89 protein-coding genes and 4 pseudogenes are annotated in these 115,343 nt (G+C 69.5%); 55 read left to right on the top strand and 38 right to left on the bottom strand.

Annotation, left to right across the window (positions count from 1 at the left end; genetic code table 11):
• The coding region (locus A5705_RS26855; protein WP_231982346.1) for a DUF503 family protein at positions 1–185 on the bottom strand (185 nt) is incomplete at its 3' end.
• Between A5705_RS26855 and A5705_RS26860 the strand changes: the two are divergent.
• Positions 129–284 (top strand): annotated as a pseudogene (locus tag A5705_RS26860) (DUF503 family protein); the annotation flags it as partial. The gene A5705_RS26855 and the pseudogene A5705_RS26860 sit on opposite strands and share 57 nt — an antisense overlap.
• 80 nt (positions 285–364) lie before the next feature.
• Here the strand turns inward: A5705_RS26860 and A5705_RS28350 are convergent.
• Positions 365–928, bottom strand: a pseudogene (locus tag A5705_RS28350) (hypothetical protein); the annotation flags it as partial.
• A 281-nt stretch (positions 929–1,209) separates the two neighbouring features.
• Between A5705_RS28350 and arc the strand changes: the two are divergent.
• Entirely contained in the window at positions 1,210–3,039 is a 1,830-nt protein-coding gene (gene arc, locus A5705_RS01475; protein WP_068274781.1) for a proteasome ATPase, read from the top strand.
• Positions 3,040–3,058: 19 nt separating this feature from the next.
• Here arc and A5705_RS01480 read toward each other — a convergent pair whose 3' ends face one another.
• Together A5705_RS01480 and A5705_RS01485 are read right to left on the bottom strand one after the other, a co-directional pair.
• Positions 3,059–3,664, bottom strand: a complete 606-nt coding sequence (locus tag A5705_RS01480; protein WP_067872856.1) for a hypothetical protein — start codon at positions 3,662–3,664, stop codon at positions 3,059–3,061.
• A 10-nt stretch (positions 3,665–3,674) separates the two neighbouring features.
• Positions 3,675–4,859: a hypothetical protein gene (locus A5705_RS01485; protein WP_082956230.1), complete on the bottom strand. Its 1,185-nt coding sequence runs from the start codon at positions 4,857–4,859 to the stop codon at positions 3,675–3,677.
• Between the two features lie 114 nt (positions 4,860–4,973).
• On the opposite strand from A5705_RS01485, the gene dop reads away from it, so the two are divergent.
• The 11 genes from dop (at position 4,974) to A5705_RS01540 (ending at position 17,017) form a co-directional block, all read left to right on the top strand.
• On the top strand, positions 4,974–6,482 hold the full coding sequence (gene dop, locus A5705_RS01490) for a pup deamidase/depupylase (RefSeq protein ID WP_067872853.1): 1,509 nt from the start codon (positions 4,974–4,976) through the stop codon (positions 6,480–6,482).
• Positions 6,483–6,584: 102 nt separating this feature from the next.
• Entirely contained in the window at positions 6,585–6,779 is a 195-nt protein-coding gene (locus A5705_RS01495; RefSeq protein WP_068274784.1) for a ubiquitin-like protein Pup, read from the top strand.
• Positions 6,776–7,663, top strand: coding sequence for a proteasome subunit beta (prcB, locus tag A5705_RS01500; RefSeq protein ID WP_067872851.1), 888 nt, complete (start codon positions 6,776–6,778; stop codon positions 7,661–7,663). Before A5705_RS01495 ends, prcB begins: the two co-directional genes overlap by 4 nt.
• On the top strand, positions 7,660–8,433 hold the full coding sequence (gene prcA / locus A5705_RS01505) for a proteasome subunit alpha (protein ID WP_067872848.1): 774 nt from the start codon (positions 7,660–7,662) through the stop codon (positions 8,431–8,433). The genes prcB and prcA overlap by 4 nt, the downstream gene beginning before the upstream one ends.
• A 125-nt stretch (positions 8,434–8,558) precedes the next feature.
• Complete coding sequence (gene pafA, locus A5705_RS01510) at positions 8,559–9,917, top strand: Pup--protein ligase (protein WP_156738220.1); 1,359 nt, start codon at positions 8,559–8,561, stop codon at positions 9,915–9,917.
• Between the two features lie 112 nt (positions 9,918–10,029).
• Complete coding sequence (locus A5705_RS01515) at positions 10,030–11,031, top strand: YafY family protein (protein WP_068274968.1); 1,002 nt, start codon at positions 10,030–10,032, stop codon at positions 11,029–11,031.
• Positions 11,028–11,996, top strand: coding sequence for a YafY family protein (locus A5705_RS01520; protein ID WP_068274787.1), 969 nt, complete (start codon positions 11,028–11,030; stop codon positions 11,994–11,996). Before A5705_RS01515 ends, A5705_RS01520 begins: the two co-directional genes overlap by 4 nt.
• Positions 11,997–12,046: 50 nt before the next feature.
• A complete protein-coding gene (gene tatA, locus A5705_RS01525; protein ID WP_067872839.1) occupies positions 12,047–12,301 on the top strand; it encodes a Sec-independent protein translocase subunit TatA in 255 nt (84 codons plus the stop codon).
• A 46-nt stretch (positions 12,302–12,347) separates the two neighbouring features.
• On the top strand, positions 12,348–13,316 hold the full coding sequence (gene tatC / locus A5705_RS01530; protein WP_156763002.1) for a twin-arginine translocase subunit TatC: 969 nt from the start codon (positions 12,348–12,350) through the stop codon (positions 13,314–13,316).
• An 87-nt stretch (positions 13,317–13,403) separates the two neighbouring features.
• Positions 13,404–16,154 (top strand): RNA helicase, encoded by a 2,751-nt coding sequence (locus A5705_RS01535; RefSeq protein ID WP_068274790.1) that lies wholly within the window; start codon positions 13,404–13,406, stop codon positions 16,152–16,154.
• Positions 16,155–16,219: 65 nt separating this feature from the next.
• Positions 16,220–17,017 carry a DUF4333 domain-containing protein gene (locus tag A5705_RS01540; protein WP_068274793.1) on the top strand — a complete coding sequence of 266 codons (798 nt, stop codon included), beginning with the start codon at positions 16,220–16,222 and terminating at the stop codon, positions 17,015–17,017.
• A 4-nt stretch (positions 17,018–17,021) separates the two neighbouring features.
• Here the strand turns inward: A5705_RS01540 and A5705_RS01545 are convergent, their stop codons facing one another.
• On the bottom strand, positions 17,022–17,978 hold the full coding sequence (locus tag A5705_RS01545; RefSeq protein ID WP_068274974.1) for a 5'-3' exonuclease: 957 nt from the start codon (positions 17,976–17,978) through the stop codon (positions 17,022–17,024).
• 429 nt (positions 17,979–18,407) lie between these two features.
• Between A5705_RS01545 and A5705_RS01550 the strand changes: the two genes are divergently transcribed.
• From A5705_RS01550 to A5705_RS01570, 5 genes are all read left to right on the top strand, one after another.
• Positions 18,408–18,698 (top strand): hypothetical protein, encoded by a 291-nt coding sequence (locus A5705_RS01550; protein WP_067872830.1) that lies wholly within the window; start codon positions 18,408–18,410, stop codon positions 18,696–18,698.
• A gap of 33 nt (positions 18,699–18,731) precedes the next feature.
• Positions 18,732–19,859 (top strand): Xaa-Pro peptidase family protein, encoded by a 1,128-nt coding sequence (locus tag A5705_RS01555; protein ID WP_068274796.1) that lies wholly within the window; start codon positions 18,732–18,734, stop codon positions 19,857–19,859.
• A 35-nt stretch (positions 19,860–19,894) separates the two neighbouring features.
• A complete protein-coding gene (locus tag A5705_RS01560; protein ID WP_068274799.1) occupies positions 19,895–22,171 on the top strand; it encodes an alpha/beta hydrolase-fold protein in 2,277 nt (758 codons plus the stop codon).
• A gap of 155 nt (positions 22,172–22,326) precedes the next feature.
• On the top strand, positions 22,327–25,308 hold the full coding sequence (locus A5705_RS01565) for a glycohydrolase toxin TNT-related protein (RefSeq protein ID WP_231982344.1): 2,982 nt from the start codon (positions 22,327–22,329) through the stop codon (positions 25,306–25,308).
• The gene (locus tag A5705_RS01570) at positions 25,305–25,841 is read left to right on the top strand and encodes a TNT antitoxin family protein (protein ID WP_082956231.1); all 537 of its coding nucleotides are present in this window, start codon (positions 25,305–25,307) and stop codon (positions 25,839–25,841) included. Before A5705_RS01565 ends, A5705_RS01570 begins: the two co-directional genes overlap by 4 nt.
• Before the next feature lie 78 nt (positions 25,842–25,919).
• On the opposite strand, the gene A5705_RS01575 is transcribed toward A5705_RS01570, so the two are convergent.
• The gene (locus A5705_RS01575) at positions 25,920–26,330 is read right to left on the bottom strand and encodes a F420-dependent biliverdin reductase (RefSeq protein WP_067872813.1); all 411 of its coding nucleotides are present in this window, start codon (positions 26,328–26,330) and stop codon (positions 25,920–25,922) included.
• A gap of 35 nt (positions 26,331–26,365) precedes the next feature.
• Here A5705_RS01575 and A5705_RS01580 point away from each other — a divergent pair, with 35 nt between their 5' ends.
• The 4 genes from A5705_RS01580 to A5705_RS01595 are packed head-to-tail and all read left to right on the top strand — an operon-like array spanning position 26,366 to position 29,755.
• Positions 26,366–27,115, top strand: coding sequence for an SDR family NAD(P)-dependent oxidoreductase (locus A5705_RS01580; protein WP_067872810.1), 750 nt, complete (start codon positions 26,366–26,368; stop codon positions 27,113–27,115).
• The gene (locus A5705_RS01585; protein WP_067872807.1) at positions 27,112–28,281 is read left to right on the top strand and encodes a bifunctional cobalt-precorrin-7 (C(5))-methyltransferase/cobalt-precorrin-6B (C(15))-methyltransferase; all 1,170 of its coding nucleotides are present in this window, start codon (positions 27,112–27,114) and stop codon (positions 28,279–28,281) included. Before A5705_RS01580 ends, A5705_RS01585 begins: the two co-directional genes overlap by 4 nt.
• Complete coding sequence (gene cobM, locus A5705_RS01590; protein WP_068274802.1) at positions 28,278–29,030, top strand: precorrin-4 C(11)-methyltransferase; 753 nt, start codon at positions 28,278–28,280, stop codon at positions 29,028–29,030. The genes A5705_RS01585 and cobM overlap by 4 nt, the downstream gene beginning before the upstream one ends.
• Positions 29,030–29,755 (top strand): cobalt-precorrin-6A reductase, encoded by a 726-nt coding sequence (locus A5705_RS01595; RefSeq protein WP_068274805.1) that lies wholly within the window; start codon positions 29,030–29,032, stop codon positions 29,753–29,755. The genes cobM and A5705_RS01595 overlap by 1 nt, the downstream gene beginning before the upstream one ends.
• Here the strand turns inward: A5705_RS01595 and sigC are convergent.
• Together sigC and A5705_RS28830 are read right to left on the bottom strand one after the other, a co-directional pair.
• Positions 29,752–30,306 (bottom strand): RNA polymerase sigma factor SigC, encoded by a 555-nt coding sequence (sigC, locus tag A5705_RS28355; RefSeq protein ID WP_231982347.1) that lies wholly within the window; start codon positions 30,304–30,306, stop codon positions 29,752–29,754. The genes A5705_RS01595 and sigC overlap by 4 nt on opposite strands.
• A 183-nt stretch (positions 30,307–30,489) precedes the next feature.
• A pseudogene (locus A5705_RS28830) lies at positions 30,490–31,125 on the bottom strand (DUF2275 domain-containing protein); the annotation flags it as partial.
• A 138-nt stretch (positions 31,126–31,263) separates the two neighbouring features.
• Between A5705_RS28830 and A5705_RS01605 the strand changes: the two are divergent.
• The 3 genes from A5705_RS01605 (at position 31,264) to A5705_RS01615 (ending at position 36,414) form a co-directional block, all read left to right on the top strand.
• Positions 31,264–32,787, top strand: a complete 1,524-nt coding sequence (locus tag A5705_RS01605) for a PPE domain-containing protein (protein ID WP_068274810.1) — start codon at positions 31,264–31,266, stop codon at positions 32,785–32,787.
• A gap of 211 nt (positions 32,788–32,998) precedes the next feature.
• The gene (locus tag A5705_RS01610; protein ID WP_068274813.1) at positions 32,999–33,430 is read left to right on the top strand and encodes an MmpS family transport accessory protein; all 432 of its coding nucleotides are present in this window, start codon (positions 32,999–33,001) and stop codon (positions 33,428–33,430) included.
• Positions 33,427–36,414, top strand: coding sequence for an RND family transporter (locus A5705_RS01615; protein WP_082956233.1), 2,988 nt, complete (start codon positions 33,427–33,429; stop codon positions 36,412–36,414). The genes A5705_RS01610 and A5705_RS01615 overlap by 4 nt, the downstream gene beginning before the upstream one ends.
• Here the strand turns inward: A5705_RS01615 and A5705_RS01620 are convergent.
• The 3 genes from A5705_RS01620 to cobG are packed head-to-tail and all read right to left on the bottom strand — an operon-like array spanning position 36,389 to position 39,619.
• The gene (locus tag A5705_RS01620; protein WP_068274816.1) at positions 36,389–37,870 is read right to left on the bottom strand and encodes a precorrin-2 C(20)-methyltransferase; all 1,482 of its coding nucleotides are present in this window, start codon (positions 37,868–37,870) and stop codon (positions 36,389–36,391) included. The genes A5705_RS01615 and A5705_RS01620 overlap by 26 nt on opposite strands.
• Positions 37,867–38,493, bottom strand: a complete 627-nt coding sequence (locus A5705_RS01625) for a precorrin-8X methylmutase (protein ID WP_068274819.1) — start codon at positions 38,491–38,493, stop codon at positions 37,867–37,869. The genes A5705_RS01620 and A5705_RS01625 overlap by 4 nt, the downstream gene beginning before the upstream one ends.
• A gap of 4 nt (positions 38,494–38,497) precedes the next feature.
• A complete protein-coding gene (gene cobG, locus A5705_RS01630) occupies positions 38,498–39,619 on the bottom strand; it encodes a precorrin-3B synthase (protein ID WP_068274980.1) in 1,122 nt (373 codons plus the stop codon).
• 127 nt (positions 39,620–39,746) lie between these two features.
• Between cobG and A5705_RS01635 the strand changes: the two genes are divergently transcribed.
• Positions 39,747–41,561 carry a nuclear transport factor 2 family protein gene (locus A5705_RS01635; protein ID WP_197521224.1) on the top strand — a complete coding sequence of 605 codons (1,815 nt, stop codon included), beginning with the start codon at positions 39,747–39,749 and terminating at the stop codon, positions 41,559–41,561.
• 71 nt (positions 41,562–41,632) lie between these two features.
• Positions 41,633–43,090, top strand: a complete 1,458-nt coding sequence (locus A5705_RS01640; RefSeq protein WP_067872781.1) for an NAD(P)/FAD-dependent oxidoreductase — start codon at positions 41,633–41,635, stop codon at positions 43,088–43,090.
• Between the two features lie 3 nt (positions 43,091–43,093).
• Here the strand turns inward: A5705_RS01640 and A5705_RS01645 are convergent, their stop codons facing one another.
• Positions 43,094–43,924 carry an SDR family oxidoreductase gene (locus tag A5705_RS01645; protein ID WP_068274824.1) on the bottom strand — a complete coding sequence of 277 codons (831 nt, stop codon included), beginning with the start codon at positions 43,922–43,924 and terminating at the stop codon, positions 43,094–43,096.
• 90 nt (positions 43,925–44,014) lie between these two features.
• On the opposite strand from A5705_RS01645, the gene A5705_RS01650 reads away from it, so the two are divergent.
• The 4 genes from A5705_RS01650 (at position 44,015) to A5705_RS01665 (ending at position 49,632) form a co-directional block, all read left to right on the top strand.
• Positions 44,015–44,686, top strand: a complete 672-nt coding sequence (locus A5705_RS01650; protein ID WP_068274827.1) for a S9 family peptidase — start codon at positions 44,015–44,017, stop codon at positions 44,684–44,686.
• Positions 44,687–44,689: 3 nt separating this feature from the next.
• Positions 44,690–48,277 (top strand): cobaltochelatase subunit CobN, encoded by a 3,588-nt coding sequence (gene cobN / locus A5705_RS01655; protein WP_068274830.1) that lies wholly within the window; start codon positions 44,690–44,692, stop codon positions 48,275–48,277.
• Positions 48,278–48,384: 107 nt separating this feature from the next.
• Complete coding sequence (locus A5705_RS01660; RefSeq protein ID WP_067872769.1) at positions 48,385–48,771, top strand: PPOX class F420-dependent oxidoreductase; 387 nt, start codon at positions 48,385–48,387, stop codon at positions 48,769–48,771.
• A gap of 6 nt (positions 48,772–48,777) precedes the next feature.
• Complete coding sequence (locus A5705_RS01665) at positions 48,778–49,632, top strand: type 1 glutamine amidotransferase domain-containing protein (protein ID WP_068274834.1); 855 nt, start codon at positions 48,778–48,780, stop codon at positions 49,630–49,632.
• A gap of 15 nt (positions 49,633–49,647) precedes the next feature.
• Here A5705_RS01665 and A5705_RS01670 read toward each other — a convergent pair whose 3' ends face one another.
• Entirely contained in the window at positions 49,648–50,355 is a 708-nt protein-coding gene (locus tag A5705_RS01670) for a dienelactone hydrolase family protein (protein WP_067872763.1), read from the bottom strand.
• 73 nt (positions 50,356–50,428) lie between these two features.
• Here A5705_RS01670 and A5705_RS01675 point away from each other — a divergent pair, with 73 nt between their 5' ends.
• The 3 genes and pseudogenes from A5705_RS01675 (at position 50,429) to lnt (ending at position 55,463) form a co-directional block, all read left to right on the top strand.
• Positions 50,429–50,959 carry an FxsA family protein gene (locus A5705_RS01675; RefSeq protein WP_068274837.1) on the top strand — a complete coding sequence of 177 codons (531 nt, stop codon included), beginning with the start codon at positions 50,429–50,431 and terminating at the stop codon, positions 50,957–50,959.
• 169 nt (positions 50,960–51,128) lie between these two features.
• Positions 51,129–52,661, top strand: a complete 1,533-nt coding sequence (locus tag A5705_RS01680) for an amidohydrolase (RefSeq protein WP_156763005.1) — start codon at positions 51,129–51,131, stop codon at positions 52,659–52,661.
• Positions 52,654–55,463 (top strand): annotated as a pseudogene (gene lnt, locus A5705_RS01685) (apolipoprotein N-acyltransferase). Before A5705_RS01680 ends, lnt begins: the two are co-directional and overlap by 8 nt.
• Before the next feature lie 16 nt (positions 55,464–55,479).
• On the opposite strand, the gene rbpA reads toward lnt, so the two are convergent.
• Positions 55,480–55,815 carry an RNA polymerase-binding protein RbpA gene (gene rbpA / locus A5705_RS01695; protein WP_066932213.1) on the bottom strand — a complete coding sequence of 112 codons (336 nt, stop codon included), beginning with the start codon at positions 55,813–55,815 and terminating at the stop codon, positions 55,480–55,482.
• 165 nt (positions 55,816–55,980) lie between these two features.
• On the opposite strand from rbpA, the gene A5705_RS01700 reads away from it, so the two are divergent.
• From A5705_RS01700 to A5705_RS01710, 3 genes are all read left to right on the top strand, one after another.
• Positions 55,981–56,340, top strand: a complete 360-nt coding sequence (locus A5705_RS01700) for a hypothetical protein (protein WP_082956234.1) — start codon at positions 55,981–55,983, stop codon at positions 56,338–56,340.
• A gap of 324 nt (positions 56,341–56,664) precedes the next feature.
• Positions 56,665–69,174: a type I polyketide synthase gene (locus A5705_RS01705; RefSeq protein WP_068274843.1), complete on the top strand. Its 12,510-nt coding sequence runs from the start codon at positions 56,665–56,667 to the stop codon at positions 69,172–69,174.
• Between the two features lie 19 nt (positions 69,175–69,193).
• A complete protein-coding gene (locus A5705_RS01710) occupies positions 69,194–71,767 on the top strand; it encodes a sugar epimerase family protein (protein ID WP_068274846.1) in 2,574 nt (857 codons plus the stop codon).
• Between the two features lie 38 nt (positions 71,768–71,805).
• Here the strand turns inward: A5705_RS01710 and A5705_RS01715 are convergent, their stop codons facing one another.
• The 3 genes from A5705_RS01715 to A5705_RS01725 form a co-directional block, all read right to left on the bottom strand.
• Entirely contained in the window at positions 71,806–73,038 is a 1,233-nt protein-coding gene (locus A5705_RS01715) for a cytochrome P450 (RefSeq protein ID WP_082956240.1), read from the bottom strand.
• A gap of 74 nt (positions 73,039–73,112) precedes the next feature.
• The gene (locus A5705_RS01720) at positions 73,113–73,409 is read right to left on the bottom strand and encodes a DoxX-like family protein (protein WP_082956235.1); all 297 of its coding nucleotides are present in this window, start codon (positions 73,407–73,409) and stop codon (positions 73,113–73,115) included.
• Positions 73,406–74,287: an SDR family oxidoreductase gene (locus A5705_RS01725; protein WP_068274852.1), complete on the bottom strand. Its 882-nt coding sequence runs from the start codon at positions 74,285–74,287 to the stop codon at positions 73,406–73,408. The genes A5705_RS01720 and A5705_RS01725 overlap by 4 nt, the downstream gene beginning before the upstream one ends.
• Positions 74,288–74,463: 176 nt before the next feature.
• On the opposite strand from A5705_RS01725, the gene A5705_RS01730 reads away from it, so the two are divergent.
• A complete protein-coding gene (locus A5705_RS01730; protein WP_231964202.1) occupies positions 74,464–75,021 on the top strand; it encodes a TetR/AcrR family transcriptional regulator in 558 nt (185 codons plus the stop codon).
• A gap of 200 nt (positions 75,022–75,221) precedes the next feature.
• Here A5705_RS01730 and A5705_RS01735 read toward each other — a convergent pair whose 3' ends face one another.
• Positions 75,222–75,848 carry a TetR/AcrR family transcriptional regulator gene (locus A5705_RS01735; protein WP_068274854.1) on the bottom strand — a complete coding sequence of 209 codons (627 nt, stop codon included), beginning with the start codon at positions 75,846–75,848 and terminating at the stop codon, positions 75,222–75,224.
• 226 nt (positions 75,849–76,074) lie between these two features.
• Here A5705_RS01735 and A5705_RS01740 point away from each other — a divergent pair, with 226 nt between their 5' ends.
• Positions 76,075–77,157 carry a cytochrome P450 gene (locus A5705_RS01740; RefSeq protein ID WP_369829586.1) on the top strand — a complete coding sequence of 361 codons (1,083 nt, stop codon included), beginning with the start codon at positions 76,075–76,077 and terminating at the stop codon, positions 77,155–77,157.
• Between the two features lie 31 nt (positions 77,158–77,188).
• Here A5705_RS01740 and A5705_RS01745 read toward each other — a convergent pair whose 3' ends face one another.
• Positions 77,189–77,944 (bottom strand): hypothetical protein, encoded by a 756-nt coding sequence (locus A5705_RS01745; RefSeq protein WP_067872727.1) that lies wholly within the window; start codon positions 77,942–77,944, stop codon positions 77,189–77,191.
• 65 nt (positions 77,945–78,009) lie between these two features.
• Positions 78,010–78,702 carry a hypothetical protein gene (locus A5705_RS01750; RefSeq protein ID WP_068274861.1) on the bottom strand — a complete coding sequence of 231 codons (693 nt, stop codon included), beginning with the start codon at positions 78,700–78,702 and terminating at the stop codon, positions 78,010–78,012.
• Positions 78,703–78,780: 78 nt separating this feature from the next.
• Between A5705_RS01750 and A5705_RS01755 the strand changes: the two genes are divergently transcribed.
• The 5 genes from A5705_RS01755 to A5705_RS01775 are packed head-to-tail and all read left to right on the top strand — an operon-like array spanning position 78,781 to position 83,831.
• Positions 78,781–80,286 carry a carboxylesterase/lipase family protein gene (locus A5705_RS01755; protein ID WP_068274863.1) on the top strand — a complete coding sequence of 502 codons (1,506 nt, stop codon included), beginning with the start codon at positions 78,781–78,783 and terminating at the stop codon, positions 80,284–80,286.
• Between the two features lie 18 nt (positions 80,287–80,304).
• Positions 80,305–82,311: a phosphotransferase gene (locus A5705_RS01760; protein WP_068274867.1), complete on the top strand. Its 2,007-nt coding sequence runs from the start codon at positions 80,305–80,307 to the stop codon at positions 82,309–82,311.
• Positions 82,287–82,808: a gluconokinase gene (locus A5705_RS01765; protein WP_068274870.1), complete on the top strand. Its 522-nt coding sequence runs from the start codon at positions 82,287–82,289 to the stop codon at positions 82,806–82,808. Before A5705_RS01760 ends, A5705_RS01765 begins: the two co-directional genes overlap by 25 nt.
• 48 nt (positions 82,809–82,856) lie before the next feature.
• A complete protein-coding gene (locus A5705_RS01770) occupies positions 82,857–83,246 on the top strand; it encodes a hypothetical protein (RefSeq protein WP_068274873.1) in 390 nt (129 codons plus the stop codon).
• Positions 83,247–83,255: 9 nt separating this feature from the next.
• Positions 83,256–83,831 carry an AAA family ATPase gene (locus tag A5705_RS01775; protein ID WP_068274875.1) on the top strand — a complete coding sequence of 192 codons (576 nt, stop codon included), beginning with the start codon at positions 83,256–83,258 and terminating at the stop codon, positions 83,829–83,831.
• Here the strand turns inward: A5705_RS01775 and A5705_RS01780 are convergent, their stop codons facing one another.
• A complete protein-coding gene (locus A5705_RS01780) occupies positions 83,832–84,818 on the bottom strand; it encodes a DoxX family membrane protein (protein WP_067872705.1) in 987 nt (328 codons plus the stop codon).
• Positions 84,819–84,916: 98 nt separating this feature from the next.
• Between A5705_RS01780 and pncA the strand changes: the two genes are divergently transcribed.
• Together pncA and A5705_RS01790 are read left to right on the top strand one after the other, a co-directional pair.
• Positions 84,917–85,477, top strand: a complete 561-nt coding sequence (pncA, locus tag A5705_RS01785) for a pyrazinamidase PncA (RefSeq protein ID WP_082956241.1) — start codon at positions 84,917–84,919, stop codon at positions 85,475–85,477.
• The gene (locus A5705_RS01790) at positions 85,477–86,274 is read left to right on the top strand and encodes a ketosteroid isomerase family protein (RefSeq protein WP_067872699.1); all 798 of its coding nucleotides are present in this window, start codon (positions 85,477–85,479) and stop codon (positions 86,272–86,274) included. Before pncA ends, A5705_RS01790 begins: the two co-directional genes overlap by 1 nt.
• A gap of 13 nt (positions 86,275–86,287) precedes the next feature.
• Here the strand turns inward: A5705_RS01790 and A5705_RS01795 are convergent, their stop codons facing one another.
• Positions 86,288–86,638, bottom strand: coding sequence for a DoxX family protein (locus tag A5705_RS01795; protein WP_067872696.1), 351 nt, complete (start codon positions 86,636–86,638; stop codon positions 86,288–86,290).
• 168 nt (positions 86,639–86,806) lie between these two features.
• On the opposite strand from A5705_RS01795, the gene A5705_RS01800 reads away from it, so the two are divergent.
• From A5705_RS01800 to A5705_RS01820, 5 genes are read left to right on the top strand one after another with little or no spacing between them, the layout of a single operon-like run.
• Complete coding sequence (locus A5705_RS01800) at positions 86,807–87,817, top strand: sigma-70 family RNA polymerase sigma factor (RefSeq protein WP_068274878.1); 1,011 nt, start codon at positions 86,807–86,809, stop codon at positions 87,815–87,817.
• Positions 87,807–89,129, top strand: coding sequence for a sugar ABC transporter substrate-binding protein (locus A5705_RS01805; protein WP_068274881.1), 1,323 nt, complete (start codon positions 87,807–87,809; stop codon positions 89,127–89,129). The genes A5705_RS01800 and A5705_RS01805 overlap by 11 nt, the downstream gene beginning before the upstream one ends.
• On the top strand, positions 89,126–90,061 hold the full coding sequence (locus A5705_RS01810) for a carbohydrate ABC transporter permease (RefSeq protein ID WP_067872685.1): 936 nt from the start codon (positions 89,126–89,128) through the stop codon (positions 90,059–90,061). Before A5705_RS01805 ends, A5705_RS01810 begins: the two co-directional genes overlap by 4 nt.
• A complete protein-coding gene (locus A5705_RS01815) occupies positions 90,048–90,890 on the top strand; it encodes a carbohydrate ABC transporter permease (RefSeq protein ID WP_068274884.1) in 843 nt (280 codons plus the stop codon). Before A5705_RS01810 ends, A5705_RS01815 begins: the two co-directional genes overlap by 14 nt.
• Positions 90,891–90,892: 2 nt before the next feature.
• Positions 90,893–91,963, top strand: coding sequence for an ABC transporter ATP-binding protein (locus tag A5705_RS01820; protein ID WP_068274887.1), 1,071 nt, complete (start codon positions 90,893–90,895; stop codon positions 91,961–91,963).
• 44 nt (positions 91,964–92,007) lie between these two features.
• Here A5705_RS01820 and A5705_RS01825 read toward each other — a convergent pair whose 3' ends face one another.
• Positions 92,008–92,295, bottom strand: a complete 288-nt coding sequence (locus A5705_RS01825) for a DUF3349 domain-containing protein (RefSeq protein WP_067872674.1) — start codon at positions 92,293–92,295, stop codon at positions 92,008–92,010.
• A gap of 448 nt (positions 92,296–92,743) precedes the next feature.
• On the opposite strand from A5705_RS01825, the gene glgX reads away from it, so the two are divergent.
• The 3 genes from glgX to A5705_RS01845 all read left to right on the top strand — a co-directional run bounded on the left by glgX (position 92,744) and on the right by A5705_RS01845 (position 96,822).
• Entirely contained in the window at positions 92,744–94,837 is a 2,094-nt protein-coding gene (gene glgX / locus A5705_RS01835; RefSeq protein WP_068274890.1) for a glycogen debranching protein GlgX, read from the top strand.
• A 79-nt stretch (positions 94,838–94,916) separates the two neighbouring features.
• A complete protein-coding gene (locus tag A5705_RS01840; RefSeq protein WP_068274894.1) occupies positions 94,917–95,753 on the top strand; it encodes a DUF3097 domain-containing protein in 837 nt (278 codons plus the stop codon).
• A 181-nt stretch (positions 95,754–95,934) separates the two neighbouring features.
• A complete protein-coding gene (locus A5705_RS01845; protein ID WP_067872661.1) occupies positions 95,935–96,822 on the top strand; it encodes a universal stress protein in 888 nt (295 codons plus the stop codon).
• An 81-nt stretch (positions 96,823–96,903) separates the two neighbouring features.
• Here A5705_RS01845 and A5705_RS01850 read toward each other — a convergent pair whose 3' ends face one another.
• From A5705_RS01850 to A5705_RS01860, 3 genes are read right to left on the bottom strand one after another with little or no spacing between them, the layout of a single operon-like run.
• On the bottom strand, positions 96,904–98,439 hold the full coding sequence (locus A5705_RS01850; RefSeq protein ID WP_068274897.1) for a bifunctional 3-(3-hydroxy-phenyl)propionate/3-hydroxycinnamic acid hydroxylase: 1,536 nt from the start codon (positions 98,437–98,439) through the stop codon (positions 96,904–96,906).
• Positions 98,436–99,386, bottom strand: a complete 951-nt coding sequence (locus A5705_RS01855; RefSeq protein WP_068274900.1) for a fumarylacetoacetate hydrolase family protein — start codon at positions 99,384–99,386, stop codon at positions 98,436–98,438. The genes A5705_RS01850 and A5705_RS01855 overlap by 4 nt, the downstream gene beginning before the upstream one ends.
• Positions 99,383–100,513, bottom strand: a complete 1,131-nt coding sequence (locus tag A5705_RS01860) for a VOC family protein (protein WP_067872907.1) — start codon at positions 100,511–100,513, stop codon at positions 99,383–99,385. The genes A5705_RS01855 and A5705_RS01860 overlap by 4 nt, the downstream gene beginning before the upstream one ends.
• Positions 100,514–100,611: 98 nt before the next feature.
• Here A5705_RS01860 and A5705_RS01865 point away from each other — a divergent pair, with 98 nt between their 5' ends.
• Positions 100,612–101,265, top strand: a complete 654-nt coding sequence (locus A5705_RS01865) for a TetR/AcrR family transcriptional regulator (protein WP_068274904.1) — start codon at positions 100,612–100,614, stop codon at positions 101,263–101,265.
• Between the two features lie 320 nt (positions 101,266–101,585).
• On the opposite strand, the gene A5705_RS01870 is transcribed toward A5705_RS01865, so the two are convergent.
• The 12 genes from A5705_RS01870 to A5705_RS01925 all read right to left on the bottom strand — a co-directional run bounded on the left by A5705_RS01870 (position 101,586) and on the right by A5705_RS01925 (position 115,334).
• Positions 101,586–102,077: a type II toxin-antitoxin system Phd/YefM family antitoxin gene (locus A5705_RS01870; protein WP_068274907.1), complete on the bottom strand. Its 492-nt coding sequence runs from the start codon at positions 102,075–102,077 to the stop codon at positions 101,586–101,588.
• 168 nt (positions 102,078–102,245) lie between these two features.
• Positions 102,246–103,796, bottom strand: coding sequence for an MCE family protein (locus A5705_RS01875; RefSeq protein WP_067872645.1), 1,551 nt, complete (start codon positions 103,794–103,796; stop codon positions 102,246–102,248).
• The gene (locus A5705_RS01880) at positions 103,790–104,947 is read right to left on the bottom strand and encodes a virulence factor Mce family protein (RefSeq protein WP_369803273.1); all 1,158 of its coding nucleotides are present in this window, start codon (positions 104,945–104,947) and stop codon (positions 103,790–103,792) included. Before A5705_RS01880 ends, A5705_RS01875 begins: the two co-directional genes overlap by 7 nt.
• On the bottom strand, positions 104,944–106,506 hold the full coding sequence (locus A5705_RS01885; protein WP_067872639.1) for a virulence factor Mce family protein: 1,563 nt from the start codon (positions 106,504–106,506) through the stop codon (positions 104,944–104,946). The genes A5705_RS01880 and A5705_RS01885 overlap by 4 nt, the downstream gene beginning before the upstream one ends.
• Positions 106,503–108,062, bottom strand: coding sequence for a virulence factor Mce family protein (locus A5705_RS01890; protein WP_067872635.1), 1,560 nt, complete (start codon positions 108,060–108,062; stop codon positions 106,503–106,505). Before A5705_RS01890 ends, A5705_RS01885 begins: the two co-directional genes overlap by 4 nt.
• On the bottom strand, positions 108,059–109,099 hold the full coding sequence (locus tag A5705_RS01895) for a virulence factor Mce family protein (protein WP_068274910.1): 1,041 nt from the start codon (positions 109,097–109,099) through the stop codon (positions 108,059–108,061). The genes A5705_RS01890 and A5705_RS01895 overlap by 4 nt, the downstream gene beginning before the upstream one ends.
• Positions 109,096–110,421, bottom strand: coding sequence for an MCE family protein (locus A5705_RS01900; RefSeq protein ID WP_067872629.1), 1,326 nt, complete (start codon positions 110,419–110,421; stop codon positions 109,096–109,098). The genes A5705_RS01895 and A5705_RS01900 overlap by 4 nt, the downstream gene beginning before the upstream one ends.
• Before the next feature lie 6 nt (positions 110,422–110,427).
• Positions 110,428–111,300, bottom strand: a complete 873-nt coding sequence (locus A5705_RS01905) for an ABC transporter permease (protein WP_068274912.1) — start codon at positions 111,298–111,300, stop codon at positions 110,428–110,430.
• A gap of 1 nt (position 111,301) precedes the next feature.
• The gene (locus A5705_RS01910; protein WP_369803275.1) at positions 111,302–112,015 is read right to left on the bottom strand and encodes an MlaE family ABC transporter permease; all 714 of its coding nucleotides are present in this window, start codon (positions 112,013–112,015) and stop codon (positions 111,302–111,304) included.
• 494 nt (positions 112,016–112,509) lie between these two features.
• On the bottom strand, positions 112,510–113,181 hold the full coding sequence (locus A5705_RS01915) for a TetR/AcrR family transcriptional regulator (RefSeq protein WP_067872619.1): 672 nt from the start codon (positions 113,179–113,181) through the stop codon (positions 112,510–112,512).
• A 309-nt stretch (positions 113,182–113,490) separates the two neighbouring features.
• On the bottom strand, positions 113,491–113,808 hold the full coding sequence (locus tag A5705_RS01920; protein WP_068274916.1) for a hypothetical protein: 318 nt from the start codon (positions 113,806–113,808) through the stop codon (positions 113,491–113,493).
• A gap of 203 nt (positions 113,809–114,011) precedes the next feature.
• The gene (locus A5705_RS01925; RefSeq protein WP_068274919.1) at positions 114,012–115,334 is read right to left on the bottom strand and encodes an acyltransferase; all 1,323 of its coding nucleotides are present in this window, start codon (positions 115,332–115,334) and stop codon (positions 114,012–114,014) included.
• Positions 115,335–115,343 lie beyond the last annotated feature (9 nt).

Below are 115,343 nucleotides of genomic sequence, written 5' to 3' on the forward strand. Positions count from 1 at the left end.
GTCTCGGCTGCCGACACGCTGAACTTGCGCCGCAGCTCGGCCACGACGGGACGAACCACCGACCGCTTCTGTTTGAGTGATCGCACCCCAAGCTCCGGGCCCAGCAGCACGTCGAACTCGAGCCAGCCGACCTGCATCGGCGGGCCGGGATCGGAGTGGGCGTGGTGTCCGGCGACCGGGGCCACGCCGTCGACGTGCTCGACGCCGCCGAACGCCTGGTGGCCGCGCATCCCGAATTCGAGCTGCTGTCGGTGCGGCGGGGACTGCACCACAGTGACGACTGAACGGCTACCCGTCGCGGCCCTCGCGTTTGCGGCCCAGTGGCGCGGGCGCGACGGCGCCGGGCGCGAGCCGGCGCGGGCTCGGGCGCCGGCCCGGGGCCCGGGGCCGGATTGGCCGGTGAGGGCGGCCCGGTGGCCGAGTTACCCAGCGCCAGCAGCATTTCGGCGGTTCGGCGAGATAGCTGCCAGCCCCCTTGGAACGGTGCGAACTCCATCGGGAACGTGAATTTGCCGTTGTTGGCCTGGGCGGTGTTGACCGTCACGGTGGCCCGGACGTGGGACGGATTCTTGTCCGACCAGGCCATGTCGTTCGCCGCGAACGTCATCGGCAGGTAGCCGTTGTCCCGCAACGCGCCGGTGAACCTGTCCAGGGTGGCCGCGCTGTCGGCGGTCGCGCCCTCGACGAGGTCCACCTTGTTGATGCCCGGCACGTTGGGGTCGGCGAGCCGATTCAGCACCTCGGTCAGGGCTTCGGGGGGCGGCAGCGGGGCGGTCGGGGGAGCCGCCACGACGACCGGAGTCGAGGTGATCGGGACGCGCGACGAGGGGGACGACACCACCCTGGGGCCGGTGTGGGAGCATCCGGCGAGCCCGATGGCCGCCACCGCGGTGGCGGCCATCAGCGCAACGGACAGGCGTCGGTGCATACAACTCGTTCTGGTCAGGCGCCCACGTGTGCCGTCGGGCCAACGGGTGCAATGGATGTCACAGCGGGAGCCGCCGCGCCGACCCGGACGGCGCCGGCGGAGCCCGTGGCAAGGGGTTTTGGGGCCACGGCCGTCCTTTCGCTCGGCGCGATTCGTGGCAGAGATTACCAGTGGAACCAAAGTCTTAACTTTTCGTGAGCATTTGACTGCGCACATCAACCGGCAATCGCCGGTAGCGTTGAAGTACCACCGCGAATTTCGGGGCGGGAAAGGAGCGCAACATGGGTGACTCAGAGCGTTCTGAAGCATTCGGTAACACCGGTGACATTGGCATGTCCAGCGGCGATGCTGCCGAATTGGAACAGTTACGCCGTGAGGCAGCGGTGCTGCGCGAACAACTCGAGCACGCGGTTGGCACGCACGGCGGCACCCGCTCGGCCCGCGATGTGCATCAGCTCGAAGCGCGCATCGATTCCCTCGCGGCGCGCAACTCCAAGTTGATGGAGACCCTCAAGGAGGCTCGCCAGCAACTGTTGGCGCTGCGCGAGGAGGTCGACCGGCTCGGGCAGCCGCCCAGCGGCTACGGCGTCCTGCTGGCCGCGCACGACGATGACACGGTCGACGTGTTCACCTCGGGCCGCAAGATGCGCCTGACCTGCTCGCCCAACATCGAGGTCGCCACGCTGCGGAAGGGTCAGACGGTCCGGCTCAACGAGGCCCTGACCGTCGTCGAGGCGGGCACGTTCGAATCGGTCGGCGAGATCTCCACCCTGCGCGAGGTGCTCAACGACGGGCACCGTGCGCTCGTCGTCGGCCACGCCGACGAGGAGCGGATCGTGTGGCTGGCCGAGCCGCTGGTCGCCGAGGACCTGCCGGACGGCGTTCCCGACGCCCTCAACGACGACACCAAGCCCCGCAAGCTGCGCCCGGGCGACTCGCTGCTGGTCGACACCAAGGCCGGCTACGCCTTCGAGCGCATCCCCAAGGCAGAGGTCGAAGACCTGGTGCTCGAGGAGGTGCCCGACGTCAGCTACCAGGACATCGGTGGCCTGACCCGACAGATCGAGCAGATCCGCGACGCCGTCGAGTTGCCGTTCCTGCACAAGGAGCTCTACCGCGAGTACGCGCTGCGCCCGCCCAAGGGCGTGCTGCTGTACGGCCCGCCCGGCTGCGGCAAGACGCTGATCGCGAAGGCGGTCGCGAACTCGCTGGCCAAGAAGATGGCCGAGGTGCGCGGCGACGATGCCCGCGAGGCGAAGTCGTACTTCCTCAACATCAAGGGCCCCGAGCTGCTGAACAAGTTCGTCGGCGAGACCGAGCGGCACATCCGATTGATCTTCCAGCGGGCGCGTGAGAAGGCGTCGGAGGGAACGCCGGTGATCGTGTTCTTCGACGAGATGGACTCGATCTTCCGCACCCGCGGCACCGGAGTCTCCTCGGACGTCGAGACGACGGTGGTCCCGCAGCTGCTGAGCGAGATCGATGGCGTCGAGGGCCTGGAGAACGTCATCGTGATCGGCGCCTCCAACCGCGAGGACATGATCGACCCCGCGATCCTGCGGCCGGGCCGCCTGGACGTGAAGATCAAGATCGAGCGCCCGGACGCCGAGGCGGCGCAGGACATCTTCTCGAAGTACCTCACCGAGACGCTTCCGCTGCACGCCGACGACCTCGCCGAGTTCGACGGCGACCGCACGGCCTGCATCAAGGCGATGATCGAGAAGGTCGTCGAGCGGATGTACGCCGAGATCGACGACAACCGGTTCCTGGAGGTCACCTACGCCAACGGTGACAAGGAGGTCATGTACTTCAAGGACTTCAACTCCGGGGCGATGATCCAGAACGTCGTCGACCGGGCGAAGAAGAACGCGATCAAGTCGGTGCTCGAGACCGGCCAGCCCGGCCTGCGCATCCAGCACCTGCTCGACTCGATCGTCGACGAGTTCGCCGAGAACGAGGACCTGCCCAACACCACCAACCCCGATGACTGGGCGCGGATTTCGGGCAAGAAGGGCGAGCGGATCGTCTACATCCGCACCCTGGTCACGGGCAAGTCGTCGAGCGCGTCGCGGGCCATCGACACCGAGTCCAACCTGGGTCAGTACCTGTAGGGCGGCTCCGTCGCCCGTGCTAGGCGGTCACCAGCGAGTAGCTGTTGGTCAGGTCATCCTGGGTGACCTGGGCGGCTCGGGAGGTCGTGTCGATGCGCAACTCTTCGGTGAGCACGCGCGGCTGGTAGGACCATCCGTTGGGCAGCTTGAGCCGGTCGCCCAGCTTCGGCAGATCCGCACGCGACAGGGTGGGGTCGACGACCTGGCTCCAGGTCTGCATGACCCAGCGGTGCCCCTGCGGATCCTGTAGTTCGTAGACCTCTTCGCCGGCGTTGAACACGAACACCGTGTGGCGGGACACCGTGTTGACGCTGTAGGGCGCGGGGTTCATCGACGACAGCAGGACGGTGGCCTGCTGGATCATCTCGATCCCGCCGAAGGTCTTTCTGATCTGGGGGCCCTGCTGTTCCTTCTCGATGGCGTTCATCAACCAGTAGCGGGGACCGTTGAGAAGCGCTGCGGCCGCGCCGTTTTCGGCGGCGATGGCCTGCGGGTCCAGCGCCGACCACAGCTCTTCGGGGCAGTCGTTGAGCGGGAAGCTGTTGTAGACCGTGGCCTGCGGGCCGGCCTCGCCGGGGGTCACGAGAAGCACTTCGCCGTAACGCTTTCCAGCCAGGTCGGTCATCCGTGTGAAGTTAATCACCGCCGCTGGTGGCGTCAACTTCACACGCCGCGAGCGCCTCGGCCCCGCGGTAGCGGTTGCGTGCGATCAGCGTCGCATGCAGGTCGTCGATCAGGGGATCCAGGAAGGTGGCGCGGTATTCGGCGTCGCCCGCGGCTCGGGCGCTGATGTACATGAACGTCAGGGCCCCGAGGAACAAGGTCATGTGGATCAGCGAATCGGGCACCGGCAGCGTGAATCCCAGCACCGTCGCGGTGCTTTTGTAGGTGTGGGTCCATTCGTTCAACAGCGCAGGCGTCAGCACGATCAGCCCGAGGACGAGGTAGATCGTGGCGGTGACCACCGCGACCACCAGGATCTGCGCCAGCTGCGAGACCGCCAGCACGAAGACGACGTTGAGCCGTTCGGCCCGCGTCAGCGGAGCGCAGTCGGGGGCGTCCGGCATGTCCGCGAAGGGCGTGCCCGCGAGCCGTTCACTGTCGTTGGGCAGCACCGACATCGTGGATCCGAGCGCCGGCCGGGCCCGTTCCCACGTCGCGGAGACGACGAATGCCACGGCGATCGAGAGCAAAAAGGCGATCGCCAGCCCCAGCCGCTGCCCGCTGATCGTCTTGGCCATGATCCAGACGTAGGTGTTGAAGAAGACCAGGGCCGTCAGCAGCACCACCGGCAGGGCGCGGACGACCAAGGCCCCGACCGTCGCAAGGTGCGAGAGCGTCATCCGCACCGCCCATCCGACCACCGATCCGACGCCACAGCCCGTCAGTGTCAGCACCGCGGCGACGACGATGGCCTCTTGAGCCAGTTCGCCGGGTCCGCCGACGGTGAGCCCGACACACGCGACCACGAGCGCCGCGATCGTCGCGGTGCCCGCGCGGATCCGGCCGCTGCGCGACCGCGACACCAGCCAGCCGACCACGGCCATCAGCGGCAGCGCGAGCCCGATGATGCTCAGCACGACCAACTCCGGGCCCGTCGGCTGCCCGGTGATCTCGACGTCGTGGCCGCCGGTGATCAGGTAGATCGGCAGGACGCAGGCCTGCAAAGTCGCGTAGGCCGCCAGCATGGGAGCCGACCGCGGCCAGAGCCGTCGCCACCGGGAGCGTCTCGTCAGCACCGAAGGCAATCCGCGCTCGAGGAACCAGCTTTCGGCCGCGCCGCTCGCCGTCCCCGGCGGGCGGCGGAGAGAAGGGCCCATGCGGGCTCACCCTAGTGGCCGATCAGCCGTGCGCCGGGGATTATCGCGCCGAATTCGGGCCCCCAGATCACCCCGCCCAGCGGGCCACATGATAAGCGGGCCTATCTTGAAGTAATGCAAAGGATTATCGGGACGGAGGTCGAGTACGGCATCTCGTCGCCGTCGGACCCGACCGCCAACCCGATCCTCACCTCGACCCAGGCGGTGCTGGCCTACGCGGCCGCCGCCGGCATTCAGCGCGCCAAGCGGACCCGCTGGGACTACGAGGTCGAATCGCCGCTGCGCGACGCCCGCGGCTTCGACCTGAGCCGCTCGGCCGGGCCCCCGCCCGTCGTCGACGCCGACGAGGTCGGGGCGGCCAACATGATCCTGACCAACGGGGCGCGCCTCTACGTCGACCACGCGCACCCGGAGTACTCCGCGCCGGAGTGCACCGACCCGCTCGACGCGGTGATCTGGGACAAGGCCGGCGAACGGGTGATGGAGGCCGCCGCGCGGCACGTCGCCAGCGTGCCGGGCGCCGCGAAACTGCAGCTCTACAAGAACAACGTCGACGGCAAGGGCGCCTCCTACGGGTCGCACGAGAACTACCTGATGTCGCGGCAGACGCCGTTCTCGGCGATCATCGCCGGCCTGACCCCTTTTCTGGTGTCGCGGCAGGTCGTGACGGGTTCGGGCCGGGTCGGCATCGGCCCCTCCGGTGACGAGCCGGGCTTCCAGCTGTCGCAGCGCTCCGACTACATCGAGGTCGAGGTCGGCCTGGAGACCACGCTGAAACGCGGCATCATCAACACCCGCGACGAGCCCCACGCCGACGCCGACCGATACCGCCGGCTGCACGTCATCATCGGCGACGCCAACCTCGCCGAGACGTCGACGTATCTGAAGCTGGGCACCACGGCGCTGGTGCTCGACCTGATCGAAGAGGGCCCCGCGCACGGGATAGACCTGACCGACCTGGCGCTGGCGCGCCCCGTCCACGCCGTCCACGCCATCAGCCGCGACCCGTCGCTGCGGGTCGCGGTGGCCCTGGCCGACGGCCGCGAGCTGACCGCCCTTGCGCTGCAACGGATCTACCTCGACCGGGTGGCCAAGCTGGTGGACGGCCGCGACCCCGACCCCCGCGCCGCCGACATCGTCGAGACCTGGGCCGATGTGCTCGACAAGCTGGAGCGCGACCCGATGGACTGCGCCGAGCTGCTGGACTGGCCGGCCAAGCTGCGGCTGCTGGAGGGTTTCCGGCAGCGGGAGAACCTGAGCTGGTCGGCGCCGCGGCTGCACCTGGTCGACCTGCAGTACTCCGATGTGCGGCTGGACAAGGGCCTGTACAACCGGCTGGTCGCGCGCGGCTCGATGAAGCGTCTGGTCAGCGAACACCAGGTGCTCGAAGCTGTCGACAATCCGCCGACGGACACGCGCGCCTACTTCCGCGGTGAATGCCTGCGCCGGTTCGGCGCCGACATCGCCGCGGCCAGCTGGGACTCGGTGATCTTCGACCTCGGTGGGGATTCGCTGGTGCGCATCCCCACCCTGGAGCCGCTGCGGGGGAGCAAGGCCCACGTCGGGGCGTTATTGGACTCGGTGGACAGCGCGGTCGAACTGGTGGAACAACTGACCAGCTAACAGTTAGAGCGGGAAACGTCGGCGTTGACCGGTACTGTAGAGAAGACTAAGCGGGCGCGTGACTTGGGATAACACGAGCCGACAACTAAGCAGGAGGCGGCGATGGCTCAGGAGCAGACCAAGCGTGGTGGTGGCGGCGGCGATGAAGACGACTTCGCCGACGGCGCGGCCGCGGGCCAGGAGCGTCGCGAGAAGTTAGCTGAAGACACCGACGACCTGCTCGACGAGATTGACGACGTCCTTGAGGAAAACGCCGAGGACTTTGTCCGCGCGTATGTCCAAAAGGGCGGACAGTGACCTGGCCTTTTGCCGATCGCCTGCCCACTAACTCCGCCCTCCCCGGGAACCCGGCCATAGACCTGTCCTCGTTCGCCGACCTGCTGCGCCGCCAGGCGCCGGAGCTGCTGCCGGCGAGCCTGAGCGGCGGCGCGCACGCGGTCGCCGCCGGCGGACAACTTCCGCACGGCACCACCATCGTCGCGCTGAAATATCCCGGCGGCGTCCTCATCGCGGGTGACCGGCGCTCGACGCAGGGCAACATGATCGCCGGGCGCGACGTCAAGAAGGTGTACATCACCGACGACTACACCGCGACCGGCATCGCCGGCACCGCCGCGATCGCCGTCGAGTTCGCACGCCTCTACGCGGTGGAACTCGAGCACTACGAGAAGCTCGAGGGCGTGCCGCTCACCTTCGCCGGCAAGGTCAACCGGCTCGCGATCATGGTGCGCGGCAACCTGGCGGCGGCGATGCAGGGGCTGGTCGCCCTGCCGCTGCTGGCGGGCTACGACATCCACGCCGCGGACGCCGAAAGCGCCGGCCGCATCGTGTCGTTCGACGCCGCCGGCGGCTGGAACATCGAGGAAGAGGGCTACCAGGCGGTTGGGTCGGGCTCGATCTTCGCCAAGTCGTCGATGAAGAAGCTCTACGCGCAAGTCACCGACGTCGATTCGGCGGTGCGGGTGGCGGTCGAGGCGCTCTACGACGCCGCCGACGACGACTCTGCCACCGGCGGACCGGACCTGGTCCGCGGCATCTACCCGACGGCGGTCACCATCGGCGCCGAGGGCGCCGCCGAGGTGCCGGAGGCCCGCATCGCTGAGCTGGCCCGCGAGGTAATCGAAAGCCGTTCGCGCGCAGACACTTTCGGTCCGGATTCCGAGCCGCGGGGTGACAAGTGAGCTTTCCGTATTTCATCTCGCCCGAGCAGGCGATGCGCGAGCGCAGCGAGCTCGCGCGCAAGGGCATCGCGCGGGGCCGCAGCGTGGTGGCGCTGGCCTACGCCGATGGCGTGCTGTTCGTCGCGGAGAACCCGTCGCGGTCCCTGCAGAAGATCAGCGAGCTCTACGATCGCGTGGGCTTCGCGGCCGCGGGCAAGTTCAACGAATTCGACAACTTGCGCCGTGGCGGAATCCAGTTCGCCGACACCCGCGGCTACGCCTACGACCGCCGCGACGTCACCGGCAGGCAGCTGGCCAACGTCTACGCGCAGACCCTCGGCACCATCTTCACCGAGCAGGCCAAGCCCTACGAGGTCGAGTTGTGCGTCGCCGAGGTCGCCCACTACGGCGAATCGAAACCGCCTGAGCTGTATCGGATCCTGTATGACGGATCGATCGCCGACGAGCCGCACTTCGTGGTGATGGGCGGCACCACCGAGCCGATCACCACCGCGCTCAAGGAGTCCTACGCCGAAAACGCGCACCTTCGCGAGGCGTTGGGGATCGCCCTGGCGGCGCTGCGGGCGGGCAGCGCGGAAGCGTCCAACGGCGATCAACACTCGATCGACGTGAGCAGCCTCGAGGTGGCCATCCTGGACGCCAACCGGCCGCGCCGCGCGTTTCGGCGGATCACCCGGCCCGCCCTGGAAAGCATGCTCAAGGAGCTCGACAAAAAGGGCTCCAAAGCCAAGGGCAAGACCACAGATCCCGACGAGAAGCCCAAGGACTAGACCCGGCGCGGAGGGGTCCGGTGGGCCTCGTCGGCGACGGTGCCGACTGGATCCAATCCGGCCAATAGCATCCGTGGGCGCGGCTTGCTCACATTAGCGGTCGGACAACCAGTACCCTCGATTACGTGCAGCGACGAATCATGGGCATCGAGACCGAGTTCGGTGTCACCTGCACGTTCCACGGCCATCGCCGCCTGTCTCCGGACGAGGTCGCGCGGTACCTGTTCCGGCGGGTGGTGTCGTGGGGACGTAGCTCCAACGTTTTCTTGCGCAACGGCGCCCGCCTCTACCTGGATGTCGGCAGCCATCCCGAGTACGCCACCGCCGAGTGCGACAGCCTGGTGCAGCTGGTCACCCACGACCGGGCCGGCGAGTGGGTGCTCGAGGACCTGCTCGTCGACGCGGAGCAGCGGCTGGCCGACGAGGGCATCGGCGGGGACATCTACCTGTTCAAGAACAACACCGACTCGGCGGGCAACTCCTACGGCTGCCACGAGAACTACCTGATCGTGCGGGCCGGCGAGTTCTCCCGGATCTCCGACGTGCTGCTGCCGTTCCTGGTCACCCGCCAGCTGATCTGCGGGGCCGGCAAGGTGCTCCAGACGCCCAAGGCGGCGACGTTCTGCCTTTCCCAACGCGCCGAGCACATCTGGGAGGGCGTTTCCTCGGCCACCACCCGCAGCCGCCCGATCATCAACACCCGCGACGAGCCGCACGCCGACGCCGAGAAATACCGGCGGCTGCACGTCATCGTCGGCGACTCCAACATGTGCGAGACGACCACCATGCTCAAGGTCGGCACCGCGGCGCTGGTGCTGGAGATGATCGAGGCCGGCGTGCCGTTCCGCGACTTCTCGCTGGACAACCCCATCCGCGCCATCCGCGAGGTCAGCCACGACATCACCGGCCGCCGCCCGGTCCGGCTGGCGGGAGGGCGTCAGGCCAGCGCCCTGGACATCCAGCGCGAGTACTACAGCCGCGCCGTCGAGCACCTGCAGACCCGGGAGCCCAACGCGCAGATCGAGCAGGTCGTCGACCTGTGGGGTCGCCAACTCGACGCCGTCGAGAGCCAGGATTTCGCCAAGGTGGACACCGAGATCGACTGGGTGATCAAGCGCAAGCTGTTCCAGCGCTACCAGGATCGCTACAACATGGAGCTGTCCGACGCGAAGATCGCCCAGCTGGACCTGGCCTACCACGACATCAAGCGCGGCCGCGGCGTCTTCGACCTGTTGCAACGCAAGGGCCTGGCCGCGCGCGTGACCACCGACGAGGACATCGCCGAGGCCGTCGACCACCCGCCGCAGACCACCCGCGCCCGGCTGCGCGGGGAGTTCATCAGCGCCGCGCAGGCCGCCGGCCGCGATTTCACCGTCGACTGGGTGCACCTGAAGCTCAACGACCAGGCGCAGCGCACGGTGCTGTGCAAGGACCCGTTCCGGGCCGTCGACGAGCGGGTCAAGCGGCTGATCGCCAGCATGTAGCCGGTAGCTTCCAACCGCGGCAGCGCCCGTGTGACTGATGTGGCCATTGTGAATGCTGCGACTCGCCGGCCGGTGCAGGCGCGGGGCGGGCGGCGGCTATAACCTGGTGCAAATGGCGACCTCGAAAGTCGAGCGGTTGGTCAACCTCGTCATCGCGCTGCTGTCCACCCGCGGCTACATCACCGCCGAGAAGATCAGGTCCAGCGTCGCCGGCTATTCCGACAGCCCCAGCGCCGAGGCGTTCTCGCGGATGTTCGAGCGCGACAAGAACGAGCTGCGTGATCTGGGCATCCCCTTGGAGGTCGGCCGGGTGTCGGTCACGGACCCCACCGAGGGCTACCGGATCAACCGCGACGCGTACGCGCTGCCGCCGGTGGGGCTGACGCCGGACGAGGCTGCGGCGGTGGCGGTCGCCACGCAGCTGTGGGAGTCACCCGAACTGATCACCGCCACCCAGGGCGCGTTGCTCAAGCTGCGCGCCGCCGGCGTGGACGTCGACCCCTTTGATATCGACGCCCCGGTCGCCATCGCGTCCCCGGCCGGGGTGCCGGGCCTGCGCGGATCTGAAGAAGTGCTGGGAATCCTGTTGTCTGCCATCGATTCCCGTCAGGCCGTGCGGTTCCCGCACCGGCCGTCCCGAGCCGAGCCCTACACCACGCGCACCGTCGAGCCGTGGGGCGTGGTCACCGAGAAGGGCCGCTGGTATCTGGTCGGCCACGACCGCGACCGCGACGCCACCCGCACCTTCCGGCTGTCCCGGATCGGCGCGGACGTCACTCCGATCGGCCCGCCCGGCGCGGTCACCGTGCCCGACGGCGTCGACCTGCGCAAGATCGTGGCTCAGACGGTCACCGAGTGGCCGGGCGGGGGACAGGCCCGGGTCTGGGTCGCCGACGGGCGGGCCACCGCCCTGCGGCGGGCAGGGCGGGCGATCGCCGCGCGCGAGCTGGCCGGGCGACGCGGCGAGGTGATCGAACTCGACATCGTCTCCGCCGACCAGCTGGCGCGCGACGTCGCCGGCTACGGGCCCGACGCCGTCGCCCTCGAGCCGCAATCCCTGCGCGACGATGTTGTTTCCCGGCTGCGGTCGCACGTGGAAGCGGGCGGCAGATGACTCCCGTGTCCACCCGGTTGGTCCGGCTGCTCAACATGGTGCCGTACTTCCAGGCCAACCCGAAGGTCACCCGCGCCAAGGCCGCCGCCGACCTGGGGGTGTCCGCCAAGCAGCTGGAGGAGGACCTCAACCAGCTGTGGATGTGCGGCCTCCCCGGCTACTACCCGGGTGACCTCATCGACTTCGAGTTCTCCGGCGACACCATCGAGGTGACGTTCTCGGCCGGCATCGACCGTCCGCTCAAGCTCACGTCGCCCGAGGCGACGGGCCTGCTGGTGGCGCTGCGGGCGCTGGCCGACATTCCCGGCGTGGTCGACCCGGAAGCGGCGCGCAGTGCGATCGCGAAGATCGAGGCCGCCGCGGGTGCGGTCGGGCAGGACGTCACGGCGGCCGTCGACGAGCCCGCCCCCGTCGAAAGCCGGGCCGCCGCCGCGGTGCGCACCGCCGTGCAGTACAAGCACGCGCTGGCCATCGACTACTACTCCGCCTCGCACGACACCCTGACCAGCCGGATCGTCGACCCCATCCGCGTCCTGCTGATCGGCGGGCACAGCTACCTGGAGGCCTGGTCGCGCGAGGCCGAGGGCGTCCGGCTGTTCCGTTTCGACCGGATCGTCGACGCCACCGAGCTGGGCGAGCCGGCCGCCGCCCCCGAGCCGGCGCGGCAGGCGCCGCCGGACACGTCGCTGTTCGACGGCGATCCGGCGCTGCCGGCGGCCAAATTGTGGGTGGCCCCCTCGGCGTCCTGGATGTTCGAGTACTACCCGATGCGGGAGGTGCTCGAGCTGGCCGACGGCTCGTGTGAGGCCGTCATGACGTATGCCTCCGAGGACTGGATGACCCGCCTGGTGCTGGGCTTCGGCTCGGCGGTGCGGGTGCTTGAACCGGAGTCGCTGGCCCGGCGTGTACGGGATGCCGCCGCCGCGGCCCTGGAGTCCTACCAGGTCGCGGCGCGGCCACAGTAGCTGCGGCCCTGGCTGCGGTAGCATCGGGTGGACGTCTGGAGGTAATCAAAGTGGGCAGTCTTAGTCCGTGGCACTGGGCGATTCTCGCTGTCGTGGTGATCCTGCTGTTCGGTGCCAAGAAGCTCCCCGATGCCGCGCGCTCGTTGGGCAAGTCGATGCGCATCTTCAAGTCCGAGATGCGCGAAATGCAGACCGAAGGCAAGCCCGAAGCTCCCTCGATCGAGACACCCCAGCCCGTGCAGTCGCAGCGGGTCGACCCGCCGGCGGCCACCGAGCAGGGGCACACCGAAGCGCGCCCGGCGTAGCCGCGCCGCCGCGGTGCCCGAGCGCCACGAGCACTAGACGAGCATCGTGAAAGGTTTCAAGGTTTCGGCGCGCACCGCCGGCTTGCTGAAACGGCTCAACCCGCGCAACAGGCGCAGCCGCACCAACCCGGACGCGACGATGTCGCTGGTCGATCACCTGACCGAGCTGCGCACCCGCCTGCTGATCTCGCTGGCCGCGATCCTGCTGACGACGATCTTCGGGTTCGTCTGGTACTCGCACTCGATCTTCGGGCTGGAAAGCCTCGGTGAGTGGCTGCGTCACCCGTACTGCGCGCTGCCCCAGTCGGCGCGTGCGAGCATCAGCGCCGACGGCCAGTGCCGGCTGCTGGCCACGGCGCCGTTCGACCAGTTCATGCTGCGGCTCAAGGTCGGGATGACGGCGGGGATCGTGCTGGCCTGCCCGGTGTGGTTCTACCAGCTGTGGGCGTTCATCACGCCCGGGCTCTACCAGAAGGAGCGCCGCTTCGCGATCGCGTTCGTGATACCCGCGGCGGTCCTGTTCGTGGTCGGCGCGGTGCTGGCCTACTTCGTGTTGTCCAAGGCGCTGGGCTTCTTACTGACCGTCGGCAGCGACGTGCAGGTGACCGCGCTGTCCGGGGACCGCTATTTCGGCTTCCTGATCAACCTGCTGGTGGTGTTCGGGGTCAGCTTCGAGTTCCCGCTGCTGATCGTCATGCTCAACCAGACCGGCATGCTGACCTACGAGAAGCTCAAGTCGTGGCGGCGCGGGCTGATCTTCGGCATGTTCGCCTTCGCGGCCATCTTCACACCCGGATCCGACCCGTTCTCGATGACGGCGCTCGGGGTGGCGCTGTCGGTGCTCCTCGAGTTCGCCATCCAGATCGCGCGGCTGCACGACAGGCGCAAGGCCAAGCGCGAAGCCCAGGAGGCGATTCCCGACGACCAAGCCTCGGTCATCGAGGCGCCGGAGCCGATCGTCGAGCCGGTACCGGAGCCCTCGTACACCGCCGGTCAACATGACGACGTCACGTAGCTTTTCCTGGCGCGAGCGTGCGCAGTTGTACATCAATATCGGCGTGTCGCCGTACAAACACGCACCCTCGCGCAATCGGGCGACGGCGTGACCGAACTGACCGAGCTGCCCCGGTTCGCCGCGGAACTGCGCTTCACCCTCGACGACTTTCAGCGGCGGGCCTGCGCGGCACTCGAACGCGGCCACGGCGTGCTGGTGTGCGCGCCGACCGGCGCCGGCAAAACGGTGGTCGGCGAATTCGCCGTGCACCTGGCGCTCGCGTCCGGCGGCAAATGCTTTTACACCACCCCGCTCAAGGCCCTCAGCAACCAGAAGCACACCGACCTGACCGAGCGCTACGGCCGCGACCGGATCGGGCTGCTCACCGGCGACATGTCCGTGAACGGCGACGCACCCGTCGTGGTGATGACCACCGAGGTGCTGCGCAACATGCTCTACGCCGATTCCCCTGCGCTCCAAGGGCTTTCGTATGTGGTGATGGATGAGGTGCATTTCCTGGCCGACCGGATGCGCGGACCGGTGTGGGAGGAGGTGATCCTGCACCTGCCCGAGGAGGTGCGGCTGGTCAGCCTCTCGGCGACGGTGAGCAACGCCGAGGAGTTCGGCGGCTGGATCCAGACCGTTCGCGGCGACACCACCGTGGTGGTCGACGAGCACCGGCCCGTTCCGCTGTGGCAACACGTCCTGGTCGGCAAGCGCCTGTTCGATCTGTTCGACTACGACAGCGAGACGGACAAGACCCGCGTCGACCCCGACCTGTTGCGCCAGATCTCCCATCGCCGCGAGGCGGACCGGATGTCCGACTGGCAGCCCAGGCGCGGGCGCACGGGGCGAGCCGGTGCCGGCCGGCCGCGCTTCTACCGGCCGCCCGCGCGGCCGGACGTGATCGCGATCCTCGACTCGCAGGGCCTGCTGCCGGCGATCACGTTCGTGTTCTCGCGGGCCGGTTGTGACGCCGCGGTGCAGCAGTGCCTGCGGTCGCCGCTGCGGCTGACCACCGAGGAGGAGCGCGCCCAGATCGCCGAGGTGATCGATCACAGCTGCGGTGATCTGGCCGACGCCGACCTGGCCGTGCTCGGCTACTACGAATGGCGGGAGGGGCTGCTGCGCGGCCTGGCGGCCCACCACGCCGGCATGCTGCCCGCGTTCCGGCACACGGTCGAGGAGCTGTTCACCGCCGGCCTGGTCAAGGCGGTCTTCGCCACCGAAACCCTGGCGCTGGGCATCAACATGCCGGCGCGCACGGTGGTGCTCGAGCGGCTGGTCAAGTTCAACGGCGAGCAGCATGTGCCGCTGACGCCGGGGGAGTACACGCAGCTGACCGGTCGCGCCGGCCGGCGCGGCATCGACGTCGAGGGCCACGCGGTGGTGCTCTGGAATCCCAGCGAGGAGACCACCGAACCCTCGGCGGTGGCCGGCCTGGCCTCCACCCGCACCTTCCCGCTGCGCAGCTCGTTCGCCCCGTCGTACAACATGACGATCAACCTGGTGCACCAGATGGGCCCCGAGCAGGCGCATCAACTGCTCGAGCAGTCGTTTGCCCAGTATCAGGCCGACCGCTCCGTCGTCGGCCTGGTCCGCGGGATCGAGCGCGGCCAACGGATGCTCGACGAGATCGCCGCCGAGCTGGGCGGTCGCGACGCCCCGATCTTCGAATACGCCCGGCTGCGCGCCCGGATTTCGGAGATGGAACGCGCCCAGTCTCGCGCGTCGCGGCTGCAGCGCCGGCAGGCGACCACTGACGCGCTGGCCGCGCTGCGGCGCGGCGACATCATCACGATCACGCACGGCCGCCGCGGCGGGCTGGCGGTGGTGCTGGAGTCGGCACGCGACAGTTCCGATCCGCGCCCCCTCGTGCTCACCGAAAACCGTTGGGCGGGGCGGATTTCGTCGGCGGATTATTCGGGCGCGGCGGCGCCGGTCGGCTCGATGTCGTTGCCCAAGCGGGTGGAACACCGCCAGCCGCGGGTTCGGCGCGATCTGGCGTCGGCGCTGCGAACGGCCGCCGAAGGGCTGGCGGTTCCGGCCACGCGCCGCAGCGGTCGCGGCGACGGGGACGGCGCTTTTCATGACCCCGAGCTGACGTCGCTGCGGGCGGAGCTGCGCCGGCATCCGGCCCACAACAGCCCGGGCCTCGAGGCCAAGATGCGGGACGCCGAGCGCTACCTGCGCATCGAACGGGACAACGCGCAACTCGAGAAGAGGGTGGGCGCCGCCACCAATTCGCTGGCCCGGACGTTCGACCGGATCGTCGGGCTGCTCACCGAGCGCGGCTTCATCCAGGGGCCGGCCACCGAGCCCCACGTCACCGACGACGGCCGGTTGCTGGCCCGGATCTATAGCGAGAGCGACCTGCTGGTCGCCGAATGCCTGCGCAGCGGCGCGTGGTCGGGCTTGAAACCCGCGGAGCTGGCCGCGGTGGTCTCGGCGGTGCTGTACGAGTCTCGCGGCGGTGACGGCCCCGGTGGCGCGCTGGCCGCCGAGGTGCCCACCCAGCGGTTGCGGCAGGCGCTGCAGCAGACATCGCGGCTGTCGACCGCGCTGCGCGCCGACGAGCACGCGCACCGGATCTCCCCGAGCCGCGAACCCGACGACGGCTTCGTCAACGTCATCTACCGGTGGGCCCGGACCGGGGACCTGGCCGCGGCGTTGGCCGTCGCCGACATCACCGGAACCGGTTCGCCGTTGTCGGCCGGGGACTTCGTGCGGTGGTGCCGCCAGGTGCTCGACCTGCTGGACCAGGTGCGCAACGCCGCGCCGGATCCCGACCTCCGCGGCACCGCCAAGCGCGCCATCAATGACGTTCGGCGCGGCGTCGTTGCAGTTGACGCCGGGTAGGCTGGGCGCGAGCTACCGTTACAGTGCGTTAATAGCGCGAGACACAAGGGAACTGAGGAGAAACGATGAGCGGACCGCAGGGATCGGAGCCGGGCCACGAGTGGCAGCCGCCCGGTCAGGCCGGCGATCATTCCTCGGAGCCCACGCAGGTCGGCCCGTCGCCCTGGCAGCAGCAGTCGGGCCAGGACGCGACGTGGCAGGCGCCGGCCTACACGCCGGCCACGCCGCCCGCCGACTATCCGCAGTACCAGCAGCCGACGGAGCAGGCTTACCCGCAGCAGTACCCCCAGCAACAGCCCGGCTACGCCCAACCCGGGGCCCAACCCGGGGCCCAGCCCGGGCAGTACGGCGCGCAGCCGCCCCAGTACGGCCAGCCGGGCCAGTACGGCCAGCCCGGTCAGTACCCGCAGCCGGGCCAGTACGGTCAGACCGGTCAGTACGGCCAGCCCGGCCAGTACGGCCAGCCCGGTCAGTACGGGCAATACCCGCAGCAGTACGCGCCCTACCAGCAACAGCCCCCGAAGAAGCGCTCGACGGCGCTGATCGGCGGCGTGGCCGGCGCGATCGCCCTGCTGGTCGTCGCGGTCGTGCTCGTGCTCGGCTTCTGGGAGCCCGGGTTTTTCGTCACCACCAAGCTGGACGTCAACAAGGCCCAGGCCGGGGTCCAGCAGATCCTCACCGACGAGACCAACGGCTACGGCGCCAAGAACGTCAAAGACGTCTCCTGCAACCACGGCCAGGACCCGGTCGTCAAGAAGGGCGGCACCTTCGACTGCGACGTCAGCATCGACGGCGCCAAGAAGCACGTGACGGTGACCTTCCAGGACAACAAGGGCACCTACGAGGTCGGCCGACCGCAGTAAGCGGTCAGCCGGGCAGCGCGTCGAGCGCCTTCTGCAGGCGGGCGATCGGCGAGCCGACGCCCAGCTCGGTCGCCAGCTTGGCGGTGCGTTGCGGGTGGGCCGCCGTCAGCGGCAGGGCATCGTTCTGTGTCGACAGCGTGACCGGCGCGTCGGTGGCCACCCGCACCACCCGTTCGGCGGCCTCGATATAGTCCGTCGCGCCCAGCAATTTGCTCCGTAAACCCTTGGCCATCTTGGACTTTGGATCCTGCGCGGCGGCCAGGATCTGCTCCAGCGAGCCGTGCTGGGCCAGCAGCATGGCCGCCGTCTTCTCACCGACGCCAGGCACCCCGGGCAGGCCGTCGGACGGATCGCCGCGCAACAGCGCGAGCTCGGCGTAGGCCGCGCCCGCGCGTTCGCGTGGGACACCATAGGTTTCGGCCACCTCGGCCGGCCCGAACAGGGTGGCCTTGGTCAGCCCCCGGCCCAGGTAGAGCACCCGAACGGGGACGGGATCGTCGGCCACCACCTGCAGCAGGTCGCGGTCACCGCTGACCACCACGACCGGATCGCTGCGCTCTTGGGCAGCCAGCGTGCCCAGCACGTCGTCGGCCTCGAAACCCTCCGCGCCCGCGGTCGGGATCCCGAACGCGTCCAGCAGCTCCATGATCATGTCGATCTGGGGCGTCAGGTCGTCGGGCACTTCCTCGATGTCGGGCTCGCCGGCCGGTTCGGGTTCGGCGACCCGGTGCGCCTTGTACGACGGGATGAGGTCCACCCGGAACTGCGGCCGCCAATCGAGGTCCAGGCAGACCGCCAGCCTTCCGGGCCGCTGCTGGGTGATCACGACGGCCATCGAGTCGAGGAACCCGCGCACGGCGTTGACCGGCCGGCCGTCGGGAGCGGTGATCGACGACGGCACCCCGAAATACGAGCGGAACCACATGCTGGCGCCGTCGAGCAGCACCAGCGGCGATCGCAGGGGTGGTGGCATGCCGGCTATATTGCCAGCGCCGTCGGCGACGCGGTTAGCTGGGAACATGATGTCGTCCACGGCGTCGGTCTCGTGACAAGGCAGGGCCGCCCGGCGGTGGCCGGCAGGTTCGTCCGCGCCGCGGTCGGGGGCGTGATCGGCGGTATGCGCGGAACAACCAACGGAATTCGCGACGGCTGGCGTGAGGGCAGTCGGTCGGTGGCGGGCCGACCGGGCCGGGCCTGGTCGCAGGGTGTCATCGGCGCGGTGCGCGGTGCCGGTTCTGGAATCCGTGCTGGCTGGGGCGCAGGTGGGGCTCCCCGGGCACCGCGGTGATGGCATCGCCTCTGTCGATCAGCGCGGCCGGTGGGGCTGCGTCGCTAAACTGACGAGCTATGCCTTCGACCGGGTGCTGAGAGAAGGGCTGGAGGGCTGACCATGAGCGATGATGCGGTGTACTACCGGGCCGACAAGCGCGGACTCAATCCCGGCGACCGGGCTACTCGCACCTTGGACCCGATGGACGACAAGGAGTACACGTACGCGACGACCCGCCTCGACGTCGCACGTGCGATCGCCGAAAAGCATTCCGATTTCTGCGTTTATCGTGTTCTGCTCGACGAGCCCATCGAAGCGGATCCCGATGCCGCCCAGGACAACCTCGGCGAGTTCTTCGTGCGTGCCCCATCGGGCGCCGTCGTCGAGGTCTTAGGTGCCGATGAAGCGTGAATTATCAACTACCGCAGAATAGTTTCTGCAAACATGAGCTCTGACCGATTCGACGCGGACGTGTACGCGCGCCGGCTGGCAGCGGCGGCCGCGGCGACCGCCGACGCCGGGCTGGCCGCCCTGGTGATCACGCCGGGCTATGACCTGCGCTATCTCGTCGGCTCGCGCGCCCAGACCCTCGAACGGCTCACCGCGTTGGTGCTGCCGGCGTCCGGCGAGCCGACGGTGGTGGTGCCCCGGCTGGAGCTGGCCGCCCTCAAAGGGTCGGCCGTGGCGGAACTGGGCCTGGCCGTTCGTGATTGGGTCGACGGCGACGACCCCTACCGGCTGGTGAGCGCGGCCCTGGGCGGGGGGCCCGCCGCGACCGCCGTCACCGATTCCATGCCCGCCCTGCACCTCTTGCCGCTGGCCGGCGTCCTCGGCGTGCTGCCGATGCTGGCCACCGACGTGCTGCGCGAGTTGCGGATGGTCAAGGAGGAGTGCGAGATCGACGCGCTGCACAAGGCTGGTGCGGCCATCGACCGCGTGCACGCCCGCGTGCCGGAGTTTTTGCGCCCCGGCCGCACCGAGGCGGACGTCGCCGCCGACATCGCCGAAGCCATTGTCGCGGAAGGGCATTCGGAGGTGGCGTTCATCATCGTCGGCTCTGGACCGCACGCGGCCGACCCGCACCACGGCTACTCGGATCGCGAACTGCAGCGGGGCGACATCGTCGTCGTCGACATCGGTGGCGCGTACGAGCCCGGCTACCACTCCGATTCGACGCGCACCTATAGCATCGGTGAGCCCGAACCCGCTGTGGCGGAACAGTATTCGGTGCTACAGCGGGCCCAGCGCGCGGCTCTGGAGGCCGTCCGTCCCGGTGTGACCGCCGAGCAGGTCGACGCCGCCGCCCGCGACGTGCTGGCCGAGGCCGGGCTGGCGGAGTTCTTCGTGCACCGCACCGGGCACGGCATCGGTCTGTCGGTGCACGAGGAGCCGTACATCGTCGCCGGCAACCATCTGCCGCTGGCCGCGGGGATGGCCTTCTCCGTCGAGCCCGGCATCTACTTTCCCGGCCGGTGGGGCGCCCGGATCGAGGACATCGTCGTCGTCACCGAGGACGGCGCCCTGGCCGTCAACAACCGGCCGCACGAACTGATCGTGGTGCCCGCGTCCTAGCAGGCATGACGGCCCCTCCGCGTAGGTTGGGCCACGTGTCGATCCTGGACCTCACACTGCTTCCGTTGCGCATCGCGCGTCACTTCGCCGACGCGGTGCTGCACCCCGTCGCTCCCGCGCCGGCGCCGCCGGGCGAGCTGGTCGTCGTCGACGGGATGCCCGAGGGGGTGCCGCCGGCGGCGCGGCGCCCCGAACCGCGGCTGCCGGTGCCGTCGAATTGGCCGTTCGGCGAGGACTTTCCGCGCACCTGCGGCACCGGCCGGCTGGCCGGCGGCGCCCTGTTCTGGACCGACTTCCTCTACGACGACCACGGCGCGACCGGCCTCCCCGTCGGCGATCTGAAGATTCAGGCACCTCCGCGCGGCACTTACGTCTATCCCGACGGTCCCGCCGCCGGCAACGGCGCCGACATCTTCCGCGTCGCCGTCGGGCTCACCGAGACCCACACGTGGTGGCGAATCGACTGGAACACGCTGGTGGACGCCTCGGTGCCCATCGCGCTGTTCACCTTCGACACCGACCCCGCCCGAACCGCCGCCGCGGACTGGCCGGCCGGGGCGGGCGTGCGCTCGGAGGGCATCGACATGGCCCTGCTGGTGTCCGGGCGAGGCGCCGCATTGATCGACCTGACGAGCGGGGCGCAGACGCCCGTTGAACACAGCGTCGACACGCAGTCGCGGTCGTTCGTGGCTCAGGTGCCGAGATCGCTGGTCGAGCCGACCGGCACCTGGAAGGTCCGGCTGGCCGCGGGCCTGGCCAACCCTGCGGGTGACGGGTTCGCCGACGTGCCCGCCGAGCGCGGGGCGCTACCCGGGCAACCCAACGTCTACAACCTCGCGTTCCGCACCACCGAGCAGGAACCGCCGCACCTGAACTTCTGGTCGGATTCCGCCCAGGCCGCGGCCCTGACCCATGGCGACGTGTCCGCGTTCGCCGTCACCGTGCCGTGGGGGCGGCTCGCCGCCCGCGAAACCGAGCCCGAGCCGGTGGTCACCGGCCCGTCGACCCGTTGGTATGTGTCCTCGGTCGAGCTGGGCCAGGGTATCGAAGGTGGGCTGGCCTCCTACGACATCTTGAGCACCAAGCCGCAGTTCCTCGGGCGCGTCCAGCCGTATTCGATCTGCCTGCCGTCCAGCTACGCGCCGGGGCGGGCGCTGCCGCTGACGCTGTTGCTGCACTCACTGGCGCTGGGCCAAAGCCAGTTCGCCGCGATCGACCCGCGCCTGCTGCACGAGGTGTGCGAGGGCCGCGACTCGGTGGTGGTGACGCCGCTGGCCCGGGGCCCGTCGAGCTGGTACTTCGACACCGGGGAACTCGACGTGTGGGAGGTGTGGGCCCGGGTCGCCGAGCAGCTGGGCACCGACCCGAATCGCACCGTCATCTCCGGCTATTCGATGGGCGGGTTTGCGGCCTACAAGCTGGGGCTGAGTTACCCCCAGGTCTTCTCCCAGGCGGTCGTCCTGGCCGGGCCGCCGGCCTGCGGGGTGCGGCTGTTGCCCGACGTGGACATCCCGGCCGATCTCGACCCGGAGTCGCCGTGCGCCCGCGAGGGCGACACCTGGAAGCTGCTGGTCAATGCGCGCTGGCTGCCGTACGTCATCGCCCACGGGCTGGTCGACGAGCTGGTGCCGTTCGCCTCGGCCGCCGAGCAGGTGCTCGAACTCGACCGGCTGGGCTACCGACACCGGTTCACCGTCTATCCGCTCGAGGATCACATCGCCTGGGTGCTGCAGGACAAGTTCGAGGACCCGATCGCGCACATGGGAACGGCTGTGCGCCAAGCAGATCCGGGACACATCACGTTCGCGTGGTACCCGCAGTTGGTGCGCGCCGATCTGGGCATCGGGCCGCACCAGGCGTGGTGGGTCTCGGAGCTGGCCGCCGACGCGTCGGTGACGGGGCGGCGCGGGGCGGTGGCCGAAGTCGACGCGCGGTCGTACGCCCGGCCGGACCCGACGCACGCGATCCGGCACCACCGCGGCGTTGTCTGGAACCTCGACCCGTCGCCCGGCCTGTACAGCGAGCTGGACTGGCAGGTGGGACGGGCCGTCGCGCCGCTGCCGTATCTGACGCTGCGCCTCACCGGTGTCGCCGGCCTCACGGTCGACGTCGCGCGCGCCGGCCTGGCCGGGTTGCCGTCGTCGACGATCACCGTGGCCACCGACGTCGCCACGCGGATCACGCTGGCGGGGCTGCCCGACGGGGCGGTGGTGCAGATCGACGGGCAGCCGGCCGGGCCGGCCGTCGTGGTGCCGGCGGGGCGCCACCGCATCACGCTGCGTGCGGCCTCCGTCAGCGGTTCGCCAGCCTAACGCCCGTTCTTGGTTCGCGAGCGTGACGCCGTTCCTGGTTCGCGAACGTGAACCCGCGGCGAATTTCGGCCCGATTTTTCGCAGTGGCGTCACGCTCGGCGCGCCGGAGGCGTCCCGAGTCCGCGCATCCCGTTTGGTGGCACGACCGGGGGTGAATGGCGACGGTCGGCGACCTGGACGAGAATTTCGCCCCGATGGTTCCCTTGGTCGTCGATCCGCAAGCGCTGTTCGCGGTGGGCAGCGCGGTGATTGCCGCCGGCGATGGCCTGGCCGCGAACCTGACGGTGTTGACGGCGGGTTTTGCGGCCCACACCGGCCTGGACGCGGCCGGCGCGATGTTCGGACTGGGTTATCAGGACGCGGGCGAGTCCGTGCTGCGGGCCGCGACGGCCGCCGTCAACGCGTGCCGGCAGAGCGGGGCGCTGATACAGCAGGGCGCCGCCAACTACTCGCAGGCCGAAGCGGCCTCCACCCTGGGGGGCGGTGCCGGCGCCTTGCAGGCGCCGCCCGCGCAGGACAAGATGTCGGCGCCCGGCCCGCCCGGGACCTGGGGCAAAGGCGAGCCGCCGCCGCTGCTGCTGTGGGCGGTGGTGGAGTCGTTCGTCGACGACGTGTGGCCCGACGGGGACGTGGCCGGTTTGCATGCGGCCGCCGCTCGCTGGCGGGGCTTCGCCGGGGCCGCTGGCGGGATGCGGAGCGCGCTGAACGCCGCGAAGACGCTGCTGGACGCTCATCAGATCCCCGAGGGCGAAAAGATCGACGACGCGCTTTCGCAGATCGGCGACTGCATGGGCAAGATCGGCGAGGCGTCCGGAAAGTTGGCCGGGGCCCTCGATCACTTCGCCGACGAGGTGGCCGGCGCTCAGCACCACATCCGGGATCTGCTGAACCGGCTTGGGTCGCTGACAGACCTCGGCCACGACGTGATGTTGATCATCAAGGGCGACGCGCTCCAGGAGATCAAGAAGATCGCTCACGACATCAACGACGTGCTGCACGACTTGGGGCAGGAGGCCCGCGCCGCCGAGCAAGGCGTCAAGGCAGGTTTAGGGGTCGTCGACGGTTTGGTCGTCAAATTGGAAAAGTACGTGCGCGGCGAGCTCAAGCAGTTTCTGGGTGATGCCGTCGGCAATCAGGTGGCAACAGTTTTCGACGTCTTCGCCAACGCGAATGAGGGTGCCCTGAAGGGCGCCGTCGGAATGGCGTTGGCCATCGGGGATCTCGACCCGCGGTGGTTCCTCGTCGATCCCCACGGCGCCGCCGAGACATGGACGGGCTTGGGTAAAGGCCTGTGGAAGGGAAGCTTGGTCAATGGCGTCCTCAACCCGCAGGAGTTCGTCGAGGCCAACTGGCAGCAGTTGAAAGGCCTGCTGCACCTTGATGATTGGAGTACCGCGCGACCGGGGTTGGGTTTCGGGGAGAACGCCTTCGATGTCGCGATGTTCTTCATTCCTGGCGCCGGTGAAGCCGGCGGCGCCGCGGAAGCCAGTGGGGCGGCCGCCCGTGGAGCCGAGGCCGCTGTGGACGCCGAGCGTGCCGCCGGTCGAGCGGTCGATGGAGTTGCAGGTGTCGCGGGTACACGCGGCGCTTTGGCAGATATCGCCGGCGTCGGTGGTGACCTGACCAAGAATCTTGAGGGCGTTGCCGGGAAGCTGCCCAAGATCGAGCCGCCGCCGGTCGGCGGCCGCCCCGTGGGCTTGCCGTCGCCGAAGCCGTTGGAGGCGCCGGTCGAGTCGGTGCCGCGCCCACCGGACGGGGTGCCTGGTGCGTCGGGGGAGCCAAAGCCTCTCGATACTGCGCCGCCGGAGCGTGCTGTGCAGGAACCACCTCCTGAACCGTCGGCCGCTGGGCCCGCACCGGCTGCGGGTGGTCCGCACGACCCTGTGCCGGTGCCCGCGGGTCCGCATGATCCCGTGTCGGCGCCCGCCGATGGCCCGCATGAACCGGTGTCATTGCCTGCGGGGCCCCGTGATCCAGCGTCGGCTCCGGCAGTTGGTCCTCGCGATTCGACGCCGGCGACTGCGCCTGCTTCGCATTCACCGGCAATTCCGGCCGCAGTCGGCGAACGCAATCTGTCGACGGCGCCGCAATTGGTCGATCATCCGCCCGCTCGGATGTCGGCAGCGCCGAGCGGAGTTCCCCTCGAACCGGCACCAATCTCCGCGCATTCACCGCAGGCGTCGCCGTCCTTCACGTCTGCGGTGCCACATTCGACACCCCCGGTACGCAACCCGTCCGAACTACTGGCACCCGGCAGCGGCTTGCACGGGTCTGCAGACGGTGGCCCTCCGCGCGTAAGGCCACCACATGATCGGGCGGGTGGTCCGGCTGAGGGTGGTCCGCCGCGGTCGGACCGACGGCCACCCGACGCTGATCGTCCGCACGAGCCCGCGCCCGGCGATGATGCTCCGCCGGCTGAGCGTGGGCATGGCGTTCCGCAGGACAGAGATGGTTCACCGGGGCGCGACCACGATGGTTCCGCAGACGACGGCACCGGACAGGATCCCGTGCACTCCCACGAGTCTTCCGGTGACGGTTGGCACCGCTTGTCGGATGGGCCACTTGATCCGCACTATGGGGAACCGCTGCCTCAGCATTGGGATTTTCCAGATAATCCAGTTGACCCGAGCCAGATGAATCCTTCTGTGGCGGAACTCATTAGGGACCCGGAGGCGCCCTTCGGCCGCGACCCCCAAGGACATGCGTATACCGGGGAACAATACGCCGAGCGCTTTAATAAACTCAGTCAGGATGGCGACCACTGGGCAAACTTCCCGGGGAACGACGGGGCAGTGCCAGGCACCAAGGTGATTTTTACAGACGGAAATCAGTTCATCAAGTTTTACGGAAATCAGTTGGATCGGATAGGGCTCGAATCCGGTAAGTACTTGGCAGTAATGGAAGATGGAATACCGGCATTCTGGGAGGGCAGGGCGTTACACGTGGACAGCCTTGCACAGCCGTATAATGCTTATGTATTCAAGAGTCTGCCCGAGAACTGGATGATCGAAGTGTCTGAAGTCGCCCCCGGGTTAGGCCAACCCGGCGGTTCAATACAAGTCAGAATACTCAACTCGGAGGGTAGGGCGATGACGGCTGAGGAGCTGACTGACCCTGATGTTGGCGTGCTGGAATGACAGACGACATCGAAGTGTCCTCGCAACTCGAACATTGGGCCAAGCGTGCCGAGTACACGCTTACGCCTGGATCGCGAACGCACGACGGGCGGGCGGTATTCTCGGCGTCGCTGGGCGAGATTCGACTACTGATCGGAAGGAACCGCGACGGCTGGTTCGTCATCACCGATTCTGACCGCATGGGGTCCGAACAGTTCCTGCTGGCTGCTCCGTCGATGGCGACAATCGAAAAGTATCTCTTGGGACGGTTCTGTCTCTCAATTCGGAGTGGCTCTGGATTACCTCGTGTCCACGTTCCGACTTCCGCTCAGGACATGTCGGGCCATTTCACCATCGAGACGCGCGACTTCGACGGTGTCAAGCGGTTTGCCTTAGTGGCAACGGACGGCTCGACAGTGGCTATTGGAAGCGCCGACAGGGTAACTGCGAAGTCGGAATTCACTAAGCTCGCGCTGTACCTGCCCGCGACAATAGATCAGTTTGAGGCGTCGGCCGTTGATCCTGACGGAGAGCCGCTTTTCGAACGCCGATAGAGACTTATCCGGCAGCGCAGATTTGCGCGAAGATTCTGCTACGAGCGGGCTTGTGGCATCGGCCTGATCTAATCTGAGCTACTCGCCCCGGTCCAACAGATCCGACGACCCCAACACCCGCTCGATCTGCACCTCGATGACCACCCGCCGCGGATTCGGACGCGGGGTGCGGTAGCGCTGGGCGTAGCGCAACTCGGCATCCCGCACGGCGTCGGCGTCGCTGTTCACCTTGGACCGGCCCTCCAGCGACAGCCAGCGGGCGCCGTCGACCTGGCTCAGCACCGCCACCCCGGCGCGGTCGGCGTTGACGGCCTTCTGGGAGCCGCCGGTGGTGATCACCCGGGCGATGTGGGTCTTGGGGTCGAAGGTGAAACCCACCGCAACCACATGCGGGGAATTGTCGGCCCGCAGCGTGGTCAGCATCGCCAGGTGACGTTCGGACAGGAAGGCCAGCGCATCGTCGGTCAGCCGCGTAGTGGTATTCGCCATCAACGCCCACGCTAGCGCAGGTCATAATCGCAGCCGTGGACGACACGGGCGCGGGTCCGATACTGATCCTGGGCGGCCGCAGCGAAATCGGCATCGAGCTCGCGCGCCGGCTGGCCCCCGGGGCGACGGTGGTGCTGGCCGCACGCAAGGCCGACGAGCTCGTCGACGAGGTCGCGACGGTCAAGGCCGCAGGGGCCGCGGCGGTGCACACCACGGAATTCGACGCCGACGACCTGGCCTCGCACGGGCCGCTGATCGACTCGATCGTCGCCCAACACGGACCGATCGGCACCGCGGTGCTGGCCTTCGGAATCCTGGGCGATCAGTCCCGCGCCGAGAGCGACGCCACCCACGCGGTGTCGATCGTCCAGACCGACTACGTCGACCAGGTCAGCATCCTCACCCACCTGGCCGCCGCCATGCGTGCCGCCGGCCGCGGCTCCCTGGTGGTGTTTTCCTCGGTGGCGGGCGTGCGCGTCCGACGCGCCAACTACGTCTACGGCTCGGCCAAGGCCGGCCTGGACGGCTTCGCCAGCGGGCTGGCCGACGCCCTGCACGGCAGCGGGGTCAGCCTGCTGATCGCGCGCCCGGGCTTCGTCATCGGGCGCATGACCGAAGGCATGCGGCCGGCGCCGCTGTCCAGCACCCCGGAGCAGGTGGCCGCCGCGACCGCACGCGCGCTGCGCAAGGGGCGAAGCACGGTTTGGATTCCGTGGTCATTGCGGCCGATGTTCTTCGTGATGCGGCTGCTGCCGCAGTTCGTCTGGCGCAGGATGCCGCGATGATCGTCGTTGTCGGCATCGGCGCCGACGGCATGGCGGGGCTCGCCGAGACATCGCGCGTCGAATTGCAAGATGCCACAGTCATTTACGGGTCGAGGCGCCAGCTCGACCTGCTCGACGACACGGTAACCGCACCGCGACACGAGTGGCCGTCGCCGATGCTGCCCGCACTGGAGGCTCTGCTCGACGACAATGACGGCGACATCCACGTCGTCGCCAGCGGCGATCCACTGCTGCACGGCATCGGCGGCACGCTGATCCGCCTACACGGCGCGGCCAAAGTCAGGGTGCTGCCTCACGTCTCCTCGGCGACGCTGGCGTGCGCCCGGATGGGATGGAACCTCCACGACACCGAGGTGATCAGCCTGGTCACCGCGCGGCCGCACACCGCGGTGCGCCGCGGAGGCCAGGCGATCGTGCTGTCGAAAAACGCCTCTACACCCAAGGAGCTCGCCGGATTGCTCAATGCGCACGGCCGCGGTGACTCCGAATTCAGCGTGCTCGAAAACCTCGGCGGCCCAACCGAACGCCGCCGCGACGGCACCGCGCGCCAGTGGGCGGACACGCGGTATGAGGTCGACGACCTCAACCTCGTCGCCGTCCGCTACCTGCCCGACGACCGCATGTCGCCGTACCCCGATGACGCGTTCGCCCACGACGGACAGATCACCAAACACGGGATGCGGGCGGTGACCCTGGCTTCGCTGGCGCCGCGACCCGGCGAGCGACTGTGGGACGTCGGCGCCGGCTCCGGCAGCATCAGCGTCGAATGGTGCCTGAGCTGGCCGGGTTGCAGCGCTGTGGCGTTCGAGCGCGACGAGCGCCGCCGACTCAACGTCGAAGCCAATGCCGCTGCCTTCGGCGTCGGCATCGAGGTCCACGGCGAGGCGCCGGAGGCGTTCGACGGCGCCGAACCCCCGTCGGCGATCTTCATCGGCGGCGGCGTGACCCAACCGGGTCTGCTCGACGCCTGCCTCGACCGCCTCATCCGCGGGGGGCGGCTGGTCGTGAACGCCGTCACCGCCGAATCGGAAGCCCTTATCACGCAGTACTATTCGCGGCTCGGCGGTCAGCTCAAACGCTGCCAGCATTACCAGGGCGAGCCGCTCGGCGGCTTCACCGGGTGGCGCCCGCAGATGCCGGTCACGCAATGGACGATGACGAAATGACGGTGTACTTCATCGGCGCCGGCCCCGGCGCCGCCGACCTCATCACGGTCCGCGGTCAACGGCTCCTCGCAGCGTGCACCACCTGCCTCTACGCGGGCTCGATCATGCCCGACGACCTGCTGGCGCTGTGCCCGCCCGGCGCGAAAATCGTTGACACCGGCCCGTTGACGCTGGAGCGGATCGTCGCCGAGATCGCCGAGGCTCACGCCGCCGGCCAGGACGTGGCGCGGCTGCACTCCGGTGACCCGTCGCTGTACAGCGCGCTGGCCGAGCAGTGTCGCCGGCTGGACGCGCTGGGCATCGACTACGAAATCGTCCCGGGCGTACCGGCTTTCGTCGCGGCCGCGGCCGCCTTGAAGCGCGAGCTCACCGTCCCCGGGGTGGCGCAGACGGTGACGCTGACCCGGGTGGCGACCCTGTCGACGCCCATGCCGGCCGGCGAAGAGCTGCAAACCCTTGCACTAACCGGCGGCACTCTGGTCCTGCACCTGGCCGCCGCCCAGATCGACACCATCGTCCCGCAGCTGCTCACTGCCCATCGGGCCGAAACACCCACCGCCGTGGTGGCTTTCGCCAGCTGGCCTCAGCAGACGGTGCTGCGCGGCACGCTGGCCGACATCGCCGGCCAGATGCACGACGCCGGCATCACCAAGACCGCGGTCATCATCGTCGGCGATGTGCTGGCCGCCGAGGGATTCACCGACAGCTACCTGTACTCGACCGGGCGGAACCGGGGGAGCCGGCACTGATGCGGGTTCTGCTGCTGGGCGGCACATCCGAGGCCCGCGCCCTGGCGAAAACGCTGCACCCGCGGGTCGACATCGTCAGCTCGCTGGCCGGTCGCGTCCCCGATCCGGCCCTGCCGGTCGGCCCGGTGCGCGTCGGCGGCTTCGGCGGCGTCGACGGGCTCAAGCGGTGGCTGCGGGACGAACACATCGACGCCGTCGTCGACGCCACCCATCCGTTCGCGGCGACCATGACGGCGCACGCCGCCGAAGCGTGCGGGCAACTGAACATGCCCCACCTGGTCTTGGCCCGCCCGGCCTGGGAGCCCGGGGGCGCAATCGTCGTCGAGTCGGATGCCGTGGCGGCGGAAACGATTGCAAGGCAAGCCTATTCGCGGGTCTTTCTCACCACCGGCCGCTCGGGCGTCACGGCCTTCACCGCAAGCGACGCGTGGTTTCTGATCCGCGCGGTCACCGCGCCGGATGCCGACGTGCTGCCGCGGCGTCACCGGCTGCTGTTGTCGCGCGGGCCGTATCGCTACGACGACGAACTCGCGCTGATGCGCGAGCATCGCATCGGCGCGCTGGTCACCAAGAACAGTGGGGGCGAAATGACCCGCGCCAAGCTGGATGCCGCTGAGGCGCTGGGTGTTCCGGTGGTGATGGTGGCCAGGCCGCCGCTACCGCCACGGGTGGCGGCGGTGGGCACGGTCGAAGACGCCGCCAAATGGGTTGAAGCGCTGAGTTAGCCCGTCAGGTCTTCGCGTTCCATGTCGGCCAGCAGCGCGTCGCGGGCGCGTGCGACGCGGGACCGGATGGTCCCCACCGGGCAGCCGCACACCGCGGCGGCGTCGGCGTACGGCAGCCCCAGCAGCTGGGTGAGCAGCAGCGCTTCGCGCTGCTCGGTCGTGAGGTTGGCGATCAACGCGGTCACCTCGACGAGGTCCTCGAATCCGCGGGCATGCCGGTCGCCGCTGAGGAAGTGGTCGGGATCGGCGCCGGCGGCGGCGCGCGGCCGGGACTGCGCGTGGCGGATGTGATCGGCCACCACCCGGCGCGCGATCGCCAGCAACCAGGTTCGGGCGCTGGACCGGCCGGAGAAGCGCTCGATCGCGCCGATGGCCCGCAGGAACGTTTCCTGCGTCAGGTCGTCGGCGCTGCCCGCGTCGCACAGGTAGGCGACGAACCGCCACACGTCCTGCTGGGTCGCCTTGATGAACGCCTCGAGCGCTCGCTCGTTCCCGCGCGCGGCGGCCAAGGCAAGCTCGGTAACGGCCTCGTCGTCGCTTGACGCGGTCATGGCCAACCACCTTCGTTGTGCGGGCGCCGTCAGTCTACGACCGTCTGTCGTAGACAGCGCGGTGGGGTGCTGAGGCGTGCGGTTGATCGGCCACAGATGCCGGTGCCGCCGGCCGCCGGGCGCCTCCGCCGGCCACCCGGGATCGTCGGCGTCGTTGCCGGAGCTGCGCGGCCGGCGGGTGCGCGCGTGTTCGCGAGCCACCAGCAAGGCGAACACCAGGCCCAGCAGCAGCGGCATGTGGCTGGCGATGCGCGTCGCGGTCACCTCGCCGGCGAGCGCGTCGACGACCACGTAACTCAGCAGCGCGACGGAGTACACGCCGGTGATGGCCGCGACGCCGATCGCGGTGGCCGGCCAGACGCCCGCGCCGATCATGGCCAGGCCCAACGCCAGCAACCACGCGGTGGATTCGTGCATCAGGTGCTCGCCCGACATGGCTCCGTGCATGTGGCTCGCCACCATCCCGAAATCGATGCCGCTGATCTGCGCGGCCGCGATCGCCACCTGAAACACGCCGACCCCGATCAGCCCCCAGCGCCGGTAGCGCGACCGCAACCAGCGCGTCGAGCGGTGATAAGCGGGGGATTGCTGGTCGAGCCGGGCCATGATCTTGTCCACCAGGTCCGGGCCCTCGCCCGGCTCGACAGAAGCCAGCCGACGAGTCTGCACCGCCGCGCCGATCAGCCAGGCGCGGCAACCACGACACGATTCCAGGTGGGCATCGACCTGTTGCGCGAGCACCTGTGGACGTTCGCCGTCCAGTCGCGCAGAAAGCGCCTCACGCGCAACGTCACACCGCATCCCTGCATCGTTGCGCATGCCAGGTCGGCGCGCAAAGGCCGCGAAAGCCACACCCCGGGAACCAAACCGTCCGGCAAACCGACCACTGAAGACAAGCCCGCCCGCCGCGACGACCCCCGAGGAGGTGTTCGTGTTCCTGCCCGACGGCCCCCGACGATGACCGCCCCGATCTGGATCGCCCTGCCGCCCGAGGTGCAATCCGCGTTGCTCAACAGCGGCCCGGGTTCGGGCCCGCTGCTCGCGGCCGCGGAGGCGTGGTCGGCGCTGGGCACCGAATATGCCGACGCGGCAGACGAACTCGTCGGGCTGCTGGGAGCGGTGCAGGGCGCGTGGGATGGTCCCAGCGCCGAACGCTATGTGGTCGCCCACGGGCCGTATCTGAGCTGGCTGCTCGAGAACGCTTCCAAAAGCACGCTCGCCGCGTCGTCGCACCGGACGGCGGCGGCCGCCCACGCCGCCGCGTTGACCACCATGCCGACGCTCGCCGAACTCGCCGCAAACCACGCCACCCATTCGGCGCTCGTGGCAACGAACTTCTTCGGCATCAACAGCATCCCGATCGCGGTGAACGAGGCCGACTACGCGCGCATGTGGCTGCTGGCGGCCGAAACCATGACCGGCTACCAAGCCGTCACCGATTCGGCCCTGGCGGCGGTCCCGACGGCCACGCCGGCGCCGGGGATCGTCGCGGCGGGTGAAGAGGCCAGGAGCGCGGCGGCCAACGCCGGCGCCTCGTGGCAGGACCAGCTCGCCGCGCTCATCCAGCAATACACCCGCAACTTCGCGTGGCCGGTGTCGAAGGACCTCAACCCCGCCGGATGGCCCGTCCCCGCCGTCCCGTTCGCCAACGGGCTCGCGTCGGCGCTGATGCAGGTTCCCGGAATGTCACCGTCCCTTGCCGGCGCGCTGGCCTGGGCCACCTTCCACACCCTGATGATCTTCTGGCCCTTCGGGCAGCAGGCGGTCCAGCTCGCCATCTCGCTTGCCACCGTCGCGGGCGCGGGTGCGGCGGCGGGTGCCGCGGCCGGGGCCGGCATCGCGGTCCCGGTGTCGGTGGCCACCTCCCCGCCGACGGGCGTGGCCGCGCCGGCTCCCGCGGCCGACAAGCCGGCCCCCGCCCCCGCGGCCGCCGCCTCGGCAAGCGCGGGCGGCGACGCACCCGTGCCCGGCCCCGCGGCGCCCGGCCAAACCCTCGGCCCGGGCGGGGGATCCGCCGGTGGCGGGCCGGGGGTCGGGTTCGGTCCGGCGGCGTCGACGGGCCTCGGTGCGGGCCTGTCCGACGTCCATTACGCCGTCGGCCTCTCCGGCTTGTCGGCACGCGGTAGCGCGGCCGGTCGCGCCCGTCGCAGCGCCGAGGAACCAGCGCCCGACGACGTCGACGCGCCGGCCCCCGCCGCGGCCGACCCGAAGCCGGCCCGCGCCCGCCGGCGTCGCGTGGCGACGGTCACAGACCCCGCCCACCGCCACGAATTCATGGATGTGGCCCGGCCGGACTCGCAAGGGGCCCTCCTCCCGGGGCGGGGCGGGCAACCGGTCGGATTCGCCGGGGCCGCAGCCCAATCCGGCGTGCCCGGGGCCCTCGGGCTGGCGACGCTGACCGGCGCGGCGGGCGACGGCGGCCCGGTGCTGCCGATGCTGCCCGGCGGCTGGGGCGGCCATTCGCCCAATCCGGCTGAATAACAAGCAGTCCCGTTTCTCGACGTTCGCGGCCCGGGCCACGACGCGGGGCGGCAAATACCCTAGGGGGTATGGTATAACTTGAGCTGCGGGTTGAAGCCGCGGCTCGCGGGTACGTAGGGCCTCCTGCAGGCCGAATGGCCCTATCGGCCCCGGCGACGCGGGCCGAGACTCCGCACAGGACGACTGTGCACACGAGCGAAAGGGAACGTCAGTGTCCACGTTTCTCAAGCGGGCGTGGGTGCCGCTCGTCGTCGTGGTGGCGGTTGCCCTCGGGGGTGTCGCCGTCTATCGGCTCCGCGGCGTTTTCGGCTCCGACGCCATTTTCACCGCGACGGGCAGCAGCGCCGAACCGCTCGAGCCGTCCCATGTCAAGCGGGTGACGTACGAGGTTTACGGGCCCAGCGACACCACCGGAACCGTGAGCTACCTGGACACCAAGGCCCAGCCGGAACAGGCGAGCTTCACCGGCCTGCCCTGGACCTTCACGATCACGACGACGGTGCCGGCGGTGCTGGCCAGCGTGGTGGCGCAGGGCGACAGCGACGACATCGGGTGCCGCATCACCGTCAACGGTGAGCTCAAGGACGAAAGGTCCTCGGCCGGGCACCACGCGCAAACCTCCTGTCTGGTGAAGGCCGCATGAACGCCGCCGACGCGGACAATCAGGCCCGCCCGAAATTCATGCGGTTCGTCCGCAGATTCGCGTGGCCCATCATCATCGGCTGGCTACTCCTGACGGCCGCTCTGAATGTGCTTGTGCCGCCGATCGAGTCGGTAGCGCGCAAGCACGCGGTCACCATGTCACCCCAGGACGCGCCCGCGATGATCGCCGCCAAACGCATCGGCGCGACGTTCCACGAATCCGATTCGGACAGCATCGCGATGATCGTCCTCGAAAGCGATCAACCACTCGGCGATGCGGCGCACCGCTATTACGACGGCCTCGTTGAGAAACTGCAGGCCGACCCCAAGCACGTGCAGCACGTGCAGAACGTGTGGGGAGACCCGCTGACGGCCGCCGGCGTCCAAAGCCGCGACGGCAAAGCCGCTTACGTCCAACTCAACCTGGCCGGCAACCAGGGCAGCACGCTGGGCAACCAGTCCGTCGACGCGGTGCGCAAGATCGTCGACAAGTCAGAGCCCCCCAAGGGACTCAAGGTCTACGTCACCGGTCCGGCGCCGCTGACGACGGACATGAACGAGGCCGCCGACAAGAGCATGTTCAAGATGATGGGCGTCACCGGCGTGGTCATCATGATCATGCTCTTCATCGCCTATCGGTCGATCAGCACCGTGCTGCTGGTGCTCGTGATGGTCGGTTTCGAGATGGGCACGGCGCGAGGGCTCGTCGCGCTGCTCGGGAACAACGAACTGCTCGGCTTCTCCACGTTCGTGGTGGCGATGCTGTCGTCGTTGGCGATCGCGGCGGGAACCGATTACGCGATCTTCCTCATCGGTCGTTACCAGGAGGCTCGTCAGGCCGGCCAGGACCGAGAAACCGCCTGGTACACGATGTTCCGCGGGACCTCGCACATCATCCTGGGGTCGGGGCTGACGATCGCCGGGGCCACGTTCTGCCTGCACCTGGCGCGGCTGTCGTACTTCAAGGCGCTGGGCATCCCGTCGGCCCTGGGGCTGCTCGTCGTCGTCGCGGGAGCAATGACGGCGGCGCCCGCCGTGGTCGCGGTGGCCAGCCGGTTCGGATTGCTCGACCCGAGGCGGATGATCAAGACGCGCGGGTGGCGGCGCATGGGCACCGCGACGGTGCGCTGGCCCGGCCCGGTGTTCGCGGCCTCGCTCGCCATCGCCATCGTCGGCATCCTCGTCATGCCGACCATGAAGATCAGCTTCAACGACCGCTACTACATACCCGCCGGCGTGCCGTCGAATGTCGGATACGCCGCCGCCGAGCGCCATTTCAGCGCCGCCACCATGAATCCCGACATCCTGATGATCGAGAGCGATCACGACATGCGCAACAGCGGTGACATGATCATCCTCGACCGCCTTGCCAAAGACATCTTCCGGTCGCCCGGGATCGCGATGGTGCAAAGCATCACCCGCCCGCTGGGCGGGCCGATCGAGCACACGTCGATACCGTTCCAGATCAGCGCTCAAGCCATTCCGATCCAGCAGAACCTCCAATTCATGAGGGACCGGACGGCCGACATGCTCAAGATGAGCGACGACCTCGGCGCCATGATCGGCTCGATGGAGCGCATGCAGGGCCTGCTGGGGCAGATGAGCAGCGCGACGCATCACATGGTCGGCGACATGGGCGACATGCAGGCCACGCTGAACGAGATGCGGGACCATCTGGCGGACTTCGACGATTTCGCCAGACCCTTCCGCAGCTATTTGTATTGGGAGCCACACTGTTTCAACATCCCGGTGTGTTGGGCGTCGCGATCGGTGTTCGAGGCGATCGACGGGGTGGACAAGTTCAGCGCCAACATGAGCACGCTGATCAAGGACATGGACAACGTCGACGCGATCATGCCCGAGATGCTGGCCCAGTTCCCGCCGATGATCGCCGTCGCCAAGTCGATGCAGGGAACCTTGCTGACCATGCACAGCAGCTTTTCGGGCCTCGTCACGCAGATGGCCCAGATGACCGACACGGCCAGCGCGATGGGCCAGGCCTTCGACGCCTCCAGGAGCGGCGACTACTTCTACCTCCCGCCGGAAGCGTTCCAGAACCCCGACTTTCGGCGCGGCCTGAAACTCTTCCTGTCGCCGGACGGTAAGGCCGCGCGGTTCATCATCACCCACGACGCCGACCCGGCGACCCCGGCGGGCATCGCCGCGGTCAAGCCCGCGCTCGACGCCGCGCACCAAGCGGTGAAGGGCACGACGCTCACCGGCGCCAAGTTCTACCTCGCCGGGACGGCGGCGATCTACCGCGACATCCAGTCCGGTTCGAACTACGACCTGCTGATAGTCGGAATCGCGGCTCTCACGTTGATTTTCGTGGTCATGGTGATCATCACGCGGGCGCTGGTCGCTTCGTTGGTGATCGTCGGCACGGTGCTGCTGTCGCTGGGCGCGGCGTTCGGGCTGTCGGTGCTGGTGTGGCAGCACCTCTTCGGGCTGGAATTGAACTGGATCGCACCGGTGTTCGGATTGATCATCCTGCTGGCCGTCGGATCCGACTACAACCTGCTGTTGGTGTCGCGGTTCCAGGAGGAGATCGGCGCGGGCCTGCGCACCGGCATCATCCGCTCGATGGGGGAGACCGGCGGCGTGGTCACGGCGGCGGGCCTGGTGTTCGCGTTCACCATGATGTCGATGGCCGCCAGCGATCTGCGCTCGATCGGCCAGGCGGGCACCACGATCGGCCTCGGCCTGCTGTTCGACACCCTGGTCGTGCGTTCCTTCATGACGCCGTCGATCGCCGCGCTGCTCGGGCGCTGGTTCTGGTGGCCGCAACGCGTGCGGCCGCGCCCGGCCAGTTACATGCTGCGCCCCTTCGGACCGCGTAGGTTGGTGCGCGCCCTACTGCTGGGTGAGGAGGCGGATCGGGCGCCCCGGCCGCAGCGACCCGACGGCCGGGAACCCGCTCCCGACGGGATGGCGTATTCGGGTCTCGACGGTTCGCGCGTCACCTCGGGTAGCGCCGGGGGGTGAACACCCGGTCACCGAAATCGTCGGCATACCACTGGGTTTGCGACGATCCGACGATCAGCAGGCAGCGCATGTCGACCTCGGCGGGGTCGAGGTCGGCCAGCCGAACCACGCGCACGTCCTCCTCGGGCCCGGACACGTCACGGCCGATCACCACCGGCGTCCCCGGTTCGCGGTGGGCCATCAACACGTCGCGCATCGCGCCGACCTGCCACGTGCGCGCCTTGGAAGCCGGGTTGTAGATCGCCAGCACCAGATCGGCGGCCGCGGCGGCGGCCAGCCGCGCCGAGATCACCTCCCACGGCTTGAGCCGGTCGGACAGCGAGATCACCGCGTAGTCGTGACCCAGCGGGGCGCCGACCCGGCTGGCGACGGCCTGCGCGGCCGTCATCGCGGGAATCACCCGGATCCGCACTGACGGCCACTGTTTGGCTTCCTCGAGCACCGCGGTCGCCATCGCGAACACGCCCGGGTCGCCCGACGACACCACCGCGACGGTGTGCCCCTGCTCGGCCAGCGCGCACGCCAGCCGCGCCCGCGCGGGTTCGTCGGTGTTGTCGCTGGGGTGGCGCCGCTGCCCGTCGCGGACCGGCACCCGATCCAGGTAGCCGCCGTAGCCGATCAAATCGGTCGCGGCGGCCAGCTCGCGTCGGCTCTGCGGCGTCATCCAGTCGCCCGAACCGGGCCCCAGGCCGACGACGGCGACGCTGCCCGCCGGCACCGGCCGGCGGTGTCCCCGGCGCCCACCCGGCAGCATGGCCAGCGAAAAGTAGGGCACGCCGATCTCGTCGACGTCCGCGGCGGCCAGGATCCGCTGCCCCGACGTGCTGGCGCGCTCGACGTAGAACGCGTCGTCAAGCTGCCCGTTCGCCGAAAGCGCCTCGCGCACAGCGGGATAGGAGCGGCCGAGCTTGAGCACGACGGCGGCGTCGGCGTCGGCGAGCCGCCGCGTCAGTTCGGCCACCGGCAGGGTGCCCGGCAGCACCGACAGCACCTCGTCGCCGGCCACCAGCGGCGTCGCGATTGCCGCTGAGGCGGCGCTGACCGACGTGACGCCCGGCACGATGACCGCGTTGAACCGCTCCGTCAGCCGGGTGTGCAGGTGCATGTAGGAGCTGTAGAACAGCGGATCACCCTCGGCCAGCAGCGCCACATCGCGGCCCGCGTCGAGGTGCTCGGCGATGCGCCGCGTCGACTCGGCGTAGAAGTCCTCGAGCGCGCCCGCGTAGCCGCCGGGATGGTCGGTGGCCTCGGTGGTCACCGGATAGACCAGGTGCTCCTCGATCTGGCCGGGCCGGAGGTACGGCTCGGCGATTCCCCGGGCGATGCTGCGGCCGTGCCGGGCGCTGTGGTAGGCCACCACGTCGGCCTCGCCGATCAGCCGGGCGGCCTTGACCGTCACCAACTCGGGGTCGCCGGGCCCCAAGCCGACGCCCCAGAGCGTGCCTCGTGCCCTCATTCCGCGTCGCTCGCGATCGCGTTGACCGCGGCGGCGGCCATCGCGCTGCCGCCGCGTCGGCCCCGCACCACCAGATAGGACATCCGGCGCGGACGGTCGATCAGCTCCTGTTTGGACTGCGCGGACCCGACGAACCCGACCGGCCCGCCGAGCACGGCCGCCGGCGGTGCGACCCCCTCGTCGATCAGCTCGAGTAGCCGGAACAGCGCGGTGGGGGCGTTGCCGATCGCGAGCACCGCGCCGGGCAGCCGCTCGGCCCACAGTTCCACCCCCGCCGCCGACCGGGTGGTGCGCCGGTGCGCGGCCAGCTCGGCCGCGCGCGGATCGGCCACCAGCGATACCACCTGGTTGTCGGCGGGCAGCCGGGCGGCGGTGATACCCGCCGCCACCATCGACGAATCGCACAGCACCGGGGCGCCGCCGCGCAGCGCGGCACCGGTCCGCGCGACGACGTCGTCGGTGTAGGCGACGTGGTCGGCGACGTCGACCTGCCCGCACGTGTGGATCAACCGAACCACCACCCGCGCGACGTCGGCCGGAAACCGCGCCAGGTCGGCCTCGGCGCGGATGGCCGCGAACGACTGCCGATAGATCTCGGCGGCGTCGCGGATGTAGTCGAGCACCCGCTCACCTTAAGGGCTGGTCACGAAGCAGTCGGTAGCCCTGTCCGGTGGCGACCAGCACCTGTCCTGCCGGCGGGCGGCCGCAGGCGCGCTCGCAGCCGACGAAATGACTGTGCACACCGGCATCCGAGTCCCGCTCCTGCAGCGACAGCGCGGCGTCCGCCCGCACGTCGGCGGCCGAGTGCGCGCACCCCGGGCTGCCGGTGCAGGCGCTGACGCTCAGCCAGGGGGAGTTCTCGTCGAAGATCAGCCCCAGCGGCGCCAGCACGCGAAGCGCGGTGTCCGCGACGGCCTCGTCGAGGTCACACACCAGCACCGACCGCCAGGGCGTGACCACCAGCGGGGCCTCGATGGCGGCCAGGAATTCCGCCGTCCGGGCGGGCAGCACGCCCAGTGGCACCGCGGCGCCCAGCGCCACCCGCCCGTCGTCCTGGTTGATCCACCCGACCGGCCCCTTGGTGACGGGCGGGAACGGCGCGGCGCTCATGTCCGCCTCGGGCAGCAATTCGGCGACGTCCGCCAATTCGTCGACCCGCCAAGCCTTTCCGCGGATTTCGACGAACCGCAGGGCCAGGGCGACCAGTGCCGGCGCCACGTCGCCGGCGGCCAGCCGGACGCCGGTGTCCCGGCCCGCCAGCAGCAGCGCGACCCCGTCGTCCAGCGCGTGCACGCCGACGTCGGCGCCCAGTCCCGAGACGTCGGCGCGGCCGTCGTCGACGCTGAACCAGAACCGGCCACCCAGCTCCGCGAGCCCGGGCTCGGCGCAGATCGCGGCGTCGAGCTCGCGCACCCACCCGCGCACGTCGGCGCGTCCGCCGGCCCGTCCGGACAGCGGTGACGCGACGATGTTGCGGACCCGTTCGTGGGTCGGCGAGGGCAGCAGCCCGGCGCCGGCGATCGCCTCGGCGACCGGCGTGACGTCGGTGAGCCCGCGCACCTGCACGTTCCCCCGGGCGGTCAGCTCGAGCGTTCCCGAGCCGAACTCGTTCGCGACTCCGGCCAACGTCGCGAGCTGGGCGGCGGTGATGCCGCCGCCGGGCAGCCGGACCCGCACCAGCGCCCCGTCCGCGGCCTGATGCGTCTGCAGCGCCCCCGGGCAGGCGTCGGTGTCGCGGGCTCGGACCATCACCACACGGTACGACCGTCCGGCGACAGGCCGGGCGCGCCAGGTCGGGTAGCCGACTACGCTAGCCGCCCGCGACCGCCGCGCCGGACACTGCGAACACCCATTTCTTCCAGGTCAGGAGCGTGGCATGGGACAGCGCGGTGGTCATGCGGTGGTGCTGGGCGCGAGTATGGGCGGCCTTTTGGCGGCCCGCGTGCTCGCCGACTTCTACGACCGGGTGACGGTGGTCGAGCGAGACATCTTGCCCGTCCATCCGATCAACCGGCGCGGCGTCCCCCAGGGCAGGCTGATCCACGCCCTGGCCGCACGCGGCACCCGGGTTCTCGACGAACTTTTCCCCGGCTTCATCGACGAGCTCACGGCCAAGGGCACCGGCATCTGGGCTGACGGGGATTTTTCGAAGGTGCAGATCTCGGTGGGCGGGCATTGCACGCCGTCATCCGGCAGGGCGCCGAACCCGCCCGTGGTCCTGTTCCCGAGCCGCCCCCTGCTGGAGTGGAACGTGCGCCGGCGGGTGCGGACGTTTCCGAACGTCACGTTCCTCGAATGTCACGACGTGGTCGGCCTGACCACGACGCCGGCCCGCGACCGAGTCATCGCGGCCAGGGTGGTGGACCGCGTCCTCGAGCGCGGCAAGACATTGCCCGCCGACCTCGTCGTCGACGCGACCGGGCGAGGATCCCGCACACCGGTCTTCCTGGAGGACCTCGGCTACGGCCGTCCCCGCGAGGACGAGGTAACGGTCCAGCTCGCCTACGCGTGCCAACGGCTGCGCCTGCAGCCCGGGGCCATCCACGAACACATGATCGCCCTCTTTCCCGAGCCGGGGCGAACGAAGATGTTCGGCCTGATCAGAAACGAGAACGACACGTGGATGTTCGGCGTCGGGGCGATGGCCGGACTCCAGCCTCCGGGCGAGACCGCCGAAATGCTCTCGTTCGTCGAGGATTTCGTGCCCGCCCGCGTGCTGGAAGCGCTGCGTGCCGCCGAACCGCTGGACGCGGTGGTGCACCACCGCGTGCCCTCGAACCGGTGGCGGCGTTACGACAAGATGCGCCGCACGCCCGACGGCCTGCTGGTCGTCGGTGACGCGGTGTGCAGCTTCAACCCCATCTACGGGCAGGGCATGACGGTCGCCGCGATCGAGGCGACGGTGCTGCGCGCTTGCCTGCTCCGCGGCGATCGCGACCTGCCGCGACGCTTCTTCCGCGAGTCCGCGAAAACGGTTCGGGTGGCCTGGCAGACCGCCGCCGGCTCCGACCTGGCGCTGCCCGAGGTGGTGGGGCGCAGGACCATGTCGATGCGGATCAGCAACGCCTTCCTGGAGAGGGTGCTGACCGCCGTCGAGGTCGACCCCGTCGTCGCCGGGCAGTTCATGCGGGTCACGGCGATGATCGACCCGCCGACTTCGTTGTTCCGCCCGTCGATTCTGCGGCGCGTCGCCCGCGCCCGGGGCCATCGGCCGACGGATGCCCGACCGGTCGCCGAGGTCTCCGGCGGCCGCGACACCCGGACGCATGTCGAAGTCAACCGCAACCGAGAGAAGGGAATTCAGATGACAACCGACAACATCGAGGTGACCAAGAGTGGCTACGAGGCGTTCACCGCGGGCGACCTCGAAGCGGCGCTGGACGTGTTCGACGACTCCGCCGAGTGGACCATCAACGGCGAGAGCATGATTGGTGGCACCTACCGGGGCAAGAATGAGCTCACCGAACTGTTCATGCGGCTGTCGGAGAAGGCGACCAAAGTCGAGACGAAGCGCTACCTCGCCGACGGTGACGTCGTCATGGTCCTGACCCGGGTGACCGTCGGCGACGAGAGCGCCGACGAAGCCGACGTGTTCGAGTTCCGCAACGGCAAGGTCGTCAAGGCCCACTCGTTCGGCGACACCGCCATGCAGGAGCGCATCTTCGGCAGCAAGCGGGTAGCGGCCGGATAGTGGCTGGAACCTGTCGCTACGCCGGCCCGACCGGCGTAGCGTGCAGGCCAGCGAGAGGTCGGGTGATTGCCATGACACCGAAACGCCCACTGACGGTCGCGATCATCGGCGCCGGGATGTCCGGCATCTGCATGGCCGCCAAGCTGCAGAACGCCGGCATCGACTCGTTCACCATTTTTGAGAAGGCGGACGACGTCGGGGGCACCTGGCGCGACAACACGTATCCCGGACTCACCTGCGACGTCCCGTCGCGCTATTACTCGTATTCGTTCCGGCCCAACCCGAACTGGTCGCACTGGCTGCCACCGGGTCCGGAGATCCAGGCGTATTTCCAGCAGGTGGCGCGGGAACGCGGCATCCGGCCGCACATCCGCTTCGGCACCGCCGTCACCGCAGCCCGATACGAGGATGGGCGCTGGCGCCTCACCACCCCCGACGGCGAGGAGACGTTCGACGTTCTCGTCACGGCGACCGGGGTGCTGCGGGTGCCCCGCTATCCCGAAATCCCCGGCCGGGACACGTTCGCCGGACCGGCGTTTCATTCCGCCCGGTGGGACCACTCGGTGTCATTGCCGGACAAGAGGATCGGCTTGATCGGTACCGGCTCGACCGGCGTGCAGATCACCGCGGAGCTCGGCGGAAAGGTGCGGCAGCTGAAGGTGTTCCAGCGCACCGCGCAGTGGGTCTACCCCATGCCCAACCCGCGTTACTCGAAGCTGACCCGCGCGGCGCTGTCCCGGTGGCCGGCGCTGAACGGTTTGCCCTATCGCTTCTGGGGATTGTTCGTCAGGTACCTGTTGGGACGGGCGCCGATCCGCCCCGGGTGGCAGCGCCGGCTCGTGCAGGCCGAGTGCCGGTGGAACCTGCGGCTCTCGGTGCGCGACCCGGAGTTGCGGGCCAAGCTGACGCCCACCTATCAGCCGATGTGCAAGCGGCAGGTGATGGCCGGGCACTTCTACCGCGCCGTGCAGCAGCCCGGCGTCGAGGTGATCACCGATCCGATCGACCACATCGAGCCGCGCGGCATCGTCACCGCCGACGGCACGCTGCACGAATTGGATCTGTTGGTCTACGCCACCGGGTTCGACGCGCGCGCATACGTGCGACCGCTGGAGGTGATCGGGGAGGGCGGGCTCACCCTGGACGAGGCGTGGGCCGACGGCCCGATGGCCTACCGGTCCGTCGCGGTGCCGGGGTTCCCGAACCTGTTCATGTTGATGGGCCCGCACTCGCCGATCGGCAACCAGTCGCTGGTGCCGATCGCCGAGGACCAGGCCGACTACGTGATGTGGTGGATCGAGCGGCTCCGCGACGGCGTGGTGCGCGCCGCGGCGCCGACCGAGGCGGCCACCAAAGAGTACAACGAGAGTATGAAAGCCGCGATGCCACAAACCATTTGGGTCAGCGGCTGCAGCAGTTGGTACCTCGGCAAGGATGGCCTGCCCGAGCTGTTCCCCTGGACGCCGGAAACCCACCGTGAACTGTTGCGCGAACCCCGCCTCGCCGATTTCGAGGTGCGCACCGGCTGAGCGTCAAGACGTTCCGGTCCGCCGGGCATACTCCTGGCGTTTGTCGGTTTCCAGGTCGGTGGTGAACACGCGATCCGTGCCCACCGCGCGTCCGAGCGCCTCCGCCATGGCTTGCGGCATTAGCCGCTGCACCGACGCCAGGATGCCCATCGAACGCGGAACGACCACGCGCCGTTTCGGTTTGGCGATCACGCCGACGACGGCGCGCGCGACATCGTCCGGCTCGGCATTCTTGAAGCCCCGCGCCTGCCCGACGCCGGCGATCATTTCGGTGTTCGTCAGGGTCGGCATGATCGTCGAGAAGTGGATGCCGCGGCCACGGGTCTCCATGCGCACGGAGTCGGTGTACCCGAGCACGGCGTGCTTGGTGGCGCAATAGGTCGCGATGCCCGCACATGGCACCACGCTGCCCATCGACCCGATGTTGACGATGTGACCGCGCCGGCGGGGCAGCATCCGCTGCGTGGCGAGCTTGGTGCCCAGGATGACGCCGCGGATGTTGACGTCGAGCACCCGCTGGGTGGCGGCGTCGGGCTCGTCGGCGGCGCTGCCCGCGGCGATGACACCGGCGTTGTTCACCAGCACGTCGAGCGGTCCGAGCGCCTCCTCGACGGCGTCGAGGAAATCGGTGAAGGATTGGCGGTCGGTCACGTCCAGCCTGCGGGACATCGTCAGCCCCAGCCGGTCGCCCGCCTCCCGCGCGGCCGCTTCGTCGATGTCCCCGATGGCGACCCGCGCGCCCAAGCCGTGCAAGGACCGGGCGATCGCCAGGCCGATGCCGCGGGCACCGCCGGTGACGGCAACGACTTTGTTCGCAACAGGTTCGGGTTTCATCACGCCAGTCTTGCGCCGAACGTCCGTTCCGGGCGACGTTCGACCAAATTCTCCGGTTGGAGCCGTGTCGCCCTGGGCACACTCGTCCCCGTGAGGACGGTGGAGTACGCCCCGGGACGGTTGGCCGACGTGTTCGGCGACTCGACGCAACCCACGGTGTTGCTGTGGCATGGCATGCAGACCGACGCCCGCGCCGCCGTCCGCCCGCTTGCCGGCCTCATCGCCGACCGCGGTGCGCGGGTGGTGGCGCCCGATTGGAATTCCCACGCCGACGACGGCGGGCGAGCCGATTTGTTGCGCTCGCTCGAGTTCGCCCGCGCCCGGGCGTCCGGCGCCATGGTGCTGGTCGGGTGGTCGCTGGGCGGTTGCGCCGCGGCGGGCCTGACGCTCGACGCGGCGCGCTTCGACCTCGCCCTCGCGCACACGGTGTGCCTGGCGGGCGCCTTCATGGTCCCCGATCCGATCTCCGGTCGCCCGCCGGGCGAGATGCTGACCGCCGACCGCATCGGCTCGCCGTTCACGTTGCTGCACGGACTGGCCGACGACGCCGTGCCGGTGACGGCAAGCAGGGCGTTCGCCGCGCAGCTGCAGGAGGTGGGCTGGCCGGTCGACCTGGTGGAGCTGGGCGCCGATCACGGGTCGATCGCGGGCGCCGACTATGACCCGGTCGCGGACCGCTACGAGCCGGGGACGAGCCGGGAGGCGCTCGAGGTGGCCGGCGAGGTCGCCGCTCGCATCGCGGCGACGCTGCGGTACGAATGACGGGTGGCTGAGCCGACCGTCCTGCTGCTGTCGACGTCCGACACGGACCTGATCAGCGCCCGTGCCAGCGGCAAGAACTATCGGTGGGCCAACCCGTCGCGGCTGCCCGACCCCCCAGCTGATTCAGAACTGCCCAACCTGCTCGCCGGCGCGTCCATCGCGGTGGTCCGCATCCTCGGCGGCTACCGCGCCTGGCAGGACGGCATCGACACGGTGATCGCCAGCGGCGTCCCGACGGTGCTGGTCAGCGGCGAACAGGCCGCCGACGCCGAGCTGACCGGCCTGTCGACCCTGGCGGCCGGCATCGCGGTGCAGGCCCACATCTACCTCGCCCATGGCGGCGTCGAGAACCTGCGCCAGCTGCACGCCTTTCTCTCCGACACGGTCCTGATGACCGGCTTCGGGTTCGCCCCGCCCGTGGTGACGCCGACGTGGGGCGAGTTGGAGCGGCCGGATGCTAAGGGCGCCGACGGCCCCACCATCGCGGTGCTCTACTACCGCGCCCAGCAGCTGGCCGGCAACACCGCCTACATCGAGTCGCTGTGCCGGGGCATCGAGGACGCCGGCGGCCGCGCGCTGCCGGTCTACTGCGCCTCGCTGCGCACCGCCGAACCCGAACTGCTGGACCGGCTCGCCGACGCCGACGCCATGGTGGTCACCGTGCTGGCCGCGGGCGGACTGCGACCGGCCGCGGTGTCCGCCGGCGGCACCGATGACACCTGGAACGTCGAACACCTTGCCGCCCTGGACATCCCGATCCTGCAGGGCCTGTGCCTGACCAGCCCCCGCGGGCAATGGCACGCCAACGACGACGGCCTGAGCCCGCTCGACGTGGCCACCCAGGTGGCGGTGCCCGAGTTCGACGGCCGCATCATCACGGTTCCCTTCTCGTTCAAGGAGATCGACGACGACGGGCTGATCTCCTACGCCGCCGACCCGGAACGCTGCGCGCGGGTCGCCGGGCTGGCGCTCCGGCACGCGCGGCTGCGGCACGTCGATCCCGCCGACAAGCGCGTTGCGCTGGTCTTTTCGGCCTATCCCACCAAACACGCCCGGATCGGCAACGCGGTCGGGCTGGACACCCCGGCCAGCGCGGTCGCGCTGCTGCGGGCGATGCGGGAGCGTGGCTATCGGGTGGGCGACCTGCCCGGTGTCGAGGCCGGCGACGGCGACGCCCTGATCCACGCGCTGATCGAACGCGGCGGGCAGGACCCCGACTGGCTCACCGACGGCCAACTTGCCGGTAACCCGATCCGGTTGTCCGCCAAGGACTATCGCGAATGGTTCGCGGCGCTGCCGGCCGGACTCACCGACGCCGTGCAGAAGCATTGGGGTCCGCCGCCCGGCGACCTGTTCGTCGACCGCACGAACGACCCCGACGGCGAGATCGTCATCGCCGCAATGCAATCGGGCAACCTCGTGCTGATGGTCCAGCCGCCGCGCGGTTTTGGCGAGAACCCGGTGGCGATCTATCACGATCCGGACCTGCCGCCCAGCCACCACTACCTGGCCGCCTACCACTGGCTGGATGCCGGGTTTCGCGCCGACGCCGTCGTGCACCTCGGCAAGCACGGCAACCTCGAATGGCTCCCCGGCAAGACCCTCGGCATGTCGGCGGCCTGCGGGCCCGACGCCGCGCTGGGCGACCTGCCGCTGATCTACCCGTTCCTGGTCAACGACCCCGGCGAGGGCACCCAGGCGAAGCGGCGTGCGCACGCCGTGCTCGTGGACCACCTCATTCCGCCGATGGCCCGCGCCGAAACCTACGGCGACATCGCACGTTTGGAGCAGTTGCTCGACGAGCACGCCAACGTGGCGGCGCTGGATCCCGGCAAGCTGCCCGCCATCCGCCAGCAGATCTGGACCCTGATCCGGGCCGCCAAGATGGACCACGACCTCGGGCTCACCGAACGGCCGGACGAGGACGCCTTCGACGAGATGATCCTGCACGTCGACGGGTGGCTGTGCGAGATCAAGGACGTGCAGATCCGCGACGGCCTGCATGTCCTCGGGCAAAAGCCAACGGGGGACGCCGAACTCGACCTGGTGCTGGCCATCCTGCGGGCGCGGCAGCTGTTCGGCGGCGAACACGTCCTCCCCGGCCTGCGGCAGGCCCTGGGCCTGGCCGAGGACGGCACCGACGAACGGTCGTCGGTCGACCGCGCCGAGGCCGCGGCCCGCGAACTGGTCGGCGGGCTGCAGGCCGCCGACTGGAACCCCGGCGCCGTCCACCGGCTCACCGACGACCCCGACGTCGCCGCGGTGCTTCGGTTCGCGGCCACCGAGGTGGTGCCCCGACTGGCCGGGACCGCATCCGAAATCGACCAGGTGCTGCGGGCGCTGGACGGGCGGTTCATCCCCGCGGGCCCGTCGGGGTCGCCGCTGCGCGGCCTGGTCAACGTGCTGCCCACCGGGCGCAACTTCTACTCCGTCGACCCCAAGGCGGTGCCGTCGCGCCTGGCGTGGGAAGCCGGTGTGGCGCTGGCGGATTCGCTGCTGCGCCGGTACCGGACCGACCACGGGCAATGGCCGCAATCGGTGGGGCTGTCGGTGTGGGGCACCTCGGCGATGCGCACCGCCGGCGACGACATCGCCGAAGTTCTTGCGCTGCTGGGCGTCCGGCCGGTCTGGGACGACGCGTCGCGGCGGGTGGTGGGCCTGACGCCGATTTCGCTTGCCGAGCTGGGCCGTCCGCGCATCGACGTGACGGTCCGCATCTCCGGGTTCTTCCGGGACGCCTTCCCGCACGTCGTCACCATGCTCGACGACGCGGTGCGGTTGGTCGCCGACCTCGACGAGCCCGCCGAGGACAACTACGTTCGCGCGCACGCGCAGGCCGACCTGGCCCAGCACGGCGACCAACGTCGTTCCACCACAAGGATATTCGGCTCCAAGCCGGGCACCTACGGCGCGGGCCTGCTGCAGCTGATCGACAGCCGCAACTGGCGCGATGACGCCGACCTCGCGCAGGTGTACACCGCCTGGGGCGGATTCGCCTACGGGCGCGACCTGGACGGGCGCGAGGCCGTCGACGACATGAACCGCCAGTACCGGCGGATCGCGGTGGCCGCCAAGAACACCGACACCCGCGAGCACGACATCGCCGACTCAGACGACTACTTCCAGTACCACGGCGGCATGGTCGCCACGGTGCGCGCCCTGACCGGGCGGGCGCCGGCCGCCTATATCGGCGACAACACCCGGCCCGACGCGATCCGCACTCGCACCCTGTCGGAGGAGACCACCCGGGTGTTCCGCGCCCGCGTGGTCAACCCGCGCTGGATGGCGGCAATGCGCCGGCACGGCTACAAGGGCGCCTTCGAGATGGCCGCGACGGTGGACTACCTGTTCGGCTACGACGCCACGGCGGGGGTGATGGCGGACTGGATGTACGAGCAGCTGACCGAGCGATACGTGCTGGATGCCGAGAACCGCAAGTTCATGGCGGAATCCAACCCCTGGGCGCTGCACGGCATGGCCGAGCGGCTGCTGGAGGCCGCCGGCCGCGGCATGTGGGCGCAGCCGCATCCGGAGACGCTCGACGGCCTGCGCCGGGCGCTGCTCGAGAGCGAGGGTGACCTGGAGGGCTAGTTCCCCCGGCGAGCCCGCGCGAGTGTGAAGCTGGCCGCACGCTCGGCACCGAACGTGAAGCTGGCCGCACACTCGGCACGAGCGGGCTGCCGGGCTAAGTTGAGACCGTGACGCCCACCTTCGCCGACCTCGCCAAGGCGCAATACATCCTGCTGACCACGTTCACCAAGGACGGCCGGCCCAAGCCGGTACCGGTCTGGGCCGCGGCCGACGGCGACCGGCTGCTCGTCATCACCGAGGCCAAGTCGTGGAAGGTCAAGCGGATCCGCAACACGCCGCGGGTGACGCTGGCCACCTGCACCATGCGGGGCCGCCCGACCAGCGAGGCCGTCGAGGGCACCGCGGCCATCCTGGACAAGTCGCAGACGGCGGCCGTCTACGACGCGATCGGCCAGCGTTACGGCATCGTGGGCAAGGTCTTCAACTTCGCCAGCAAGCTGCGTGGCGGCATGGACAACAACGTCGGTCTCGAGCTCAAAGTGGCCCACACCTGAACCCGCATGGGCACCGTCCTGATCCCCGTCCCGGATCGCGACTTCGACCCGACCGAGGTCGCGGTCAGCTGGCGCGTGTTGACCCGCGACGGCCACCGGGTGGTGTTCGCCACCGAGAGCGGCGCGCCCGGCGCGGCTGACGACATCATGGTGACCGGCCGCGGCCTGGACGTGTGGTCGGCCCTGCCGGTGCTGGGCGCGGTCCCGCTGATCGGCCTGGTGTTGCGGGCGAACAAGAACGGGCGCACCGCATACCGAGAGATGCTGGGATCCAAGGAGTTCCGGCACCCGCTCAGCTGGTCGCAAGCCGGGCTCGACGGCATCGACGCGCTGCTGCTGCCGGGCGGGCATCGCGCCCGCGGGATGCGCAGTTACGTCGACAGCGACATCCTGCACCGGCTGGTCGCCGAGGCGTTCGCCCGCGGGCTGATCGTGGCCGCGATCTGTCATGGCGTGCTGCTCGCCGCCCGCAGCATCGACCCCGCCACCGGCCGCTCGGTGCTCTACGGGCGCAAGACCACGGCGCTGACGTGGGCGATGGAGGCCACCGCCTGGAAGCTCACCCGCCGCACCCGATTCTGGGATCGCGACTACTACCGGACCTACACCGAGGAGCCCGGCCAGCCCGCCGGGTACATGTCCGTGCAGTCGGAAGTCACCCGCGCCCTGAAAGATCCGGCGGATTTCCGGGACGTGGCCCCCGGCACGCCGCACCGCTGGCTCAAGTCGTCGGGGATGGTGCGCGACACCGCCACCGACCCGCGCCCGGCGTTCGTCGTTGACGACGGCGGCTACGTGTCGGCGCGCTGGCCCGGCGACACGCACACCTTCGCGACGGTCCTGTCGCGGAAGCTGAAGTGATGCCCGCCCACGGTGCTACGTGGTTGCCCCGGCCGCCAGATGCTCGCCGAAGAACGCGAACACGCGCTTCCACGCGTCTTCGGTGGCGGCCGCGTCGTAGCCGAAACCCGCGATGCGAAGCAGCGGTTCGGCGGGAAGGCTGTTCGCGAAGCTGTGCCCGACGCCGGGGTAGACCTTGGTGTCGGTGGTGATCTGCTTGGCCGCGGTCACCTCCCGGAATTTTTCGGGTGCCCCGCGCCCGAGCGGGTCACGGCCGCCGAAGCTCGCCACGATCGGGCACGCCCCGTCCAGGGTCTTGCCGAGGTCGCGGGGCAGCGGGGTGCCGTAGAACGGCGCGGAGGCGCCGAAACCCTTGGGCGACATGACGAGGGCAAAGTGGCCGCCCATGCAGAATCCCGCGATGCCGACGCCTCCGGAACACTCGGGCATCGACTTGAGGTGGTCGCGCGCCGCCAGGATGTCGTCGAGGGCGCGGCCGCGCTGCGCGTGCATCTCCCGCATCACCCGGGCGATGCAACGGATTCGGCCGCCGCGGGCGTACATGTTCGGGGTGAGCGCCAGGTACCCGGCCCGCGCGATGCGCTCGTTGGTGGCCTGCTTGTCCCGGCCGTAGCCCACCGCGTCGTGGATCACCACCACACCCGGCCACGGGCCCTGCCCCTGCGGAACGTTCAGCAGCGCATCGATCGGTCCGTCGGGGGTGTCGATCTCAATCGTTGTCATAGCGTCATCTAACTGCAGCCGAGACCGGCGCCACCAGGGGAACTCGGGGACCGCGCGCAGACGTTGGCCAGACATGCTGTCGCGGCTGTTGTTGATCTACGCCGTCGTCGAGCTGGCCGTGGTCATCGCCCTGGTCTCGACGGTCGGATGGGGCTGGACCCTGCTGGCGCTGCTGGCCACCTTCCTGCTGGGGTGGGGCCTGCTCGCGCCGATGGCGGGTTCTCAGCTGCTTCGCCAGATCGGGCAATTGCGGTCCGGCGTGACCGAGCCGCGCGACGCCATGAGTGAGGGGGCGATGGTCACGGTGGCCACCCTCCTCATCCTGGTTCCGGGGCTGGTGACCACGGCGTTGGGACTGTCGCTGCTGGTGCCGCCGGTGCGCAGAGCCGCCGGACCCGCCCTGGCCGCGATCGGGATGCGCGGCCTGCGCCGGCGGATGCCGCTGATCGCCGACGCGACGTTGTTCCGCCCCGGTAGCCGCGGCTACCCGAGCCCGGGCACCGATTACATCGACGGCGAGGTCGTCGACGTGCGCGACTTCCGCGCGCCCGCCCTGCCCGACGAGCCGCGCGGAGGGTTCCCGGGACACCCGGGGTGGGATTAGCGTCAGCCCTCCTCGCGATCGCCTTGACCGCCCCGGCCGTCGCCGCACGTAGTTTTGGCCTGTGACAATCGCTGATCGTCCGCCTCCGCGGCAGTCCGCGCCGGACGGGTCCATCACGCTGCTCGTCAGCGGGCGGGTGCACAGCCCGACCCATCCCGACGCGACCGCCATGGCGGTGCGCGGCGGCGTCATCGCCTGGCTGGGCAGCGACGACGTCGGGCGCGGCCAGTTCCCGGGCGCCGACGTGGAGGATCTGGATGGCGGGTTCGTGGCGCCGGGATTCGTGGACAGCCACATCCACCTGACCGCGACCGGCCTGACGCTCAGCGGCCTGGACCTGCGGACCGCCGCGTCGCGCGCCCAGTGCCTCCGGATGATCGCCGACTATGCCGCCGCCCACCCGGGCCGCCCGGTCTGGGGGCACGGCTGGGACGAATCGTCCTGGCCCGAGAACAACCCGCCTGCCACCGCCGACCTCGATGCCGTCCTGGGTGACCGGCCGGCCTACCTGACCCGCGTCGACGTGCACTCCGCGCTGGCATCGACGGGGCTGCGACGGCTGGTCGACGAGCTACCGGCCGCGGCCGGATTCAGCCCCGAGCGGCCGCTGACCGGCGACGCCCACCACCTGGTCCGGGCCGTCGCCCGCGACCTGCTGACGCCCGAACAGCTGACCGACGCCCGGACGGCCGCGCTGCGGGCCGCCGCCGCGAGCGGCCTCGTCGCGGTGCACGAATGCGCCGGCCCCGAGATCGGCGGCCTCGACGATTGGCTGCGCCTGCGCGACCTCGGGCACGGCGTCGAGGTGATCGGCTACTGGGGTCAGGCGGTGACCACGGCCGCCGAGGCGCGGGAGCTGAGAGACGAAACGGGGGCGCGCGGGCTGGCCGGCGACTTGTTCGTCGACGGGGCGCTCGGCTCGCGCACCGCCTGGCTGCACGAGCCGTACGCCGACGCCCCGGACCGCGTCGGCACCTGCTACCTGGATCCCGACGCCATCGAGGCCCACGTCCGGGCGTGCACCGAGGCGGAGGTGACCGCGGGATTCCACGTCATCGGCGACGCGGCCGTCTCGGCGGCGGTCGCCGCGCTGGAACGCGTCGTCGCCGACCTCGGGGTGGCCGCCGTCGCCCGGTGCGGGCACCGCCTCGAGCACCTGGAGATGGTCACCGCCGAGCAGGCCGCCAAACTGGGCGCCTGGGGCGTCATCGCCAGCGTCCAGCCCAATTTCGACGCACTGTGGGGCGGCGCCGAGGGCATGTACGCGCGGCGGCTGGGCGCCGAACGAGGCGGGCGGCTCAACCCGCTTGCGCTGTTAGCATCCCAAGGCGTGCCCCTCGCTCTCGGTTCCGACGCCCCGGTTACGGGCCTCGACCCGTGGGCGAGCGTGCGCGCCGCCGTCAACCACCGCACCCCCGGGAGCGCGGTGTCGGCCCGGGCCGCCTTCGCCGCCGCCACCCGCGGCGGCTGGCGGGCGGGCGGCGTCCGGGACGGTCAGACGGGAACCCTGGTGCCCGGCGCGCCGGCCTCCTACGTCGTCTGGGAAACCGGGACCCTCGACGTCCACGCACCGCGCGACGCGGTGCAGCGCTGGTCCACCGATCCGCGCTCCCGGGTGCCTGCCTTGCCGCGGCTGGGCGCGGCCGACCCCCTGCCACGTTGCCGACGGACGGTGCATCGAGGCGCTGTCATCCATGGCTAGGGAGTGGTTCGGCCGCGAGGAGGGATCCGATCCGGGCCCGGAGGCCTTCCCGGTCGCCGAGGACCCGATCAGCGAAGAGGCCGAATCCGAGCGCGACGAAGAGCCCGTCGAGGTCCGCATCGAGCGGCAGGACGCGACGCCGGACGCACCGGACGGCGCCGACGGCAGCGGCGCTCGCGCGCGCCGGGCGCTGGCGGGTCTGGCCGCGGCGGCGGCCGGGCGGCTGCCCGGCGCTCGGGCGGCCCTGGTGCCGCGGCTGCCGCGGCTGGTGCTCGCCATCGGGGCCGGCCTGCTGATGCAGGCCGGCTTCGCGCCCCTGAACTGGTGGTGGGGCGCCGTCGTCGCCGCGGCGCTGCTCGGGTGGGTGCTCACGCGTCCCACGACCACGCCGGCGGGCGGTTTTGGCTACGGGTTCCTGTTCGGTCTGGCCTTCTACGTTCCGCTGCTGCCGTGGATCAGCTTGCTGGTGGGCGCCGTGCCCTGGTTGGCATTGGCGACGACCTGTGCGCTGTTTCCCGGTCTCTTCGGTCTGGGCGCCGTCGTCGTGCGGCGGCTGCCCGGCTGGCCGATCTGGTTCGCGCTGGTGTGGGCCGCCCAGGAGTGGCTGAAGTCGATCTTCCCGTTCGGCGGCTTTCCCTGGGGCGCGGTGGCGTTCGGCCAGACGCAGGGCCCGTTGTTGCCGCTGGTCCAGCTCGGCGGCGTCGCGTTGCTGTCCACGGCGGTCGTGCTGGTGGGGTTCAGCGCCACCGCGATCGCGCTGGAGATCGCGCAGTGGTGGAAAACCGGTCGCGCGGCGGAAGCCACGCAAACCCAGGCGCCGCCGGCCGTGGTGCTCCCCGGCGTCTGCATCTGCCTGGTGTTGTTCGCCGCCGTCATCATCTGGCCGCAGGTGCGCCACGCGGGCGCCGGAGCGGGCGGCGAGCCCTCGGTCACCGTCGCGGCGGTCCAGGGCAACGTGCCGCGGCTTGGCCTGGACTTCAACGCGCAACGCCGGGCGGTGCTGGACAACCACGTGCGAGAGACGCTGCGGCTGGCCGAGGACGTGCGTTCCGGGTTGGCCCCCCAACCGCAATTCGTGATCTGGCCGGAGGACTCCTCGGACATCGACCCCCTCACCAACGCCGACGCCGCCGAGCAGGTCGCCCGGGCCGTCGCGGCCATCGGCGCGCCGATCCTGGTCGGCACCGTGCTCGACGTGCCCGGCCGCACGCCGGAAACCTCCGCCTACACCAACACCGTCATCGTGTGGAACCCGGTCAGCGGGCCGGCCGACCGCCACGACAAGGAAATCGTCCAGCCGTTCGGCGAATACCTGCCGATGCCGTGGCTGTTCAAGCACCTCTCCGGGTACGCCGACCGGGCCGGCCACATGGTGCCGGGCAAGAGCAGCGGGGTGGTGCACATCGCCGGGGTGCCGGTCGGGGTGTCCACGTGCTGGGAGGTGATCTTCGACAGGGCGCCGCGCAAGGCGGTGCTGAACGGCGCGCAGCTGCTGGCGGTGCCCAGCAACAACGCCACCTTCAACAAGACGATGAGCGAACAACAGCTGGCGTTCGCCAAGGTCCGCGCGGTCGAGCACGACCGGTACGTCGTGGTCGCCGGCACCACCGGGATCAGCGCGGTCATCGCCCCGGACGGCGCCGAGCTGGCGCGCACCGACTTCTTCGCGCCCGCCTACCTGGACATGCAGGTGCGCTTGAAGACCAAGCTGACGCCCGCGACCCGCTGGGGCCCCATCCTGCAGTGGGTTCTGGTGGCGGCGGCCGGGGCGGCCATTCTGGTCGCAATACGGCAGAATGGATGGTTCGTGCGTCCGGCTCGCCTGAGGTTTAGGCCTCGCGGCGAATCGGAAGGCGCCGATACGCCCCCGGGCGAACCCCCGCCCGACGAGGGCGACGCGGAGACCGCGCAGGGCATTGCGCCGGACGAGGGCGCCGACGACGACACTCCGCCCGAAGCGGGCGGCCAACCTGAATTCGGGCGAGACAGAGGAGCTACATGAGCACCGGCCAGCCGGCGTCCCGGGTCCCACGCAGCCGTCCCAGCGAGCGCGTCCTGGTGATCATCCCGACGTTCAACGAGCGGGAGAACCTGCCGGTCATCCACCGGCGGCTCACGGACGCGTGCCCCGGCGTGCACCTGCTGATCGTCGACGACAACAGCCCCGACGGCACCGGCCGGCTCGCCGACGAGCTGGCGGCGGCCGACCCGGACCGCGTCCACGTGATGCACCGCACCGCCAAGGACGGCCTGGGCGCGGCGTACCTGGCGGGTTTCGCCTGGGGCTTGAGCCGGGACTATTCGGTGCTCGTCGAGATGGACGCCGACGGCAGCCACGCGCCCGAACAGCTACACCTCTTGCTGGACGCCGTCGACGCCGGCGCCGACCTGGCCATCGGTTCGCGCTATGTCGAGGGGGGCGCGGTGCGCAACTGGCCGTGGCGGCGGTGGGCGCTGTCCTGGACGGCCAACACCTACGCTCGGCTGGCGCTGGGCATCGGCGTGCACGACATCACCGCCGGCTACCGGGCCTACCGCCGGGAAGTCCTCGAGACGATAGGCCTCGACGGGGTGGACTCCAAGGGCTATTGCTTCCAGATCGACCTGACTTGGCGCACGGTGTGCAACGGGTTCGTCATCGCCGAGGTGCCGATCACGTTCACCGAGCGCGAACTCGGGGTTTCCAAGATGAGCGGATCCAACATCCGTGAGGCGCTGGTCAAGGTCACCCGGTGGGGCGTCGACGGGCGGCGGACCGGTGGCGTGCGTCGGGGCGCCGTCCGGGCCGACGACCGCAGTTAGCCGCGACGGCGGCGCGTCAGCCGCGGCGGCGCGACCTGATCAGCTCGAGGCGCTCCTTGAGCAGCTCTTCGAGCTCTTCGACCGTGCGACGCTCGAGCAGCATGTCCCAGTGCGTGCGCGGGGGCTTGACCTTCTTCGGCTCGGGCAGGTCGCCCTCGATGAGGGTGCCCTCCATGCCGTTGCGGCACAGCCAGGTGCCGGGGATGTCGGCGTCGTCGGCGAAGGGGACCTCGAACTCCTCGCCGTTCTCGGTGCGATACCGCGCGATCTGGCGCGGCGCGAGGTCATGGTTGCGGTCGGTCTCGTAGCTCACGGCTCCAAGGCGGCTGCCTCTCAGAACGCGATCGGCCATGGTGCTACTCCTTAGGTCCTTCGGGCTGGGGCTGTCTCAATGCCATTCTGTCCGTTTAGCAAACGTTAAGGCGGTCCGCGTAGTTCCCGTGCCGACACGCGGCATACGCGGCGCGACCCTCAATGATACCGGGAACCCAAACCCGTCCGACTAAAGTCGGCTGGCGTGAGCCGCCGCACCCATCCGCAGCCGTGCCGCTGGTGTGGTCGTGACGTGACCGACGCGGGAATGGGCCGTCGCCGCCAGTACTGCCGGCAGTCGTGCCGGCAACGGGCCTACGAGCAGCGCGCGTCGTTGACCCGTGGCGAGGCGGGTGCTGCAGCGGCGTTGCCTCCTGACGCGGTGGTGTTGTCGGCCGACGATGCGGCCGATCTTTCCGACCGCGTCTACCAGGTGCGATGCGCGGCGGAGGACGTCGCCACCGCGCTCGACGAAGGAGCCGGGCACACCGAGCTGCGCGAGCTGTGCGACGTGCTGATGCGGGCCGCCCGTGCCGCCGACGGTTGGCGCCGAGCCGGCGTCTGACCGGGCCTGACCACTACCGATGGGTATCCGAGTACAGTCGCGCCATGGGCGGCGGGCCAGCCGTACTCGGGTGTATACGTCGAAGCCGGCCCTCCTCTAGCAGCCGGGAGTGTCGGACGTTTTTGAAATCGCGCCGGAGTTGGCCATACTCACGAGCGACATTCTTGGGGTCGGAGAGCAGCACGAAGCTTGTTGGGGCTGGTCGAAAAATCCACGAGACCGATTCGTGCAGCAACTTCCGCGACTCGGCCAGGGCGTTCAGCGGGGCCGCATCCGGCGGCTGCGGACGGCCACCTGCCGGGTGAGGGTTAGGCGAGGTTAGTGATGGCGGACCAACTCCAGCATGCGACCGAGGCGCTGCGCAAGGCGCTGGTCCAGGTGGAACGCCTGAAGCGCACCAACCGTGCGCTGCTGGAGCGGTCGAGCGAGCCGATCGCCATCGTCGGTATGTCGTGCCGCTTCCCCGGCGGCGTCGAAACGCCGGAAGACCTGTGGCGGATGGTGGCCGACGGCCGCGACGTGATCACCGAGTTCCCCACCGACCGCGGCTGGGACGTGGCGGGGCTGTACGACCCCGATCCCGACGCGCGCCACAAGACCTACGCCCGCAGCGGCGGCTTCGTGGACGGCGTCGCGGACTTCGACGCGGCGTTCTTCGGCATCGCGCCCAGCGAGGCGCTGGCGATGGACCCCCAGCATCGGATGCTGCTGGAGCTGTCCTGGGAGGCGCTGGAGCGGGCCGGGATCGATCCCGGCGGGCTGCGCGGCAGCGCCACCGGGGTGTTCGCCGGACTCATCGTGCAGGGCTACGGCATGTTGGCCGAGGAGATCGAGGGCTACCGGCTCACCGGCATGACGTCCAGCGTCGCCTCCGGTCGGGTGTCGTACGTGCTGGGTCTGGAGGGCCCGGCGGTGTCGGTCGACACGGCGTGCTCGTCGTCGCTGGTCGCGCTGCACATGGCGGTGCAGTCGCTGCGGTCGGGGGAGTGCGACCTGGCCCTGGCCGGCGGCGCGACGGTCAACGCCACGCCGACGGTCTTCGTGGAGTTCAGCCGCCACCGTGGGCTGGCGCCCGACGGCCGCTCCAAGGCCTACGCCAGCGCGGCCGACGGGGTCGGTTGGTCCGAGGGCGGCGCCATGCTGGTCGTCGAACGGTTGTCGGACGCCCAGCGGCTGGGCCACCCGGTGTTCGCGGTGGTGCGGGGTTCCGCGGTCAACCAGGACGGCGCGTCGAACGGGCTGACCGCGCCCAACGGCCCGTCGCAGCAGCGGGTGGTGCGCGCCGCGCTGGCCAACGCCGGGTTGTCGACGGCCGACGTGGATGTGGTCGAGGGCCACGGCACCGGCACGACGCTGGGCGACCCGATCGAAGCCCAGGCGTTGCTGGCGACCTACGGCCAGGACCGCAGCGAGCCGCTGTGGCTGGGCTCGATCAAGTCGAACATGGGCCACACGCAGGCCGCCGCGGGTGTCGCCGGCGTGATCAAGATGGTGCAGGCGATGCGCCACGAGACGCTGCCCGCTACCCTGCACGTCGATCGGCCCAGCCCGCACGTGGACTGGTCGGCGGGCGCGGTGTCGTTGCTCACCGAGGCGCGGCCCTGGCCGGTCGGCGACCGGGCTCGGCGGGCGGGCATCTCGTCGTTCGGGATCAGCGGGACCAACGCCCACGTGATCGTGGAGGCCGTCCCCGCGGTCGAGGTGCCGCAGCCCGGCCCGAAGCCCGCGGTGGTGCCGTGGGCGGTGTCGGCAAAGTCTGTGCCCGCGTTGCGGTCTCAGGCCGCCCGGCTCGCCGCTCATGTGCGCGCCCAGGGCGATCTCGATGTCGCCGACGTGGCGTGGACCCTGGCCGGCCGGACCGCCTTCGAGCACCGCGCCGTCGTGGTCGGCGGCGACCGGGACCGGTTGCTGGCCGGCCTGGACGAGCTGGCCGCCTCTGACGTCGAGGCGCCCATGTCGGTCATTCGCGGTACCGCCGCGCCCGCGGGCAAGACCGTCTTCGTCTTCCCCGGCCAGGGTTCCCAATGGGCCGGCATGGGTGTCGAATTGCTCGACACCGCAACAATTTTCGCGCAACAGATCGAGGCGTGCGCGCAGGCCTTCGCCGAATTCGTCGACTGGTCGCTGACCGACGTGCTGCGCGGCGCGCCCGGCGCACCGGCCCCGGACCGCGTGGACGTCGTGCAGCCGGTGCTGTTCGCGGTGATGGTGTCGCTGGCCGAACTGTGGAAGTCCGTCGGGGTGAGTCCCGACGCGGTGATCGGGCACTCGCAGGGCGAAATCGCGGCGGCCTACGTGGCCGGTGCGCTGTCGTTGCGGGATGCGGCGCGGGTGGTCACGTTGCGCAGCAAGCTGCTGAGGTCGCTGGCCGGCCCGGGCGGCATGCTGTCCATCGCGTGCAGCACCGAACGGGCGCGAGAGTTGTTGGCGCCCTACGGCAGCCGGGTCAGCATCGCCGCCGTCAACGGCCGGTCCGCCGTCGTGGTGTCCGGTGACGGCACGGCGCTGGACGAACTCGTCGGCTTCTGCGCCGACCTCGAGCTGCGCACGCGGCGGATCGAGGTGGACTATGCCTCGCATTCGGTCGAGGTCGAGGCGATCCGCGGCGAGCTCACCGAGGTTCTGGCCGGCATCGAGCCGCGGTCCTCGCGCACGGCCTTCTTCTCGACGGTGACCGGAAACCGTTTGGACACGGCCGGTTTGGACGCCGACTACTGGTATCGCAACCTCCGGCAGACCGTTCAGTTCGACCAGGCGGTGCGCAGCGCGTGCGAGCACGGGTACCGGACCTTCATCGAATCCAGCCCGCATCCCGCGTTGATCGCGGGGATCGAAGACACCGCCAACGCTTGCGGTGGAGACAGCGAAGCGCTCGTCGTTCCCACGTTGGGCCGCGATGACGGTGGGCTCGAGCGGTTCCTGACCTCCGCGGCGACCGCGTTCGCCGCGGGGGTGGGCGTGGATTGGCGGGGCGTGCTGGGCGGCGCCGGCTTCGTGGAGCTGCCGACCTACGCCTTCGACCGCCGGCGGTTTTGGCTGTCCGGCGAGGGCATCGCCGCGGACGCCGCAAGCCTGGGGCTGGCGACCAGCGAGCACCCGCTGCTGAGCGCGGTCGTGGAGTTGCCGGCCTCGGGCGGGGTGGTGCTGACCGGCCGGTTGTCGCCGAGCCTGCACGGCTGGCTGGCCGACCACGCCGTATCCGGTGTGGCCGTGTTCCCCGGCGCCGGATTCGTGGAGCTGGCGATCCGCGCCGGCGACGAGGTCGGTTGTGCGACGGTCGACGAACTGACGCTGCAGGCGCCGTTGATGTTGCCGGACAAGGGTTCCGGGTCCGGCTCGGTGGCCGTGCAGGTCGTGGTCGGCGCCGAGGAGGAAGGCGGCCGGCGTAGCGTGTCGATCTTCTCGCGCGCCGACGCCGGCTCCGGCTGGGTGTGCCACGCCGAGGGCATCGTCAGCACAGGGTCGGTCGAGCCGGTCGCGGAGCTGTCGGTGTGGCCGCCGGCGGGCGCGGTCGCGGCCGACGCCGCCGACTGCTACGCGCGGTTGGCGGCGCTCGGGTACGGCTACGGCCCCGCGTTCCAGGGGATGACCGCCACATACGTCCGCGGCGACGAGGTTTTCGCCGAGGTGCGGCTGCCGGAGGCCGCCGGCGGCGTCAACGGGTTCGGCTTGCACCCCGCCCTGCTCGACGCGTCGATGCACGCCCTGGCGGTGGCCGACCAAATCGCCGGCCAGCCCGACGAAGTGGTGTTGCCGTTCTCCTGGCAGGGCGTGACGTTGCACGCCGCGGGCGCCTCGGCCGTCCGCGCCCGCATCGCGCCGGCCGGAAGTTCGGCGGCCTCGAAGACGGTGTCCATCGAGCTCGCCGACGGGCTGGGGCTGCCGGTGCTCTCGGTGCGGGCGATGGTGGCCCGTCCGGTCAGCGAGCAGCAGCTGCGCGCGGCGGTGTCGGGCGCGGGCCCGGACCGGTTGTTCGAGGTGCACTGGGCGCCCGCGACGCTCAACACCAACGCCGAGCCGCCCTCCCACGAGGTATTCGAATCGGTTGCGGCCGGCGACGATCCGGTCGCCGGATCATACGAGCGCACGCACCGGGCGCTGGCCGCCGTGCAATCCTGGCTGACCCAGCACGACTCCGGGGTCCTGGTCGTCGCGACGCAAGGCGCGATGGCGTTGCCGGGGGACGACGTGACCGATTTGGCCGGCGCGGCGGTGTGGGGGCTGGTCCGGTCGGCGCAGACCGAGCATCCCGGGCGCATCGTGCTGGTGGATTCCGATGCGGCGCTTGACGATAACGCGGTCGCGACCGTCCTCGCCGCCGGAGAGCCCCAGGTGCTGCTGCGCGACGGCAAGGCGTACACCGCGCGGGTACGCGGCAGCCGCGCCGTCGACGGCATCATGGCGCCCCCGGCGGACGGGCCCTGGCGGCTCGGCATCAGTAGCGCGGGCACCTTCGAAAACCTGCAACTGGAGCCGGTTCCGGGCGCCGACGCCCCGCTGGAACCGGGCCAGGTCCGGGTGGCTTTGCGCGCCATCGCGACCAACTTCCGCGACGTCATGATCACCCTGGGCATGTTCACCCACGACGCCCTGCTCGGCGGCGAAGGCGCCGGCGTGGTGGTCGAGGTGGGGCCCGGGGTCACCGAGTTCGCCGTCGGCGATTCGGTGTACGGATTCTTTCCCGACGGCAGCGGCACGCTGGTGCCCGGCGACGTGCGCCTGCTGCTGCCGATGCCGGCCGACTGGTCCTACGCCGAAGCCGCCGGCATCTCCGCGGTTTTCACCACCGCGTACATGGCGTTCATCCACCTGGCCGAGGTGCGGCCCGGACAGCGGGTGCTGGTGCACGCCGCCGCCGGCGGCGTGGGGATGGCCGCGGTTCAGCTGGCCCGGCATCTGGGCCTGGAGGTGTTCGCCACCGCCAGCCGCGGCAAGTGGGACACCTTGCGGGCCATGGGCTTCGACGACGACCACATCTCGGATTCCCGCAGCCTGGAGTTCGAGGAGAAGTTCCGGGCGGTCACCGGCGGGCGAGGCGTGGACCTGGTGCTCGACTCGCTGGCGGGCGAATTCGTCGATGCCTCGCTGCGGCTGGTCGCCCCGGGCGGCGTGTTCTTGGAGATGGGCAAGACCGACATCCGCGACCCGGGTGCGGTCGCCCGGGAATACCCGGGTGTGCGCTACCGGGCCTTCGACCTGTTCGAGCCCGGCCGCCCCCGGATGCATCAGTGGATGCTGGAGCTCGCCGGGTTGTTCGAGGCCGGGATCCTCAAGCCGTTGCCGGTCACGACGTTTGACGTGCGCCGCGCGCGCGCCGCGCTGCGCTACCTGAGCCAGGCCCGCCACATCGGCAAGGTCGTGATGACGTTGCCTTCTGCGCCCGGTGCCGGGCTGAGTGCGGGCACGGTGCTCATCACCGGCGGCACCGGCATGGCGGGTTCGGCGCTGGCCCGCCACCTGGTGGGGCACCACGGCGTCCGCGACCTGGTGCTGCTGAGCCGCCGGGGCGCGGACGCGCCCGGCTCGGCCGAACTGGTCGCCGAGCTGGAGGCGACCGGCGCCCGGGTCCGGGTGGCCGCGTGCGACGCGGCGGACCGCGCCGCGCTGGCACGGGTGATCGCCGACATCCCGTTACTCTCCGGCGTGATTCATGCCGCGGGCGTGCTGGACGACGCGATGGTCACCTCGTTGACGCCGGAGCGCATCGACGCGGTGCTGCGCGCCAAGGCCGACGCGGCGTGGAACCTGCACGAGTTGACCCGCGACCTGAATCTGTCTGCCTTCGTGATGTTTTCGTCGATGGCCGGGCTGGTGGGTTCGTCGGGCCAGGGTAACTACGCGGCGGCCAACGCGTTCCTGGACGGGTTGGCGTCGCATCGGCGGGCGCACGGGCTGCCCGCGATCTCACTGGCCTGGGGCCTGTGGGATCAGGCCAGCGACATGACCGGTGGGCTGGGCGCGGCCGACATCGCCCGGCTGGGCCGCGACGGGATCCTGGCGCTGTCGTCGGCCGAGGCGATGGAGTTGTTCGACACCGCGCTGATCGTCGACGAGCCGTTCCTGGCGCCCGCCCGGATCGACCTCGGTGCGCTGCGCGCCCATGCCGTCGCGGTACCACCGATGTTCGCCGACCTGCTCAGCGCCCCGACCCGGCGCCGGGTCGACGACTCGCTGGCGGCCGCCAAGTCGAAATCGGCGCTGGCGCACCGCCTCCACGGGCTGCCCGAGGCGGAGCAGCACGCCGTCCTGCTGGACCTGGTGCGCTCGCACATCGCGACGGTGCTGGGCAACACCAGCGCCGAGGCGATCGACCCGGACAAGGCGTTCCAGGAGTTGGGCTTCGACTCGCTGACGGCGGTCGAAATGCGCAACCGGCTCAAAACCGCGACGGGGTTGGCCCTTTCGCCAACGCTCATCTTCGACTACCCGACGCCCAACGGCCTGGCCGGCTACCTGCGCACCGAACTCGCCGGAGTGCCGCAGGAAATCAAGCAGGCTCCCGTCCTTCGCGCCACCGACGACGATCCCATCGCGATCGTCGGCATGTCGTGCCGTTACCCGGGCGGCGTGGCTTCGCCCGACGATCTGTGGGCCATGCTGGCCGAGGGTCGCGACGTGCTCTCGGATTTCCCGACCGATCGCGGGTGGAACCTGGCCGGGCTGTACAACCCGGATCCCGACGTTCCGGGCACCTGCTACACCCGCACCGGCGGCTTCGTGGACGGTGTCGCCGATTTCGATCCCGCGTTCTTCGGCATCACGCCCACCGAGGCGCTGGCCATGGATCCCCAGCAGCGGCTGTTCCTCGAGTTGTCCTGGGAAGCCTTGGAGCGCGCCGGAATCGAGCCCGGCGGATTGCGCGGCAGCGCCACCGGCGTGTTCGCGGGTGTCTACACGCAGGGCTACGGCATCGGCGCCGCCCCGGCCACGGAAGGCTTCCGGCTGACCGGGCAGTCGTCGAGCGTGGCGTCGGGACGGATTTCGTACGCGCTGGGGCTGGAGGGCCCGGCGGTGTCGGTGGACACGGCGTGCTCGTCGTCGTTGGTCGCGCTGCACATGGCGGCCCAATCGCTCCGTTCGGGCGAATGCGACCTCGCCCTGGCCGGCGGCGTCACGGTCAATGCCACGCCCGACATCTTCGTGGAGTTCAGCCGCATGCGCGGGTTGTCGGCGGACGGCCGCTGCAAGGCCTACGCCGGCGCGGCCGACGGCACCGGGTTCTCCGAGGGCGGCGGCATGCTCGTGGTCGAGCGGTTGTCCGACGCACGCCGGCTCGGCCATCCCGTGCTGGCGGTGGTGCGGGGTTCGGCGATCAACCAGGACGGCGCCTCCAACGGGTTGACCGCCCCCAACGGTCCCTCGCAGCAGCGGGTGGTGCGCGCCGCGCTGGCCAACGCGGGGTTGTCGCCCGCCGAGGTCGACGCGGTCGAGGGTCACGGCACCGGAACGACTTTGGGCGATCCGATCGAGGCCCAGGCGTTGTTGGCGACCTACGGTCAAGAGAGGGCACAGCCGCTGTGGCTGGGGTCGATCAAGTCGAACATGGGTCACACGCAGGCCGCGGCCGGTGTGGCCGGGGTGATCAAGATGGTGCTGGCGATGCGTCACGAGATGTTGCCGGCGACGCTGCATGTCGACGAGCCCAGCCCGCACGTGGACTGGGCGATGGGATCGGTGTCGTTGCTGACCGAGGCGCAACCGTGGCCCGCGAACGGCCATGCGCGCCGCGCCGGGGTGTCATCCTTCGGGATCAGCGGCACCAACGCGCACGTGATCATCGAGGCCGTCACGGCCGAGGCCGCGCCCGTCCCGGAACACGCCACATTGCCGGTGGTGCCGTGGCCGGTGTCGGCAAAGTCATTGCCCGCGTTGGCTTCTCAGGCCGGTCGGCTGGCTGAGCACCTGCGCCGGCACACCGAACTCGACGTCGCCGACGTCGCGTGGTCCCTGGCGGGCCGCACAAACTTCGAGCAGCGCGCCGTGGTGGTCGGCGGTGGTCACGACGGGATGCTGGCCGGCCTCGACGAGTTGGCCGCCGGTGAGACCGGATCCGTCGTCCAGGGCACGGCAACGCCCGGCAAGACCGTCTTCGTCTTCCCCGGCCAGGGCGCCCAAACACTCGGCATGGGAAGGGAATTGCACGCGGCCTACCCGGTGTTCGCCGAGGCGTTCGACACGGCGGTGGGCGAGCTGGACCAGCACCTGCTGCGGCCGCTGCGCGACGTGATGTGGGGCAGCGACGAAACTGCGCTGCACACCACCGAATTCGCCCAGCCAGCCCTGTTCGCCGTGGAAGTCGCCATCTTCCGCCTGCTCGAGTCGTGGGGCGTGCGCCCCGATTTCGTGCTGGGCCACTCGATAGGCGAGGTGTCGGCCGCGCACGTCGCCGGTGTGCTGTCGCTGGAGAACGCCGCCGTCCTGGTCGCCGCCCGGGGCCGCTTCATGCAGGCGCTGCCGCCGGGTGGGGCGATGATCGCCGTGCAGGCCACGGAAGACGAGGTGCGGCCGCTGCTGACGCCGTTCCAAGAAGCCGGCGTGGGCATCGCGGCGGTCAACGGGCCTGCTTCGGTGGTGATTTCGGGCGCCGAAGGCCCGGTTGTCGAGGTCGCGGACCAACTCCGCGCCGACGGCCGCCGCGTCCACCGGCTCGCCGTCTCGCACGCATTCCACTCCCCGCTGATGGACCCGATGATCGACGAATTCGGCACCGTCGCCGCCGGGCTCGCCGTCGGCAAGCCCACCATTCCGATCGTCTCGAACGTCACCGGGCAGCCGGCGGGGGACGACTTCGCCTCCGCGGCGTACTGGAAGCGGCACGTCCGCGAGGCGGTGCGGTTCGCCGACAGTGTGCGCTTCGTGCACTCGGCCGGCGCCACCCGCTTCCTCGAGGTCGGGCCGAGCGGCGGGCTGACGGCCGCGATCGAGGAATCGCTACCGGATGCCCCCGTCACGACGATGTCGGCGCTGCGCAAGGACCGACCGGAGCCGGTTACCCTGACCACCGGCGTCGCGCACGGGTTCGTCGCCGGCATGGACGTCAACTGGCGCGCGGTGGTGGGGACCGGCAGCCTCGTCGAGCTGCCCACGTATGCCTTTGAACGACGGCGCTTCTGGCTGTCCGGCGACGGTGCGCCCGCCGACGCCACCGGGCTGGGGCTGGCCGCCGGTGAACACGCCCTGCTGGGCGCGGTGGTGGAGCTGCCCGCCTCCGGCGGCGTGGTGCTGACCGGTCGGTTGTCGCCGAGCACTCAGGGCTGGCTCAACGACCATGCCGTCGGCGGCGTCGTGCTGTTCCCCGGCGCCGGGTTTGTCGAGCTGGCGATCCGCGCCGGCGACGAGGTGGGCTGCGGGCTCGTCGACGAGCTGAACCTGGCGGCGCCGCTGGTGTTGCCGGCCGGTGGTTCGGTCGCGGTTCAGGTGGTGGTCGGCGGTCCGGACGACTCGGGCGCCCGTGCGGTGTCGGTGTTCTCGCGTGGCGACGCCGGCTCGGGCTGGTCGCTGCACGCCGAGGGCGTGCTGCGCGCGGGCTCGGCGCACCCCGCCGCGGACCTGTCGGCGTGGCCGCCGGTGGGGGCCGTCCCGGTGGATATCGGCGACGGGTACGAGCGACTTGCCGAGCGCGGCTACGGGTATGGGCCCGCATTCCGCGGCCTGAAGTCCATGTGGCGCCGCGGCGATGAGGTGTTCGCCGAAGTCGCACTGCCCGAGGACGCCGGAGTGTCGGTGACCGGCTTCGGGGTGCACCCCGCGATGCTCGACGCCGCGCTGCACGCGGTGATCCTGGCATCGGACGACGCCGAGCTCGCCGAGGGTTCGATGCTGGTGCCGTTCTCGTGGCAGCGGGTGTCGCTGCACGCCGCGGGCGCGGCGGCGGTGCGGGCGCGGATCATGCCGGTGGGCGAGTCGGCCGTGTCGATCGAGCTGGCCGACGGGTTGGGGCTGCCGGTGCTCTCGGTGGCGTCGATGGTGGCCCGGCCGGTCACCGATCAGCAGCTGTTGGCGGCGGTGTCGAATTCGGGGCCGGACCGGCTCTTCGAGGTCGTCTGGTCGGCTCAGCCGCTCACCGCGGTGCAGCCGGTCTCGTTGTCCGCTTGGGGGGCAACCGAACTCGAGCCGCCGGAGAACACCGAACGATCGGCGGTGCTGTTCGAATCATCGCCGGTGGCCGGCGACGTCGTGACGGACGTCTACGCGGCCACCCGCGCGGTGCTGCCGGTGTTGCAGTCGTGGCTGGCCCGCGACGGCGCCGGAACGCTGGTGGTGTCGACCCGCGGCGCGATGGCGCTGCCGGGGGAGGACGTCACCGACCTGGCGGGCGCGGCGGTGTGGGGGCTGGTGCGGTCGGCGCAGACCGAGCACCCCGGCCGCATCGTCCTCGTCGACACCGATGCGCCGCTGGACGCCGACGCGATTGCCGCGGCACTGGCCCCCGCCGAGCCGCAGGTGGTGCTGCGGGGCGGGACGGTCTACACCGCGCGGGTGCACGGCAGCCGCGGCGTCGGCGGCCTTTTGGTGCCGCCCGACGACGGGCCATGGCGGCTCGGCATGAGCAGCCACGGCACGATCGAGAACCTGCGGCTGGAGCGGATCCCCGATGCCGACACGCCGCTGGGCCCCGGTCAGGTGCGGGTCGCCCTGTCGGCCATCGCGGCCAACTTCCGCGACGTCATGATCGCGCTGGGCCTCTACCCCGACCCCGATGCCGTCATGGGTATCGAGGGCTCGGGTGTTGTGGTCGAGATCGCTTCGGGTGTGGCGCGTTTCGCGGTGGGCGACCGCGTCATGGGCCTCTTCCCCGACGGCACCGGGACGATCGCCACCACCGACCAGCGGCTACTGGTCAAGGTGCCGGCCGGATGGTCACACACCGCCGCGGCGACCGCGTCGGTCGTGTTCGCCACGGCGTCCTACGCCCTCGTCGACCTTGCCGGCGTCAAGCCCGGCCAGCGGGTGCTGGTGCACGCGGCTGCGGGCGGGGTGGGCATGGCGGCGGTGCAGCTGGCCCGCCATCTCGGCCTGGAGGTGTTCGCGACGGCCAGCCGCGGCAAGTGGGACACCTTGCGGGCCATGGGGTTTGACGACGACCACATCGCCGACTCGCGGAGCCTCGACTTCGAGGACAAGTTCCGGGCGGTCACCGGTGGGCGGGGCGTCGACGTGGTGCTCGACTCGCTGTCCGGCGACTTCGTGGACGCCTCGCTGCGGCTGGTCGCCCCGGGCGGGATGTTCCTGGAGATGGGCAAGACGGACATCCGCGAGCCCGGGGCCGTCGCCCGCGACCACGTCGGTGTGCGCTACCGCGCCTTCGATCTCTTCGAGGCCGGACCGGAGCGCATCGCGGCGCTGCTCGACGAGTTGGCGGCACTGTTCGGCGACGACGTGCTACAACCGTTGCCGGTCAGCAGGTTTGACGTCCGGCGCGCACCCGCGGCGTTGCGGTACCTGAGCCAGGCCCGGCACGTCGGCAAGGTCGTGATGAGCATGCCCGACGCCTGGGTGGCGGGCACGGTGCTGATCACCGGCGCGACCGGGATGGCGGGTTCGGCGTTGGCACGCCACGTGGTGTCCCGGCACGGCGCGCGCCACCTGGTCCTGATGAGCCGGCGCGGCCTCGACGCGCCGGGCGCCGCGGAGCTGGTGACCGAGTTGACCGCGGCCGGTGCCCAGGTGCAGGTGGTCGCCTGCGACGCCGCGGACCGCGAGGCCGTCGCCAAGGTGCTCGCCGACATCCCGGTGCAGCGGCCGCTGTCCGGCGTGATCCACGCGGCCGGCGTGCTCGACGACGCGGTGATCTCGTCGCTGACGCCGGAACGCGTCGAGGCGGTGCTGCACGCCAAGGTCGACGCGGCGTGGAACCTGCACGAGCTCACCCGCGACCTCGATGTGTCTGCGTTCGTGCTGTTTTCGTCGATGGCCGGGCTGGCCGGCGCGTCCGGCCAGGCCAACTACGCCGCCGCCAACTCCTTCCTGGACGGGCTGGCCGTGCACCGGCGGAACCAGGGACTCCCGGCGATATCACTGGCCTGGGGGCTGTGGGATCAGACCAGCGCGATGACCGGCGCGCTGGGCGCCGCGGATCGCGCCCGGTTCGGCCGGGACGGGATCGTCGCGATGTCCTCCGACGAGGCGCTGGAGTTGATGGACACCGCCCTGATCGTCGACGAGCCGTTCCTGCTGCCCGCGCACATCGACCTGGCGGCGCTGCGGGTCAAATTCGACAACGGCACGTTGCCGCCGATGTTCGTCGATCTGATCAACGCGCCGACGCGCCGGCAGGTCGACGACTCGCTGGCCGCGGCGAAATCGAAGTCGGCTCTGCTGCAGCGCCTCGACGGCCTGCCCGAAGACGAGCAACAGGCGGTGCTGCTGGACCTGGTGCGCTCCAACATCGCCACGGTGCTGGGCAGCTCCAGCCCCGAGTCGATCGATCCGGACCGGGCGTTCCAGGAGTTGGGCTTCGACTCGCTCACCGCCGTCGAGATGCGCAACCGGTTGAAATCCGCGACAGGGCTTCCGCTTTCGCCGACGCTGATCTTCGACTACCCGAACTCCGCCGCGCTGGCCGGCTACATGTACCGGGAACTCGTCGGCAGCTCGGAGCAGCAGACCCCGGCCGCGGCGCCCGGGGAGGCCGAGATCCAGCGCGTGGTGGGATCCATTCCGGTCAAGCGGCTGCGTCAGGCCGGGGTGCTGGAACTGCTGCTGGCGTTGGCGAACGAAGCCGACACCGGCGGTCCGGCGGCGCCCGCGGCGACTTCCGAAAAGGACATCGCGGACATGGATCTCGACGCCCTGGTCAACGCGGCCTTGCTGAACGACGATGACGGCGAATAGGCATGTTCGGGAGTAGCCCGTGAGGATTGCGGTCACCGGGGCCGGCGGTGTGCTCGGCCGCGGACTCGCCGCCCGGTTGCTCAGCCAGGGCCACGAAGTCGTCGGCATCGCCCGGCACCGGCCCGAAAGTTGGTCGAGCGCTGCCGAATTCGTCGTCGCTGACATCCGGGACGCCGACGCGGTCAGGCGCGCCGTCACCCGCGCGGACGTCGTCGCGCATTGCGCGTGGGCCCGCAACAGCGAGCAGGTCAACATCGGCGGGACGCGCAACGTCCTCGACGCGATGGCCGAAGCCGGAACCCGGCGCATCGTCTTCCCGTCGTCGGCACACGTCTACGGCGGGGGAGATGCCTCGAAGACCGAATGCGACACGCTGAACCCGACGTCCATCGATGGGTGGCAGCGGGCGCGCGTCGAACAGCTGCTCGCCGGAGCCGAGGCCGAATCGGTGGCGATTCGCTGCGCGCTCATCGCCGGTCGCGGCGTCGACAACTGGGTGCGCCGCGTCTTTGCCCTGCCGGCGTTTCCCGGACGATTCGCCGATCGTCCCGTTCAGCTGGTCCACCTCGACGACGCGCTCGCGCTACTGACGCGCGCGGTCCTCGACACCGAAATCAAAAGCCAGACAATAAATCTCGCGGCGTCAGGCGCGCCGACATTCCAGCGGATCGCGGCCGCCCTCGGGCGGCCGGTCGTGCCGATGGTTGCCCCGTTCGCCGAACTGGCACTCGTGCAGAGCGCGCCGCCGATGGATACCAGACGCCTGCGCGAGGAATGGGGATACCAGCCGGCGTGGAACTCCGACGAATGCGTCGACGACCTCGCGCTGGCGGTGCGCGGGCGGGTCACGCTGGGCAAGCGGGTGCTGTCGCTGCCGTGGCGCCTCGCCCATATCCAGGATCTGCCCGCCGTCGATGCCCCCGCGAAGGACGGTGTTGCGCCGGTATTGGCCGGGCCGGGAGGGGTCAACGGCGAGTTCGATACGCCGATAGACCCGCGTTTCCCGACATTCCTGGCGACCAACTTGTCCGAGGCGCTGCCCGGCCCGTTCTCGCCGTCGTCGGCATCGGCGACGGTGCGCGGGCTGCGGGCCAGCGCCGTGTGCGTCGCCGAGCGGCTGCGGCCGGGGGGGATGATCCAACGCGAGATCGCCATGCGCATGGTCGCGGTGTTCGCCCACCGGCTCTACGGCGCGATCACGACGGCGCATTTCATGGCCGAGACCGTTCCTTTCATCAAGCCGGCGACGGTGGTCAGCAACAGTGGGTTCTTCGGCCCGAGCATGGCGTCTCTGCCGGTCTTCGGCGACGAGCGCCCACCGCTGGAATCGGGCCGTGCCCGAAGGCAATTGCGCACCCTGCGCAACATCGGGGTATTCGGCGTCAACCTGCTCGGGCTGAGCGCCGGCTCGGCCGGAGACACCGAGGCCTTCGTCGCGGACGTCGATCGGTTGGAGCGTCTCGCGGGCGACGACCTGACCCGGCTCGACGACCGCCGGCTGCTCAGCCTGATCCTGTTGGCGCGCGACCACGTGGTGCACGGCTGGGTGCTGGCGGCGGGTTCGTTCCTGCTGTGCGCGGCCTACAACGTGTTGTTGCGCGCCCTGTGCGGACGAGATACCGCGCCGCAGGCCGGCCCGGAACTCGTCAGTGCCCGGTCGGTGGAGGCCATGCAGCGGTTGGCGGCTGCCGCACAACGCGATCCGGATGTGGTTCGCCTGCTGGGTGAACCGGGGGAGCGCCTCGGCAAGCTGGCCGTCGACGCCCCCGAGTTCCACGCCGCGGTGCTCGCCGAGCTGGCGCTGATCGGGCATCGTGGCCCCGCGGAGCTCGAGATGTTGTCAACGAGTTACGCCGACGATCCGGAGTTGCTGGTCCGAATGGTGACCAAGACCCTCAGCGCGGCTGCCGCGCCGCAGCCGGTGCATCCGGCGATTCCGTTGCACGCCAAGCCGGTCGCGGCTCTGGCGGTGCGGCAATTGCGGGATCGCGAAACCCGCCGCGACAAAGTGGTGCGGGCCAATTGGGTGCTGCGTGGCCTGCTGCGCGAGTACGGCCGGCGGCTGGTCGACGCCGAGGTCTTCGAAAGCGCCGACGACGTGTTCTATCTCCTGGTCGACGAACTCGATGCTCTGCCACCGGATGTCGCGAAGCTGGTGGCGGCGCGGCGGTCCGAGCAGCGCCGGCTGGCCGGTGTCGTTCCGCCGACGGTGTTCAGCGGGAGCTGGCAGCCGACCACGACGTCGGCGCCGGCGCTGGCGGGCGGGGACACCCTGCGCGGGGTGGGCGTCTGCGGCGGCCGGGTGCGTGGCAGGGTGCGGATCGTGCGGCCCGAAACGATCGACGACCTGCAACCGGGCGAGATCCTCGTCGCCGAGGCCACCGACGTCGGCTACACCGCCGCGTTCTGCTACGCCGCGGCCGTGGTGACCGAGCTCGGTGGCCCGATGTCGCACGCCGCCGTGGTGGCCCGCGAATTCGGTTTCCCGTGTGTGGTCGACGTTGCGGGGGCGACCCGGTCCCTGCGACCGGGTGCCCTCGTCGAGGTCGACGGCGCCACGGGCGAGATTCGGGTGCTCGAAGCGGGCCCCTAGGAGGCTGGGTCTCGTTGGCGTACTAGCAATGGTCTATGTCAGGCCGGGGTGAGGCGGATCGGCAAGTGGGTCGGTCCGCGGAGCGAGCTGTGCGTCGACCACTGCGTCGCGCCCTCGGGAATGATTCGGGCGACGCGGGTGACGAGTTGCCGCAGCACGGCCTGGGCTTCCATGCGGGCCAGCGGTGCCCCCAGGCACATATGCGCGCCGTAGCCGAACGCGACGTGCGTTCGCGGGTCGCGGTCGGCCCGGTACTCGTCGGGGTCGTCGAACGCGGTGGGGTCGCGGTTGGCCGCGCCGAAGGACAGCAGCACGCGTGATCCGGTGGGGATGGTGACGTCGCCGATTGGGTAGTCGGCCCGGGTGTAGCGGTAGAGGTTCTGGATGGGAGTGGTGATGCGTAGCTGCTCCTCCACCGCGAGCGGGATCAGGTCGGGGTTGGCGCGGATCAGGTCGTACTGATCCGGCCGGCGGGCGAGCGTGTCGAACATTCCGCCCAGCAGGTTGGTCGTTGTTTCATTGCCCGCGATCAGCAGGTGGATGGCGATGAGCAGAAGCTGACTGTCGGTGAGGCTGCCGTCGGTGTTGTGCTCGATGAGCCGCCCGAGCACGGTGTTGGACCCCTTGAGTCCACCCGTGGCGAATTGGCCTGTGAAATAACGCTGTAACGCCAACATCGCCGACATCGTCTTGGCCGCATCGACGAGACTGGACAGCGTGGGCGTCAGGTCCATGACTCCGACGGCGCGTTCGGACCAACGGCGGAAGTCGCCGATGTCGGTGTCGGGTATTCCGAGGATCTGGGCGATCAGGCTGATCGGCATCGGTATGGCCAAGCGCTGTACGACATCGCAGCCCGGGTCGTTCAGCACGTCGGTGACGAGGTCGGTGGCCAGCTTCTCGGTCATCTCCTGCCAGGACTTCATGGCGCCCTTGCTGAATCCCGGTTGGACTTGCTTGCGCAGCCGGGCGTGTTCTTCGCCGTCGGTGACCACTGCCAGCGGGCCCGAGATCCTCAGTCGGGTTACCCCTTGGGCGCTGGTGACCTGGTCGGTGTCGCGCAACGCGGCCCGCACGTCGTCAAGCCGGCTGAGGATGAAGGTGGCGCGCCTGGGGTTATAGTGCACTCTGCCGCTTCGGTGCAGGGCGCGGTAAGCGTCGAACGGGTCCGCGGCGGTGGCGGGGTTCTGCGGATCGTAGTCGGTGTTGATGGCGCCGGTCCAGCCGTCGTAGCCGCGTCGGCGGGTCCGGATGGCGGCGGCGACATTCATCCGCACGGCGCGAGCGACCGGACTGAGGGTTTGGGCTGCCTTGTGGGCGGTCTGGCTGATCGACACCGTCGTTCCTATTCTGACGACCGCATGCGGAGTTGGGTACGAAGGATGCTGATCGTCAAATAGGTGATGTAGCAGGCGGACAAGACGGCCGTTGGTCGACGCGTGTCTGCGCGCAGCAGGAGGACGCCGAGCGCCGTTTCGATCGCGCCGTTGAGGTAGGTGAAAGTGCGAGCGTGGTTGGGGAAACCGAGGCGATTGAAGGGATCGAAGATCCGCGGAACGAGGAAGTGCGCCACACCGATCAGGCCGCCCAGGAGGCCGAGCGCTTGGCGTGTGCGCTCGCTGCGCGTGTCGATGTTGTTCATGGCGATGTCGTCCTCATTCGGTGAATGCGGGGCTGCGCGTTGTGTGCTGCTACCTTCAGTAAGTTTTTGGGCGTGAACGCCGCCAGAACGCCACCGTCGCAGGCGATGTCCACACCGGTGAGGTAGCCGGGCTTGGTCGAAGCGCAAAAAGCCAGCACTTCGGCGACCTCCTCGGGCTTCCCAAAGCGCTTCAACGCGGCCAGTTTCACCATCGCGCCCGATCCGGCTCGCTCCTCCAGCCTGCCCATCTCGGTGTCGATGCTGCCCGGAGACACCGAGACGATGCGTGCGCCGTGGCTGCCGAATCGGGCCGCTTGAGAGGCGCAGTACCACGTCACGAAGTTCTTGCTGATGGAGTACGCCAAACCGGGGCGTATTCCGGTCGGCACGATGTTGCAGGCGGCGCTCATCTTGGCCATGAATCGGTCCTCGTTGCGCAGAGCGTCCTTGAACCGTCGCTTGGGTATGAACAACCGAGGGAACATGTGCGCGGCCATGGACGCGACATTGACGATCGCGAACCCCTCACGCGCCAGCGGGAGGAACGCCTCGTTGACATGGACCGTGCCCAACGCGTTGATGCGCAGGATGTGCTCGGCGTCGCCCATGCTAGGACTGACACCCGCCGTGTGGATCACCGAGGTCACCGAGCCCGACGACGTTGCGGTGGCGATCAGCTCTGAGACCGAGGAGCGGTCGGTCACGTTGCATTCGACCGTCACGCAATCGATTCCGAGGCTCTGTAATTCGGCTGACGCGGCTTGTAGGCGGCTGGGGTTGACATCGCTGACGACCACCAGCCGGTCTTGCCCGACGATCTTTGCCGTGGCCAGTCCCATGCCACCCGCGCCTCCGGTGATGACGCACAGCTCGCGCATGTACCCACCTTCACGACCAGACGCACGCCGTCGGCGACGACCACCAACAATTACGAGAAGAATTTTCTCGTTAATCGTTACACATCATGGCGCCGTTGCCTAGGCGCGCGGTCGAACCATTGCTCTAGGTTCTTCATGTGAGCCAATCTCGGCGGGGGCGACCGCGGAGCGCGGCCGTGCACGAGGCGATCCTTGAAGCCACCCGCGCGCTGCTCGTCGAAGCGGGCTACAGCGGTGTCTCGATGGACAAAGTCGCAGCGATCGCCGGTGTGGCTACCCAAACGGTGTATCGACGGTGGCCGTCTAAAGGCCCCCTGGTGGCCGAGGCGGTCATGCGAGCCTACGACCAGACCGACTTCACGCTTCCGGATACGGGAGACACGGTCGAGGACTTGAGAACCTGGATGCGCGCGTACGCCGAAATCGGTTCCGCTGCCGAGAATGTCGCCCTCGTCCGCGCTCTCGCCGCCGCCGCCGCTGAAGACCTGAGCGACCGCGACACCCTATACCAGCAACTCACCGGCCGTTTCCACGATGCAGTGTCACGCCGGTTGCACGCCGGAATCTCGATGGGCCAGATTCGGGCGGATGCCGATGTCGAAGCTGCCACCGACGCACTCATCGGAGCAACGCTCTACCGCATGCTCAGCGTTACGACGTCGGCGCGGGAAACGACCGAACGCTATTACGGACTGATAGACACGCTGATGTGCGGCATCTCGACGCCGAAGTGAGCTGATCAGAAGGCGACACCGAGGATCGGGTCAGCGGGGGGATCCCGAGAAGATGGACGTGACCGCGCCGACAACATCCGGCGCCCCACTGCCGCTGGAGAGTGCAAAGCAGCCGACAATTGGCGACGCGCGCTGACCGTTGACGACGCGCCGCGGCGGTACATGTGTGCCCGGGGGTGGTCGCGGGACGAACGCGACCTTCACACCCGCCAGCTACCGGGCTCCGAAATGCGCAGAGCGGCGCCGGCCGGCAGCACCTTTGCCTCGCCCACGGATACGGCGTCGAGCAGGAGGGCAACGTAGCGCCGCCAGCCGTCGCTGTCCGGATCCATCGTCGGCAGCACCGCGTAGAGCATCGCGATGATGCGCGGAAGATCATCGCCGACCAGGTCGGCGCGGACAAGCCCGGCCTCTTGGCCCCGCCGCACCAGCTCGTAGAGCGCCGTGTTCAGCGAGTCCGAGATGTCGGCGGTCAGCGACCCGGCCCGGTGAGCGGCGGTCAGCAGGTGCCGTTCGCGGGCACCGAGTCCTATTGCCGCTTCGATCAATTGGTGCAGGCCACGCAAGGGGTCTTCCACGCTTCGCGCGTCCTCGATCGCCGGGGTGAGGTCCTCGGCGACGCTTTGATCCAGGGCCGCCCGGACCAGGTCGGCCTTGGCCGGAAACCTGCGGTAGAGCGTTCGCTCGCCGACCCCCGCGCGGCGGGCGACGGCTTCAATGGGCGCATCCGGCCCGAGTTCCGCGTACACGGCCCGGGCGGCGCGCAGTATGCGCTCGGCGTTACGCGCCGCGTCCGCCCGCAACGGCCGGTCTTCAAGCGCTGTCATCTGCACAGCCTAACTGACGGTTGACTGCCACCTGCGGGGGTTTTACGCTGCTTCGTATAACTGGCAGATGGCTGACATTTAAGGCGGAAGCGCTGATATGACACGGATTTCCGAGCTTTCCGAGAAGGATCTTCCCGTCATACCGGCGCCGCGCGATGCGCGGTGCCCGCTTCATCCGCCGGCCGACTTCGTGAATTGGCGTCAGGAGCCCGGACTGCGACGGGCGATGTATCACGGGCGGCCGGCCTGGGTGGTGAGTCGCTACCACGACATCAGGGCGGCGCTGCTGGATCCGCGCCTGTCCGCGGACACCATTCCGGCCGCCATGAAGCCGGCGAGCCCGGACAGCACCACCCCGGTGATGTTCGCGCGGATCGACGACCCGGAGCACCATCGGCTGCGACGGATGCTGACCAGTGACTTCACCTTCAGGCGCTGCGAGAGGATGCGGCCGCATATTCAGGCATTGGTCGATCAGCACCTCGACGAGATGATCGCCGGCGGGCCGCCCGCGGACCTCGTCAGTGAGTTTGGCCTGCCGGTGCCATCACTGGTGATCGCGTTGTTGCTGGGTGTGCCATCCGAAGACCTGGGCTTCTTCCAGCACCACTCCACGCGTGGGCTCGAGTGGACCACCACGGACGAGCAGAGGGCGGAGTCCTTCGGGGCAATGTATGCCTACATCCAGCAGCTGGTGGATCGCAAGGCGGGCGATCCCAGTGATGATCTGATCAGCCGCCTCGTCACCGGCTACGTCGCGACCGGGCAGCTCACCCGCGAGACGGCGGCCATGACGGCCGTGGTCATGATGCTGGCCGGCCACGAAACCAGCGCCAACATGATTTCGCTGGGAACGGTTGCGCTGCTTGAACATCCAGACGTGTTCGCCCGGCTGGGTAAAACCGACGACCGCGCCGTTGTCGCCAACATCGTCGAGGAGCTCATGCGTTATCTCAGCATCGTGCACAGCCAGGTGGATCGGGTGGCGACGGAGGATTTCATCCTCGGCGGTCAGCCGATCCGTGCCGGAGACATGGTGCTGATGAACCTGCCCGCAGGAAATTGGGACACCGAATTCGTCGACGATGCCGAAACTTTCGACCCCGAACGAAATACCCGTGGCCACTTGGGTTTCGGCTACGGCACCCACCAATGCATAGGCCAGAATCTCGCCCGGGTGGAGATGCAGGTCGCATTCGCCACGCTGGCGCGACGGCTACCGGGGCTGAAATTGGCGGTGCCGCCGGACGAGCTGAGGTTCAAAGAGGCGGACATCTACGGCATGAAAGAGTTGCCGGTCAGTTGGTGAGCAACTTCGCGGCCATCGCAGACGGGCACGACTAATTCGCCCTGCGGAAGCTACGCCAGATCACGAACCCCACGGCCACCGCGGCGCCCAACACCACGGTGGTCAGCATCGTCTGCAGCGCGTCGATCGCGATCCAGCTGGGCTCGTAAGAGCCCGTGGCGCCGACGCATTCGAAGCTCACGCTGGTGCCCGACTGGCCGGGCTTGTAGCTGTAGGCAGTGGTGTCGTACGCCAGTTGGTACCCGCTGTCGCACACGAAGGGGCTCGTCCACATCGCGCTCGCCGGCATCATCGCGGTCAACGACGCCGCAGCCCCGATGCAGATGCCGAGGGCCCCGATGATCGCCCCGATCCGATCGGGCCAACCCCGCATGCCCCACGGCCGGCGGCGGCCCTGCGCGACGTGGCGCCTCGAGCCGACCTGTTGGCCAAAGCCGAGCGGCTGTGGGATGCCGCCGACCGCGCCGTAGTCCGGTGTGGCGCCCTGCCCGGAATACACGACCGAATGCCCCACCTTGAACGTCGCCTTGCCGTGCTTGAAGACGTTGTCGATCTGCTCCGGCGAAAGGCCCGCCTGGGCCGCGGCCTGTATGAAAGCCTCTCGATGCTGCGCCATTTCGGGCGCGGACGGCCCCCCGGGGCCCGCGGGACCGCCGGAGCGTAAGCCCTCCCACAACGACTGTGCGTACTGGCGCGCGCGATCATCGGGATCCTGCCCCGCCGCCTTGGCTTCGGCCAGTTGACGTTCCAGGTCAGCGATGCGCTTTTGGGGATCGTCGGCGTCCATCGGCAAATGGTCCCACGCCCAAACCGCCGATGCGGCAGAATTCAGCGCCGCCTGAGGTGCAAAGCTCAGCAGCTGAACGCCGTGCCGACGCCGTCCGGCGGCGGCACCGACTTCAGGCATCCGAAGGACTGGATGCCGGCGGTCGCGAACCGCACCGCCGACTGATGGGCGTAGTTCACGCAGAACAGTCCCGATTCATCGGAGCGGCAGCGGTAGTCGCCGAACGACAGCGAATCCCCGTTCGCCAGCTCGGGTCCGTTGCCGTTGAGGAAGGGACCGGGGTCGGCGCGGGCCGACCCGACCTGGAGCTTCGTTCCGTCGAAGTCGACCCACCCGCCCTTCCAGTCGCCGTAGGCCGTGTCCGGTCGCGGCGGGGGATTGGTCAGGTTCACCAGGCACGCCAGCGCACCGCCGGTGTGCTTGGCATCGGTCATGCAGGAAACTTTGCCGGCTTGGGCGGTCAGCGCGATGTCATTGCCGAGCGGCGTGGCGGCGCCCTCCCGCGTCGCGCTGTGATAGCGGCTGGGATCGGCGAGGTGACCTGCTTCGATCCAGGCGACGACGTCGGAGATGGGGGCCCCGACGCCGGGCGCGGCCGAGGGCGCCGGCGGTTTGCTGCCCGACGGCCCCGTCGTTGTCGTCGGGGCGGCCCCGCCCGGGGTCGGCGAGACGGCCGGTGGCTGTCCCGAGTTGTTGCCTGTCGTGTGCGAGCAGCCGGCGACCAGCAACGTGGCTGCGACCAGCGCGGCGATCCGCATCCAGCCAGGCTAACCGCCACGCCCGGGATTCGGCCGCTACTCGCGCCGCGGGCCGCCGTGTCGGCTACCGTCACTGTTATGCATGAGCGCACCATCCGCGCCCGCACCACCGCCGGCACCGTCGAAGGCTTCACCCGCGACGGCGTGCACCGCTGGCGATCCATCCCGTACGCCCGGCCCCCCGTGGGGCCCCTGCGGCTTCGGGCGCCCCAACCCGCGCCGCCGTGGTCGGGCGTGCGCCACTGCCACGGCTTCACCCACTGCGCGCCGCAGCAGCGCCGATACACCATGCTCGGTGTCGGTCGCTACCAGCCGATGAGCGAGGACTGCCTGACCCTCAACGTCGTCACGCCGGAAGTCGCCCCCGACAAGCCTTTACCGGTCATGGTCTTCATCCACGGCGGCGGCTACATCCTGGGCAGCTCGGCGACGCCGCTGTATGACGGCGCCGCGCTGGCCCGCCGCGGCTGCGTGTACGTGTCGGTGAATTACCGGCTGGGCGCGCTGGGCTGCCTGGACCTGTCCTCGCTGTCGACCGCGGACAACCCCATCGACAGCAACCTGTACCTGCGCGACCTGGTGATGGCGTTGCGGTGGGTCCGCGACAACATCGCCGAGTTCGGCGGCGATCCGGGCAGGGTCACCATCTTCGGGGAGAGCGCGGGCGCGCACATCACCGCCACGCTGCTTGCGGTGCCGGCGGCCGAAGGCCTGTTCGCCCAGGCGATCTCGGAAAGCCCCGCCTCCGGCATGGTGCGGTCGCGGGAAACGGCCGCCGAATTCGCGACGCGCTTCGCCCGCCTGATCGGGGCCCGCCGCGACGACGCGGCCAGTGTGTTGATGCGGGCGTCCGCGGCGCAATTCGTCGAGACCCAACACCGGCTGATCGACCAGGGCATGGAGAACCGGCTGGGCGCATTCCCGATAGGACCGGTGTTCGGCGACGACGTCCTGCCCGTCGACCCCGTCGAGGCGATGCGGACCGGCCGGGCGCACCGGGTGCCGCTGATCGTGGGCACCAACGCCGAAGAGGGCCGCCTGTTCACACGCTTCCTGAAGATGCTGCCGACCAACGAATCGATGATCGAAGAGCTGCTGGCCGACACGGAACCCGCTGCGCGCGAACGGATCACCGCGGCCTACCCGGATTACCCCGCGCCGTCGGCGTGCATCCAGCTCGGCGGCGACTTCGCGTTCAGCTCGGCGGCCTGGCAGATCGCCGAGGCCCACGGCAGCCACGCGCCCACCTACCTATACCGGTACGACTACGCCCCACGGACGCTGCGCTGGTCGGGTCTGGGCGCAACCCATGCCACCGAGCTGCTGGCGGTGTTCGACGTCTATCGCACCCGGTTCGGCGCGCTGCTGACCGCGGCCGCCGATCGGCGCGCCGCGCTGCGGGTCAGCAATCACGTGCAACGGCGCTGGCGGTCGTTCGGCCGGACCGGGTCGCCGGGCGACGATTGGCCCGCCTATACCCCCCACGACCGCGCCGTCATGGTGTTCGACCGCAAGAGCCGGATCGAGTTCGATCCGCACCCGCACCGCCGAATGGCGTGGGACGGCTTCTCCTTGGCGCGTTGACCTGGCACGCTGACCGTCATGCATGCCGACACCGAGCAAGTCATCGAGCGACCCGGCGATCTCACGGCACCCTGGCTGGCCGCCGCGGTCGGCTCCGGACCCATTGCCGACTTCGCCGTGGAGCGCATCGGCACCGGCCAGATGAGTGAGTGCTATCGCGTCCGGATCACCTACGCGGACCCAGCTACCGACGGGCCCGAGTCGGTGGTGCTCAAGGTCGCGGCCTCCGACCCGGTGAGCCGGCAGACGGGGGCGGCGCTGGGACTCTACGAGCGCGAAGTCCGCTTCTACGGCGACATCGCGCCGGGCCTGGGCGGGCCGATCGCGCCCTGCTACCACGCCGCCGTCGACACCGCGACCGGCGCGTTCGACCTGCTGCTCGGCGACGCCGGCCCCGCCGTCGTGGGCGACGAAATCGCAGGCGCCACAACCGAACAGGCGCTCCTCGGCGTCGTCGAGCTGGGGCGGCTGCACGGGCCGCTGCTCGGGGACGCGTCGCTGGCCGACGCGCCGTGGCTCAACCGCGACTCGCCGCTCAGCCAGGCGATGATCGCGCCGTTGTACGCCGGCTTCATCGACCGTTACGGCGACCAGATCGCACCCGAGCACCGGGTTGTGTGCGAGCGCCTGGTGGCCGCGTTCGACGGCTACCTCGCCCAGGAGTCGGCGGCGGACCGGATCCGGGGCCTGGTGCACGGCGACTACCGGTTGGACAACATGTTGTTCGGCACCGCCGGGGCCGACCGGCCGCTGACCGTGGTGGACTGGCAGACCGTGTCCTGGGGACCGGCGCTGACCGATCTGTCCTACTTCCTCGGCTGCGCGCTGCGGACGCAGGATCGCCGCGAGCGCTACGACGAATTGCTGCGCGCCTACCAGGAGGCGCTGGGCCCGGGGGCGCCGATCAGCGTCGCCGACGTCGCCGAAGGGGTCCGCCGCCAGAGCTTTTTCGGCGTGATGATGGCGATCGTCTCCTCGATGCTGGTGGAGCGCACCGACCGCGGCGACCGGATGTTCATGACGATGCTGCAACGCAACTGCGACCACGTGCTCGACACCGACGCGCTGGCGACCCTTCCCGATGCCGCGCCGGGCGCGGCAAAGCCGGAGCCGCTGCGGCCGAGCGAAGAGGACGAACTCTCGCACGCCCCCACCGCCGAACCGCTGTGGAGCGAGAGCTGGTACGCCGACTTCGCCGATGCGGCACAGGGATTGGGTGGCTGGTTTCGCATCGGCCGGATAGCCAACCAGCAGAAGGCCCTGGTGCACGCGCTGCTGTGCGGACCGGACCTGCCGACCGTGGCGGTCGACGCCGAAATCCCGCTGCCGGAGGATCCGTGGCTGTTGCGCACCGACACCTTCGAGGTGGGCCACGCCGCGACCGAGCCGCTGCGCGCCTACCGCGTCGACCTGCGGGCTCATGCGCAGGCCTACCCCGACCCGTCGGCCTTGCTGCGCGGCGAGCCGGGAACCCCCGTCCAGCTGACGATGAACCTGGAGTGGGTCAACGACGGCGAGCCGTACAAGTACAGGCTGACGACGCGTTACGAAATCCCTTGCACCGTAACGGGAACGGTGACAGTGGGCGGCGACAGCTATCGCCTCGACTCGGTTCCCGGCCAGCGCGACCACTCCTGGGGGGTGCGCGACTGGTGGAGCATGGACTGGATCTGGAGCGCCCTGCACCTCGACGACGGCACCCACCTGCACGGCGTGAACATCCGTATCCCGGGCGTCCCGGCGTTCAGCGTCGGCTACGTCCAGCGCGACGGGACCGTGACCGAGCTGGAGGCCGTCGAGTCGCGGGAATCCTTCGGCGCCAACGGGTTACCGCTGAACGCGGCACTGGATCTCAAGCCCGGTGGCATCAGCGCGGACCTCGAGGTGTGTGGCCACGCGCCGGTGCGGCTGACCGCGGCGGACGGGCGGGTGAGCCAGTTCCCGCGCGCCTGGGTCAGCGTCAGCACGGCCGACGGCCGCGGCGGCGTCGGTTGGGTGGAATGGAACCGCAACCTGTCCCAGTAGCCGCCGCGCCGCCCGTCGTGGTGATGGGTGTGTCGGGATCGGGCAAGTCGACCGTCGGCGCGGCGTTGGCGCGACGGCTGCGGGTGCCCTTCGTGGACGCCGACGCCCTGCACCCGCCGGCCAACATCGCCAAGATGACCGCCGGTGAACCGCTCGACGACGAGGATCGCCGGCCCTGGCTGGACCGGGTCGGCGCATGGTTGGCCGGCCACCGCGACGGCGGGGTGGTGAGCTGCTCGGCGCTGAAACGCGCCTACCGCGACCAGCTCCGCGCGTACTGCCCCGACGTGGAATTCCTGCACCTCGACGGCTCACCGGAACTCATCGGCGGCCGGCTGGCCGCCCGGCGCGGCCATTTCATGCCGGCCGCGCTGCTGCGCTCGCAATTCGACGCGTTGGAACCCCTCGACCCCGACGAGGCAGGGAGCACCGCGGACGCCGGACGGCCCGTCGACGCCGTCGTCGACGCCTTCGTGGCGGCGCGGAGTGCGGTGTAGCATTGTGCTACGAGTTGTAACGCACTGCTGCACGAGTGGAGGAATGCCATGGCGGAAGCTCTCGACCGCGTCACGCGGGTTGCCGCCGACCTGATGGACAGCGCGGCGTCCGAGGGCGCCCGCCAGAGCCGTTCGGCCAAGCAGCAACTCGACCACTGGGCACGGGTCGGACGCGCGGTGTCCAGCCAGCACACCGCCGCCCGGCGCCGGGTCGAAGCGGCGCTGGCCGGAAATCTGGCAACCGGCGAGCTGACCGTCGAGGAGGGCGTGGTGTTCAACGCCGAGATCGCGGCGGCCGTCGAGGAAAGCCTGGCGCGCACCGACTACGGCGCCGCGCTTGCCGGGCAGGGGATCACCACGGTGGCCCTCAACGACGCCGGCGACATCGTCGAGCACCGACCCGACGGCACCGAGGTGGTGCTCGCGGCCAAACGCTGACCGCCACCGATGAACCGACTGGACCTGGTGGTCGGGCCGAACGGCGCCGGCAAGTCGACGTTCATCGCCTTCACCCTGGCGCCGCTGCTGCCGGGCAGCCCGGTGGTCAACGCCGACGAGATCGCCCGCCGGCGCTGGCCCGAGGACCCGGCGTCGCACGCCTACGACGCCGCGCGGGTCGCGGCCGACACGCGCGCGCGGCTGATCGAGCTCGGCCGGTCTTTCATCGCCGAGACCGTTTTTTCGCACCCGTCGAAGCTGGATCTGATCCGCACCGCCCGCGCCGAGGGCTTCACCGTCGTCCTCCATGTCCTCCTCGTCCCGGAAGACCTTGCCGTCGAACGCGTCCGGCACCGCGTAAGGGCCGGCGGCCACGACGTGCCCGAGGCCAAGGTCCGCCAGCGGCACCACCGGTTATGGGGGCCGGTCGCCGAAGCCCTCGCGTTGGCCGATCTCGCCACCGTCTACGACGGCAGCCGCCTGCGCGGGCCGCGCATCGTCGCCCGGCTCAGCGGCGGCCAGCCGGTCGGCTCGCCGCACTGGCCGGCGTGGTCGCCGGAGATCTTGCGCTCGCGCTGGGTCTGACTACCAGGGACGACGGCGGCGACGGGTGCTGACCCCGTCGCCCAGACGGTCGCGGGCGGCGTCGGCCAGTTCGCTGCCGCGCGCTGCCGCCGTGTTGGCGAACTCGCTGCCCCGCAGCCGCGCGATCTCAGCGAGCTCCACCCCGCGGTCCCGCGCCGTGTCGGCCAACTCCTCGCCGCGTTTGCGGGCCTTCTTGGCCAAGGGCGCGCCCCTTTCGGCGGCGGTGCTCGCGAGTTCCTCGCCGCGTTTGCGCGCCTTCTTCGCCAGCGGCGCGCCCCTCTCCGCGGCGGTGCTGGCGAGCTCGCGGCCCCGTTCGAGGGCGGCCTCGGCGTACGGGGCGCCCCGTTCGGCGGCGGTGCTGGCGAGCTCGCGGCCGCGTTCGAGGGCGGCCTCGGCGTAGGGCGCGCCCCGTTCGGCGGCGGTGCTGGCCAGTTCGCGCCCGCGTTCGGCGCCCACCTGCAGGCCGTGCACGATCCGTTCCCCGAGTTCGTCGAACGCATCGTCGGACCCGGGCAGCGCGGAGGACACCCGTTCGGAGAGGCGTTCCGCCGCCCGACGGCCCCGCCAGCCCAGTGACGGCTTGCCGGCGGTGTCGGCGGACGCGATCATCAGGCCACCCAACAGGCTCAGGTCGGTCAGAAAGTCCTTGCGCTTCTGGGCTTTGAGTTGCGGGTCGTTCTCGCTCCAGAACATGTGTGCGCCGAGGTTGGCGGGCAACACCGTGAACGCGAGCGCCGCCGACGCGATCCGCGGCGCTTTGCCGGTCGCCAGCAGCAGGCCGCCGCCGATCTGGACCGCCGCGTTGATCTGAGCGAACGTCTGGGGGTCGCTGGGAATGCTGCTACCCACCGGATCCGGGAGGGATCGAAGGCCGTCGACCGCCGGCGCCGCGGCCTCCGCCGCGGGCTTGGGGTTGAGGAGCGAGTCGATGCCCTGGCCGATGAATACCGCTGACAAGAGGGGCCTGGCGATTCTGCGGATCAACATGGCAGCTGGGTTACCCGACCGACCGGCAAACAAACCGGGCCGCCCGTGGCTCCGGCCAAACGCCCAGCTCGCGGGGCGCCGGGGCTAGGGTGGAGGCCGTGCGAGCGTTGATCATCGTCGACGTGCAAAACGACTTCTGCGAGGGCGGGTCGGTGCCGGTTCGCGGCGGCGCGCACCTGGCTTCCGCGATCAACGACTACCTGGCCCGCGGGCCCGGCTACGACCATGTCGTGGCGACGGCGGACTGCCACGTCGACCCCGGTGATCACTTCTCCGACCATCCGGACTTCGCGTCGACGTGGCCCCCGCACTGCGTGGCGGGCAGTGCCGGTGCGGATTTTCATCCCGACCTCGACACCGGCCCGATCGAGGCCGTCTTTCGCAAGGGCGCCTCGGCCGCCGCCTACAGCGGCTTCGAGGGCGTCGACGAGCACGGGACCCCGCTGCTCGAGTGGTTGCGGCAGCGCGGGGTCGATGAGGTCGACGTGGTCGGCATCGCCACCGACCACTGCGTGCGGCGGACCGCCGAGGACGCGGCGGGGGCCGGTCTGGCCACCCGCGTGCTGGTGGACCTGACCGCGGCGGTGGCGGCGGACTCGGCCGCGGCGGCGCTGACGGAGATGCGAGGCCACGGCATCGAGCTGGTGGGCGGCCGCTGATGGTGGTGCCGCTGGATCGGGAGCGCTTGCTCGCCGCCGTCGAGGGCTCGCCACGGGCGGCCGCCGCGCACGACCGCGCCGGGTGGGTGGGGCTGTTCACCGCCGACGGCCGCATCGAAGACCCGGTGGGATCCCGCCCGCACCGCGGGCACATCGAGATCGGCCGGTTCTACGACACTTTCATCGGTCCGCGCGACATCAGATTCCATCGCGACCTCGACATCGTGTTCGGCACCGTCGTCCTGCGAGACCTCGAGCTCGAGGTCGCGATGGGCCCCGCCGTGACGATGTACATTCCCGCGATTCTGCGCTACGACCTCCGAGAAGCGAACGGCCAGTGGCGGATTGGCGCACTGCGCGCCTACTGGGAGTTGCCGGCGATGATGCTGCAGTTTCTGCGTAACGGTTCGCGCGCAGCGGCACCCGCGGTGCGGCTGTCGCGAAATCTGCTGGCCAACCAGGGCTTGCGGGGGACCGTCGGATTCATGGCCGGCTTCCGGCGGCCCGGCGCGCGGCACAAGAGGCTGGCGGAGGTGTTCGTCGATGCCGTCGCGCGCAAGGACGAGCCCGCGCTGCGCGCGTTATCACGCACTGCCCCAATCACTTTGGGTGACGATGATCCGCTCGACATCGCCGAACTCGTCGAGCAACTCGACGGAGTCCGCTGGACCAAGATCATCGGCGCCGGTTCCGCGGTCGCGGTGTCGGCGAACTCGGCCCACGGCCGCGGCATCATGTTCGTCGATGCGCCGTGGCCGGGCAACGCGATCGACCGGATCCGCTACTTTCCGGCTTGACCGGGCGGCGCGCTCAGTGCGCGATCAGCAGAGCCAGCGTCGCCGCGGACAGACACAGGTAGGCGCCGGGAAACGCGATGTTGTACAGCACGCCGGCCCGCAGGTGCGTGATGACCGCGCCGACGAAGAACAGCACCAGCCCCACGGCGGCCGCGATTCCCAGGGTCGGCACGCCCAGCAGGCCCACCACCAGCCCGGCGGCCCCGGCCAGCTTCGCAGCAGCCAGTGGCGGCAACCACGAGCGCGGCACCCCGACCTCGGCGGAGTTGGCCAGGACGAACCCGGCGGGAACGAGGTCCGCCACCGCGATTGCAGCGGTGACGACGGCGGTTGTCAGTGTGATCACCAGGCATGCGGTATGCATCTGAGTCAATCCCTTGCGCTACAGGTGTTTCCGCAGCGGCGAGCCGGATGGCCGCGTAGCACGTTGCGGCGCACAATCGGTAGGGTCATGGTGCCGGTCTCCTTTGCGACAGAGAGTTCGATGGATGCGCTCATCTTCTTGACGACTCCCGCGCAGGAAAGGTGACCCATGGACGCGCCGACAGATCTGGCGGATCTCGCGCAACGGTTCGACGCTGATCGACGACACCTGAGGTCGGTCGCGTTTCAACTGCTCGGCTCGCTCGCCGACGCCGACGACGCCGTGCAGTCGGCGTGGCTGAAGGCCAGTCGCCACGGATGCGACGCAGCAAAGGAAGTCGAGAACCTCACCGGTTGGTTCACGACGATCACCGCCCGCGAGGCGATCGACCAGCTCCGGGCGCGAAAGCGGCGCGCCGAGCAACCGCTCGCCGACCCCGAGGAATTGGACCGCCTCGCGTCGACGGCGACGGAGACGGCGCCGGCCGACGAATCCGCGGTGCTGACCGACTCGGTCAGCACCGCACTGCTGGTGGTGCTGGACCGGCTCTCACCCGCGCAGCGGGTCGCGTTCGTGCTGCACGACGTGTTCGCCGTGCCGTTCGAGACGATCGCCGGCCTGCTGGACCGGTCGCCGACGGCCGCCAAGAAGCTGGCCAGCCGGGCCCGCGGCCGGTTGCACGCCGGTCCGGCCGTCGGGTCCGCCCGGACGGCCGAACACCTGAAGGTGGTGGAAGCGTTCCTGGCGGCGTCCCGCGGCGGCGACATCGCCACCCTGATCGGGTTGCTGGCGCCCGACGTCGTGCGCCGGGTCGACCCCGCGCTGGTGCCGGCGGGCGTGCCGGCCGAGCTGCGCGGTGCGCGCGAGGTCGCCGAGGAGACTCGCCACTTCACCCGGCGCGCACGGGCCGGCGCCGTCCTGCTCGTCGACGGCGCGCCGGGCATCGTGATCGCGCCGCGCGGGCGCGCGCAGGTCCTCCTGCGGATCGGTGTGGGAGCCGACAACCGCATCCACACCATCGACATCACCGGCGATCCGGACCGCCTGCGCCGGGCCGTCCTCGCGCTGCCGGCACCGCCAGGTCAGCAGCACCACAGCCGGATCGGGTACCAAGGACACCGGAGACAGCCGGCACGGCCGCCGGCTGCCGGGCAACATCGGGAGCGCGATGCTCGATAAGCCGTTCGGGCGGCGAAGCCTGCTGCGGGGCGCGGGCGCGCTCACCGCCGCCTCGCTGGCGCCGTGGGCCGCGGGCTGCGCCCCCGACGACGATGCGCTGACGTTCTTCTTCGCCGCCAACCCCGACGAGCGGGATCGCAGGTTGCGCATCGTCGAGGAATTCCAGCGCCGCCATCCCGACATCAAGGTCCGGCCGGTGCTGTCCGCGCCGGGCGTGATGCAGCAGCTGTCGACGTTTTGCGCCGGCGGCAAATGTCCCGACGTGCTGATGGCGTGGGAACTGACCTACGCCGAACTCGCCGACCGCGGCGTGTTGCTGGACCTCAACACGATGCTGGCCCGCGATCGGGCCTTCGCGGCGGAACTCAAGTCGGACAGCATCCCGTCGCTGTATGACACCTTCACTTTCAACGGGGGCCAGTACGCGCTGCCGGAGCAGTGGTCGGGAAACTACCTGTTCTACAACAAGCGGCTGTTCGCCGAGGCCGGCCTGCCGCCGCCACCCCCCACGTGGGAGCGGTCGTGGAATTTCGCCGAGTTCCTCCACACGGCCCAGGCCCTCACCAAGCGAGACGCATCCGGGCGAGCCTCGCAATGGGGTTTCGTCAACCTGTGGTTCTCGTACTATTCGGCCGGGCTGTTCGCCATGAACAACGGGGTGCCGTGGTCCACCCCGCTGACGAACCCGACCCACTTCAATTTCGGCGACGACGCGTTCATCGAGGCGGTGCAGTTCTACGCCGACCTGGCCAACAAGCATCGGGTGGCACCTGATGCGTCCGAGGTGCAGTCGATGTCCACGCCCGACCTGTTCGCGTCGGGCAAGGCCGCGATCGCGATGGGCGGTCACTGGCGATACCAGACGTTCATCAGAGCCGAGGACCTCGATTTCGATGTCGCCCCGTTGCCGGTGGGGCCGCGACGGCAGGGTCAGGCCGCCCGCTCCAACATCGGCGCCACGGGGCTGGCCATCTCCGCGAGCAGCCAACGCAGGGACCAGGCATGGGAATTCGTCAAATTCGCGACCGGCCCCGTCGGCCAGGCGCTGACCGGTGAATCCACCCTCTTCGTGCCGGTGCTGCGGTCCGCGCTCGACTCGACCGGCTTCGCCGAATCACACCACAGGATCGGCAATCTCGCGGTGCTCACCGGGGGACCGGCGTATTCGGACGGATTGCCGGTCACACCGGCGTGGGAGAAGATCGTCGCCCTGATGGACCGCAGCTTCGGGCCCGTGCTGCGCGGGTCCCGGCCGGCGTCGTCGCTGACCTCGCTGTCGCCCGCCCTCGACGAGGTGCTGCGCAATCCATGACATCGACCGATACCGGCAACCGGGCCGAACGATCCGGTCCCTTGCGGCGACGCGCGCGGGCCGGCCGCCTTTTCGTGGCGCCGAACCTGGCGGCGGTCGCGGTGTTCATGATCTTCCCGCTCGTCTTCTCGCTGTACATGAGTTTCCAGGACTGGGACGTGTTCAGGCCGCCAAAGTTCGTCGGGCTGAAGAACTTCGACGAGCTGTTCACCTCCGATCCGCTGTTTCTCATCGCCATCCGCAACACGGTGATCTTCACCCTCGGCACCGTCGTGCCGACCATCGCCGTCAGCCTGCTGGTGGCCGGCGCGCTGAACCGGAAAGTCAGGGGCATTGGCATCTTCCGGACCATTGTCTTTCTGCCCCTGGCCATTTCGTCGGTGGTGATGGCGGTCGTCTGGCAGTTCGTCTTCAACACCGACAACGGGCTGCTCAACATCATGCTCGGGTGGGTCGGGATCGGTCCGATCCCGTGGCTGGTGGATCCCCACTGGGCCATGGTGTCGCTGTGCATGGTCAGCGTCTGGCGCAGCGTGCCGTTCGCCACCGTCATCCTGCTGGCCGCGATGCAAGGGGTCCCCGAAACGGTGTACGAGGCCGCCAAAATCGACGGCGCGGGCGAGATACGGCAGTTCGTGTTCATCACGGTGCCGCTGATCCGAGGGGCCATGTCGTTCGTGGTGGTCATCTCGATCATCCACGCGTTCCAGGCGTTTGACATGGTGTACGTCCTGAACGGCGCCAACGGCGGCCCGGAAAGTGCGACCTACGTGCTGGGCATCATGCTGTTCCAGCACGCGTTCTCGTTCCTGGAATTCGGCTACGCGTCGGCGCTGGCGTGGGTGATGTTCGCGATCCTGCTCGTTCTGACCGTGGTGCAGTTGCGGCTCACGCGTCAGCGTTCTTTGGAGGCGTCCGGTGGTCTCGGCTGAGCGGGTGTTCACCCGTAGCGTCTTTCGCGGCGTCGCGGTCTACGCCGCGCTGCTCGCGATCGCGTGGTGCTGGCTGTTCCCGATCGCCTGGGCGGTGTCCGGCTCGTTGAAGAGGGAGGGCGAGGTCACCGAGCCGCGGCTGTTGCCGGCGCACCCGCGGTGGTCGAACTACACCGAGGTGTTCTCGCTGATGCCGTTCTGGCGCATGTTCTTCAACACCGTGCTGTACGCGGGCTGCGTCACGGCAGGGCAGGTGTTCTTCTGCTCCCTGGCCGGATATGCGTTCGCGCGGCTGCGGTTCCGCGGCCGCGACACGCTGTTTGTGTTGTACCTGGGCACCCTGATGGTGCCGCTGACCGTGACCGTGATCCCGCAGTTCATCCTGATGCGGAGCCTGGGCTGGGTGGACACCCCGTGGGCCATGATCGTGCCCGGCCTGTTCGGCAGCGCGTTCGGCACCTACCTGATGCGGCAGTTCTTCCGCACGCTGCCCACCGATCTCGAGGAGGCGGCAATTCTCGACGGCTGCTCGCCCTGGCAGATCTACTGGCGGATCCTGCTGCCGCACGCGAGGCCGGCGGTGCTGGTGCTCGCGGTGCTCACGTGGGTCAACGTGTGGAACGACTTCCTGTGGCCCTTGCTGATGCTCCAACGCGACAGCCTCGCGACGTTGACCCTCGGCCTGGTTCGGCTGCGGGGCGAATACGTCGCGCGCTGGCCGGTGATCATGGCCACCTCGATGCTGATCATGGTGCCGCTGGTCATCATCTACGCCGTCGCGCAGCGCTCCTTCGTCCGCGGCATCGCCGTCACCGGAATGAACGGATAGCCATGGCCTCGGTGAGTTTCGAGCGGGCGACGCGGCGCTATCCGGGCGCGGATCGACCCGCGCTGGACAGCCTCGACCTCGACGTCGGCGACGGCGAATTCGTCGTCCTGGTCGGACCGTCCGGCTGCGGCAAGACGACGTCCCTGCGGATGGTGGCGGGGCTCGAGACGCTGGATTCCGGGCGCATCCGGATCGGGGACCGCGACGTCACCAACGTCGATCCCAAGGATCGCGACGTCGCGATGGTCTTTCAGAATTACGCGCTCTACCCACACATGACCGTGGCCCAGAATATGGGGTTCGCGCTGAAGATCGCCAAAACCCCGAAGTCCGAGATCCGCGAGCAGGTGCTGGCAGCGGCCAAACTGCTTGACTTGCAACCGTACCTGGACCGCAAACCCAAGGACCTGTCCGGCGGGCAGCGCCAGCGGGTGGCGATGGGCCGCGCGATCGTGCGCCGACCCCAGGTGTTCCTGATGGACGAGCCGCTGTCCAATCTCGACGCCAAACTGCGGGTGCAGACCCGCAACCAGATCGCCGCGCTGCAGCGCCGGCTCGGAACCACCACGGTCTACGTCACCCACGACCAGGTGGAGGCGATGACCATGGGGGACCGGGTTGCGGTGCTGCGCGACGGCGTGTTACAGCAGTTCGCGGCGCCACGCGAGCTTTACCGCAACCCGGACAACGTGTTCGTCGCCGGATTCATCGGGTCGCCGGCGATGAACCTGTTCACCCTGCCCATCGTGGACTCCTCGGTGTCGCTGGGGGACTGGCCGATCAAGCTGCCGCGCGAGATGGCCCACGCCGCAACCGAGGTCGTGGTCGGGGTGCGTCCCGAGCACTTCGAACTCGGCGGTCTGGGGGTGGAGATGGAGGTCGACGTGGTCGAGGAGCTCGGCGCGGACGCCTACCTCTACGGTCGAATCACCGGCTCGGGCAACGTGATCAGTCAGCCCGTCGTCGCCCGCGCCGACGGGCGGCACCCTCCGGAAAAGGGCAGCCGCGTGCGCCTGCACCCCGAACCCGGGCACTTGCACTTCTTCGGCACGGACGGACGCCGAATCTCTTGATCACGCCGGCCGGACGTCGGGTCTTCGATGTTCGGCGTCACAACCTATGCGCTCGCGCAACCGATCGCGTGCAGCCGACGTTCCACGCGCTCGATGTCGTCCTGGGAGGGCAGCTCGTTGGTGACGCGGGTGATCGCCACCCCGACATCGGTGGTGCTGATCGGCGGACACCGGCGCATGATCAGTTCTCTTGTGATGGCGGTGATCTCGTCGTTGGAAACGCGCCGACGCGACAAGGCGGCCAGCGGCACATACCCGTTGACCGGCATGCCCGTGGGGTAACCGGCGCGCACGAAAGCGACAATGCTCGACACCCAATGGGACAGGTCCATACGTCCACCTCGCTCACCGCCACACGCTGTGCACTGACGGCACTTAGCAACCTAGCAGCGGTGACGTCATCAGCCCGGTAAGACCACGCAGTTACTCACGACTAATTTATGGATTTTTCAGTCTTATGCCCGAATTCTTAATCGCTTTCCGGCTATGGACCAGCACAGGTCCGAAGCGCAAATACTGTTATCCGCGACAATGACGACCGAGCCGCCGAGCGCGACGATTATCTGGCCAGGACCCGCGCCGACCGCCACAGGGAGTTACCCGGATGACTCCGTACTCGGATGGTATTCCGGCCCGCCGCTTTCCCATCGTGAACTCCACGCTCATCGCCATCGGTGTCGCTTTCTTCGCTCACGTCGGCGGATTCGTGTTCGGTTTCCTCATAGCGCGAGTCCTGGTCGGCGCGGACCGAATGGCGGCACGAGACGCGGAGGGGACTCGATGGTGACACCCGGAATCCTGCCGGGCCGGCCCAACCCGCTGGGCGCCACGCCCGACGCGGGAGGCACGAACTTCGCGGTGGCATCCGGCGGTGATGAGGTGACGCTGTGCCTGTTCGACGCCGACGGAGCCGAGACCCAGCTGGTGATGCCCGACCGTGACGGCGACGTGTGGCATGGCTTCGTGCCGGGGATCGGGCCGGGACAGGCGTACGGATTTCGGGTCGGCGGCCCCTTCGACCCCGGACGCGGGCTGCGCTACAACCCCGCCAAGCTCCTGCTGGACCCCTACGCACGCGCAATCGCGGGCGACGTGCGGTTCGGGCCGGAGGTCGTCGGTCACTCGATGGAAAACCCTTCGGAGCCAAGCCCACTGGACTCCGCCCTGCACGTGCCGCGGAGCCTGGTGACCGCCGTGCTGCCGGCCCCCACCGTACCCAAACCGCAACACCCGCTTGCCGACAGCATCCTCTACGAGGTTCACGTTCGGGGATTCACCGCGACCCATCCCGGCGTCCCCGACGAACTCCGGGGCACCTACGCGGGCCTCGCCCACGACGCGGCACTGCAACACCTCACCGATCTCGGTGTGACCGCGGTGGAATTGCTGCCGGTCCACCGCAGCCTGTCCGAACAATTCCTCGTCGACCGGGGCCTGACCAACTACTGGGGATACAACACGATCGGATTCTTTGCGCCGCAGGCGAATTACTCCGCCGCGGCGCGTGCCGGCCAATCGGGCGCGGAGGTCGCGGAATTTCGCGCGATGGTCGACGCCCTGCACGCCGCCGGTTTGGAGGTTATCCTCGACGTGGTTTTCAACCACACGGCCGAGGGCGGAGCCGGCGGGCCCACCCTGGCCTTCCGGGGGCTCTACAACCCCGCCTACTACCGGCTCGTCGCGGGCGACCCCGCCAGCTACTACGACACCACCGGGACCGGCAATTCGTTGAACACCGACGATCCCACGACACTCCGGCTGATCATGGATTCCCTCCGCTACTGGTCATCGCAACTGGGCGTCGACGGCTTTCGTTTCGACCTCGCGGCCACGCTCGGCCGCGAGCACGGGTCCTTCGACGCGGTGTCCGCCTTCTTCGACCTCGTCAGTCAGGACCCGGTCGTCTCGCAGGCAAAGCTGATCGCCGAACCGTGGGATGTCGGCCAGATGGACAGCTACGAGGTCGGCCGGTTTCCCGCGCTTTGGAGCGAATGGAACGGGCGCTTCCGCGACACCGTGCGCGACTTCTGGCGCAGCCAGGACGGACGCCTCGCGGAGCTCGCGTCGCGGCTGTGTGGATCGGCGGACATCTACGGCGATCGCGCGGAGGGTCGCCGCCCGAGCGCATCGATCAACTTCGTCACCGTGCACGACGGGTTCACGCTGAACGACCTCGTGTCCTACGACCAAAAACACAACGAGGCCAACGGCGAAGACAACCGCGACGGCACCGACGACAACCGGTCGTGGAACTGCGGCGCGGAGGGGGCGACCGACGATCCCGGCGTGCTGGCGCTTCGGGCGCGACAGAAACGCGCGTTCCTGGTCACCCTCCTGCTGTCCGGCGGTGTCCCGATGCTGCTGGGGGGCGACGAGTTGGGCCGCACCCAGCGGGGAAACAACAACGCCTACTGCCAGGACAACGAGATCACGTGGTTTGACTGGCCTGCCGCCGACGCCGAGCTCACCGGGTTCACCACCGACCTCATCGCGCTGCGCCGCCGCCACCCGGTCTTCCGCAGGCGTCGCTTCCTCACCGGCACCGCCGCCGCCGACCTGGGCTGGTTCACGCCCTCGGGCGCCGAGATGACGCCGCAGGAGTGGACGGACCCCAATGCGCGCAGCATCGCGTTGTTCATCGACGGGACAACGGATCCCGACGTCGCACCGGACGGCACCCCGCTGGTCGACGACGACTTTCTCATATTCGTCAACGCCTGGTGGGAGTCGCTGACCTTCGCCACCCCGGCAGCTCTGGCGCCGCGACCATGGGAGATCGTGTGCGACTCGTTCGACCCCACGCGAACCGGAACGGCCGGAACGCAGGTGGAGGTCGCACCGCGGTCCGCGGTGGTCCTGCGATCCGGTCGTTAGCCAGGTGATGCCCAAGCGTTCTCGCCGCATCGGGCGCGCCGCAACCGCCTTTGGCGGCAAGGCTTCCTAGTATTGCCGGGTGGTCGATCGCTATGGAACTGATGTCCTCGCCGCCGGGCGGCGCAAGCCTCGTTCGACCGAGCACCCGGCCGAGCCCGGCCTGGTGGTCGAGGACGTGGCGACCGGCTACGTCGGGGCCGTGGTGCGGGTCGAGTACGGGCGCGTCGACTTAGAGGACCGGCACGGTCACACGCGCGGCTTTCCGCTCGGCCCAGGGTATTTGCTCGAGGGACGCCCCGTGATCCTCACGGCGCCGCGTCGTCCGGCGCCCGCGGCCACCGGCAGGACGGCGTCCGGCTCGGTCGCGGTACCGGGGGCGCGTGCCCGCGTCGCGCGGGCCAGCCGGATCTATGTCGAGGGTCGTCACGACGCCGAACTGATCGCACAGGTGTGGGGAGCGGACCTGCGCATCGACGGCGTGGTCGTCGAGCACCTCGGTGGCATAGACGATCTGGTGGGCGTCGTGGCCGAGTTTCGACCCGGTCCCGGCCGCCGGCTCGGGGTGCTGGTCGACCACCTCGTCGCGGGTTCGAAGGAGGCGCGCATCGCCGAGGCGGTACGACGGGGACCGGGCGGCCCCGACACCCTCGTCGTCGGTCACCCTTATGTCGACATCTGGGAGGCGGTCAAGCCGCAGCGGCTTGGCCTGGCGGCCTGGCCGACCGTCCCGCGGCAACTGGAGTGGAAGCACGGCGCCTGCGCGGCGCTGGGCCTCCCACACGCCGACCAGGCCGACATCGCCCGGGCCTGGCGGAGAATTCGCTCGAAAGTGCGTGACTGGAACGATCTGGAACCGGCGCTGATCGGCCGGGTCGAGGAACTCATCGACTTCGTGACGCAACCGCCCGGCCCCTGAATCGAGCGGGTTTGACGCACTTTCCCGCGACCAGCGGGTGACGCACCGGTTACGTCTCGCGGAACTTAACGGCCCCAACGGGTTCCATACAGCCATATGTCCCGGCGGGTTGAGGACTAAAGCCTCACGACCGACGGTCCCGGCGCCCGATAGCGTCGCTGGTGACGAAGGGAGAAACCAAATGTCGACACCTGAGCAGGGTCTGGGCATCGTCGTCGCGGTCGACGGCTCGCAGGCAGCCAATGCCGCCGCGTGCTGGGCGGCCCGCGAGGCGGCGATGAGAAACGTTCCATTGACTGTCGTCCACGCGGTGGCGACCCCCACCGCCACCTATCCTCCGGTCCCGTACCCCGAGTCGCTGGTGGTGCGGCTCGAGGACGAGGGCAAGAAAGCCATCATGCACGCGATGAAAATCGCCGAGGACGCGATGCCGGCGGACGCGAAGGTCAGCATCGGGCGGGAGCTGGTGTATTCCGCGGCCGCGCCGGCGCTGATCAAAATGTCCGACGACGCCGAGATGATCGTCGTGGGCACCTCCGGGCGGGGATTGCTGGCCCGCGGCGTGCTCGGTTCGGTCAGCTCGACCGTGGTGCGGCACGCGAATTGCCCCGTCGCCGTCGTCCACGACGTCGATCAACCTGAACGGCCGGACGCACCCGTGCTCGTCGGTGTCGACGGCTCGCCGATCTCCGAACGGGCGACGGAGCTCGCGTTCGACGAAGCCTCTCGCAGGGGCGTCGACCTCGTTGCCCTACACGCATGGAGCGACGTCACGACCGAGGTTCCCTACCTGGATTGGGCGACCGTGGAGGAGGAGGCGCAGCGCAGCCTCGCCGAGGCCCTGGCGGGGTGGGGCGAACGCTACCCGGACGTGACGGTGCATCGACGGGTCGTACGCGACCGGCCGGCCCGCCACCTCATCGACGAGGCCGGGTCCGCCCAGCTCGTCGTCGTGGGCAGCCATGGCAGGGGAGGTTTGACCGGCATGCTGTTGGGCTCGGTGAGCAACAGCGTCCTGCACTCCGTCCAGATACCGGTGATCGTCGCCAGGCCCACTTCGGAGTCTTAGCCGGTCACCTTCCCACCGCGAGCAGACGCAAAAGCCCCCAATTTCGGGCCGAAATGGGGGCTTTTGCGTCTGCTCGCCGATTTAGCCGCCGTGCAGGACGGTGGCCGTCCAGGCGCACAAGGCCGCAAGGTCGCGCCCGGCGCGCATGACCGTGCGGTCCGGGCGCACCACCGCCGCGGTGGCGCGGCCCCGGCGCAGCCACGCGTCGAGCGCGCCGCCCGGTTCGGCGGTCACGATGACAACGCCGCGCCGACGGAGCAGTTCTTCATCGGCGGCGCCGGGGACACCAAGGCTGATCAGCGCGAAACCGGTGCCGATCAGGTCGTCGAGCCGTTGACCGTTGGGCAGCAACGGGTTTGGGCACAGTGTGCCGGCAAGCTGGCGCGGGCGCGGTGACTTGCGCACCAGCGCGGAAGTGTGTAGCGGCGGGGTGGTCGAGTCGACCACCTTGTCGCGCAGGCCGGGGATCAATCGCAGCCGGGGGAGCACCACGCGGCGCGCCGCGTCGCCGACGCGACCACCCCCGGTCATCGCCCAGCCGACGCCCAGCGCCAGCCGAATCATGTGCCGGGTGTGCGGCTTGCGCTCCCGCTCATAGGTGTCGAGGACGTCCGGATGCAGCGTGCCGTCGTGGACGCCGGCGATCTTCCAGGCCAGGTTGGCCGCATCCCGCATTCCCGCGCCCATGCCCTGGCCGATGAAAGGGGGAGTGAGGTGTGCGGCGTCGCCGAGGATGAAGATGTTCCCGCGGCGCCAGTGGTCGGCGATCTGTGCACGGAACGTGTACTCGGCGACGCGCAGCAGTCGCAGTTCGGTATCGGCGACGCCGGCGGTCCACGGGGCGATCAGTGGCCGCAACTCGTCCAGCGTGCCGAAGTCGTCGGCGCTTTCGCCGTCCAGCAGCCGGAACTCCCACCGGTAGCGGCCCGGCCCGATGCGCATGTAGGTCCCCGCCCGAACCGGGTCACACACCTGGTGCACGCCCTCCCATTGCCGCAGATCGGCGTCGCAGGCGACGTCGGCGACCAGCCAGCGCTGCTCGAATTTCAAATCGCCCATGGCCGAACCGATCTGCGCGCGCACCAGGCTGTTCGCGCCGTCACAGCCCAGCAGGTAGTCGGCGTCGACCTGACGCACGCAGCCGTCGGAGCGGTCGGTGAAGGTGACGCGCACGCCGTATTCGGTCTCGGCCAGCCAGGTCACCTCGGCGTCGCCGCGTAACCGGGCGTTCGGGTACCGCTTGAGGTTCGCGCGCAGCAGCGCCTCGAATTCCGGTTGGTCGAACATGTTGGCCTGCGGGAAACCGTTCGGGCTGCGGGCGGGGTCGCGGTGAAACTCGGCAAGCACGCGGGACTGCCCGGACCGGTTGTCGACCAGCCGCAAACCCAGCGTGGGCCACGAGGTCGCGGCGAACTCGTCGGCGAAGCCGAGCCGGGCGACGATCCGGAAGATTTCATCGTCCAGGTGCACGGCCCGTGGCTGCGGGTAGACGCCGGGCCAGCGGTCGAGGACGAGGCACTCCACCCCGCGCTGGGCCAGCAGCGTGGCGGCGGTGATGCCGGTCGGCCCGGCGCCGACAATGACGACCGGGAAGTGCTGAATTGCGTTGTCGTTCATGTGAATCGGACCTTGGCGCGCTGGGTCCCCAGATCGATCGCGCCGTCGTCGGTCGCCACCGAGGCCTCCACGATGTCGCCGTCCTGCAGGTAGTCCCGGTTGCCGGCCTGGCGGGAGAAGAACATCTTCCACTTCACCGCCGGAGGCAAGAGGTTTGCGACGATCTGCATCGGCTTGGGCGGGGCGCTCAGCGCGGTGCCGACCGGGGTGCCCGTGAGGATCAGATCGCCCGGTGCGAGCTCCTGGAACTGGGTCAGCGACTGCAGCGCCTCCAACGGCGGGTACAGCATGTCGCCCTCGACGAGCGCGTTTTGCCGCTCGCGGCCGTTCACGCTCAGGCGCAGCCGCAGATCGCCGAAGCGCTTGAGTTCGTCGGCCGTCAGCAGCACCAGCTCGGGTCCGACCGGCGTGAACGTCGGGTAGGACTTGGCCTCATAGAACTGGGTCTGCGGAAGCTGGATGTCGCGCGCCGAGACGTCGTTGGTGACGACGAGACCGGCGATGTAGTCGGCGAGATTGGCGTCGGAAATCGTTGTGCCGATGGGGATTTGCCGGCTGATGACCAACCCGATCTCCACCTCGTAGTCGAGGAGCTTGACGTGTGCGGGCTTGACGATGTCGTCGAACGGGCCGTTGATCGAAGCCGACGCCTTACGAAAGAAGGTGAGCGGAACCGTCGCCGGGTCCATGCCCGCGTCCCTGACGTGCGACGTGAAGTTGGTCATCTGCGCCACCACCCGGCACGGCCTCGTCACCGGTGAGACCAGCTCGAGGCTGTCTACGGCGACGGTGTCGGCGCTGGCCGCGGCGGCCCGGATCGCGGCGTCCAATGCCGTCCGGTCGCTCAGCAGCCCGGCGGTGGTGGTGGCGGTGGTGTCGATCTTTGCGGCGCCGTTGGCGGTCTTGAGCCACCAGGAGTCGGCGGTGTGCAGCACGGAAACGGTCATGAGGTAGGCACTTTCAGTAGGCCGATGAGGCGGTTGACATCGAATTCATTACTTGCGCGCAGCGCGCTTACCATCGAAACCAACTCGTGTCGAGCCGATTTCGCGTCCAGGCCGAGGAAGTCCTTCGTGGCGGGCGGCCCCCACTGGGCCAGACCGGACGCGGTGAACGGCGCCCAGCCGGGCTCGACGGTGTTGTCGAACAGGTCGCCGTCGGCAAAGTGCTCGACGAGGAAACCATCGGGATCGCGCCAGTAGTCGAAGATCTGGCTGCCCTGGATGTGCCTGCCGATGCCCCACGACCGGCGGTATCCCCGCTCCCGGAGGTATTCGCCGCCGGCGGCCAGGGCGTCGAGGTCGCTGACCTGGAATGCGGAGTGCACGTAACGGTTGGCCGGACCGAGCGCCATGGCCAGCGTGTGGTGGTCGGCCGGGGTGGAACCGCGATCGCAGCGGATGAAGCTCATGGTCGGCCCGCGCTGGCGCTGACCGGGGAAGAACAGGAAGTCGCTGACGATCATCCCGAGGTTGTCCAGATACCAGTCGAGTGCCTCGAGGTACTTGGTCGACTGCAGCACCAGGTGTCCCAGCCGCTCGACCCGCGCCGGCACCCGCGGGGGCCGCTGACCGACGTTGGTGCGCCGCACGTCGTCGCCGAAATTGAAGGCATGGGGTCGCTGGCCCGGCAGCTCGGGCAGGTCGTGCATGCCGGCGACGACGCGGACCGGTGTGCCGCTCGGGTCGGTCAGCTCGACCGCCAGGCCGCCGATGCTCTCGGGCAGCGGCCGGACCGGGGCGCCCGACTTGTCGGCCAGTCGCAGCACATCGGCCTCGTCGGCCGCCCGGAACGCCACGCCGGCGAATCGCGTGCGTGGCCCACGGCGCAGGATCACGCACGGACCGCCGGCGCGGGTGCCGCGAAGATGCAGTTCGTCGGGGAGGTGCCGCGCCGTGTGGAACCCGAACGCCTGGGCGAACGCCTCGGCTCGTGTGAGGTCGGGTTTCTCGAACTCCAGCCACGCGAGGTCGGCCACTTTGATGACCGGATTGCGGGACCGGCCGGGGTGTTCGCCCCGCAGCGCGCCCTTTTCGCTGTGCAGATCTCGGTGGGCGTTTTTCGTCAGGTTCATCGCCATCTCCAAACTAACTGACGAAATCGTCACATACGAGATGACACTTGGTCAAGAGGTACTGACGAAATCATCAGAAGTGAGGCATACTGCTAAACATGAGCGCGATGCCTGAGGGCGCGGAGCCGCCCAGCCGTCTGGAACGGCGGAAACAGCGCACCCGAGCGGCGCTGATCGGGGCCGCGCAGCGGCTGATCGCCGAGGGGAAGGTCAACGTGCCGGTCCTGGAGATCACCCGCCTGGCCGACGTCGGGATGGGCTCGTTCTACAACCACTTCGACAGCAAGGAGCAGTTGTTCGAGGCGGCGGTCGCCGACGTGCTCGACGCGTACGGGGCGATGCTGGACCGGCTCACCGAGTCGATCGACGACCCGGCGGAAACGTTCGCCACCAGTTTCCGGATGACGGGTCGCCTGTTTCGCAGCCGCCCGCAGGAAAGCGACATCCTGCTGGCCAACGGGCCCGCGCTGCTGTCGTCGGATCACGGCCTGGCTCCGCGGGCACTGCGCGACATCAAGGCCGGCGCCGATGCCGGGAGGTTCACCGTCGACGACCCCGAACTTGCCCTCGCCGTGGCGGGTGGCGCGCTGTTGGGGCTCGGAAAGCTGTTGCGGGACCATCCGGATCGCGACGACGCGCGGGCCGCCGACGGCGTCACCGAAAGCGTGCTGCGCCTGTTCGGGCTCAGCGCCGACGAGGCACACGCCATTTGCCAACGGCCGCTGCCCGACGACGCGTTCGCCCAGTCCTAGCGATGCCGGGTGTCGGTGGACCACAGGGTGGCGCAGCCAGGGCATTGCAGGCTGACTCGCGTCGCCTGATTGCTCAGCAAGTACTGCCAGTGCGCGCCGCAGTTGCGCCGGCTTCGGCACTCCGCGCACCGGTTGCGGCCCCAGCTGCAATTCGGGCACGGCAGCCAGGCGCGGCGGGACGGATCGGCCTCTGGATGAATGGGAAAAGCGGCGGGCACGAACTAGCCTTTCTGTCGATTTTAGTTAGGCTAGCCTACCCATAATATTGCGTGCCAATCGCGCATGCGGAAACCGCGGAATACTCCGGGCCGGTCGACAGCTCAGTGCGATGGCGCGGGCGCAACCGCTGAGACGATGCGGGCGACGAGCTCGCCGCCGCGGCTGACCTCGATCGTCTGACCCGCTGCGACCCGGTCGAAATAGCGGCCCGCGCGCTTGCGCAGCTCGTCGAGCTCGATTCGCCGACCGCCCTCAGCCCCGGCGCGGTTCAGCTTGGGGTCGCCGGCGGAGACGATCCGCGCCAGTAGCCTGCCCCCTCGGACCACATCGATCGTCTCCCCGGCCGCGACCCGGTCGAAGCACCGCCCGGCGCGCGTTCGCAGTTCGTCAAGTCCCACCCACGCACCGGGGACCGGAGCCGCGTCGTTGACCGACCGCGCCGGGATGGGGGCCACGCGCCAGTCGCCGACGGACACGATTCGTGCCACCAGCTTGCCGCGGCGGACGACGTCGATCGTCTCGCCGGCGGCAACCCGCTCGAGATACGCACACGCGTCACTCCGGAGTTGGCCCAGGCCGATCACTTCGCGCATTTCGCTCCGATTCGAGGCGCTCGAGGGGCGGCGCCCGTTTCGCTCGCGCCCAGTATATGACTGTACGTGCGGTCAGTGTCAACGGCACGTCCAGTCCGGTCGGCGAGCCGCCGCACGACGACGCGAAAAGCGTTGCCGCCGAGAGGGATACGTGCAGAGCGAGAGCGGTCAGCGGGGCGGTGCGAGCATGTCCTTCCAGCCGTCGTCGCCCGTTTTGGTGGAATTGTCGACCGCGTACTTGATGCCGTCGGGGCCGACGAGTTCGCCGCTCTGCGGGCTGTAAACGGCTGCGGGAGGCCCGTTCGGGGTGTAGACGCAGGGGTTGGGCTGCTGCCCGTTGCACTGGACCGTGCCGGATCCCGGCCGCTGCAGCACATCGCTGACGGGGGGCGGCGTGCCCGCGACCCGGTCGGAGGGCGCCGGGTTGAGCCCGTTGTTGACCGACGGGGCCGGCATGACCAGGCCGGGTTTCACGGGCTGGTCACAGCGCGCGGCGGGCGCCGGGCAGGTCAGGAGCTGGTTGGGGTCGCCGTACCACGGGTTGGTGCCCGAGGGAACGTACGGGTTGGGGTCGCGGCACTCGCGCGGCGTCGCGGCGCGCTTTCCGGGCACATCGACGCAGGGCAGGTTGCGCGCCCCGCGCACCGCGTTGGCCGGGGTGTCCTGCGGGATCCTGCAATAGGTTCCGGACGGCATGGGCGCCAGGCTGGTATCGGCCGGGGACCGCCACTCGGGCGCGGGGAGGAACCCGGTCAGACACGGCGGGGGCTGGTTGATGGTCAGCGACGTGCCGAGGGAGGCGTAGCCCGGGAAGGGCGTCGTCACGGTCTGGCCTTCCGCGGCGCCCTGCGGGTAGGCGACCAGCAATTGCTCGACGCCCTTGTGGTAGCGCTTGAGCAGGTCCAGCACGATCTCGAGATTCGCCAGTGTCTGCGGCAGCGAGTCGCGGACGTCGCCGAACACCGCGTTGACCTGATCGGCGGTCGGCGCCCCCTGCGTCAGGATGCTGCGCACGTGCTGGTCGTTTCCCGCGGTCTGCGCGGCCAGGATGTCCAGGTTGTGTGACCAGCGCTCGATCGAGTCACTCGAGTCGACCTGGCTGTCGATGATCGGGCCGGAGTTTTGGATGATGTCGTTGACGTCTTGGATGTTGGTCTTGAAATCGCCGGCGATCGCCTGCGTGGCGTCGACCAGTCGTTGCAGCGCGGGCCCCAATCCGCCTACGGCCTGGGCTGTTTCGTCGAGCAGCGAGGCGATCTTGTCCTTGGGCAGCGCGGCCAGCCCGCGGTTGGCCGCATCGAGCGCCGGCCCGATGTCGGTGGGCACGGTGCCCTTGGTGATGGTCTGTCCGGGCAGGAAGTACTTGCCCGGGTTGCCGGGCGACACCAGGTCCAGATACTGCTCGCCGACCGCCGACACGGAGTGCACGTTCGCCGTCGCGTCGATCGGGATCTTGAAGCGGTCGGCGATGCGCATGGTCACCCGCGCGCCCGTCTTGGTCGGCTCGACGGCGGTGACCGTGCCGATGGTCTCGCCGCGATAAGCCACGTTGGCCGTCTCGTACAGACCGCCGGCCGCGGGCAGGTCCGCGTTCAGCGTGTACTGGCCGATACCCGCCGCGGTGGGAATCTGCAGGTAGTACCCGCCCAGGGCAACCGCGGTGATCACGCTCAGGATGGCGAACAGGATCAGCTGGCGCTTGATGAAGGGGGTCAGCATTGCCTGTCCGCCCTCTCCACCAGCGGGCCGCCGGGGGCGTCGTTCGGGTTCGGCGTGTAGCGGACATCGGGGATCATCGTCTCGGGGTCGCGGCCCCAGGATTGCTCGAGCGCGCGCAGCGCCCCGGAGAATCCCGTCCCGGTGAGGACCGCGTTGTCGACGGAGCTGAGGGTCAGGTCGAGCGTCAGCGACAGGTTGAAGTAGTCGCCGCGGAACGCCTTCGGCACGGCGTCGATGTCGAACGGCCGGACGAGGATCAGCTTGAGCGCGCGGATGAGATACGGCGCGGCGCGGCCCAGTTCGCGCAGCGGGCATTGCAGCGACACCAGGTCCTGATGGAGATCGCTCCGCGAGGCGGACAGGTATTGGTCCGCAACGCCGCTGAGCCGTCCCGTCGCGTCGACCGCGTCGATCAACAGGTTCTGTTTATCGGCGAAATGCTTGAGCAGTGGCGGGAATTCGGTGAGTACCCGGTCGATGACGTCGGAGCGGGGTCCGACGTAGGCCAGCAGCCGGTTGGTGGAATCGATGGCCCGGGTGATGTCCTCGCGTTGCTCGTCGAGCCGGGCGGTGAAGGTGTCCAGCTTGCCGAGGAAGGCACGGATCTGGTCGGCCCGCCCGTTGACGATGTTGTAGACCTCGTTCTGCAGCACTTCGAGGTTCGGGATCCCGCCCCCGCGCAAGATCATGGCGAGGCTGGCCAGCGTCTGCTCGGTCGTGGGATAAGCGGACGCGTTTTTCAGCGGGATGGTGTCGCCCGGCTGGAGCAGCTCCGGGGACGGGTTGGGCGGCGCGGCCAGCTCGATGTGCTGGGAACCCAGCAGGCTCGTCTGGCCGATCTTGGCGGTCGCGTTCCTGGGCAGCTTGACGCTCTTGTCCAGACGCAGTGTCAGCGTCGCCACCCAGTTCTTCAGGCTGATCGCGCGCACGGTGCCGACGAAGACGTCGGCCACCCGCACCCTGCTGTTGTCGTTGAGGGCCAAGGTGTCGGGCATCTGCACGTAGATCGTGTAGTTGCCGGGCCCGCTGCCCGGGCCGCCGGGCATCGGCACATTCGCGATTCCGTGCCATTTTGCGCATGACGTCAGCGCTACGGCGGCCACCAGCATCGCCAGTCCCTGCCGCGTCCGAATAGCCAACGCGCGCATCATGATCCGGCTCCCGTCGAGGCCGCCGCCTGCGCGGGCGTAGGCGCGACCGGTCCGGGCACCACGCCCGGCCCGGGTGCCGGCGGCGGGATCGGGACCTGCGGGGCCCGCACGCCGATGGGCGGCACCACCGGGTACTCGTCGTACGCATTCGGGGGTCCCGGTGGCGTCTGCAGCCCCGGCGGCGGCGGCGCGGCGTCCGGGCCGCCCATCAGTTCGGCCAGCGAATCGGGCGTCAACAGACTCCCGGTGATCGGCCCCACCTGCTGCCCCTGCATGCCCGGCGCGACAACCCAGCCGGGCTGGGTGTTGCGGTGCGACAACGGGGTATCGGGCACCCAGATCCCGGGCACCGTGGTGTCCTTGTACCCGTTCGGCGGCTGCAGCCGCGGCTCGGAGTAGGCGACTTCCTTGGGCAGCGTCTCGGCGGTGGAAAACAGGTTCAACCCGAACGGCAGGTAGTTGAACTTGATCGCGTCGAGGATGGGGGCGAGGTATTGCGCACACAGTTCGGCGGAGTCCTGATAGCCCAGCCGGCTGCCGGCCTGAATCATGCTGCACATGAACTGCATCGGGTTCGCGAAGTTCGGGATCGCCGGGATGGACATGACCGCGCCGTGCGCCGGGTGGTAGATCTGGCTGAGGTTGGTCTCCAGCGTCGGCAGGACGTGCAGGGCGGTCTCCAGCCCGTTGAGCGGATCGGGCTGGACCAGCGCGTTCGTCACGTCGGCGAGGTTGCCGATATCGTGCGCGAGCACGTCGCGGTTCTTGTCCAGGAACGGGCGCAGCGTGGACAGCAGGCTGTCGAATTGCTGTATCGCCGTGGCCAGCTCGTGGTCGGACCCGGTCAACTTGTCGGTGAACTGGGCCAGGTTCTGGTTCAGCGCGACGAATTGCTGGTCGTCTTTGTGCAGGGCGTTGACGAACTGCGCGAGGCTGTGCACCACCGCAAAGAAGTCGCCGCGGCCTTCGTTCAGCGCGGTCAAGGCCCGCGACAGGCTGCTCAGCGTGGTGTTGATCTGCTTGCCCTTGCCGGCCAGCCCGTCCGCGAACGACTCGATGGCATCACCGAACGGACCCTTGGGCTGCTCGGGCGTCGGGCCCAATTTGTTGATGACATTGGCGACGCTCTCGCGCAGTTGGTCCCATTCCGTCGGGACCTGAGTGCGCTCGATGGGGATCACCGCGTTGTCGGCCAGCACCGGACCCCCTTTGTAGGGCGGCTCCAGCTGAATGTTCCTGGATGCCACCAGGGTTGGGTTCACGATCACCGCGGACGCGTTGGCCGGCACCTTGTATTTGTTCTTGTAGTGAAACGTGACCTTCATCTTGTCGCCGGCCGGCTCGATCTTGTCGACCGCACCCACGCGAACGCCCATGATCTGGACCTTGTCCCCGGCATAGAGCGCGTTCGCCGTTGGGAAGTACGCGACCACGGTGTTGGTGGTCAGCTTGTTGTACAGGCGCAGCCCGACGAATCCGGCCAGCACGGCCAGCGCCACCACCAGCGTTCCGATGACCCTGCGGCGCCGCGGGTTACGGGTGTGGAAGAGGCCGCTCAATTCTGATTACCTCCCGTGATGCCGCTGCCTCCCGTGCCGCCCGGGTTGATGAACGGCGCCGGCAGCTGCTGGCCGGGTCCGGGCGGCGCGGGTGGCCCCGGCGGCAGGCCCGGAGCAAAGGTCGACGGCGGCGGGACCGGCCCGGCGGGTTGGAGGTTCTCGGTGCGCGCCCCCGGCGGCGCCTGGGTGGGCAGCGGCACGGGCGTGCCCACGACGTCCGGCGGCGCGTCGCCCGGACGCCCGGCAATCGCGATCCCCGGTGTCGGTGGCAGGCCGTTCGGGTTCGGCGGCGACGCCTGCACGTCCACCGGCGCCGGGAAGCTGCCGCCGAACGGGCCGACGTTGACGCCCGCGCACGGCAACGGATTCCACGGCCGCGGCAGCGCGTCGGCCGGTGGGGTGTAGGAACACGCCGTTCCCGGCGGGACGGCCGGTCCCGGGTGATCCGGTGTGCCCTCCAGCACCGGGGGAGCGGGGGGCGGCGCCCCGTTGGGGAACCGGGTGCCGTTGGGGTCGGGCCAGCGGAACTCGGGTAGCCCGGCGCTGCGCCAGAAATCCTCCGGGTCGATGCCACGCTTCTTGAACGCGGCGTCGACGAACGGCTGCAGGATCCAGTACGGCAGCAGGTTGGACAGGACGATCTTGAAATACGGTCCCGATGCGACGGATTCCCCCAGCGATGCGGCGAATTTGCTGACGTACGTCAGGGTTTGGGCCAGGTCCTCCTTGCGGGCCACCAGCACATCGCTGATGGCACGCAACTGCTCCAGCACGGGATTGAGGTTCGGGTTGTCGTTGATGAATCCCTGCACCTCCGCGGAGAAGGCGGAAACGTTTCGCAGCAGCGCGTCGATGGCCCGCCCACGTTCGTTGAACGCGGCCAGCAGCGTCTTGGCGTTGACCAGCAACCGGTTGATCTGTTCGCTGCGGTCACCGAGCACGCCGGCCACCTGGTGGGCCTGGGCGAGCAGGTGTTTGATCTGTTCGTCGCGCTTGCCGATGCTGTCGGAGAATTTGCTCAAACCGTCGAGCGTGGCACTCAGGTGCGGGTAGGTCTGGTCGATCGTCTGCGTCAGGACGTTCAGCGACCGCTTGACGGTGTCGATGTCCCAGCCCGCGGCGGCCCTGGTGATGTCGAAATTCGCGTCGTAGAGCTGATAGGGGGTGGTGCTTTGGCTCAGCGGCAGGACGCCCCCCGGCCGCAACGTCTGGGTGCCCCGCGGTTCGATCTCGAGGACTTTCTTACCCAGGATGGTGTCGGTCTTGATCGCGAGCCGGCTCTCGGTGCCGATGGTGTTGCCGCCGATGGTGAACTTGATCCGGACGTGGTCGCCGTCGATGTCGAAGCCCTCCACCTTGCCGACGTTCACGCCGGTGATGCGCACCTTGTCGCCCTTGTTCAGTTGGCCGGTGTCGGTGAACTGCCCGTAATAGCTTGGGCTGGCGAACATCATCGGGACGCTGGTGAAGCTTTGGCCGACAGCGACGGCGAGTATCAGCACCGTGATGCCCATGAGACCGACCCGGCCGCGGTTGAATTCGGTGAGTGTCCTCATTGCGGCGTGCACCTGCCCGTCGGCTGCTGCCAGATCCTGACCGTCCGGACCGGCCCGCCGGGCTGCAGCCCGTTCCATCTGATGGAGAGGTCGCAGAGGTAGAAGTTGACCCAGTCTCCGTAGAGGCCGATGCTGCGTCCGATCAGGTTGAGCGCGGTCGGTGTCTTGTGGATCAGGTCACCGAGCTGGTCGCGTTGGTCGACGAGCGGCTGCTGAAGCGCCTGCAGGTAGTTGAGCTCCTTGTGCAACAGGGCGCGGTTCTCCGCCAGCAGGTCGGCCACCGTTCCGGCGGCGTTGCTGATGTTCGCGGTGCCGGCGGCCAGCGGATCGGCGTGGTTGGCCAGGCCGGTGATCAGTTTCTCGAAGTTGTCGATGGTTTGGTCGAATTCCCTGCGGTGCCGAACCGTGGTATCCAGCACGACGTTCAGGTTCTTGACCACCTCGCCGATCGCCTGGTCGCGTTCGGCGATGTGCGCGGTCAGCCGCGCGGTCTGGTCGAGGATGTCGTTGATCGTGCCGCCCTGACCCTGAAACACGGTGATGATGGCCGAGGCGATGGTGTTGACCTTTTCGGGATCGAGCGCACGGAACAGGGGCTTGAAACCACCGATCAGGGCGTCGAGATCCAGCGCGGGCGAAGTTCGGGACAGCGGGATGAATCCACCGGGCGTCAGCACGCGGTCGGCGCCCTCACCTTCGCCTCGCGTGAGTTCCAGGTAGCGGTCGGCGAACAGGTTGAGGTAGCGGATCTGGGCCGTCGTCGACTGGTAGAGCGTGATCGAGCGGTCGACGGCGAAGTCCGCCTGCGCCCGCCTGCCGCCGTCGACCAGCCGCACCTTTTTGACCTTGCCGACCTCCACCCCCGAGGCGCGGACGAACTGGCCGTCTTTCAGCCCGCTCGCGTTGCTGAACTCCGCGGTGTAGGTGTCGGTGCGGTTGAAGCGCATCTGGGCGAACACCACGACGATCGACACGGTGATCAGCAGCAGCACCAGCGAGACGATGCCGAGCTTGATGGCGGAGCCGGTGATCTTCATGGGTTGATCGTGTTGTCCCCGACTTGGCGGCCCCACACGTACTCGATCGCGTACGGGGAGCCGGTATCCAGGTGGTTGTACGGCGCGAGGCTGGCGCCGGTGTCGAGCACCAACTCGGGCGCCGGCCACAGGTCATGGGTGACGGCCTGCCAGCAACCCGGTGCGCCGCCCGGCCCGCCGCGCGCGTTCACCCGCGGCAGATTGTCCGGGTACACATAGGGATTCGGCGCGCCGCCCACCAGTCCGGCCAGCCCCAGGAGTCCCTGCGTGAGCACCGTCGCGGTCAAACCCGGGAGGGTCAGGATGCCGCCCAGCCCCGACGTCAGCTCGGTCATGGTTCGCAGCGCGTAGCCGTTACCGCCGCCCGTCGTCGCGTAGGCCGCGGGTTCTTCGTCGTAGTAGTTGCGGATCGTGCAGAAGAACTCCGGGCTGTAGGTGTCCAGCAGCTGGGCGGTGGGCACCAGGTCGGCGGCCCCCCTTTGCAGGTAGGGGCCGCCGCGCCGGAAGATGTCTTCCCCGGTGTTGCCCAACCCGGTCGAGGCCAGCAGAGCGGCGTCCAGTTCGGCTTCCTGCCGGTGCAGCGTGCGCGCCGTGATCACCGCGTTGCTCAGCGAGTCCAGCAGGTCCGGTGCGGCCTTGGCGTAGGTGTCGCCCAGGGCCGCCAGCTGTGCGATGTCATGCCGGATCTGCGGCATCTGCGGGTTGATGTCGTCGAGGATGGCGTTGGCGTTGACGATCGACTGCCCGAACTTGTCGCCCAGCCCGGTCAGGGCCTGCGCGGCCGCGGCGAGCGTGAGGTTCACCTTGACCGGGTCCACCTTTTCCGCGATCAGGGTGATCGTCTCGAACAATGTGTTGAACTCCGTCGTCACCGACCTCGCGTCGATCACCTGCTGCGAGGTGATGCGTTGCGGGGTAGGGTTTTTCGGCGAGGTCAACGACACATATTTGTTGCCGAACACCGTGGTCGCCTTGATATTGGCGTCCACGTTGGCAGGAATCAGCTCGATGTATTTGGGATCGACGTCCAGGACGAACTTGGCCGCAGCGCTGCCGTCGCGCTGGACCTCCGAAATGCTGGCCACCCGGCCGATTTCCACGCCGTTGTAGGTGACCTTCGACCCGGGGTCCATCACCAGCCCCGCCCGCGGCGCCAGCATCGTCAAGGGCGTCTTCGGCGTGAGCCGGCCGCGAAACTGCAGCCACACCAGGGCCAACACCAGCGCGGAGACCAACAAGAACACCGCGGCCGTCGTCTTGTACGGCGGGATGCGTGGTGGGTGGTCCTTGATTTGCGGGGCCGGGGCTGTCGGGGTTGTCATGGCGGGCTACACGGTGAGGTTGAAGTTCGGGCTTTTGCCGTAGACCGCCATCGCGGTCAGCACGACCACGACAACGATCGTGACCAGCGACAGCCGCATCGACCGGCCGACCGCTTCACCGACGCCGACAGGTCCGCCGCTGGCGTTGTAGCCGTAGTAGCAGTGGGTGGTCATGACGACGACCGCGACCAGGATCACCTCCGCGAACGACCAGCCGACGTCGTTGAGGCGCAGGAAGGTGTGGAAGTAGTGGTTGTAGGTCCCGGCGGACTGTCCGTAGAAGAAAACCGTGGTGACCTGCTGGGACACGAAGGCCAGGGTGATCGCCAGCCCGTAGAGCGGGATGATGACGATGAGGCCGGCCACGATCCGGGTGGACGCCAGGTAGGCGACCGACCGGATGCTCATCACCTCGAGGGCGTCGATCTCCTCGCTGATGCGCATAGCGCCCAGTTCGGCGGTGGCTCCGGCGCCGACCGTTGCGGCCAGCGCCTGCCCGGCCGCCACCGGCGCCACGAACCGCACGTTGACCAGCGCGGCCAGGAACCCGGTGAATGCCTCGACGCCGATGTTGCCCAGCGTCGCGTAGCCCTGGATGGCGACCAGAGAGCCGGCGGACAGGGTGATGAATCCGACGATGGCGGCGGTGCCGCCGACGACGGCCATCGCGCCGGTCCCCATCCCCATCTGGGCGACCATCCGCAGCATCTCCCTGCGGTAGCGGCGCAGCGCGAACGGGATCTGCCCGACGGCGCTCATGGCGAACCAGACCATCTGCCCGATCTCGACCATGACCCTCGCCGGGGCGTCCGCGTACCGGATGAGGGTGTCCTTCGGGAATTGGAACCCGGCCGGCGCGGCCGTCGTGGTCGCGGTCATCTCAGCGCCCCGTTCCGAACCGGACACCGATGGTGGTCAGCGCCGCGTTCACCGCGAACAGCGCGATGAAGCACAGCACCACGGTCTCGTTGACGGCGGTGCCCAGGCCTTTGGACCCGCCGCGGACGATCAGCCCGCGGTAACACCCGACCAGGCCCGCGATCAGCCCGAACGTCGCGGCCTTGACGAACGCGATCACCACCTCGGGCAGGCCGGTGAGCGCCGTCAGCGTGGAGAGGTAGGCGCCGCTCGAGACGTTCTGCAGGTACACGCTGAACAGGTAGCCGCCCCCCAGGCCGACGGCGACCACCAGGCCGTTGAGCAGCACCGCGACCAGTGTCGAGGCCACGACGCGCGGCGCCACCAGCCGGTGGATCGGGTCGATGCCGAGCACCTCGAGCGCATCGATTTCTTCGCGGATGGTGCGGGCGCCCAGGTCGGCGCAGATCGCGGTGCCCCCGGCGCCGGCGACCACCAGCACCGTCACGATCGGGCCAAGTTGGGTGACCGCGCCGATCGCGGCGCCCGCACCGGAGACGTCGGCGGCCCCGATCTCGGCCAGCAGAAGGTTGAGCGTGAAGATGAGCAGCACGGTTTCCGGGATGGACACCGCGATCGTGGGCAGCAGCGACACCCGCATGAGGAACCAGCCGGTCCAGATGAACTCGCGCCATTCGAACGGCTGCCGCAGGGCTTTGGCGGTCAGTACGCACATGCGGAAGAACCCGCCGGCCACCTCCGTGCCCGGCCGGATTTTCTCGAGCGCCCTGCTGCCGATCACATGGGAGGCGGTCATGGGCGCCGGCAATCGACGGGAGCCCGATTTCCCGGCTCGTTCGCAGCGCACCGCTTCCGCGAAAATCGGTTCGCCATAAGCCATCTCATTCCATGGGCGCGCGAAGAACACTTGCGGCGCAACCGTTTTTGGCGCAGCGCATCACTTCGCGCCCGACGCCGGTCCGCCGTCCCTGCCTCAATGCCGCATGACGTCCTCGCTTGCCCCACCCGGCAACTATGGCATTAGACCGTACGGTCAGTCAATAAACTCGGCGGTCGGCTGCCCGCAAACGAAATCCCCCGAAACGGCTGCGACGCCACCTGATCAACTCGGCGCCGCCACCGAGGGTCGTTGCGCGTCCTCAGCGTGGCCGGCTCGCGTTCGTTCGACGGCAATTACCTTCCGTTGCAGGGTATTCCGTCGCTGGCCGGTCAAGTTGTCGTGGGGCCTGCCGCGGCGAGGCTCTCGCGCACCACGGCTACCACCTCCGTGGCGGGGTTCGCCCAACGACTGAGCCCTAACCGGTCCAGCAGCAGCCCGCCGAGGAACACGTCGACGAAAGCCGCCCCGACTTGTTCGGGTGTCCGGGAATCAGCCGGGTGGAACCACACCCACATCCACTCGAGCGAGCCCCACAGCTGCAGGGCCGCCAGTTCGACGTCCACCGCCCGGAACACTCCGATCGCTATCCCGTTACGGATCTCGTCGATCGCAAGCGTTTGCAATTGATGACGTAACTTGCGGACCTGCTGCATCGCCGGATCATCCGACAACTGAACCACCTCACGCTGGCTCGCCACCGTCGCGTCGCGTTCGGTCACTTGCAGCAGTGCCGAGGCGTAAATGATCGCGGCGATGCGCTCGTGTGGCGCGGCCAGTCGGTCCCAAACCATCCGCAGCACGTCGAGCTGCCGGGCCAGATGGGTTTCTTCGAGCTCCCGCAACATCTGCGCTTTGGTTCCGAAGTGGTGAACTATCGTGCCCTTGGACATCCCGAGCTCATCGGCGATGTCGCCGATATTCGTTCTGTCATAACCACGTTCGGCGACGTAGCGGACAAACGCGTCGAGAATTTCGCCGCGTCTGCCAGGCGATCTGGGCATGTTGAACCCTTCGGCATGGACTAACCGTACGAACGGTCTATCATAATCCGCCGTCCGCCGAAACCCGTCCACCGTTTGTCCGGCCCGGCCGTCGTGTCGAAACTCCTCGAGAAGGGCATGCCGCCAAGGATTCCCGGCCGGCTCGACGAGGGCTGACGGCACCAAGGGGAAGCGCTGCGTCGGGGTGAGCCGGCCAGGGCCCGTGCCGGATCGCGAAAGGTCGCGCGAGCACGCTCGCTGGGCGGAGGCTCCCGGAAGGCTGGGGCGTCGGGAAACCTCAGGCTCGAAGCCGCCCGGTGGTCCGGCAGGTCAACAGGGCCTGAGACGCCCCGCCGCCGGTGCACCGTCCGGTGCGGTGATGACGTACATGTCGGCGCCGGGTGCGGACTTGATTTCGCCGGCGGCATAGACGGTCATGAGTTCCCTGCCATCGCCGTCCGCAACGCACACGTAGGTGTCGGTCTCGGCGTCGTATTCGAAGCTTTCCCAAGCCAATACGAACGCCAAGCAGTTGCCGTCGCGATCCGTGACGACAAGCTTGTGCACGCCCGACTCCTTCAAGAGTTCGGTGTCCTGCGCACGCTGCTGGGCTACCTCGTTGTTGTGGAGCGTAAGGCTGTTTAACATCTATGTACTCCCTTGGCGGCCTATCCCGATCCGGTCCAGCGCCAAATGACGCCGAACCTATCGGAAGTCTCCTCCGATATTTTCCGTCCGACCAGGGCATTAGGACCCCTCGAAGGGGGTCGTTGGTCGCCGGCCAACCAGAGTCGTTCCGTGTCGTCGAGCACGGTTGAGCGACGGCTCGGCCGGCTACCGCGGACCGAAGCTCACCCCGTCGCCGGTGCCGGATCGACCGCGCGCCGGCTGACCTTCGTCGGGCGAAGAGCCACCAGCAGCACCCCGACGGTGAAGACCGCCGCGGTCACCCACGGGAAACGCCCGTTCGGCGCGAAGCCGGTGTAGGCGAAGAAGTGCAGACCCATGGCGGCCAGTGCGGCACCGGTCAGCATGGACACTTCGCCCCAACGGGCCGTGACGGGCACGCCGAGCATGGGCAGTGGGGCCGCGAAGATGCGTCGTTGCCACCACAGCAACAGCAGTTCGAACGCCGTCACCACGCCGAGCATCACCACCCATTCGAGCCGGGCGAGCCACCACGCCCCGGATCCCTCCGGAGGCTGCGGCAGCAGGCCGGCCGGGTACGCGACGAGCGCGACGACGACGACCGGGATCATGTGCCAGAGGTACAGGGCCATCACATTGTTGTTCGCCACGGACAGCGCCCGCTTGACGAAACCGCCGCGCAACACGCGGTTGAGCGCGGGCGCCAGTGTCATCACCAAGCCGGCCTGTGCGCAGGCGAAGGCCAGCATCGCCACCGTCGGCGGCGTGGTGTTCTGAACCGCCTGGCCGGGAACGCCGATCATGCTGACCGGGTACCGCGCCACCCCGATCAACAGGGCCAGCGCGACCGCCGACGCGATCGCCAGCAGCGCCGGCCGGCGCCCGGCCAATAGCCCACCGTGCCAAGCGATTCCGAGTTGGTAGAGCGCACCCCAGCACAGGAGGTAATTCGGCCAGCCGACATACGGCACGTGGCCCGCGGTGGTCGCCACGTCGAGCACCGCAACCCCCACCGCCAGCACGGCCGGCACCAGGAGACCCCAACGCCGTTGTGCCGCAATGGCAATCGGCGTCAGCGACACCACCACCAGGTAAACGGCGAGAAACCAGAGGTGCATCGCCACCGCCCACCCCGCGTATTCGAGCACGGAGCCGGGCACGCCGACGGCCACCAAAGCCACCACGACCACCGAAACCAGCGCGATGTAGACCGCGGTCGGCCCGAGGACCCGGGCCAGTCGATGCCGAAGCCAGACCTCCCGCGAGAAACCCTCGGCGCCGCGTCGATGCGTCCAGGACACCGCGCCCGCGTAGCCGGCCGCCAGGAAAAACACCGGCACCGCTTGGAATATCCACGTCAGCCATTGCGTCCACGGCAGGTCGACGAGTGGGTTTTCCCGGCCGAAGGACCCGTCGTGATAGGTCACCGAACCGGCCAGCCAATGCCCCAGCACGATGAGGACCACGCCCGATGCGCGATAGAAGTCGACGGCCAGGTTGCGGGCCGGTCGCGCGGTGTCCGCCACGAGCGCAAC

The organism is Mycobacterium sp. E787 (assembly GCF_001668725.1).
Classification (GTDB): Bacteria; Actinomycetota; Actinomycetes; order Mycobacteriales; family Mycobacteriaceae; genus Mycobacterium.

Coding starts and splice junctions, on each gene's coding strand:
- A5705_RS01675 (WP_068274837.1), top strand. CDS start 50,429: ATGCTGTCGCGGCTGTTGTTGATCTACGCCGTCGTCGAGCTGGCCGTG.
- A5705_RS01585 (WP_067872807.1), top strand. CDS start 27,112: ATGATCGTCGTTGTCGGCATCGGCGCCGACGGCATGGCGGGGCTCGCC.
- A5705_RS01765 (WP_068274870.1), top strand. CDS start 82,287: ATGGAACCGCAACCTGTCCCAGTAGCCGCCGCGCCGCCCGTCGTGGTG.
- A5705_RS01540 (WP_068274793.1), top strand. CDS start 16,220: ATGAGCGGACCGCAGGGATCGGAGCCGGGCCACGAGTGGCAGCCGCCC.
- A5705_RS01575 (WP_067872813.1), bottom strand. CDS start 26,330: ATGGCGAATACCACTACGCGGCTGACCGACGATGCGCTGGCCTTCCTG.
- A5705_RS01755 (WP_068274863.1), top strand. CDS start 78,781: ATGCATGAGCGCACCATCCGCGCCCGCACCACCGCCGGCACCGTCGAA.
- A5705_RS01555 (WP_068274796.1), top strand. CDS start 18,732: ATGAGCTCTGACCGATTCGACGCGGACGTGTACGCGCGCCGGCTGGCA.
- A5705_RS01485 (WP_082956230.1), bottom strand. CDS start 4,859: ATGGGCCCTTCTCTCCGCCGCCCGCCGGGGACGGCGAGCGGCGCGGCC.
- A5705_RS01860 (WP_067872907.1), bottom strand. CDS start 100,513: ATGAACCTGACGAAAAACGCCCACCGAGATCTGCACAGCGAAAAGGGC.
- A5705_RS01790 (WP_067872699.1), top strand. CDS start 85,477: ATGGTGGTGCCGCTGGATCGGGAGCGCTTGCTCGCCGCCGTCGAGGGC.
- sigC (WP_231982347.1), bottom strand. CDS start 30,306: ATGACCGCGTCAAGCGACGACGAGGCCGTTACCGAGCTTGCCTTGGCC.
- A5705_RS01910 (WP_369803275.1), bottom strand. CDS start 112,015: ATGTGCGTACTGACCGCCAAAGCCCTGCGGCAGCCGTTCGAATGGCGC.
- A5705_RS01850 (WP_068274897.1), bottom strand. CDS start 98,439: ATGAACGACAACGCAATTCAGCACTTCCCGGTCGTCATTGTCGGCGCC.
- A5705_RS01715 (WP_082956240.1), bottom strand. CDS start 73,038: ATGAATGTCGCCGCCGCCATCCGGACCCGCCGACGCGGCTACGACGGC.
- A5705_RS01905 (WP_068274912.1), bottom strand. CDS start 111,300: ATGACCGCGACCACGACGGCCGCGCCGGCCGGGTTCCAATTCCCGAAG.
- A5705_RS01595 (WP_068274805.1), top strand. CDS start 29,030: ATGCGGGTTCTGCTGCTGGGCGGCACATCCGAGGCCCGCGCCCTGGCG.
- A5705_RS01570 (WP_082956231.1), top strand. CDS start 25,305: ATGACAGACGACATCGAAGTGTCCTCGCAACTCGAACATTGGGCCAAG.
- A5705_RS01920 (WP_068274916.1), bottom strand. CDS start 113,808: ATGTTAAACAGCCTTACGCTCCACAACAACGAGGTAGCCCAGCAGCGT.
- A5705_RS01800 (WP_068274878.1), top strand. CDS start 86,807: ATGGACGCGCCGACAGATCTGGCGGATCTCGCGCAACGGTTCGACGCT.
- A5705_RS01825 (WP_067872674.1), bottom strand. CDS start 92,295: ATGGACCTGTCCCATTGGGTGTCGAGCATTGTCGCTTTCGTGCGCGCC.
- A5705_RS01735 (WP_068274854.1), bottom strand. CDS start 75,848: ATGACAGCGCTTGAAGACCGGCCGTTGCGGGCGGACGCGGCGCGTAAC.
- A5705_RS01880 (WP_369803273.1), bottom strand. CDS start 104,947: ATGATGCGCGCGTTGGCTATTCGGACGCGGCAGGGACTGGCGATGCTG.
- A5705_RS01705 (WP_068274843.1), top strand. CDS start 56,665: ATGGCGGACCAACTCCAGCATGCGACCGAGGCGCTGCGCAAGGCGCTG.
- A5705_RS01740 (WP_369829586.1), top strand. CDS start 76,075: ATGTATCACGGGCGGCCGGCCTGGGTGGTGAGTCGCTACCACGACATC.
- A5705_RS01900 (WP_067872629.1), bottom strand. CDS start 110,421: ATGACAACCCCGACAGCCCCGGCCCCGCAAATCAAGGACCACCCACCA.
- A5705_RS01620 (WP_068274816.1), bottom strand. CDS start 37,870: ATGAGGGCACGAGGCACGCTCTGGGGCGTCGGCTTGGGGCCCGGCGAC.
- A5705_RS01480 (WP_067872856.1), bottom strand. CDS start 3,664: ATGACCGACCTGGCTGGAAAGCGTTACGGCGAAGTGCTTCTCGTGACC.
- A5705_RS01855 (WP_068274900.1), bottom strand. CDS start 99,386: ATGACCGTTTCCGTGCTGCACACCGCCGACTCCTGGTGGCTCAAGACC.
- A5705_RS01810 (WP_067872685.1), top strand. CDS start 89,126: ATGACATCGACCGATACCGGCAACCGGGCCGAACGATCCGGTCCCTTG.
- A5705_RS01680 (WP_156763005.1), top strand. CDS start 51,129: ATGGCGGTGCGCGGCGGCGTCATCGCCTGGCTGGGCAGCGACGACGTC.
- A5705_RS01770 (WP_068274873.1), top strand. CDS start 82,857: ATGGCGGAAGCTCTCGACCGCGTCACGCGGGTTGCCGCCGACCTGATG.
- A5705_RS01720 (WP_082956235.1), bottom strand. CDS start 73,409: ATGAACAACATCGACACGCGCAGCGAGCGCACACGCCAAGCGCTCGGC.
- A5705_RS01760 (WP_068274867.1), top strand. CDS start 80,305: ATGCATGCCGACACCGAGCAAGTCATCGAGCGACCCGGCGATCTCACG.
- A5705_RS01615 (WP_082956233.1), top strand. CDS start 33,427: ATGAACGCCGCCGACGCGGACAATCAGGCCCGCCCGAAATTCATGCGG.
- A5705_RS01865 (WP_068274904.1), top strand. CDS start 100,612: ATGAGCGCGATGCCTGAGGGCGCGGAGCCGCCCAGCCGTCTGGAACGG.
- A5705_RS01820 (WP_068274887.1), top strand. CDS start 90,893: ATGGCCTCGGTGAGTTTCGAGCGGGCGACGCGGCGCTATCCGGGCGCG.
- A5705_RS01745 (WP_067872727.1), bottom strand. CDS start 77,944: ATGGACGCCGACGATCCCCAAAAGCGCATCGCTGACCTGGAACGTCAA.
- A5705_RS01640 (WP_067872781.1), top strand. CDS start 41,633: ATGACACCGAAACGCCCACTGACGGTCGCGATCATCGGCGCCGGGATG.
- A5705_RS01565 (WP_231982344.1), top strand. CDS start 22,327: ATGGCGACGGTCGGCGACCTGGACGAGAATTTCGCCCCGATGGTTCCC.
- A5705_RS01515 (WP_068274968.1), top strand. CDS start 10,030: ATGGCGACCTCGAAAGTCGAGCGGTTGGTCAACCTCGTCATCGCGCTG.
- cobG (WP_068274980.1), bottom strand. CDS start 39,619: ATGGTCCGAGCCCGCGACACCGACGCCTGCCCGGGGGCGCTGCAGACG.
- A5705_RS01805 (WP_068274881.1), top strand. CDS start 87,807: ATGCTCGATAAGCCGTTCGGGCGGCGAAGCCTGCTGCGGGGCGCGGGC.
- A5705_RS01780 (WP_067872705.1), bottom strand. CDS start 84,818: ATGTTGATCCGCAGAATCGCCAGGCCCCTCTTGTCAGCGGTATTCATC.
- A5705_RS01495 (WP_068274784.1), top strand. CDS start 6,585: ATGGCTCAGGAGCAGACCAAGCGTGGTGGTGGCGGCGGCGATGAAGAC.
- A5705_RS01725 (WP_068274852.1), bottom strand. CDS start 74,287: ATGCGCGAGCTGTGCGTCATCACCGGAGGCGCGGGTGGCATGGGACTG.
- A5705_RS01890 (WP_067872635.1), bottom strand. CDS start 108,062: ATGAGGACACTCACCGAATTCAACCGCGGCCGGGTCGGTCTCATGGGC.
- A5705_RS01665 (WP_068274834.1), top strand. CDS start 48,778: ATGGGCACCGTCCTGATCCCCGTCCCGGATCGCGACTTCGACCCGACC.
- arc (WP_068274781.1), top strand. CDS start 1,210: ATGGGTGACTCAGAGCGTTCTGAAGCATTCGGTAACACCGGTGACATT.
- A5705_RS01795 (WP_067872696.1), bottom strand. CDS start 86,638: ATGCATACCGCATGCCTGGTGATCACACTGACAACCGCCGTCGTCACC.
- A5705_RS01645 (WP_068274824.1), bottom strand. CDS start 43,924: ATGAAACCCGAACCTGTTGCGAACAAAGTCGTTGCCGTCACCGGCGGT.
- A5705_RS01775 (WP_068274875.1), top strand. CDS start 83,256: ATGAACCGACTGGACCTGGTGGTCGGGCCGAACGGCGCCGGCAAGTCG.
- A5705_RS01750 (WP_068274861.1), bottom strand. CDS start 78,702: ATGCGGATCGCCGCGCTGGTCGCAGCCACGTTGCTGGTCGCCGGCTGC.
- A5705_RS01915 (WP_067872619.1), bottom strand. CDS start 113,181: ATGCCCAGATCGCCTGGCAGACGCGGCGAAATTCTCGACGCGTTTGTC.
- A5705_RS01550 (WP_067872830.1), top strand. CDS start 18,408: ATGAGCGATGATGCGGTGTACTACCGGGCCGACAAGCGCGGACTCAAT.
- A5705_RS01670 (WP_067872763.1), bottom strand. CDS start 50,355: ATGACAACGATTGAGATCGACACCCCCGACGGACCGATCGATGCGCTG.
- A5705_RS01875 (WP_067872645.1), bottom strand. CDS start 103,796: ATGCTGACCCCCTTCATCAAGCGCCAGCTGATCCTGTTCGCCATCCTG.
- A5705_RS01520 (WP_068274787.1), top strand. CDS start 11,028: ATGACTCCCGTGTCCACCCGGTTGGTCCGGCTGCTCAACATGGTGCCG.
- A5705_RS01845 (WP_067872661.1), top strand. CDS start 95,935: ATGTCGACACCTGAGCAGGGTCTGGGCATCGTCGTCGCGGTCGACGGC.
- dop (WP_067872853.1), top strand. CDS start 4,974: ATGCAAAGGATTATCGGGACGGAGGTCGAGTACGGCATCTCGTCGCCG.
- A5705_RS01605 (WP_068274810.1), top strand. CDS start 31,264: ATGACCGCCCCGATCTGGATCGCCCTGCCGCCCGAGGTGCAATCCGCG.
- A5705_RS01635 (WP_197521224.1), top strand. CDS start 39,747: ATGGGACAGCGCGGTGGTCATGCGGTGGTGCTGGGCGCGAGTATGGGC.
- A5705_RS01870 (WP_068274907.1), bottom strand. CDS start 102,077: ATGCGCGAAGTGATCGGCCTGGGCCAACTCCGGAGTGACGCGTGTGCG.
- A5705_RS01895 (WP_068274910.1), bottom strand. CDS start 109,099: ATGAAGATCACCGGCTCCGCCATCAAGCTCGGCATCGTCTCGCTGGTG.
- rbpA (WP_066932213.1), bottom strand. CDS start 55,815: ATGGCCGATCGCGTTCTGAGAGGCAGCCGCCTTGGAGCCGTGAGCTAC.
- glgX (WP_068274890.1), top strand. CDS start 92,744: ATGGTGACACCCGGAATCCTGCCGGGCCGGCCCAACCCGCTGGGCGCC.
- cobM (WP_068274802.1), top strand. CDS start 28,278: ATGACGGTGTACTTCATCGGCGCCGGCCCCGGCGCCGCCGACCTCATC.